The sequence below is a fragment of the Mycobacterium sp. NBC_00419 genome (assembly GCF_036023875.1).
Classification (GTDB): domain Bacteria; phylum Actinomycetota; class Actinomycetes; order Mycobacteriales; family Mycobacteriaceae; genus Mycobacterium.
In genome coordinates this window covers 4,229,207-4,344,121 of record NZ_CP107931.1, presented here as the reverse complement: position 1 = coordinate 4,344,121, position 114,915 = coordinate 4,229,207, and the positions used below count along the sequence as shown (strand labels likewise).

At 66.4% G+C, this 114,915-nt stretch carries 104 protein-coding genes, 1 tRNA gene, 1 other RNA gene and 2 pseudogenes (2 of these 108 only partly in view); 62 read left to right on the top strand and 46 right to left on the bottom strand.

The genetic code is table 11. The features are described from left to right. Both arsB and OG976_RS20750 read left to right on the top strand, forming a co-directional pair. Positions 1-287 (top strand): annotated as a pseudogene (arsB, locus tag OG976_RS20755) (ACR3 family arsenite efflux transporter) (its annotated part extends 766 nt beyond the left edge of the window); the annotation flags it as partial. A 178-nt stretch (positions 288-465) separates the two neighbouring features. Next, a complete protein-coding gene (locus OG976_RS20750) occupies positions 466-1,203 on the top strand; it encodes an MIP/aquaporin family protein (protein ID WP_328352935.1) in 738 nt (245 codons plus the stop codon). Positions 1,204-1,261: 58 nt separating this feature from the next. On the opposite strand, the gene OG976_RS20745 is transcribed toward OG976_RS20750, so the two are convergent. Then, positions 1,262-1,633: a hypothetical protein gene (locus tag OG976_RS20745; protein ID WP_328352934.1), complete on the bottom strand. Its 372-nt coding sequence runs from the start codon at positions 1,631-1,633 to the stop codon at positions 1,262-1,264. Positions 1,634-1,784: 151 nt separating this feature from the next. After that, positions 1,785-2,156, bottom strand: a transfer-messenger RNA (tmRNA) gene (ssrA, locus tag OG976_RS20740). 191 nt (positions 2,157-2,347) lie between these two features. Between ssrA and OG976_RS20735 the strand changes: the two genes are divergently transcribed. The 3 genes from OG976_RS20735 to OG976_RS20725 are packed head-to-tail and all read left to right on the top strand — an operon-like array spanning position 2,348 to position 5,222. Further along, on the top strand, positions 2,348-2,953 hold the full coding sequence (locus OG976_RS20735) for a TetR family transcriptional regulator (RefSeq protein WP_442930556.1): 606 nt from the start codon (positions 2,348-2,350) through the stop codon (positions 2,951-2,953). 8 nt (positions 2,954-2,961) lie between these two features. Further along, positions 2,962-4,044 carry a DUF1214 domain-containing protein gene (locus OG976_RS20730; protein WP_328352928.1) on the top strand — a complete coding sequence of 361 codons (1,083 nt, stop codon included), beginning with the start codon at positions 2,962-2,964 and terminating at the stop codon, positions 4,042-4,044. After that, positions 4,041-5,222, top strand: coding sequence for a sulfotransferase family protein (locus OG976_RS20725; RefSeq protein ID WP_328352925.1), 1,182 nt, complete (start codon positions 4,041-4,043; stop codon positions 5,220-5,222). Before OG976_RS20730 ends, OG976_RS20725 begins: the two co-directional genes overlap by 4 nt. Position 5,223: 1 nt before the next feature. On the opposite strand, the gene OG976_RS20720 is transcribed toward OG976_RS20725, so the two are convergent. From OG976_RS20720 to prfB, 7 genes are read right to left on the bottom strand one after another with little or no spacing between them, the layout of a single operon-like run. Then, positions 5,224-6,069, bottom strand: coding sequence for an EamA family transporter (locus tag OG976_RS20720; protein ID WP_442930555.1), 846 nt, complete (start codon positions 6,067-6,069; stop codon positions 5,224-5,226). Beyond that, positions 6,066-6,572: an SsrA-binding protein SmpB gene (smpB, locus tag OG976_RS20715; RefSeq protein ID WP_328352922.1), complete on the bottom strand. Its 507-nt coding sequence runs from the start codon at positions 6,570-6,572 to the stop codon at positions 6,066-6,068. The genes OG976_RS20720 and smpB overlap by 4 nt, the downstream gene beginning before the upstream one ends. 2 nt (positions 6,573-6,574) lie before the next feature. Continuing rightward, on the bottom strand, positions 6,575-7,471 hold the full coding sequence (gene ftsX / locus OG976_RS20710) for a permease-like cell division protein FtsX (RefSeq protein WP_328352919.1): 897 nt from the start codon (positions 7,469-7,471) through the stop codon (positions 6,575-6,577). Next, complete coding sequence (gene ftsE / locus OG976_RS20705; protein ID WP_328363835.1) at positions 7,472-8,161, bottom strand: cell division ATP-binding protein FtsE; 690 nt, start codon at positions 8,159-8,161, stop codon at positions 7,472-7,474. Between the two features lie 35 nt (positions 8,162-8,196). Beyond that, positions 8,197-8,697 (bottom strand): hypothetical protein, encoded by a 501-nt coding sequence (locus OG976_RS20700; RefSeq protein WP_328352916.1) that lies wholly within the window; start codon positions 8,695-8,697, stop codon positions 8,197-8,199. Beyond that, positions 8,694-9,665 carry a mechanosensitive ion channel family protein gene (locus tag OG976_RS20695; protein ID WP_328352913.1) on the bottom strand — a complete coding sequence of 324 codons (972 nt, stop codon included), beginning with the start codon at positions 9,663-9,665 and terminating at the stop codon, positions 8,694-8,696. Before OG976_RS20695 ends, OG976_RS20700 begins: the two co-directional genes overlap by 4 nt. Further along, entirely contained in the window at positions 9,658-10,770 is a 1,113-nt protein-coding gene (gene prfB / locus OG976_RS20690; protein ID WP_328352910.1) for a peptide chain release factor 2, read from the bottom strand. Before prfB ends, OG976_RS20695 begins: the two co-directional genes overlap by 8 nt. Positions 10,771-10,954: 184 nt before the next feature. Between prfB and OG976_RS20685 the strand changes: the two genes are divergently transcribed. Then, entirely contained in the window at positions 10,955-12,319 is a 1,365-nt protein-coding gene (locus OG976_RS20685; protein ID WP_328352908.1) for an FAD-dependent oxidoreductase, read from the top strand. Positions 12,320-12,326: 7 nt separating this feature from the next. Here OG976_RS20685 and OG976_RS20680 read toward each other — a convergent pair whose 3' ends face one another. Continuing rightward, positions 12,327-13,499, bottom strand: a complete 1,173-nt coding sequence (locus tag OG976_RS20680) for an MFS transporter (protein ID WP_328352906.1) — start codon at positions 13,497-13,499, stop codon at positions 12,327-12,329. A 127-nt stretch (positions 13,500-13,626) separates the two neighbouring features. Between OG976_RS20680 and OG976_RS20675 the strand changes: the two genes are divergently transcribed. Next, positions 13,627-14,169, top strand: a complete 543-nt coding sequence (locus tag OG976_RS20675) for a TetR/AcrR family transcriptional regulator (RefSeq protein ID WP_328352904.1) — start codon at positions 13,627-13,629, stop codon at positions 14,167-14,169. A gap of 9 nt (positions 14,170-14,178) precedes the next feature. On the opposite strand, the gene OG976_RS20670 is transcribed toward OG976_RS20675, so the two are convergent. After that, positions 14,179-14,586: a PPOX class F420-dependent oxidoreductase gene (locus tag OG976_RS20670; RefSeq protein ID WP_328352902.1), complete on the bottom strand. Its 408-nt coding sequence runs from the start codon at positions 14,584-14,586 to the stop codon at positions 14,179-14,181. A gap of 43 nt (positions 14,587-14,629) precedes the next feature. Beyond that, the gene (locus OG976_RS20665; RefSeq protein ID WP_328352899.1) at positions 14,630-14,986 is read right to left on the bottom strand and encodes a DUF3592 domain-containing protein; all 357 of its coding nucleotides are present in this window, start codon (positions 14,984-14,986) and stop codon (positions 14,630-14,632) included. 24 nt (positions 14,987-15,010) lie between these two features. On the opposite strand from OG976_RS20665, the gene hisN reads away from it, so the two are divergent. The 3 genes from hisN (at position 15,011) to OG976_RS20650 (ending at position 18,525) form a co-directional block, all read left to right on the top strand. Continuing rightward, positions 15,011-15,805: a histidinol-phosphatase gene (gene hisN, locus OG976_RS20660; RefSeq protein ID WP_328352896.1), complete on the top strand. Its 795-nt coding sequence runs from the start codon at positions 15,011-15,013 to the stop codon at positions 15,803-15,805. Positions 15,806-15,897: 92 nt separating this feature from the next. After that, positions 15,898-17,280, top strand: a complete 1,383-nt coding sequence (locus OG976_RS20655) for an acyl-CoA dehydrogenase family protein (protein ID WP_328352894.1) — start codon at positions 15,898-15,900, stop codon at positions 17,278-17,280. A 30-nt stretch (positions 17,281-17,310) separates the two neighbouring features. Continuing rightward, positions 17,311-18,525 carry an acyl-CoA dehydrogenase family protein gene (locus OG976_RS20650; protein WP_328352892.1) on the top strand — a complete coding sequence of 405 codons (1,215 nt, stop codon included), beginning with the start codon at positions 17,311-17,313 and terminating at the stop codon, positions 18,523-18,525. Here OG976_RS20650 and OG976_RS20645 read toward each other — a convergent pair whose 3' ends face one another. Then, complete coding sequence (locus tag OG976_RS20645) at positions 18,526-19,380, bottom strand: oxidoreductase (protein WP_328352890.1); 855 nt, start codon at positions 19,378-19,380, stop codon at positions 18,526-18,528. It abuts the gene before it with no gap. A 218-nt stretch (positions 19,381-19,598) separates the two neighbouring features. Here OG976_RS20645 and OG976_RS20640 point away from each other — a divergent pair, with 218 nt between their 5' ends. After that, entirely contained in the window at positions 19,599-19,931 is a 333-nt protein-coding gene (locus tag OG976_RS20640; protein ID WP_328352889.1) for a MarR family winged helix-turn-helix transcriptional regulator, read from the top strand. Here OG976_RS20640 and OG976_RS20635 read toward each other — a convergent pair. Together OG976_RS20635 and OG976_RS20630 are read right to left on the bottom strand one after the other, a co-directional pair. Continuing rightward, complete coding sequence (locus OG976_RS20635) at positions 19,928-22,216, bottom strand: molybdopterin-dependent oxidoreductase (protein ID WP_328352887.1); 2,289 nt, start codon at positions 22,214-22,216, stop codon at positions 19,928-19,930. The genes OG976_RS20640 and OG976_RS20635 overlap by 4 nt on opposite strands. 99 nt (positions 22,217-22,315) lie before the next feature. After that, entirely contained in the window at positions 22,316-23,299 is a 984-nt protein-coding gene (locus tag OG976_RS20630; RefSeq protein ID WP_328352884.1) for an esterase family protein, read from the bottom strand. A 192-nt stretch (positions 23,300-23,491) separates the two neighbouring features. On the opposite strand from OG976_RS20630, the gene OG976_RS20625 reads away from it, so the two are divergent. The 26 genes from OG976_RS20625 (at position 23,492) to OG976_RS20500 (ending at position 48,661) form a co-directional block, all read left to right on the top strand. Further along, on the top strand, positions 23,492-24,595 hold the full coding sequence (locus tag OG976_RS20625; protein ID WP_328352881.1) for a homogentisate 1,2-dioxygenase: 1,104 nt from the start codon (positions 23,492-23,494) through the stop codon (positions 24,593-24,595). Between the two features lies 1 nt (position 24,596). Then, complete coding sequence (locus OG976_RS20620; RefSeq protein WP_328352878.1) at positions 24,597-25,790, top strand: alpha/beta hydrolase family protein; 1,194 nt, start codon at positions 24,597-24,599, stop codon at positions 25,788-25,790. Beyond that, positions 25,791-27,032 (top strand): CaiB/BaiF CoA transferase family protein, encoded by a 1,242-nt coding sequence (locus OG976_RS20615; protein ID WP_328352875.1) that lies wholly within the window; start codon positions 25,791-25,793, stop codon positions 27,030-27,032. It abuts the gene before it with no gap. Continuing rightward, the gene (locus OG976_RS20610) at positions 27,029-27,934 is read left to right on the top strand and encodes a hydroxymethylglutaryl-CoA lyase (protein WP_328352872.1); all 906 of its coding nucleotides are present in this window, start codon (positions 27,029-27,031) and stop codon (positions 27,932-27,934) included. Before OG976_RS20615 ends, OG976_RS20610 begins: the two co-directional genes overlap by 4 nt. 2 nt (positions 27,935-27,936) lie before the next feature. After that, entirely contained in the window at positions 27,937-28,563 is a 627-nt protein-coding gene (locus tag OG976_RS20605; protein ID WP_328352869.1) for a TetR/AcrR family transcriptional regulator, read from the top strand. A gap of 15 nt (positions 28,564-28,578) precedes the next feature. After that, positions 28,579-29,823, top strand: coding sequence for an acyl-CoA dehydrogenase family protein (locus OG976_RS20600; protein ID WP_328352866.1), 1,245 nt, complete (start codon positions 28,579-28,581; stop codon positions 29,821-29,823). A 1-nt stretch (position 29,824) separates the two neighbouring features. Further along, a complete protein-coding gene (locus OG976_RS20595; protein ID WP_328352864.1) occupies positions 29,825-30,796 on the top strand; it encodes a phosphotransferase family protein in 972 nt (323 codons plus the stop codon). Then, on the top strand, positions 30,793-31,146 hold the full coding sequence (locus tag OG976_RS20590) for a DUF6285 domain-containing protein (RefSeq protein ID WP_328352862.1): 354 nt from the start codon (positions 30,793-30,795) through the stop codon (positions 31,144-31,146). The genes OG976_RS20595 and OG976_RS20590 overlap by 4 nt, the downstream gene beginning before the upstream one ends. Further along, positions 31,143-31,529, top strand: a complete 387-nt coding sequence (locus tag OG976_RS20585) for a nuclear transport factor 2 family protein (protein WP_328352860.1) — start codon at positions 31,143-31,145, stop codon at positions 31,527-31,529. Before OG976_RS20590 ends, OG976_RS20585 begins: the two co-directional genes overlap by 4 nt. 16 nt (positions 31,530-31,545) lie before the next feature. Beyond that, positions 31,546-32,073, top strand: a complete 528-nt coding sequence (locus tag OG976_RS20580; protein ID WP_328352858.1) for a YceI family protein — start codon at positions 31,546-31,548, stop codon at positions 32,071-32,073. A gap of 41 nt (positions 32,074-32,114) precedes the next feature. Then, on the top strand, positions 32,115-32,519 hold the full coding sequence (locus OG976_RS20575) for an Rv3143 family two-component system response regulator (protein ID WP_328352856.1): 405 nt from the start codon (positions 32,115-32,117) through the stop codon (positions 32,517-32,519). Positions 32,520-32,681: 162 nt separating this feature from the next. Then, complete coding sequence (locus OG976_RS20570) at positions 32,682-33,041, top strand: NADH-quinone oxidoreductase subunit A (RefSeq protein WP_328352854.1); 360 nt, start codon at positions 32,682-32,684, stop codon at positions 33,039-33,041. After that, positions 33,032-33,586, top strand: a complete 555-nt coding sequence (locus OG976_RS20565; protein ID WP_328352853.1) for a NuoB/complex I 20 kDa subunit family protein — start codon at positions 33,032-33,034, stop codon at positions 33,584-33,586. Before OG976_RS20570 ends, OG976_RS20565 begins: the two co-directional genes overlap by 10 nt. Next, a complete protein-coding gene (locus tag OG976_RS20560; RefSeq protein ID WP_328352852.1) occupies positions 33,583-34,254 on the top strand; it encodes an NADH-quinone oxidoreductase subunit C in 672 nt (223 codons plus the stop codon). The genes OG976_RS20565 and OG976_RS20560 overlap by 4 nt, the downstream gene beginning before the upstream one ends. Then, positions 34,254-35,564, top strand: coding sequence for an NADH dehydrogenase (quinone) subunit D (nuoD, locus tag OG976_RS20555; protein WP_328352851.1), 1,311 nt, complete (start codon positions 34,254-34,256; stop codon positions 35,562-35,564). Before OG976_RS20560 ends, nuoD begins: the two co-directional genes overlap by 1 nt. 36 nt (positions 35,565-35,600) lie before the next feature. Further along, entirely contained in the window at positions 35,601-36,311 is a 711-nt protein-coding gene (gene nuoE, locus OG976_RS20550) for an NADH-quinone oxidoreductase subunit NuoE (RefSeq protein ID WP_328352849.1), read from the top strand. Continuing rightward, positions 36,308-37,621: an NADH-quinone oxidoreductase subunit NuoF gene (gene nuoF, locus OG976_RS20545; RefSeq protein WP_328352847.1), complete on the top strand. Its 1,314-nt coding sequence runs from the start codon at positions 36,308-36,310 to the stop codon at positions 37,619-37,621. The genes nuoE and nuoF overlap by 4 nt, the downstream gene beginning before the upstream one ends. After that, entirely contained in the window at positions 37,618-40,002 is a 2,385-nt protein-coding gene (locus OG976_RS20540) for an NADH-quinone oxidoreductase subunit G (protein WP_328352845.1), read from the top strand. Before nuoF ends, OG976_RS20540 begins: the two co-directional genes overlap by 4 nt. An 11-nt stretch (positions 40,003-40,013) precedes the next feature. Continuing rightward, positions 40,014-41,240, top strand: coding sequence for an NADH-quinone oxidoreductase subunit NuoH (gene nuoH / locus OG976_RS20535; RefSeq protein ID WP_442930554.1), 1,227 nt, complete (start codon positions 40,014-40,016; stop codon positions 41,238-41,240). Next, positions 41,233-41,799, top strand: coding sequence for an NADH-quinone oxidoreductase subunit NuoI (nuoI, locus tag OG976_RS20530; RefSeq protein ID WP_442930365.1), 567 nt, complete (start codon positions 41,233-41,235; stop codon positions 41,797-41,799). Before nuoH ends, nuoI begins: the two co-directional genes overlap by 8 nt. Further along, a complete protein-coding gene (locus tag OG976_RS20525) occupies positions 41,796-42,554 on the top strand; it encodes an NADH-quinone oxidoreductase subunit J (protein WP_328352841.1) in 759 nt (252 codons plus the stop codon). Before nuoI ends, OG976_RS20525 begins: the two co-directional genes overlap by 4 nt. Further along, positions 42,551-42,850, top strand: a complete 300-nt coding sequence (nuoK, locus tag OG976_RS20520) for an NADH-quinone oxidoreductase subunit NuoK (RefSeq protein ID WP_167104890.1) — start codon at positions 42,551-42,553, stop codon at positions 42,848-42,850. Before OG976_RS20525 ends, nuoK begins: the two co-directional genes overlap by 4 nt. A gap of 1 nt (position 42,851) precedes the next feature. Then, entirely contained in the window at positions 42,852-44,735 is a 1,884-nt protein-coding gene (gene nuoL / locus OG976_RS20515; protein ID WP_328352833.1) for an NADH-quinone oxidoreductase subunit L, read from the top strand. 4 nt (positions 44,736-44,739) lie between these two features. Continuing rightward, positions 44,740-46,335 (top strand): NADH-quinone oxidoreductase subunit M, encoded by a 1,596-nt coding sequence (locus OG976_RS20510; RefSeq protein WP_328352831.1) that lies wholly within the window; start codon positions 44,740-44,742, stop codon positions 46,333-46,335. Continuing rightward, complete coding sequence (nuoN, locus tag OG976_RS20505) at positions 46,332-47,897, top strand: NADH-quinone oxidoreductase subunit NuoN (protein ID WP_328352829.1); 1,566 nt, start codon at positions 46,332-46,334, stop codon at positions 47,895-47,897. Before OG976_RS20510 ends, nuoN begins: the two co-directional genes overlap by 4 nt. Further along, positions 47,897-48,661 (top strand): enoyl-CoA hydratase, encoded by a 765-nt coding sequence (locus OG976_RS20500; RefSeq protein ID WP_328352827.1) that lies wholly within the window; start codon positions 47,897-47,899, stop codon positions 48,659-48,661. The genes nuoN and OG976_RS20500 overlap by 1 nt, the downstream gene beginning before the upstream one ends. A gap of 20 nt (positions 48,662-48,681) precedes the next feature. On the opposite strand, the gene OG976_RS20495 is transcribed toward OG976_RS20500, so the two are convergent. Genes OG976_RS20495 through OG976_RS20485 form a run of 3 tightly spaced genes read right to left on the bottom strand, consistent with a single transcriptional unit; the run spans position 48,682 to position 50,607 of the window. Then, positions 48,682-49,569: an SDR family NAD(P)-dependent oxidoreductase gene (locus tag OG976_RS20495; RefSeq protein WP_328352825.1), complete on the bottom strand. Its 888-nt coding sequence runs from the start codon at positions 49,567-49,569 to the stop codon at positions 48,682-48,684. Between the two features lie 16 nt (positions 49,570-49,585). Next, positions 49,586-50,188, bottom strand: a complete 603-nt coding sequence (locus tag OG976_RS20490; protein WP_328352823.1) for a TetR/AcrR family transcriptional regulator — start codon at positions 50,186-50,188, stop codon at positions 49,586-49,588. Positions 50,189-50,229: 41 nt separating this feature from the next. Beyond that, a complete protein-coding gene (locus tag OG976_RS20485; protein ID WP_328352821.1) occupies positions 50,230-50,607 on the bottom strand; it encodes a DoxX family protein in 378 nt (125 codons plus the stop codon). An 81-nt stretch (positions 50,608-50,688) separates the two neighbouring features. On the opposite strand from OG976_RS20485, the gene OG976_RS20480 reads away from it, so the two are divergent. The 5 genes from OG976_RS20480 (at position 50,689) to OG976_RS20460 (ending at position 56,064) form a co-directional block, all read left to right on the top strand. Next, the gene (locus OG976_RS20480; RefSeq protein WP_328352819.1) at positions 50,689-51,213 is read left to right on the top strand and encodes a MarR family winged helix-turn-helix transcriptional regulator; all 525 of its coding nucleotides are present in this window, start codon (positions 50,689-50,691) and stop codon (positions 51,211-51,213) included. An 89-nt stretch (positions 51,214-51,302) separates the two neighbouring features. Beyond that, positions 51,303-52,442 carry a phosphotransferase family protein gene (locus tag OG976_RS20475; RefSeq protein ID WP_328352817.1) on the top strand — a complete coding sequence of 380 codons (1,140 nt, stop codon included), beginning with the start codon at positions 51,303-51,305 and terminating at the stop codon, positions 52,440-52,442. Positions 52,443-52,444: 2 nt separating this feature from the next. Next, a complete protein-coding gene (locus tag OG976_RS20470) occupies positions 52,445-53,557 on the top strand; it encodes a hypothetical protein (RefSeq protein WP_328352815.1) in 1,113 nt (370 codons plus the stop codon). A 95-nt stretch (positions 53,558-53,652) separates the two neighbouring features. Continuing rightward, the gene (locus OG976_RS20465; protein WP_328352813.1) at positions 53,653-54,624 is read left to right on the top strand and encodes a TIGR03617 family F420-dependent LLM class oxidoreductase; all 972 of its coding nucleotides are present in this window, start codon (positions 53,653-53,655) and stop codon (positions 54,622-54,624) included. 93 nt (positions 54,625-54,717) lie between these two features. Further along, a complete protein-coding gene (locus OG976_RS20460; RefSeq protein ID WP_328352810.1) occupies positions 54,718-56,064 on the top strand; it encodes a flavin monoamine oxidase family protein in 1,347 nt (448 codons plus the stop codon). Here OG976_RS20460 and OG976_RS20455 read toward each other — a convergent pair. Continuing rightward, a complete protein-coding gene (locus OG976_RS20455; RefSeq protein WP_328352808.1) occupies positions 56,054-56,998 on the bottom strand; it encodes an alpha/beta fold hydrolase in 945 nt (314 codons plus the stop codon). The two genes, OG976_RS20460 and OG976_RS20455, sit on opposite strands and share 11 nt — an antisense overlap. A 125-nt stretch (positions 56,999-57,123) precedes the next feature. Between OG976_RS20455 and bluB the strand changes: the two genes are divergently transcribed. After that, a complete protein-coding gene (bluB, locus tag OG976_RS20450) occupies positions 57,124-57,768 on the top strand; it encodes a 5,6-dimethylbenzimidazole synthase (protein WP_328352806.1) in 645 nt (214 codons plus the stop codon). A 5-nt stretch (positions 57,769-57,773) separates the two neighbouring features. Here the strand turns inward: bluB and OG976_RS20445 are convergent, their stop codons facing one another. From OG976_RS20445 to OG976_RS20435, 3 genes are all read right to left on the bottom strand, one after another. Further along, complete coding sequence (locus tag OG976_RS20445; protein ID WP_328352803.1) at positions 57,774-58,844, bottom strand: 2Fe-2S iron-sulfur cluster binding domain-containing protein; 1,071 nt, start codon at positions 58,842-58,844, stop codon at positions 57,774-57,776. Then, positions 58,844-60,526, bottom strand: a complete 1,683-nt coding sequence (gene hcp / locus OG976_RS20440) for a hydroxylamine reductase (protein WP_328352800.1) — start codon at positions 60,524-60,526, stop codon at positions 58,844-58,846. The genes OG976_RS20445 and hcp overlap by 1 nt, the downstream gene beginning before the upstream one ends. A gap of 94 nt (positions 60,527-60,620) precedes the next feature. Continuing rightward, positions 60,621-61,313: a Crp/Fnr family transcriptional regulator gene (locus tag OG976_RS20435; protein ID WP_328352797.1), complete on the bottom strand. Its 693-nt coding sequence runs from the start codon at positions 61,311-61,313 to the stop codon at positions 60,621-60,623. Between the two features lie 70 nt (positions 61,314-61,383). Here OG976_RS20435 and OG976_RS20430 point away from each other — a divergent pair, with 70 nt between their 5' ends. The 3 genes from OG976_RS20430 (at position 61,384) to OG976_RS20420 (ending at position 66,564) form a co-directional block, all read left to right on the top strand. After that, positions 61,384-63,924, top strand: a complete 2,541-nt coding sequence (locus OG976_RS20430; RefSeq protein WP_328352794.1) for a DEAD/DEAH box helicase — start codon at positions 61,384-61,386, stop codon at positions 63,922-63,924. 37 nt (positions 63,925-63,961) lie between these two features. After that, positions 63,962-65,608: a peptide chain release factor 3 gene (locus OG976_RS20425; RefSeq protein WP_328352791.1), complete on the top strand. Its 1,647-nt coding sequence runs from the start codon at positions 63,962-63,964 to the stop codon at positions 65,606-65,608. Positions 65,609-65,760: 152 nt separating this feature from the next. Further along, a complete protein-coding gene (locus OG976_RS20420) occupies positions 65,761-66,564 on the top strand; it encodes a transglutaminase-like domain-containing protein (RefSeq protein WP_328363832.1) in 804 nt (267 codons plus the stop codon). On the opposite strand, the gene OG976_RS20415 is transcribed toward OG976_RS20420, so the two are convergent. Then, positions 66,557-67,798, bottom strand: coding sequence for a PucR family transcriptional regulator (locus tag OG976_RS20415; RefSeq protein WP_328352788.1), 1,242 nt, complete (start codon positions 67,796-67,798; stop codon positions 66,557-66,559). The two genes, OG976_RS20420 and OG976_RS20415, sit on opposite strands and share 8 nt — an antisense overlap. 86 nt (positions 67,799-67,884) lie before the next feature. Here OG976_RS20415 and OG976_RS20410 point away from each other — a divergent pair, with 86 nt between their 5' ends. Together OG976_RS20410 and OG976_RS20405 are read left to right on the top strand one after the other, a co-directional pair. Next, positions 67,885-68,982, top strand: coding sequence for a ferredoxin reductase (locus OG976_RS20410; RefSeq protein WP_328352786.1), 1,098 nt, complete (start codon positions 67,885-67,887; stop codon positions 68,980-68,982). 11 nt (positions 68,983-68,993) lie between these two features. Beyond that, on the top strand, positions 68,994-70,124 hold the full coding sequence (locus OG976_RS20405; RefSeq protein WP_328352783.1) for a fatty acid desaturase family protein: 1,131 nt from the start codon (positions 68,994-68,996) through the stop codon (positions 70,122-70,124). A gap of 3 nt (positions 70,125-70,127) precedes the next feature. Here OG976_RS20405 and cax read toward each other — a convergent pair whose 3' ends face one another. Together cax and OG976_RS20395 are read right to left on the bottom strand one after the other, a co-directional pair. Further along, positions 70,128-71,252, bottom strand: coding sequence for a calcium/proton exchanger (gene cax / locus OG976_RS20400; RefSeq protein ID WP_328352780.1), 1,125 nt, complete (start codon positions 71,250-71,252; stop codon positions 70,128-70,130). 127 nt (positions 71,253-71,379) lie between these two features. Then, entirely contained in the window at positions 71,380-71,727 is a 348-nt protein-coding gene (locus OG976_RS20395) for a hypothetical protein (RefSeq protein WP_328352777.1), read from the bottom strand. Positions 71,728-71,865: 138 nt separating this feature from the next. Here OG976_RS20395 and OG976_RS20390 point away from each other — a divergent pair, with 138 nt between their 5' ends. Next, positions 71,866-72,969, top strand: coding sequence for a transporter substrate-binding domain-containing protein (locus tag OG976_RS20390; RefSeq protein WP_328352774.1), 1,104 nt, complete (start codon positions 71,866-71,868; stop codon positions 72,967-72,969). Here the strand turns inward: OG976_RS20390 and OG976_RS20385 are convergent. Next, positions 72,966-73,814, bottom strand: coding sequence for a nitroreductase (locus tag OG976_RS20385; RefSeq protein ID WP_328352771.1), 849 nt, complete (start codon positions 73,812-73,814; stop codon positions 72,966-72,968). The genes OG976_RS20390 and OG976_RS20385 overlap by 4 nt on opposite strands. A 170-nt stretch (positions 73,815-73,984) precedes the next feature. Here OG976_RS20385 and OG976_RS20380 point away from each other — a divergent pair, with 170 nt between their 5' ends. Next, positions 73,985-75,193 (top strand): pyridoxal phosphate-dependent aminotransferase, encoded by a 1,209-nt coding sequence (locus OG976_RS20380; protein WP_328352768.1) that lies wholly within the window; start codon positions 73,985-73,987, stop codon positions 75,191-75,193. Here OG976_RS20380 and OG976_RS20375 read toward each other — a convergent pair. From OG976_RS20375 to OG976_RS20340, 8 genes are read right to left on the bottom strand one after another with little or no spacing between them, the layout of a single operon-like run. Then, positions 75,187-76,494, bottom strand: a complete 1,308-nt coding sequence (locus OG976_RS20375) for a cytochrome P450 (RefSeq protein WP_328352765.1) — start codon at positions 76,492-76,494, stop codon at positions 75,187-75,189. The genes OG976_RS20380 and OG976_RS20375 overlap by 7 nt on opposite strands. 10 nt (positions 76,495-76,504) lie before the next feature. Next, complete coding sequence (locus OG976_RS20370) at positions 76,505-77,605, bottom strand: methyltransferase (protein WP_328352762.1); 1,101 nt, start codon at positions 77,603-77,605, stop codon at positions 76,505-76,507. After that, complete coding sequence (locus OG976_RS20365; protein ID WP_442930553.1) at positions 77,598-79,820, bottom strand: MMPL family transporter; 2,223 nt, start codon at positions 79,818-79,820, stop codon at positions 77,598-77,600. The genes OG976_RS20370 and OG976_RS20365 overlap by 8 nt, the downstream gene beginning before the upstream one ends. Next, positions 79,814-81,451, bottom strand: coding sequence for an AMP-binding protein (locus tag OG976_RS20360; protein WP_328352760.1), 1,638 nt, complete (start codon positions 81,449-81,451; stop codon positions 79,814-79,816). Before OG976_RS20360 ends, OG976_RS20365 begins: the two co-directional genes overlap by 7 nt. Next, positions 81,448-81,714, bottom strand: coding sequence for an acyl carrier protein (locus tag OG976_RS20355; protein ID WP_328352758.1), 267 nt, complete (start codon positions 81,712-81,714; stop codon positions 81,448-81,450). The genes OG976_RS20360 and OG976_RS20355 overlap by 4 nt, the downstream gene beginning before the upstream one ends. Beyond that, positions 81,711-82,733 carry a 3-oxoacyl-ACP synthase III family protein gene (locus OG976_RS20350; protein WP_328352756.1) on the bottom strand — a complete coding sequence of 341 codons (1,023 nt, stop codon included), beginning with the start codon at positions 82,731-82,733 and terminating at the stop codon, positions 81,711-81,713. The genes OG976_RS20355 and OG976_RS20350 overlap by 4 nt, the downstream gene beginning before the upstream one ends. Continuing rightward, positions 82,730-83,380, bottom strand: coding sequence for an SRPBCC family protein (locus OG976_RS20345; protein ID WP_328352754.1), 651 nt, complete (start codon positions 83,378-83,380; stop codon positions 82,730-82,732). The genes OG976_RS20350 and OG976_RS20345 overlap by 4 nt, the downstream gene beginning before the upstream one ends. Further along, positions 83,377-85,047, bottom strand: coding sequence for a thiamine pyrophosphate-binding protein (locus OG976_RS20340; protein ID WP_328352751.1), 1,671 nt, complete (start codon positions 85,045-85,047; stop codon positions 83,377-83,379). The genes OG976_RS20345 and OG976_RS20340 overlap by 4 nt, the downstream gene beginning before the upstream one ends. A gap of 840 nt (positions 85,048-85,887) precedes the next feature. Here OG976_RS20340 and OG976_RS20335 point away from each other — a divergent pair. Together OG976_RS20335 and eutC are read left to right on the top strand one after the other, a co-directional pair. Further along, positions 85,888-87,288: an ethanolamine ammonia-lyase subunit EutB gene (locus OG976_RS20335; RefSeq protein ID WP_328352748.1), complete on the top strand. Its 1,401-nt coding sequence runs from the start codon at positions 85,888-85,890 to the stop codon at positions 87,286-87,288. Next, positions 87,285-88,058: an ethanolamine ammonia-lyase subunit EutC gene (eutC, locus tag OG976_RS20330; RefSeq protein ID WP_328352746.1), complete on the top strand. Its 774-nt coding sequence runs from the start codon at positions 87,285-87,287 to the stop codon at positions 88,056-88,058. The genes OG976_RS20335 and eutC overlap by 4 nt, the downstream gene beginning before the upstream one ends. 3 nt (positions 88,059-88,061) lie before the next feature. Here the strand turns inward: eutC and OG976_RS20325 are convergent, their stop codons facing one another. The 3 genes from OG976_RS20325 to OG976_RS20315 all read right to left on the bottom strand — a co-directional run bounded on the left by OG976_RS20325 (position 88,062) and on the right by OG976_RS20315 (position 90,775). After that, complete coding sequence (locus tag OG976_RS20325; RefSeq protein WP_328352744.1) at positions 88,062-88,532, bottom strand: LppA family lipoprotein; 471 nt, start codon at positions 88,530-88,532, stop codon at positions 88,062-88,064. 98 nt (positions 88,533-88,630) lie between these two features. Beyond that, complete coding sequence (locus tag OG976_RS20320; RefSeq protein WP_328352741.1) at positions 88,631-90,439, bottom strand: alpha/beta hydrolase; 1,809 nt, start codon at positions 90,437-90,439, stop codon at positions 88,631-88,633. 6 nt (positions 90,440-90,445) lie between these two features. Further along, on the bottom strand, positions 90,446-90,775 hold the full coding sequence (locus OG976_RS20315) for a WXG100 family type VII secretion target (protein WP_328352738.1): 330 nt from the start codon (positions 90,773-90,775) through the stop codon (positions 90,446-90,448). A gap of 311 nt (positions 90,776-91,086) precedes the next feature. On the opposite strand from OG976_RS20315, the gene OG976_RS20310 reads away from it, so the two are divergent. Further along, positions 91,087-91,494, top strand: a complete 408-nt coding sequence (locus tag OG976_RS20310) for a hypothetical protein (RefSeq protein ID WP_328352735.1) — start codon at positions 91,087-91,089, stop codon at positions 91,492-91,494. Positions 91,495-91,614: 120 nt separating this feature from the next. Here the strand turns inward: OG976_RS20310 and OG976_RS20305 are convergent, their stop codons facing one another. Both OG976_RS20305 and OG976_RS20300 read right to left on the bottom strand, forming a co-directional pair. After that, positions 91,615-92,328, bottom strand: a complete 714-nt coding sequence (locus tag OG976_RS20305) for a hypothetical protein (RefSeq protein ID WP_328352733.1) — start codon at positions 92,326-92,328, stop codon at positions 91,615-91,617. A 1,326-nt stretch (positions 92,329-93,654) separates the two neighbouring features. Then, complete coding sequence (locus OG976_RS20300; RefSeq protein ID WP_328352730.1) at positions 93,655-94,455, bottom strand: hypothetical protein; 801 nt, start codon at positions 94,453-94,455, stop codon at positions 93,655-93,657. Between the two features lie 79 nt (positions 94,456-94,534). On the opposite strand from OG976_RS20300, the gene OG976_RS20295 reads away from it, so the two are divergent. Next, positions 94,535-94,750: a type II toxin-antitoxin system HicA family toxin gene (locus tag OG976_RS20295; RefSeq protein WP_328352727.1), complete on the top strand. Its 216-nt coding sequence runs from the start codon at positions 94,535-94,537 to the stop codon at positions 94,748-94,750. After that, positions 94,747-96,321, top strand: a complete 1,575-nt coding sequence (locus OG976_RS20290; RefSeq protein ID WP_328352724.1) for a hypothetical protein — start codon at positions 94,747-94,749, stop codon at positions 96,319-96,321. The genes OG976_RS20295 and OG976_RS20290 overlap by 4 nt, the downstream gene beginning before the upstream one ends. Before the next feature lie 277 nt (positions 96,322-96,598). On the opposite strand, the gene OG976_RS20285 is transcribed toward OG976_RS20290, so the two are convergent. The 3 genes from OG976_RS20285 to OG976_RS20275 all read right to left on the bottom strand — a co-directional run bounded on the left by OG976_RS20285 (position 96,599) and on the right by OG976_RS20275 (position 102,594). Further along, positions 96,599-99,379 carry a hypothetical protein gene (locus tag OG976_RS20285; protein ID WP_328352721.1) on the bottom strand — a complete coding sequence of 927 codons (2,781 nt, stop codon included), beginning with the start codon at positions 99,377-99,379 and terminating at the stop codon, positions 96,599-96,601. A 153-nt stretch (positions 99,380-99,532) separates the two neighbouring features. Then, entirely contained in the window at positions 99,533-100,546 is a 1,014-nt protein-coding gene (locus OG976_RS20280) for a hypothetical protein (protein WP_328352718.1), read from the bottom strand. Between the two features lie 83 nt (positions 100,547-100,629). Next, positions 100,630-102,594 (bottom strand): hypothetical protein, encoded by a 1,965-nt coding sequence (locus tag OG976_RS20275; RefSeq protein ID WP_328352715.1) that lies wholly within the window; start codon positions 102,592-102,594, stop codon positions 100,630-100,632. Between the two features lie 377 nt (positions 102,595-102,971). Between OG976_RS20275 and OG976_RS20270 the strand changes: the two genes are divergently transcribed. Further along, positions 102,972-105,080, top strand: a complete 2,109-nt coding sequence (locus tag OG976_RS20270) for a hypothetical protein (protein WP_328352712.1) — start codon at positions 102,972-102,974, stop codon at positions 105,078-105,080. Positions 105,081-105,607: 527 nt separating this feature from the next. Here the strand turns inward: OG976_RS20270 and mobF are convergent. Further along, positions 105,608-108,390: pseudogene (mobF, locus tag OG976_RS20265) on the bottom strand (MobF family relaxase). 901 nt (positions 108,391-109,291) lie between these two features. On the opposite strand from mobF, the gene OG976_RS20255 reads away from it, so the two are divergent. From OG976_RS20255 to OG976_RS20235, 5 genes are all read left to right on the top strand, one after another. Further along, positions 109,292-109,471, top strand: coding sequence for a helix-turn-helix domain-containing protein (locus OG976_RS20255; RefSeq protein ID WP_244275375.1), 180 nt, complete (start codon positions 109,292-109,294; stop codon positions 109,469-109,471). Further along, positions 109,471-110,829, top strand: coding sequence for a tyrosine-type recombinase/integrase (locus OG976_RS20250; RefSeq protein WP_328352705.1), 1,359 nt, complete (start codon positions 109,471-109,473; stop codon positions 110,827-110,829). Before OG976_RS20255 ends, OG976_RS20250 begins: the two co-directional genes overlap by 1 nt. An 83-nt stretch (positions 110,830-110,912) precedes the next feature. Further along, the gene (locus OG976_RS20245) at positions 110,913-111,194 is read left to right on the top strand and encodes a type II toxin-antitoxin system RelE/ParE family toxin (protein ID WP_236147731.1); all 282 of its coding nucleotides are present in this window, start codon (positions 110,913-110,915) and stop codon (positions 111,192-111,194) included. After that, positions 111,194-111,523 carry a helix-turn-helix domain-containing protein gene (locus tag OG976_RS20240; RefSeq protein WP_328352699.1) on the top strand — a complete coding sequence of 110 codons (330 nt, stop codon included), beginning with the start codon at positions 111,194-111,196 and terminating at the stop codon, positions 111,521-111,523. The genes OG976_RS20245 and OG976_RS20240 overlap by 1 nt, the downstream gene beginning before the upstream one ends. A 121-nt stretch (positions 111,524-111,644) precedes the next feature. Continuing rightward, complete coding sequence (locus OG976_RS20235; RefSeq protein WP_328352696.1) at positions 111,645-112,322, top strand: hypothetical protein; 678 nt, start codon at positions 111,645-111,647, stop codon at positions 112,320-112,322. A 228-nt stretch (positions 112,323-112,550) separates the two neighbouring features. Here OG976_RS20235 and OG976_RS20230 read toward each other — a convergent pair. After that, positions 112,551-112,627: transfer RNA gene (locus OG976_RS20230), tRNA-Met, on the bottom strand. A gap of 163 nt (positions 112,628-112,790) precedes the next feature. Between OG976_RS20230 and OG976_RS20225 the strand changes: the two genes are divergently transcribed. Then, positions 112,791-113,390 (top strand): hypothetical protein, encoded by a 600-nt coding sequence (locus OG976_RS20225; protein ID WP_328352693.1) that lies wholly within the window; start codon positions 112,791-112,793, stop codon positions 113,388-113,390. Here the strand turns inward: OG976_RS20225 and OG976_RS20220 are convergent. Together OG976_RS20220 and OG976_RS20215 are read right to left on the bottom strand one after the other, a co-directional pair. Further along, a complete protein-coding gene (locus OG976_RS20220) occupies positions 113,387-114,298 on the bottom strand; it encodes a ribonuclease Z (protein WP_328352690.1) in 912 nt (303 codons plus the stop codon). The two genes, OG976_RS20225 and OG976_RS20220, sit on opposite strands and share 4 nt — an antisense overlap. A 6-nt stretch (positions 114,299-114,304) precedes the next feature. Then, positions 114,305-114,915, bottom strand: partial view of a UPF0182 family protein gene (locus tag OG976_RS20215; RefSeq protein ID WP_328352687.1) — the end only. 2,398 nt of this gene lie beyond the right edge of the window; only the last 611 of its 3,009 coding nucleotides appear in the window; its start codon lies off the right edge, out of view; its stop codon occupies positions 114,305-114,307.

The following is a 114,915-nucleotide window of genomic DNA, read 5'->3' as shown; positions in this document are numbered from 1 at the left end:
AGATCACCTCCCGGCCACTGGACGTGGTGCGCATCGCGCTGCCCCTGCTGGCCTACTTCGCGATCATGTGGACCGGCGGCTATCTGGTCGGCGCCGCATTGAAGCTGGGCTACCCGCGCACGACGACTCTGGCATTCACCTCCGCGGGCAACAACTTCGAACTCGCCATCGCCGTGGCCATCGCGACCTTCGGCGCGACCTCCGGCCAAGCGCTGGCCGGAGTCGTGGGCCCGCTGATCGAGGTACCCGTCCTCGTCGGCCTCGTCTACGTCTCTCTGGCCCTGCGGCGGCACTTCCCCACGACAGGGAACGCCAGGCCGTTTACCTAAAGTTTGCTTGTCCCTTGATTCGATGATCGTCAATATAGACGGATGTCGAATCTAGCCGCCCCCGGTAGTTGCGAGGCTTGCGCGTGAGGCCTCGGAGGGCATCGCCTGAGCCAGGCACCCCGAATGGGAGCCGCTGATGCACACCGCCCCTCTGACCCGGCGGGCTCTGGCGGAGTTCGTTGGCAGCGGGTTACTGGTCACCGTCGTGGTGGGATCGGGCATCGCGGCCGCCCAGTTGTCGCCACATGACGTCGGGCTTCAGTTGCTGGAGAACTCGATGGCGACAGTCTTCGGCCTGGCGGTGTTGATCCTGCTGTTCGGCCCGGTGTCCGGCGCCCACTTCAACCCCGTCGTCACCGCATCCGACTGGCTGCTCGGGCGACGCGCAGGCACCGGCATCCACGGCAGGGACGCTATCGCCTACGCCGTGGCTCAGACCGCCGGCGCCATCACCGGCTCGTGGCTGGCGAACCTGATGTTCGACCGACGGGTCTTCGAGATCGCCACCAAGGACCGCATCACCACCGGACACCTTGTCGGTGAAGTGGTCGCCACCGCGGGTCTGATCGCACTGATCTTCGCGCTGGCCCGCACCGGGCGCGCAGCACTGTCGGCCGCAGCTGTCGGGGCCTACATCGGCGCCGCGTATTGGTTCACCAGCTCCACCTCGTTCGCGAACCCCGCGGTGACGATCGGCAGGATGTTCTCGGACACCTTCGCCGGCATCGCGCCAAGTTCAGCACCCGGATTCATCGCTGCTCAAATCGTCGGCGCCCTAGTCGGTTTGGCGCTCATCAGCACCCTCTTCCCCGATATCGCCGCCGACGCCGACGACGTTGTCGTCCCTCACGAGGACCTCAGCGACACCGCTTGAGCACAGTCATGGCGCACACCCCCGAGGTGTTGTGCCCGCGCCCATCACGTCGACTGGACTACGACTGGCGCAGGCTGGGCCGGTAGGCGGCGACCTCGGCCTCAGCGGCGAGCAGCGCGCTCAGCTCGCCTTCCTGCTGTGCAACGAAAACACCGACGACCTGTCGGCACAATTCCGGCACGCTCACCCCGCGCGCATCGGCGATGCGCTTGAGCCCAACCACCGTTGTCGTGGTGACATGAAATTGCACAGCGAACTGACCACAGGAACCATCCTCGGGCGGCAACCCCGGCCCCAAGATGACGGGATCGTCGATGGCGAACTCGCCAGCCTCGACATCCCGGCTCGTCCGAGCGACCTCGTTACGACCTAGCGGGCTGTCGGTGCAGCTATCCGGCTCCTGCCACTCGTCGTCGTTGAGGTAACCCATTTCGCCAACGCTAGACCCCGCAGAGGTCTGATCGCTTGCCTGGGACCAGCATTGTTCGGGTCCCGTAGCCCCCGGCCGCGCCCGTGCACCGGGTTCGCAAGAGTGTTGAGAAACAAAACAGGCCAGGCCTTTCGGCCTGGCCTGTTCTCGTGGGTGGAGCTGCCGGGAATTGAACCCGGGTCCTACGGCATTCCCTCAAGACTTCTCCGTGCGCAGTTCGCTATGTCTCTACTTGGATCTCCTGCTCACGCGAACAAGTCAGGATGACGATCCCAGTCGCTGTTTGATGTCCCGCTGAGTCCCGCGACCGGACTCATCGGTTTGTCCCTCTAGCTGATGCCAGGATCCGGGCCGAGGGCGCTCCCGGTCTGACAGACACGCAGTCGCTACTTAGGCAGCGAGGGCGTAGTCGCGCTGATTGGAATCGGCGCTTAATTGGTTGCAACGACGCTTACGGTGGTCATTTGCCTGCACCGGCACGCTTCCCTTGATTCGATGCGCGAAGTCGAAACCCTTCAGCCCCTCGCACCCCGGCCGAGGTTCGACCGGATTTCCAATGGTACGCGGTCTACAACCGCGTCCGAAAGCACATTAATCCCGGGCACCGACAGCACCGGTGCCGAGATCGACGCAATGGCGGGCTCTTCCTGGGACTTCTGCGCCCGTGTGTGCGTTTGGGCGAAAAGACGGGTACGAAAGTGAGACTTTGTCTACATTGACCTCGTGGCTGGCAGCGTGCGTGTCCGGAAGGGTCAGCGGACCAGGGAACGCATCGCCGGCGCCGCCGCACGGCTGGTCATGGACGACGGCCTGGCGGCGGCCACCGCCGACCGCATCGCCGCCGAAGCCGACGTCGCCAGGGCCACCTTCTTCCGGTACTTCGAATCCAAGGAGTACGCGGTCGCCGAAGGCTTCACCGCGATGTGGATCTCCGCGATCACCGACGCGCTGCGCCGGCAGGCCCCGCAACTTTCCGCGATCGATGCCCTCACCGCGGCATTCTGCGAACTCGGCGACGGATTCGAGGCGATCTCGGACACGATCGCCGACATCGAGCGCCAGACCCGTGACTCGCTGAGCCTGCGCGCCTGGACCCTGCTGTCCTACCTGAGCTTCGAGAACGCGATCGCCGAGACCATCGCCCCGCGCCTGCCCGACCTGACCGTCGACGATCCGCGGCCGCGCCTCATCGGCGCCCTGACGATGGCCGCCGTCCGGATCTCCCTCGACGACTGGCTGCGCGACGGCGGCTCGCTGTCCGAACGAATCTCCCGCGCGGTCGCCTCGATGGCGCCGTGCTCGATCACCGACCAGAAATGAGGCAGCCGATGAGTGGCGAGAAGTCACTGGAGGCGTGGGGTTTCGTCCGCAAGGTCCTGGCCGACACGACCGAGATGATCACCCAGGATGCCCGCGACGAACGCGAACTCCTCGAGGGGCTGCGGGTGCTCAACCGGGTGACGGCACTGTGCACGGAACTGTCCGTCGACACCGATCCGGATCATCCGCACTTCGTGCAGATGTGCACGTCCTCACGCTTCGTCGGCGGCCCGAACCCGCACGGCTCCTATCCCCTGGCGATGATCAGCGGCGACCGTGCCTACCGGCTCACCGGCACCCGCGGCACGTCGACCTACCTCGGTCTGCAGGTGCTCGCCGGCACCGGGCTGAACCCGCGGCGGATGAGCAACTACCTGTCGGATCGCGACCTCGTGCTCGACGACGACGGCCGATTCGACATCGTCTTCGCCGCGGCCAAGCCCACCGACACCGACCTCGACGGCGCCCAGTTCGTCCAGATTCCCGAGGACGCCACCTCGATCGTCGTCCGCGACTACGTCTCCGATCCGCAGACCGAAGTCCCTGTAGAGCTTCATATTTCGCGTCTCGGCGACCAGGAACCATCGGCGCCGGTGACCGATGAGCAACTGGCCGAGCAGCTGACCGCCCTGGGCTGGACGATCGTGAAGCTGACGACACTGCATCGCACCGTGCGTCCGGATCTGCTGGACAACCCGAACACGTTGATCACCTCGGAGGCCGGCGCCCTCGGCGGGGAGAACACCACACCGGACAACCTCTACATGCTCGGCCTGTTCGACCTCGAGGCGCATCAGAGCCTTCACCTGGAATTCCGGCCGCCCGAAACCCGCTACTGGTCGATCACTTTGGAGAACATCTGGCATGAATGCCTCGAGCCCCTGGTGCGCCAGAGTTCGGTGACCAACGCGGGCGTCGAGCCCGGCGCGGACGGCGCGATCCGGATCAACATCGGCGCCGAGGACAGCGGCGAGGGCTACTGGCTGGACACCGGTGGACGGCGACGAGGGTTCATCACCCTGCGCTGGCTGGACAACCCGACAGCACCCGAGGTCTCAGTTCGTCTTGTGGACAAGGAGGTTCAGCGATGACCAGTGCGATCGCCGCGCGCCTGGACGCCGACAAGCTGATCGAGCAGGCATGTGAGCTCGCCGGCAGTGACGACTTCGGTGACAACGACGGCTGGCGCGACAACCTCGACCGCCTGCTCGACGCATTCATCGACGCCGACGACCTCTCGCCCATCGGCGTCGAGATCGCGGCAGCGGATGTCATTGTGCCGCTGCGTAACCGGTTGCAGATCACCGCCTGGCGCAGCGAGCACCCGGAGATCGCGCAGGAGAAGATCGAACGCCCGATCATCATCTTGGGCCAGCCCCGCACCGGCACCACGATTCTCTATGACCTGCTGACCCAGGATCCCGACCTTCGCGCCCCCCTGACCTGGGAGGTCGACCAGCCCTTCCCGGTGCCGCAGCCGCAGACCTACGAGACCGATCCGCGGATCGCCCAAACCGAAGCGGCGCTCGAGATGAGTGAGCAGCTGAACCCGGGGTTCATGAAGTTCCATCCGATGAGCGCGCGCGGCGGTCAGGAATGCGTGCGGATCACCATGGGCACCTTCTGCAGCATGACCTACAGCACCCAGTACTTGCTGCCCAACTACCAGCGCTGGCTAATGCATGAGGCCGACCACGCCGCGGCCTACCGATATCACCGGAAGTTCCTGCAGCACTTGCAGTCCGGCGTGCCGGGCCAGTGGCTACTGAAAAGCCCGGCGCATCTGTGGAACCTGGACACGGTGCTCGCCGAATACCCTGACGCGATCCTGGTGCAGACCCACCGCGATCCGCTGGTGGTCATCTCCTCGATCAGCGCGCTGATGGCGTATCTGCAGAAGCTGGTCAGCGACAAGTCGTCGGTGCAGCGGGTGGCCGGGCAGTGCGCCGAGGAGAACATCCTGGGACTCGAGCGCATGATGGGCTGGGTGGACGAGGGATTGCCGGGAGCCGACCGGATCATCCATGTGCGCTTCGCTGACTTCATGGCTGACCCATTCGCCACCATCGGTGCGGTCTACGACCGCATCGGCCGCGATCTCACACCCCAGGCCGAACAGCGCATGCGCGAACACCTTTCGGCCAACCCCGGCGACGGCGGCGGTAATCGCTACACCTGGGCCGACACCGGCCTGGACGCCGACGAGCTCCGCGAACGCTTCCGCGCCTACCAGGAGCGCTTCGACGTCCCCAGTGAGACGCTGCGTTGAATCAGTGCACCGAGATCATCGCCACCGCCGCCAACGCGAGCACCATGCCCGCAACCTGCCAGCGGGTGACCCGCTCACGCAGGACCACAATGGCCAGCAGCACAGTGGCGGCCGGGTACAGCGCCATCAGCACACCCGCCAGTGAGAGCATCGAGGCCTGCAGCGCCAGCAGCATCGCCACGTTGGAGACGGCGTCTAGTACCGCGGCGGCCAGCGCCAGCCGCATCGCAACACCCTGCGGCGCACGGAAGTTACCGGTGAACGCGGCGACGGTCAGCACGATCGCCGTCGCCGAGATTCGCGCGAAGAACAGTGGCCACATCTTGGCGTCCACCGGCGCCTGGTGAATCAGCACGAAGTTGAGCCCGAAGGCCAGACCCGAGCCGATCGTCAGCCACGCAACGGTTTTGGTGAACCGGTGCAGGCTCACATCCCCGTCGGTGGCCTCCCGGCTGACCAGCACCACGGCGATTAGCGCCAGTACGGTACCCACACCGGCGATCACCCCAGGCCGCTCCCCCAGCGCCAGGCCGACACCTACCGGCACCCCCGCCACGAGCACCGCGGTCAGTGGTGACACCACCGAGATCGGGCCTGAGCCCAGCGCGGCGTAGAACCACCACACTCCGAACGCCTGGCTCACGCCGCACAGCAGCCCCCACACGACCGCCGGGGTGGAGATGGTGCCGCCCACCACGACTGCCAGCACGCCGAGCATGACCATCGCGACCGGATACGAGATCAGCACCACCCGCAGCGCGGCGACGCGCCGCGAGGCGATACCGCCGACGAAGTCGCTGACGCCGTACCCGATCGCCGCGGCCAACGCCAGCAGGACGCCGATCAGGACATGCCCTTGGCGCGCCTGCCGAGCTCGCGTACCACCTCACGCTCGGCGTCGCGGCGGGCCAGGTCCTGTCGTTTGTCGTGAGCTTGTTTACCTCTGGCCAGTGCAAGTTCGACCTTGACCCGGCCCTCGCTGAAGTACAGCGACAACGGCACCAGGGTGAGGTTGCCGTCGCGAATCTTGCCGACCAGGTTGTCGATCTGGCTCCGGTGCAACAGCAGCTTGCGGTTGCGCCGCGGTGCGTGGTTGGTCCAGCTGCCGTGGTGATATTCCGGGATGTGCAGGTTGCGCAGCCAGATCTCACCGTCGTCGACGGTGGCGAACGCGTCGGCCAACGACGCCTGCCCGTCGCGCAGGCTTTTGACCTCGGTGCCCTGCAGAACCACACCGGCCTCGTAGGTGTCGAGGATCGAATAGTTGTGCCGCGCCTTGCGGTTGGTGGCGACGATCTTCTTGCCGCCCCTGACGTCACCTGCCTTGTTGGCCGGCGTCTTCTTCGACACAGCTACCTCCGCACGTAGAGGCGCAAGGTGACGTACGCAGTGACTCCGGACATGGCGACACCCAGGAACACCAGCCACGGCGTCACGAAATAGAGGATGTCGGCGTAGTTGACCTTGGCGATGAGATTGGCTCGATAGAACTGGTCGAGCGCCCTCTCCAGGAACATCGCACGCACCACGATCAGCCCGACGATCGCGAAGAACACCCCGATCAGCGCCGCCAGCACCGCCTCGAGAAGGAACGGCAGCTGGGTGTACCAGCGGGTCGCGCCGACCATTCGCATGATGCCGATCTCGGTGCGTCTGGTGTAGGCCGCGACTTGAACCATGTTGGCGATCAACAGAATCGCACCGATGGCCTGCACCACGGCGACCGCGAAGGCGACGTTGGACAACCCGTCGAGCACAGCGAACAGCCGGTCGATCAGTTCCTTCTGGTTGAGCACGTTGAGGACACCGGGCTGGCCCTGCATCGCCGCGTCGAAACCCTTGTGCTGCTCGGGGTTGTCGAGCTTGACGATGAACGACGCCGGGAAGGCATCCTTGCTCGCGAGGTCCTTGAACTGGGGGTTCTTGGCGATCGCGTCGTCATACGCTTCGGTCTGGTTGAGGAAGCGCACCGACTTGACGTCGTCGAGGCCCTCGATCTTGGTGCGCAGCGCCTTGCACACGTCGCCGTCGCACGTCGGGTCGTTGGCCGAGATGTCGTTGGTCAGGAAGACCTGGCTCTCGACGCGGTCGAGGTAGATGTGCCGGGACTGGTCGGCCAGCCGCAGCACCAGCAGACCACCGCCGAAGAGCCCGAGCGAGATCGCCGTCGTCACGATCATCGCCACGGTCATCGTGACGTTGCGGCGAAGTCCGGTGAAGACCTCGTTGACCAGGAAGCCGAAGCGCACTTAACGATCCATTCCGTAGACGCCACGCTGCTCGTCGCGCACAAGCCTGCCAAGGGACAGCTCGACCACGCGCTGGCGCATGGAGTCGACGATGTGGTGGTCGTGGGTGGCCATCAGCACCGTGGTGCCCGTCCGGTTGATCCGTTCGAGCAGGTCCATGATGTCCTTGCTGGTGTCGGGGTCGAGGTTTCCGGTGGGCTCGTCGGCCAGCAGCACCAGCGGGCGGTTGACGAACGCCCGCGCGATCGCGACGCGCTGCTGCTCACCGCCGGACAGTTCGCCGGGCAACCGGTTGGCCTTGCCGGACAGCCCGACCATCTCCAGGACCTCGGGTACCACCCGGTTGATGGTGTCGGGCTTCTTGCCGATCACCTCGAGGGCGAACGCGACGTTCTCGAAGACGCTCTTCTGCTGTAGCAGCCGGAAGTCCTGGAACACGCAGCCGATCACCTGGCGCAGTTTGGGGATGTGGCGACCCGACAGCTTGTTGACGTGGAACTTCGATACCTGGAGCTCACCGGAGGTCGGGGTCTCTTCGGCCAGCAACAGTCGCATGAACGTCGACTTGCCCGAACCCGACGGGCCGATGAGGAAGACGAACTCACCCTTGTCGATCTTGACGCTGACATTGTCGAGGGCTGGGCGGGCCGACGACTTGTACTGCTTGCTGACATGGTCAAGGGTGATCATCACGGCACGCCAGTGTAGCTGTCTGGTCTCGCGGGTTACTGCGTCGGCGCGGCAGGCGTCGACATCGGACCCTGGCCCGGCACGGCTGACGGGGTGGGCGTCGGGCTGGGCGCACCGGGCAGAGGCGGCACTCCGGGCGGTGCCGGGGTGGTCGTCGTCGGCGATGTCGGTGAGGTCGGCGACGTCGGTGACGTGGGCGAGGTCGGCGATGTCTCGCCCGGCGAGGTGGACTCGGTAGGCGAGGTCGGTGAGGTCGTCGGCGTCTCGCTGGTCGTCGTGGTGGTCGTCGGTGTCTGGGTGCGCCGCTGGACGTCGGTGCGCGGTACCCAGGTGTAGGACGGGTCCGGGACGAAGCCGGGCGGCACCACCTGGGTGGCCGGATCAGGCGCAGGCGGCGGGGGTTCGTAGTTCTGGTAGATCCAGAACAGGGCGACGAAGGCGACAATCAAAGCCGCTGTCGACGTGCGGATCCGACCGCCCGGCAGGTAGTTGGGCCAGCCGCGGTCGTCGCGCTTCCACTTCCGGAGCGACGTCACTGTCGCTGTCCTTCCTGGTTACGAACCGCGGCCGCTTCCTCGGTGGTTCCCGACGCGGTGATACCGCCCAAGGTCGGTGCCTTCTCCGTCGGCGAGGTGATGCCTGCCTTGCTCAGTGCGGCGATCACCATCACACGTAGACGGCGGCCGACATCGAATTGCTTCCCGGGCAACGTGCGAGCCACGATGCGCAGGTTGACCGTGTCGACCTCGATGCTCTCCACACCCATCAATGCCGGTTCGTCGAGCAGCAACTTGCGTAGATCCTCGTCGAGCATGGCGTCACTGCAGACCTTGTGCAGCAGGTCGTTGACTCGGTTGAGGTCGGCCGACGTCGGCACCGGTACATCGACGACCGCACGCGCCCAGTCCTTGGACAGGTTCAGCGACCTGACGATGTTGCCGTTCGGAACCGTATACATCTCGCCCTCGACGGTTCTGAGCTTGGTCACCCGCAGGGTGACCTCCTCGACGGTGCCGAGTGAATCTGCGGGCGCGCCGACCATGCTCAGCTGGACGAGGTCCCCGAAGCCGTATTGACGTTCGGTGATGATGAAGAACCCGGCGAGCATGTCCTTGACGAGGTTCTGGGCACCGAAGCCCAACGCGGCGCCCAGGACTGCCGCTGGCGCTGCCAGCGAACTGACCGGGATCGACAGGACATCACCGATTTCGACGACGACCATGACGAATACCAGGGCGATGGACACCCAGGAGACCACGGAAGCCACCGCTTGCTGGTGTTTGGCGCTCTCGGTACGCACCAGCTGATCGGTCTGTTGGTATCGGGCGTCGATGCGCCGGGTGATTCGGCGAGCCAGCCAGGTGATGAAGCGGGCCGCCAAGAGCGCCCCGATGACCAACAACGCAATCCGCACGCCGCGGGTGACGATCCACACGCCGTACTCGCCGTGCCAGAAATCGCTCCAGCGCTGCCCGAAGCCTGCGGCCAGATAGTTGCTAATCATCTTTTCGGTTACGCCACCTGATTCCCGCTTCCAGGAATCCGTCGATGTCCCCATCCAGTACCGCCGTAGGACTGCCGACCTCGTATTCGGTGCGCAGATCCTTGACCATTTGGTAGGGGTGCAGAACGTAGGAGCGCATCTGGTTTCCCCAGGAGCTGCCGCCCTCGCCTTTCAGCGCGTCCATCTCGGCGCGCTCTTCCTGCCGCTTGCGTTCCAGCAGTTTGGCCTGCAGCACCCGCATCGCCGAAACCTTGTTCTGCAACTGCGATTTCTCGTTCTGGCAGGTCACCACGATACCGGTGGGGATGTGGGTGAGTCGAACCGCCGAGTCGGTGGTGTTCACCGACTGCCCGCCCGGCCCGCTGGAGCGGTATACGTCGACCCGCAGATCCGTCTCGGGGATCTCGATGTGGTCGGTGGTCTCCACCACGGGCAGCACCTCGACTTCGGCGAACGAGGTCTGGCGGCGGTTCTGGTTGTCGAACGGGCTGATGCGCACCAGCCGGTGGGTGCCCTGCTCGACCGAGAGCGTGCCGTAGGCGTAGGGCGCGTGGACGGCGAAGGTCGCGCTCTTGATGCCCGCCTCTTCGGCGTAGGAGGTGTCGAACACCTCCACGGGGTACTTGTGCTGCTCGGCCCAGCGGATGTACATCCGCATCAGCATCTCGGCCCAGTCGGCGGCGTCGACGCCACCCGCGCCGGAACGGATGTTGACCAGGGCCTCGCGCTCGTCGTACTCGCCGGCCAGCAGGGTCCGGACCTCGAGTACCTCAATGTCGGCCTGCAGTGACTTCAGTTCGGCGTCGGCTTCGGCCAGGGCATCGGCAGCGCCCGCGCCCTCTTCCTCGGCAGCCATCTCGTAGAGCACCGGCAGGTCCGCCAGGCGGCTGCGTAAGTCCTCTACGCGGCGCAGCTCAGACTGGGCGTGCGACAGCTCGCTGGTGACCTTCTGGGCGTGGCTCTGGTCGTTCCACAGGTTGGGGTCGGCGGCCTCGTGTTCGAGCTTGTCGATCTTGGCGCGCAGCCCGTCCACGTCGAGCACCCGCTCCACCGTGGTCAGGGTGGAATCAAGGGCGGCGATGTCAGACTGTCGGTCGAGGTCCACGGCTCCTCAGGTTACCGGCGTCACGGCGCGTTGTGATCCACGGCGGTGTTCCCGGCAGTCTCGGGGCCGACGCGTTTAACATCACTGCTGTAACCAGGATGTGCGCCGCGCGTTTACGCGACGCTTCCCGACTGCGACGCGCCAGCCCACTCGCGAGCAGTTCGGACCGGACAGGAGTTCGAAGATGCGTCCTTACTACGTCGCGATCGTCGGCGCAGGCCCCTCGGGATACTTCGCTGCGGCGTCGCTGCTGCGGTTCGCCGACGGCTCCGTCGCCGGCGGCGGACCCGACGTGCGCGTGGACATGCTCGAGATGTTGCCGACGCCGTGGGGGCTGGTCCGCTCCGGAGTGGCACCGGACCATCCGAAGATCAAGTCAATCAGCAAGACCTTCGAGAAGACGTCGAGCGATCCCCGGTTCCGCTTCTTCGGCAACCTCAATGTGGGTCAGGACGTGACCGCCGAGGAACTCACCGAACGCTACGACGCGGTGGTCTACGCCGTAGGCGCGCAGTCCGACCGGGCACTGCACATCCCCGGTGAGGAGCTGGCCGGAAGCGTGGCGGCCGTCGACTTCGTCGGTTGGTACAACGCGCACCCACACTTCGAGGAGATGGCACCGGACATCTCCAGCGGCCGCGCCGTCGTCGTCGGGGTCGGCAACGTCGCACTCGACGTCGCCCGGATTCTGGTGAGCGACCCCGAAGCACTCGCCAATACCGACATCGCCGATCACGCGCTGCAGTCACTGCATGACCGCGGGGTCGAGGAGGTGGTGATCCTGGGTCGCCGCGGGCCGCTGCAGTCGACGTTCACCACGCTGGAGTTGCGTGAGCTCGGCGAACTCAATGGCGTCGACGTGGTGGTCGACCCTGCGGATCTGGCCGACATCACCGACGAGGACGCCGAGGCGGCAGGCAAGCTGGCGCGGGCCAACATCAAGGTGTTGCGCGACTACGCCGCCGCCGAGCAGCACGCGGGCCACCGCCGCATCGTGTTCCGGTTTCGCACCTCACCGATCGAGATCCTCGGTGCCGAGCGGGTGGAATCTATTGTGCTGGGCCGCAACGAGTTGCTCGCCGAGGACGGCAGGGTGGTGGCCAAGGACACCGGCGAGCGGGAGACGCTGCCGGCGCAGCTGGTGGTCCGGGCCGTCGGCTACCGCGGCGTCCCGGTGCCGGGCCTGCCGTTCGACGACGGCGCGGGCACCATTCCCCACCAGGAGGGCCGGATCGCCGGGCGCGCCCACGAGTACGTCGTCGGCTGGATCAAGCGCGGCCCCTCGGGCGTGATCGGATCCAACAAGAAGGACTCCGCGGACACCGTCGAGACGCTGCTTGCCGGGCTGGCCGGTGTCACCCTGCGGGAGGTCGGGCCCGACCACGGCGACGAGCTGGTTGAGTGGCTGGCCCAACGGCAGCCGCACCTGGTGACCGACGACCACTGGCGGGCCATCGACGAGCACGAGCGGTCCGCGGGCGAACCGCACGGCCGGCCGCGGGTGAAGATCGCCAACGTCGCCGAGATGTTGCGCGTCGGACGCCGCTGAGGCCCGGCTACGCCGAGGGGCTGGTACGGCACAGGCGGTCGTCGTCCTCGACGACCCCCGGTCCGACTGACAGCCCGCTGACCGGTCCGGCGCTGCGGGCCACCAGCGGGGTGCACGCGGCCAGCACGGCCAGCGCCGCCGACGCCATGAAGACGCCGAACGGGCCGGATGAATCGGCGATCACGCCGCCCAGGGCCGTACCCATGGCGCCACCCACGAGCGCACCGCTGTTGAGCCATCCGAACGCCTCTGCCGCGGACTGCTCGTCGGTCTCGTGCGAGACCATGACGTAGAGCGCGGCCAGCGCCGGCGCGAAGCCCAGCCCCGAGGCGAACAGCGCGGCAAGCTGCAGCACGTAGCTGTCGGCCAGCCCGAACATCACGGTGCCCAGGGCCACTGCCAACAACGACAGCGTCAGCCCGCGCACACCGAGGCGACGGTGGCCCAGGACGATTCCGCCGACCAGAGAACCCACGCTGGCTGCGGCCAGTGCCACGCCGGCTGAGATCTTGTCCTCGCCGAACAGCGCCAGAACACCGACCTCCAGGGCCATGAACGACGCCACCAGCGCCAGGCTGGCGACCATCGCCAGGATCACCGACGGCTGCCGGAGGACCTTGCCGAAGGCTGCGCTGCTGCGGGTGATCCGCGGCCGGAATCGCCGGGCACTGAGCAGGAACCAGCAGGTTCCCACCACGGTGACGACGCCGGAGAACAGCAGCGGAAGTGACGTCGACACCGCCGACGCCAGGAAGGTGGCGGCCACCGGGCCGATCACCCAGATGAGCTCCTGGGCGGTGGTATCGAGGGCGAACAGCGCCCGCAGTCCCTCACCGGGAACCATCTGCGGATATAGCGCCCGCACGGCGGGCAGCAGCGGCGGCACCGACGCGCCGACCAGGAATCCCAGCACCATGAGCACGCTCGAGGAGGCATGGGAGAAGGCCAGCACTGCCATCGAGATTCCGTTGACCAAAGCTGCCGACAGCAGGGTGATCGTCATGCCGATCCGGCCGAGCAGACGCGCGGTCATGGGCATCGCAATCGCCTCGCCGATGCTGGCGGCGGCGACAACCGCGCCACCGATCGCATAGGACCCGGTCCGCTCCTGGACGTGCAGCAGGATGGCCAGCGACAACAGACCGAGAGGCAGCCGCGCGAACAGCTGCGACGCGGTCACGCCCACCACACCTGGCACTCGGATGAGCTCCATGTAGGCCCGCACTTGTATCACTCCTAGATCGTTTGGATGCCCTCAACTGTACCGTCCGGACGGTACAGTCCGAAAACGAATTAAACTCAGCGCGATGACGACCTCGCGCGAACGCATTCTCGACGCGTACGCCGACGTGCTCGCCATCGACGGAGAACGGCACGCCACGCTGGAGGCGGTAGCCGCCAAAGCCGGGGTGTCCAAGGGCGGGCTTCTCTACCACTTCCCCAGCAAGGACCAACTCGCCGAAGCACTGTGCGACCGGCTGGTCGCGCTGGCGGCCGACGACGTCGACGAGATGCGCAATTCCGCCGACGGACCGGCCCGGCACTACATCCGCACGTCGCACTACGCCGATACCCAGCTGGACCGCACCCTGGTCGCCGTCGCGCGGCTTCAGCAGGCCGGTGACCCGCGGGCGCGGGCCGCGATCGAGTCGATCTCCGATCAGTGGCTCAACGCACTCGACGAGGCCCTCGGCGACCGTGACCTCGCCCGCGCGATCAAATTGATCGGCGACGGCCTCTACTACAACGCGATGTCGAGCGCACTGGGCGGCCAGCGCACCCGAACCGAGGTCGACGAGGGACTGCTGGCCGTGATCGACCGCCTCATCGACCAGGCGCCGCATGCCTAGATGTGACTCTCAGTCGCGAGCCGGCGGGGTGATCGAATCGGCAGCGATGGTGACGATGACGCGCGTCTCGTCGGGGTTGCCGCTGAAGTTCGGGTACGGGATCCCCAGGTATTTGTGCGAGATCTCGTCGATGCTCTGCCGGCCGCCCTCGGTCGTCGTCGACACCACGCGACCGCGTATCGCGTAGTACCGGTAGACGTTGTCCGGATCGACGACGTTGACGGCGACGCGCGGGTCGAGGGCCAGGTTGCGCGCCTTCTGCATGCCCTCAACGATGTTGACGACGATGTGAACGCCGTCGGTGGTGACCCACGTCTCGGTCAGCTGCGGCGATCCGTCGGGCATCAGAGTGGCCAGAAAGCACGGGCTAGGCCGGCGCAGCAGGTCGAGCAGTCCCTCGGGAAGGGGTTGGGACATCGAATTCCTGTCGTTGGCGCCAGCTGCGGAGGCTTACAGCGGCCTAACTGTACGGCTGCGCAGGTGGCGGGGTCAGCGGGTCGGGGCGCGTGCCGAATACCCAGTTGTCCGGGTTCTTCGGCGAGTAGACCACCGGGATCAGCTGGCCCATGCTCGGCCAGCTGCCGACGTCAACGGCCATCCGCTGGTAGACGACATGCTCGTTGACCGTCGGACCGTTGATCACGCCGCTGATCGTGACGAACTGCTCACCCTCGACATCAGGGCGCGGGCTGACCCCGGTCACCAGCAGCGTGCCCTGCACCATTTCGCCGCGCGGACCGCGGTTGCGCATCAAGCGTGGCCCGAGGACGAGGACCAGCGCCCCAATGATCAGCAGCAGCACCGCGAATTCCCACATGCAAGCCATGGTAGGACTGCAGCTATGAGCGGCGGCGGCGTACGTGATGACCTGGCGGTGGCACTGGCTCTTGCGGACCGGGCCGACGTGATCACGCTGGACCGGTTCGGCGCACTGGATCTGCGCATCGACACCAAACCCGACCTGACCCCGGTGACCGACGCCGACCAGGCCGTCGAGGCCGACGTACGTGGGGTGCTGGCCGATCAGCGGCCCGACGACGCCGTGCTCGGTGAGGAGTACGGCGGGACGGCCGTATTCAGTGGCAGGCAGTGGGTGATCGACCCGATCGACGGCACCAAGAACTTCGTACGCGGCGTGCCGATCTGGGCCAGCCTGATCGCCCTGCTCGACGACGGCGTGCCAATCGTCGGCGTGGTGAGCGCACCGGCGTTGGGACGGCGGTGGTGGGCCGGATCCGGACTCGGCGCCTACACCGCCGCCGGCGGGGCCGAGCCGAGGCGACTGACCGTGTCCGGTGTCGCCGATCTGGCGTCGGCCAGCCTGTCGTTCTCCAGCCTGTCCGGGTGGGCGGAGCGTGGCCTGCGCGAGAACTTCATCGGATTGACCGACGCGGTGTGGCGGGTGCGCGGCTACGGCGACTTCTTCTCGTATTGCCTGGTGGCCGAGGGTGCGGTCGACGTCGCTGCCGAACCCGAGGTCAAGCTCTGGGACCTGGCTGCCCTCGACATCCTGGTGCGCGAGGCCGGCGGCCGATTTACCAGCCTGGCCGGGGCCGACGGCCCGCACGGTGGGGACGCGGTGGCCAGCAACGGCCTCCTTCACGACGCGGTGCTCGCAAGCCTGTCCGGCGTGTGAAATAGCTAACAGGATCTTCGTACCTTACTCCAGAGTAAGATACGGTTGCGTCACCTTGATCAGCACCGCCCACCACCTATGAGGCTGCCGATATGACCAACACCCTTCCCTCCACGTCGAAAAGCGCGCGGGCCCGCGACAGTGCGGTCGGCGCCTACAAGCACAAGCGCTCCGCCACCGACATCGGCCTGGCGCTCATCACTCCCCTGCTGGGTCAGGAATTCCTGGACCGCTACAACCTGCGCGATCCCCTCAACCGGGGCATCAAGTACGGCGTCAAGCAGGCCTTCTCCACCGCCGGCGCCACCACCCGCCAGTTCAAGAAGATCCAGGGAATCGGCAAGGAGCCGACTCGCCTGCGCCCCAGTGGCGCCGACTACTTCGACCTCACCCCCGACGACGACCAGAAGATGATCCTGGAGACGGTGCGGGAATTCGCCGAAGAGATCCTGCGGCCGGCCGCCCACGACGCTGACGAGGCGGCCGCCTATCCCGCCGATCTGATCGCCAAGGCCGCCGAACTCGGTATCACCGCGATCAACGTGCCCGAGGACTTCGACGGAATCGCCGAGCATCGCACGACGATCACCAATGCACTGGTTGCCGAGGCCTTGTCCTACGGCGACATGGGATTGGCCCTGCCGATCCTGGCGCCCGGCGGCGTCGCCTCGGCTCTCACCCACTGGGGCAGCGCCGACCAGCAGGCCACCTACCTTGCCGAGTTCGCCGGTGAGCGCGTGCCGCAGGCCTGTGTGGCGATCGCCGAACCGCACGCCCTGTTCGACCCCACCGCACTGAAGACCACCGCGGTGCGCACCCCGAGCGGCTACCGTCTCGACGGCGTCAAGTCGCTGGTACCTGCCGCTGCCGAAGCCGAATTGTTCATCGTGGCAGCACAACTCAACGGTAAGCCTGCGCTGTTCATCGTCGAGGCGTCGACCGAGGGCGTATCGGTGAAGGCCGACCGCAGCATGGGGATCCGCGCCGCCGCGCTGGGCCAGGTGGAACTGGACAAGGTGACCGTCCCGCTCTCGGCTCGCCTCGGCGAGGACGGTGCCACCGACAGCGACTACTCCGAAGCCATCGCGCTGGCCCGCCTGGGCTGGGCCGCGCTGGCGGTCGGCACGTCGCACGCGGTGCTCGACTACGTCATCCCCTACGTCAAGGAACGGGAAGCGTTCGGCGAGCCGATCGCCCGCCGCCAGGCGGTGGCGTTCATGTGCGCCAACATCGCCATCGAACTCGACGGCTTGCGGCTGATCACCTGGCGCGGGGCATCCCGGGCCGAGCAGGGCCTGCCGTTCGCGCGCGAGGCCGCACTGGCCAAGAAGCTCGGAACGGACAAGGCCATGCAGATCGGGCTGGACGGCGTCCAGCTGCTCGGCGGCCACGGATTCACCAAGGAACACCCGGTCGAACGCTGGTACCGCGATCTGCGGGCCATCGGCGTCGCCGAGGGTGTCGTGGTCCTCTAGATCCTCTCCTGACGAACGGAAAAGACTGTCATGGCAATCAATCTGGAAATGCCGCGCAAGCTGGAAGCCGTCATCGAGAAGGCACACCAGGCCGCCGCGGAGATGCTTCGCCCGATCTCGCGCAAGTACGACCTCAGTGAGCACGCCTACCCCGTCGAGCTCGATACCCTGGCCACGCTGTTCGAGGGCCTCTCGGAGGCCAACACGATCTCGTTCGCGGGCACCGACGCGTTCCGCGACAGCGAGGACGGCCCCAAGGGAAACGTCAACGGCGGCAACATGTCCGCGCTGCTCAATTCGCTCGAGATCTCCTGGGGTGACATCGCATTGCTGTTGTCGGTGCCCCGGCAGGGACTCGGCAACGCGGCGATCGCGGGAGTGGCCACCGACGAGCAGCTCGCGCGGCTCGGCAAGAATGTCTGGGCGGCGATGGCCATCACCGAGCCGTCGTTCGGCTCGGACTCCGCGGCGGTGACGACCACGGCCGTGCTCGACGGTGACGAGTACGTCATCAACGGCGAAAAGATCTACGTCACAGCAGGTTCGCGCGCCAGCCACATCGTGGTGTGGGCGACACTCGACAAGTCCAAGGGCCGCGCGGCGATCAAGTCGTTCATCGTGCCGAGGGAGTACCCCGGCGTCACCGTTGAGCGCCTCGAGCACAAGCTGGGCATCAAGGCTTCCGACACCGCCGCGATCCGCTTCGAGAATGTCCGCATTCCCAAGGACAACCTGCTCGGCAGCCCGGAGATCGAAGTCGAAAAGGGCTTCGCCGGGGTGATGGAGACCTTCGACAACACCCGCCCGATCGTGGCGGCGATGGCTGTCGGTGTGGCGCGCGCCGCGCTGGAGGAACTGCGCACGCTGCTGACCGAGGCGGGTGTGGAGATCTCCTACGACAAGCCCGCGCACGCCCAGAGTGCACCGGCAGCGGAGTTCCTGCGGATGGAGGCCGACTGGGAAGCCGGCTACCTGCTGACCGTGCGATCGGCATGGCAGGCCGACAACTCGATCCCGAACTCCAAAGAGGCCTCGATGGGCAAGGCCAAGGCCGCCAGGGTCGCCAGCGACATCACTCTCAAAGCAGTCGAATTGGCTGGCACCGCAGGCTATTCCGAGCAGACGCTGCTGGAGAAGTGGGCGCGCGACTCGAAGATCCTGGACATCTTCGAGGGCACCCAGCAGATCCAGCAGCTAGTGGTGGCCCGCCGGCTGCTCGGGATGTCGTCCACCGAGCTGAAGTAGTCAGGCGACGGCGTTCAGCTCGTGCCGGGTCTGGTCGTCGATCTCGATGTCGGCGACGGCGAGGTTCTCCTCGAGGTGGCTCAGTGACGACGTGCCCGGGATCAGCAGCACGTTGTCGGCAACGCCGAGCGTCCAAGCCAGCGCGATCTGGGCCGGGGTGTATCCCAAACGGTCCGCGGCCTGCTCGATCAGGTGGTGCGACAGCACGGGATTGACGTCGTGGAACGCCGAGCCGAGCGGGAAGAACGGCACGAACGCGATATCGCGGGCGATGCACTCGTCGAGCACGGACTGCGACGACCGGTCGACCAGGTTGAACGGGTTTTGCACACAGGCGATTTCGGTGATGTCCAGTGCGTGTAACAACTGTTCGTAGCTGACGTTGCTCAGCCCGATTCCGCCGATCAGCCCGTCGTCGCGGGCCTGCACCATGGCGCCGATCTGGTCGGTGAACAGCTGGCTGGGTTCGTCCTCACCGAGTACCCGCAGGTTGACCGCGGCAAGGTGGTCGACGCCTAGGCTGCGCAGGTTGTCCTCGATCCCGGCGCGTAGCCGGTCCGGTTCGGCGTCGGGCAGCCAGTCACCGGCTTCGTCGCGGCGTGCCCCCACCTTGCTAACCAAGGCCAGGTTGTCCGGGTACGGGTGTAGCGCTTCGCGGATCAGTTCGTTGGCGACGTCCGGTCCGTAGAACTGCGCGGTGTCGATGTGGTCGACGCCGGAGTCGACCGCGCGGCGCAGCACCGCCAAAGCCTGGTCGCGGTCTTTGGGCGGGCCGAAGACTCCGGGCCCTGGCAGCTGCATGGCGCCGAACCCGATGCGATGGACGTTGAATCCGGCGAGTGGGAAGTGTGGCATGGACCATTCCGTTCTCGTTGATATCCATTGATGTCGAATGATTTGATCTCAAACTATATTGCGAGGGCGGTACGCTCCTTGTCAACCCCAGGAGGTGAGGTCAGATTCCGCAATCAGCACCCGGAGCCGACTCCCGGGCCGCCCAACTCGCCGATGCATTCGGGCGCGCGGGCAAGACCCTGGTACGCGCGCTCGACGAGCGGCTCGGCGATCACGGAGTGTCTACCCCGCGATCGAAGCTCCTATTCGAGGTGAACCGGTGCGGTCCGGTGCGGCTCACCGATCTGGCCCGCGCGGTCGGCGTCACCCAGGGCACCGCATCCACCCTGACCGATGCACTGGTCCGTGAGGGGCTGGTCGAACGGTGCGCCGACGACTCCGACCGGCGCGTGACGCTTCTGCAGACCACCGCGGCCGGCCGCCGTCAGGCCGACGCCTGGGCGGTGGCCTACACCGCGGCGGCGGACGAACTGTTGGGCGTCCTGTCGACAAAGGAGCAGGTGCTGCTCACCGAACTCCTGAATCGCCTGGCCGATTCAGTCAGCGACTAGCCACTCGCACAAGGGCGCACCCGGCAGGGCACGCCGTTGACGACCTGCGTGTTACTGGGGACGTCGATCAGGTCCGGCGGGTTGAGCAGGTTCGAGTTCACCCCGGGGTGAGCATTGGCCACACCCAGGCGGGTGCCCGGCTGGCCGTGACCCCACCCGTGCGGCAGCGACACCACCCCGGGCATCATGTCGTCGCTGACCTCGATGGGTACCGAGACCTTGCCCTCCGAGGTGCTGACTTCGGCAACATCACCGTCGCTGAGACCGATTCCGCTCGCGTCGTCGGGATGGATCAGCAGCGTGCACCGATCGCGCCCACGCATCAGCGACGGCACGTTGTGCAGCCACGAGTTGTTGGACCGCAGATGCCGCCTGCTGGTCAGCACCAGGGTGTCGTCAGCCCGGTCGAGCCGGGCACGCAGCCTGGGCACGTCATCGACGAAGATGTCATGCACCAGTTCGACGGCGCCCGAGGGGGTGCTCACCGCGGCGTCCAGGCGGCCGCCCTCGAGCTCAGCGAGGCGCAGGCCATCGGGGTGGGCGCGCAGCGAGTCCAGGGTGAGACCGCCCGGCCTGGTCCCCAGGCCGTCACCCCACGGGCCGCTCCGCACGTAGAGGTCGTAGATCCGTTCCGGGCCTTGCCCTTTCAGTACTTCCATCACCTCGTTGGGGTCATGCCCACTCAGCGGTGTTCCGGGCTGCATGCACATGGTGGCCACCAGTCCCCCGGTGTACAGGTCATCCATCGCCGCCACGTCGACCTCGGGCACCGGTGTCCCCAGCAGCGCGCCGGCCAGCCGCAGCAACACCTCCCACTCCGCCGGCCGTGCGGTGTCGGTCGCGAACACCGGTTCGGACCATTTCAGACACGACGACAGGGCGTACATCCAGTACAGGTCGTCAGCATGCGGGCGTTCCAGCGGGGAGAGTCCCGGAAAGATGACGTGCGCGTGCCGGGTGGTCTCGTTGAGCCAATTGTCCACGCAGATAAGCGCATCCAGTGACGCCAGCGCTTCGCCGACGCGCCCGGCAGCCGGGGCCGAAACGGCCGGGTTGCCGGCAACCGTGATCAGTCCGCGGATGCGGCCGTCGCCCGGCGTCGTGATCTCCTCGGCCAGACAGCTCACCGGGTACTGGCCCAGCACCTCACCGACTCCGCGCACCCGCGAGGCGAACCTGCCGAACTCCCAACGGGGTCCGGTCTGGTCGGGCGGCTTCATGAACATCGGCGAGTACACCGCGGGGGCCGGGAAGACCGCTCCCCCGAGCCGGTCGACGGCTCCCAATGCCGCATTGAGGACGAACACCAGCCAGGTGGCCAGGGTGCCGAACTCCTGGGTACACGCCCCGATCCGGCTGTACAGCACAGGATTCGACGCCGCGGCCAGATCGTGGGCGAGCCTGCGGATGACCGGTGCCGGTATGCCGCTGGGCCCGGCGACCGCTTCCGGGGAGAACGGCTCGGCGAGGGCAATCACCTCGTCGAGACCCTGCACCTTGCCATGCAGATGCGGGTGGTCGCGCAGCAGTCCGTCCGCGGCCAGGGTGCGCAGGATCGCGAACAACACCAGCGCGTCGGTACCCGGACGGATCGGCACCCATTCGGATGCGCGTTGGGCGGTCTCGGTGCGCCGGGGGTCGAGCACGATCACCGAACCACCGCGGCGACGGATCGCCGCGAGATGGCCCACGACATCGGGTGCTGAGAGCATCGACCCTTGGGAGGCAGCCGGATTGGCGCCGATCACGACGAGGTGATCGGTGCGTTCTAGGTCCGGGATCGGCGCGTTCCACATGCCCCCGAACAGCAGTGTGCCGACCACATTCAGCGGCCATTGGTCGACGGTGCCCGGCGAGTAGTACGCGCCCATGCCCGCTGCGGCGCCCATCCCGACCACTGCACCGATGTAGGTGGCCAGCGAGAGGTTGTGGGCCACCGGGTTGCCGACGTAGACCGACACGGCCCGGGCGCCGTCGGTGTCGAGGATCGGCCGAAGGACGCGCTCCGCCTCGGCGAACGCCTCGTCCCATGAGACGGCGACATGGGTTCCATTGGGCTGCTTGACCATCGGAGTGCGCAGCCGGTCGGGATCGGTGTGCAGGTGACCCAGCGCCGTGCCCTTCGGACAGATGTGGCCGGCCGAGAAGACGTCGTCGGGATTGCCGCGGATGTCGGTCACCTGGCCGTTGCTGACGCTGACGCGAAGGCCGCACATAGCCTCGCACAGCGGGCAGGTCACCCGGTGGACGGTGTGCGCACCCTCATCCGACAGTTGTCTGGACACCTGTCCATGTTAGGGGTGCACCCTCCCCCGCACAACGGTGCCCGACATACGAAAGCGGGCCGCCGGCTATTGCCGACGGCCCGCTTTCGACTAGTTGTCTCAGGCTGCGCCGAGAACGCGCTGCAGATCCGGCTTCATGGCCTGCAGTTCACGGCCCCAGTACGCCCAGTTGTGCGTGCCGTTGTCCGGGAAGTTGAACACACCGTTGGTGCCACCGGCCGCGAGGTAATTGTCGCGGAAGGTGATGTTGGTGCGGATGGTCAGGCTCTCGAGGAACGTGGCCGGCACGTCGCCGCCACCGAGCTCGTTGGGCTTGCCGTTGCCGCAGTAGATCCAGATGCGGGTGCCGTTGGCGACGATCTTGGGGATCTGCACCATCGGGTCGTTGCGCTGCCAGCCGCTGTTCGGATCCTGAGTGGGTCCCCACATGTCGTTGGCCTTGAAGCCACCGGCGTCACCCATCGAGATGTTGATCAGGAACGGCCACGAACCCTCGGACGGGTTCAGGAAGCCCGACAGCGACGCTGCGTAGACGAACTGCTCGGGGTGGTAGACCGACAGGATCAGCGATGCTGAGCCGGCCATCGACAGACCGACGGCTGCGCTGCCGGTGGGCTTCACCTGACGGTTGGCCGACAGCCACTGGGGCAGCTCCTGGGTCAGGAAGGTCTCCCACTTGTAGGTCTGGCAACCGGTCTTGCTGCAGGCCGGCGAATACCAGTCGGCGTAGAAGCTGGACTGCCCACCGACCGGCATGACGACCGACAGGCCCGACTGGTAGTACCACTCGAACGCCGGGGTGTTGATGTCCCAGCCGTTGTAGTCGTCCTGGGCGCGAAGGCCGTCCAGAAGGTAGAGAGCAGGAGAGTTCGGGCCACCACTCTGGAACTGAATGCGGATGTTGTGGCCCATACCGGCCGACGGCACATCCAGGTACTCCACCGGTAGGCCGGGGCGCGAGAACGCTCCTGCCGTTGCCGAACCGCCCACCAGGCCGATCAGGCCCGGCAGAGCCGCCACCACAACGGCGACGATTGCGAATCGACGCGGCAAACCGCGCACCTTGTCGAACAGGGATTTCACCAATCCACCCCAGCTTTCTATGACCCCGCTTGTTGGGACTGCAGAGACGAGTAAAACACGTTGTCACGAGGGTGTGAAAGTCCACGGCGTGGCGCATTCGCGTTTCGACCCTTGTCAGCGCCTCAAACGAAAACTAATGTCACTTTTAGTTTTCTGGACGCTCACACCCCCTCGCCCACCTCGGGAGATTCCATGGAATCGTTCACTCACCTGCGCAAAGGCAAGACTCCTCGGCGAGTTCACGCCGACCTGGACGGCCTCAAGGACGACGAATTAGGCCGGGGTGGGTTCACCGGACGGACGGCCAACATCTACCGGCGTAACGATCCCACGGAATTTCGCGCCACCGGCCCGTTGCGACCTGTGGATGTCCTGGCAAGTGAGCTCAAACCGAGTGACGCCACGGACGCGGCCGGGGCCCCGCTGCTGCTGTTCTCCAACTCCGACTGCCGCATTTCGCTGAGCCGGCGCAGCCAGGAGATGCCCTTCTATGTCCGCTACATCGACGGTGACCTGTTGTGCTTCGTCCACCAGGGCTCCGGTCGCCTGGAGACCGAGTTCGGGCCACTGAGCTACCGCACCGGTGACTGGATATACCTGCCCAAGGCGTGCACGTGGCGGCAGCTGCCAACTACCGATAGCACCTGGCTGATCATCGAGGCCACCGACGAGTTCCGGGTGCCCCCGGCAGGCCCGCTGGGCAGGCATTGGCCCTTCGACCCGTCGCAGGCCGTGATTCCCGAACCGGAAGCTATCGAGGACGACGGCCGCGACGAATACGAGGTGCGGCTCTACCACCGCCCGATCGACGGCGTGCAGACGACGACACTCAGCTATCCGCACAACCCGATCGACGTCGAGGGTTGGCGCGGGGACAACTACGCGTTCACCTTCAATATCGCCGACTACAACGTCATCACCTCGGACAGCGTGCACCTGCCGCCGATGGTCCATCTCTTCATGGAGGCGACCGGCGTCTACGTCTGCAACTTCCTGCCCAAGCCGGCCGAGACCGTCCCCGGCACTGAACGCACGCCCTGGTATCACCGCAACGTCGACTTCGACGAGATCGCGTTCTTCCACGGCGGCTCCCTGTACGGCATCCCGATGCCGCCGGGACTGATCAGCCACGCGCCCCAGGGCGTTCATCACGGCGCGCCGGAGAAGGCCCGGGAACGTGCCCGGCGCAAGTTCGACGACTACACCAGCGTGGACTGGCAGGTCATCGCCATCGACACCCGGCAGCGACTCGTTCCGTCGGCCGAGGTGTTGGCCAATGATCTCGGGCAGCACTGAGATGGCGACTCCGGCGAAGCGGGCCTACGAGCGGATCCCGTATCTCATTGCCTACCAGAATGATTCGGGTGTTCGTGACGTCTACGGCGGCGTCGCCGAGCTGGTGGTCCTGGAAAGCTATCTGCTGAAGCCAACCGAGCCGTCCGACACCGTGCTGGTGTTCATGCACCCGATCGGCGGCGGCGCCTACCTGCCGATGATCAACGCACTGGCCCGTGCCGGCCACCACGTCATCTACTGCAACAGCCGATTCCGCGGCACCGACTCCGCATTGCTGATGGAGAAGGTGGTCCAGGATCTCGGTGAGGCGATCAAGGACGCCAAGAACCGGCTCGGCTACTCGAAGGTGGTGCTGGCCGGCTGGAGTGGCGGCGGCTCGCTGTCGATGTTCTACCAGCAGCAGGCGCAGAAGCCGACCGTCACCGCCAGCCCGTCCGGCGACGGCCCCGACCTGACCACGCTGGGCCTGATCCCGGCCGACGGCATCATGCTGCTGGCCGCGCACATCAGCCGCCACGGCACGCTGACCGAGTGGCTGGACGCCTCGATCCTCGACGAGTCCGACCCCACCAAGCGCGATCCCGAACTCGACCTTTACAACCCGGACAACCCCAACCAGCCGCCGTACACCGCCGAGTTCCTGGCCCGCTACCGCCGGGCGCAGATCGAGCGCAACCGCCGGATCACGGCGTGGGTCAAGGCGAAACTGGCCGAGCTGAAGGGCAGCGGTGCCCCCGGCGCGGACGTAGCCGAGTACGCGTTCGTGGTGCACGGCACCATGGCCGACCCGCGCTGGCTCGACCCCGCCGTCGATCCCAACGATCGCACCCCCGGCACCTGCTATCTGGGCGATCCTGCGGTGGTGAACATGAGTCCGATCGGCCTGGCCCGGTTCTGCTCACTGCGCAGCTGGCTGTCGCAATGGAGCTACGACGATGCCAACGGCGACGGCGTGCAGTGCGGCGCGGACATCACGGTGCCTTCGCTGGTGATCGGAAACCTCGCCGACGACGCATGCACGCCCAGCCACACCCGGCGGCTGTTCGAGGCGATCGGCCATCCGGACAAGGAGATGCACGAGATCGACGGTGCCAACCACTACTACTCCGGTCCCGACCAGCGTGAGACGCTGGCCAGGGCGGTCGGCGTGGTGACCGACTGGTTGGTGCGACACGATTTCGCGAAGGCGGACTAGATGGAACCCGAGCGCAGGAGCAAGAGCCGAAACACCGCGCCACCCACCGGCGCACTCGACGGTATCCGGGTCATCGAAGTCGGCACGCTGATCTCCGGACCGTTCGCCGGCCGGCTGCTCGGCGACATGGGCGCCGAGGTCGTCAAGATCGAACCGCCCGGCTCCCCCGACCCGATCCGCACCTGGGGGCAAGCCGAGATCGACGGGCACCACTTCTTTTGGACCGTGCACGCGCGCAACAAGAAGTGCATCACCCTGAACCTGCGCGAGCCCCGCGGCCGTGAGCTGTTCCTCAAGCTCGTCGAACGTTCCGACATCATCGTCGAGAACTTCCGCCCCGGCACCCTGGAGAAGTGGGGGCTGGGCTATGACGTTCTGCGCCAACACAACAAGGGCATCATCCTGGTCCGGATCTCCGGCTACGGTCAGACCGGACCGGACGCCAACAAGGCCGGCTACGCGTCGGTGGCCGAGGCCGCCAGCGGCCTGCGCCATATGAACGGCTTCCCCGGCGGTCCCCCGCCGCGGCTGGCCCTGTCGCTGGGCGACAGCCTGGCCGGAATGTTCGCCACACAGGGCGCGCTGGCTGCGCTCTACCGGCGCACCGTCACCGGCGAGGGGCAGGTCGTCGACGCCGCCCTGACCGAAGCGTGCCTGGCCATCCAGGAATCCACCATCCCGGACTACGACGTCGGCGGCATCGTGCGCGGACCGTCGGGCACCCGGCTGGAAGGCATTGCGCCGTCGAACATCTACCGCACCGCCGACGGCAGCTGGGTGGTGATCGCCGCCAATCAGGACACCGTGTTCCGCCGGCTGTGCGCAGCGATGGGCCAACCCGAACTGGCCACCGACGACCGGTTCGTCGACCACGTGGCACGCGGCCGCAACCAGGACGAGCTGGACAAGATCATCGGCGACTGGGCCGCCCAGCGTCAGCCCGATGACGTCATCGACACCCTCAGTGCCGCCGGTGTCATCAGCGGGCCGATCAACACCGTCGCCGAGGTGGTGCGCGATCCGCAGCTGCAGGCCCGCGGCATGCTGGTCGAACACTACGACGAAGGCATCGGCCGAAACGTGCTGGGACCCGGCGTCATTCCGGTGCTGTCGGAGAGCCCGGGTAGTGTCCGCAATGCCGGCCCCGCGCGGCCCGGCCAACACAACAGCGAGGTGTACGGCGACCTGCTGGGGCTCAAGGCCAACGAGATCGCCGACCTGGAATTCCAGGGGGTGCTGTGACCACGCTGCCCTCGCACGTCACGATCCGCGAAGTCGCGCTGCGCGACGGTCTGCAGATCGAGGCGCCGATTCCGTTGAGCGCCAAGCTCGAACTGTTGGCCGCGATCGCGGCAACCGGCGTCCGCGAGGTCGAGGCCACCGCGTTCGTCTCGCCGTCGAAGGTGCCGGCACTGGCCGACGCACCCGAGCTGGCGGCCCACCTGGGCGACTATCCCGACATCGAATTCTCGGCGTTGGTGGCCAGCGCCAACGGCGCCAAGCGGGCGATCGCGGCGGGACTGCGGTCGGTGGAATACGTGGTATCGGCGGCCGACGGTCACAGCCGGGCCAACGTGGGGCGCAGCAGCGCGGAGGCCACCGCGCAGATCGCCGACATCGTGGCGATCGCCCACGATTCCGGCGTCAGTGTCGAGGTGATCATCGCAACCGCGTGGGATTGCCCCTTCGACGGGCCGACGCCGACCCAGCGGGTGCTCGACATCGTCGACGCCGCTTGCGATTCCGGTGCCGACCGGTTGGCGATCGCGGACACCATCGGTACCGCCACGCCCGGGCGGGTGACCGTCCTGGTGAACCAGGTGCTGCCGCGCATCGGCGAGCTGCCGTTGGGCGCCCATTTCCACAACACCCGGGGGGCCGGCCTGGCCAGCGCCTACGCCGCGGTCGCCGCCGGGGTCAGGCGGCTGGACTCCTCGGTCGGCGGCCTGGGCGGCTGCCCGTTCGCCCCCGGCGCCAGCGGCAACATCGCCACCGAAGACCTGGCCTACCTGCTCCGTGACAGCGGGATCGACACCGGTGTCGACCTGCCGTCCGCCATCGACGCCGCCCGCGTCGCGCAATCCGTCGTCGGACACGAGTTGCCCAGCGCACTGCTGCGCGCCGGTGACCGGATCCTGAACTGACCGTGCCCGCCGACGCCCCGCGCACGCTGAGCAGTAAGGGTCGTCAGACCCAGCAGGCGATCGAGCATGCGGCGCGGAAGTTGTTCGCCGAGAGGGGCTTCCACGGCACCACCCTGTCCGACATCACGTCGGCGGCCGGTAAGTCGCCGGCGGTGTTCTATCGGTACTTCGGCGACAAAGAGGACCTGCTGGCCGCCCTTGCCGAGGAGTTCCTGCGTGACGTGGTCCTCCCGTCCGGGCTACGGGTGCACCTGCCCGAGTCACCCCACGACGACGGCTTCTTCCACACGGTGGTGCACGCGTATTGGGAGATGTTCAAGCAGAACATCGGCATCATGGTGGCCGTCGACCAGCTCGCCGCGACCCAACCCCGGTTCGCGGCACTGCAGAACCAGTTCCGCCAGTTCGGCATCGACATCGTCGCCGCCTCGGTGCGCCGCGCACAGGAGCAGGGTCACGCCGGTACCCTCAACGCCGAGCACACCGCGCTGGCGATCGCACTTCTCTTCGAGCAGTTCACCACGGTGTGCCTGCGCCCCGACACGGCGGGCCTTGGGGTCCGGCTCTCCGATGCCGAAGCCATCGCCACCCTGTCCACCATTTGGAAGAAAACCCTGTACGGCTTCTAGAGCAAGGAGATCACCGTGGATTTCACGCTGCCCGAACACCTTCCACCACTTCTGGCCGAGATGGACGCCTTCATCGAGGCCGAGATCAAACCGCTCGAGCGTGAGCACATGCAGTACTTCGACCGGCGCCGCGAGTTCGCCAGGACCGACGTCGACAACGGCGGCATCCCGCGTCGGGAATGGGAAGACCTGCTCGACGAGATGCGCCGTCGCGCCGACAAGGCCGGCTGGCTGCGCTACGGACTGCCCTCGAAGTTCGGCGGCCGCGACGGCACCAACCTCGACATGGCCGTCATCCGGGAACACCTGGCCCACAAGGGTCTCGGGCTGCACAACGACCTCCAGGACGAATCGTCCATCGTCGGCAACTTCCCCCAGGTCATCATGATGGACAGGTTCGGCACCGACGATCAGAAGAAGGACTGGATCGAAGCCATGCTGACCGGCACGCGGTCGATGGCGTTCGGGCTGACAGAACCCGACCACGGTTCCGACGCCACCTGGCTGGAGACCCGGGCCGAACGCGACGGCCAAGACTGGGTGATCAACGGCACCAAGCGCTGGAACACCGGTGTGCACCGCGCCACCCACGATCTGGTGTTCGCCCGGACCTCCGGCGAGGCGGGCCAGGCCCGCGGCATCACCGCGTTCCTCGTCCCGTGCGACGCCAAGGGATTCGAGGTGCCCTACTACTGGTGGACCTTCAACATGCCCAGCGACCACGCCGAGGTGGAACTGCGCGATGTGCGGGTACCCGCCGACGCGGTGCTCGGCCAGCTCGACCACGGGCTGGAGGTGGCCCAGACCTTCCTGCACGAGAACAGAATTCGTCAGGCCGCCAGCAGCCTGGGCGCCGCCCAGTACTGCATCGACCGCGCAGTCGAGTATGCCGGGCAGCGGGTCACCTTCGGCAAGCCGCTGTCGGTAAACCAGGCCATCCAGTGGCCGCTGGTAGAACTGCAGACCGAGGCGCAGATGGTGCGCCTGCTGGTCTACTACGCCGCGTGGGAGCTCGACCGCAATCACCACCTCGAGGTCTCCGACAAGGTGTCGATGGCCAACTACCGGGCCAACCGGCTGGTGTGCGAGGCCGCCGACCGGGCCATGCAGGTGCACGGCGGAATCGGCTACAGCCGCCACGAACCGTTCGAGCACATCTACCGTCATCACCGCCGCTACCGGATCACCGAAGGCGCCGAGGAGATTCAGATGCGCCGGGTGGCCCAGCGGATGTTCAAGTTCGGAAAGCCGGCCCGCTGAGGTGGCAGCCGAACAACTCTCCGCCGACCTCACCGCGGTACTGCGCCCACTGCTGGGCGCGACGACCGAGGTGGTGAACTTGCGGGCGCTGACCGGCGGGGCCAGCCGCACCACATGGGCATTCGAGGCGCTGACCGGATCGGCGCGCCGCGCTCTGATCCTGCGCACCGGACCACCCGACGACGTCCACGCCGGTATGGAGCTCGAGGCAGCAGTGCAGGCCGCGGCAGCCGAGGCGGGAGCACCGGTTCCCACCATCCTCGCCGCATCCAATTCCCCAGCGGCCCTGGGCAATCCGTTTCTGATCTGCGACGAGATCGCCGGCGAGACGATTGTCCGGCGCATCCAGCGCACCCTCGACGAGGACGGCCGGGCCGGTTTGTTGCGTCAATGCGCGGCAGCGCTGGCCGCCATTCACCGGGCCCGCACCGATGCGCCGGATCTCGCCGAACAGGAGCAGCTCGGCGAGTGGCATCAGCGCCTTGACGAAATGGGCGACACCACAGCCACATTCGAGTGGGCGTTCCGCTGGCTGGCCGCCAACCGGCCACCGCGCTCTGCTGCGGTCCTGGTACACGGCGACTTCCGTATGGGCAACCTCATCGTGGACGGCTCGAATCTGGCCGCGGTGCTGGACTGGGAACTGGTGCACATCGGCGAGATCTACGAGGACCTGGCCTGGTTCTGCATCCGCGCATGGCGTTTCGGTGCGCCGGCCAGCCGCGCGGCAGGCGGTCTGGGCAGCATCGACGAGTTCGTCGGCGCCTATGAGCAGGCCGGCGGCGCGCCCGTCGACCGGGAGGCCCTGCGCTGGTGGCTGGTGCTGGCGACGCTGCGCTGGGGGGTGATCTGCCGATTCCAGGCCGAACGTCACCTGTCGGGCCAGAGCCGCTCGGTGGAACTGGCCGCGATCGGTAGGCGCGTCTGCGAAACCGAGTGGGACGTCCTCGACCTGCTGGAGGGGGTGGCATGAGCGGGCTCAACGGGCGGCCCACCGCGGCCGAACTCGTCGCGGCGGTGGCCGAGTTCCTCGAAGGCGACGTTCGCGCAAACACCAGCGGGTCAGTCAATTTCCATGCGCTGGTGGCCGTCAATGTGCTGCGCACGGTCGAACGCGAGTTGCTCGACCGCAGCGCCACCGAACCGTTGGCGGCCCTGTCCGGGCTCGGCTACTCCGACGAGGACGCACTGGCCGCCGCGATCCGCGCCGGCGATCTCGACGAGCGCGCCGCGGACGTCGTGCCATGCCTTCGGGCCCTGGTGCGGCATCGGCTGGCCATCGCCCACCCCGGCTACGACCGGCCCGACACAGGAGCGCCATGAGCCCGACCCGAACCGAGATCCTCGACGTCGCCGACCGGTTGTTCGCCGCCATCGAGACCGGTGACATCCCGACCCTGACCGCCCTGTGGTCCGACGACGTCGTCGTGTGGCGCCAAGGCGGTGGACGCGAACGCGACAAGCCACGCGCCCTGGGCGTCATCGAGTGGTTCGTCGGCGCCACCACCGCACGCCGCTACGAGGTACTGGACCGCGAAGCCTTCGACAACGGCTTCGTCCAACAGCACATCCTGCACGCCACCACCCGCGGAGGTGAAAGTGTGGCGCTGCGGGTGTGTCTAGTGGTGAAGTTGAACGAGCACGGCTTGATCCGGCGTATCGACGAATACCTCGATCCCGCAGACCTGAACCCGCTGCTGCAATGAGCTGCAAGGAGGCCACATGACGGTGCTGCAAGGGCTGATCGAGAGCCCCGGGACGTGGACGGTGGCGCCAGCGCGCTCCACGGTGCGGTTCACCAACAAAACCCTGTGGGGCCTGGTGCCGGTCAACGGCGAATTCACCGATGTGAGCGGACACGGTGAGATCGCCGCGAACGGCGCCGTGTCCGGCCGGATCGATATCCGGGTGGCGTCGCTGAAAACGGGGATCGGCAAACGGGACGAGCATCTGCGCGCGGACGACTTTTTCGCTGCCGGTGCGCATCCGGAGATCACCGTCGTCGTCACCGCGGTCGAACCCACCGGTGAGCGCACCGCCGACCTGCGCGCCGACCTCACGGTGCGGGGCACCACCGAAACACTGACGCTGCCTGCCACGCTCGAGCGACTCGGCGACGACGCGGTGCGGGTGTCGACGAAGACCGCCCTGGACCGGACCAGGTTCGGTGTCGGCGGCAACCCGCTGGGCATGCTGCCGACCACCACCACGCTGTCAGCCGATCTCGTCTTCACCAAAGCTGACCGCTAATCCGCAGACCGGGCAGGGATTTTCGCAGTAGCATCGGCGGCGTGTCTGGCTCCGGCGCGCAGCCCATCCACGTCCTGGTGTACAGCAGCAATGCCCGCACCCGGGAGCAGGTTCGGCTGGCGCTGGGCAAGCGGGTGCATCCCGAACTGCCGGAGCTGACCTACACCGACGTCGCCACCGGACCGATGGTGATCCAGCTGATGGACGGCGGCGGGTTCGACTTGGTGATCCTCGACGGCGAGGCCGCTCCGGTCGGTGGCCTGGGCATCGCCAAGCAGCTCAAGGATGAGCTGGACCACTGCCCGCCGGTGCTGGTGCTGACCGGCCGGCCCGACGATGCCTGGCTGGCCAACTGGTCGCGGGCCGAGGCGGCGGTACCGCACCCGATCGACCCGATCAGGCTGGGCGAGGCCGTGGTGGAGCTGTTGCGCGCTCCAGTCCGGTAGCCAAACGCCAATTAGACTGTCGCTCTTGCCCTCTCAATTGGAGGGGGGCGGCGACCAGTTCTTGAAGCGACTCTAACGAAAACGCGTCGGCCCACGTCACAAGATCGCTAGGCTGTGTCATAGCTCACATCACAAGCCCAAGTGAGGGAGTGGCACAGCGGTATGAGTCTCTACACACCCATCTTGGTGCTGGGAGCCATTGCGGCGGGTTTTGCGGTGGTGTCGGTGGTCATCGCCCTGGTGATCGGCCCCCGGCGGTACAACCGAGCCAAGCTTGAGGCCTATGAGTGCGGGATCGAGCCGGTCGCCGGCGGGGCGATCGGCCAGCGGTTCCCCATCAAGTACTACCTGACCGCGATGTTGTTCATCGTCTTCGACATCGAGATCGTCTTCCTCTACCCGTGGGCGGTCGCGTTCGACCAACTCGGGACTTTCGCGCTGGTGGAGATGCTGATCTTCATGGCCACGGTGTTCGTGGCCTACGGGTACGTGTGGCGGCGAGGCGGCCTGGAATGGGATTAGAGGAACAGCTGCCGGGCGGCATTCTGCTGTCCACGGTGGAGAAGGTCGCCGGGTACGTCCGTAAAGGGTCGCTGTGGCCGGCGACGTTCGGGCTGGCGTGCTGCGCCATCGAGATGATGGCGACGGCGGGGCCGCGGTTCGACATCGCCCGGTTCGGGATGGAACGCTTCTCGGCCACCCCGCGCCAAGCCGACCTGATGATCGTCGCGGGACGGGTGAGCCAGAAGATGGGCCCGGTCCTGCGGCAGGTCTACGACCAGATGGCCGAGCCCAAATGGGTCCTGGCGATGGGCGTATGCGCCTCCAGTGGCGGGATGTTCAACAACTACGCGGTGGTGCAGGGCGTCGACCACATCGTCCCGGTCGACATCTATCTGCCCGGCTGCCCGCCGCGGCCCGAGATGCTGCTGCACGCGATCCTCACGCTGCACGCCAAGATCGCCGAGATGCCGCTGGGCGTGCACCGCGACGAGGTGGTGGCGGCCGCCGAGCAGGCCGCCCTGTCGGCGAAGCCCACGATCGAACTGAAGGGGCTGCTGCGGTGAATGAAGACAGCAGCGGTGAGGTCATCGGCGTGCGCCGGGGCATGTTCGGCATCAACGGCAGCGGCGACACCTCCGGTTACGGCCGGCTGGTGCGCGAGGTCGCCCTGCCGGGCAGCACACCGCGGCCCTACGGCGGCTACTTCGACGAGATCGTCGACCGGCTTGCCGAGGTCCTGGGAGCCGACGTGTTCGGCGCCGCCGTCGAACGGGTGGTGGTGTTCGGCGACCAGCTGACCCTCGACATCGCCCGCGCACACCTGCCCGCGGTGGCCTCCGCGCTGCGCGATGACGAGGCGCTGCGGTTCGAATTGTGTTGCGGGGTCTCGGGAGTGCACTACCCGGACGACGCGGCCCGGGAACTGCGCGCCTTCTACCCGCTGTTGTCGATCACCCACAACCGGCGGGTTCAGCTGGAGGTGGCCTGCCCGGACGCCGATCCCCATATCCCCTCGCTGTTTTCGGTGTATCCGACCTGTGACTGGCACGAGCGGGAGACCTACGACTTCTTCGGCATCATCTTCGACGGTCATCCCGGGCTGACCCGGATCGAGATGCCCGACGACTGGGTGGGGCATCCGCAACGCAAGGACTACCCGCTGGGCGGAATACCGGTGGAGTTTCAGGGCGCCCAGATTCCCCCGCCGGACGAACGCAGGTCGTATCACTGATGAGTACGCACATCGACGATGAGGACGGCGTGGTCGTCCTGGGCGGTCAGGACTGGGACGAGTTGGTGGCCGCCGCACGCCAGGGCGAGGTCGGCGAACGGATCGTGGTCAACATGGGTCCCCAGCACCCCTCCACCCACGGGGTGTTGCGGTTGATCCTGGAGATCGAGGGCGAGACGGTGACCGAAGCCCGGTGCGGCATCGGCTATCTGCACACCGGAATCGAGAAGAACCTCGAGTACCGCAACTGGACGCAGGGTGTGACGTTCGTGACGCGGATGGACTACCTGTCGCCGTTCTTCAATGAGACCGCGTATTGCCTTGGCGTGGAACGGCTTTTGGGCATCACCGATGACATCCCCGAACGGGCCTCGGTGATCCGGGTGATGCTGATGGAGCTGAACCGGATCTCCTCGCACCTGGTGGCACTGGCCACCGGCGGCATGGAACTGGGTGCGATGTCACCGATGTTCTTCGGTTTCCGGGACCGCGACCTGATCCTGTCGTTCTTCGAGGCCGTCACCGGGCTGCGGATGAACAACGCCTACATCCGGCCCGGCGGGGTGGCCGCCGATCTGCCCGAGGACGGCCCGGCGCGGCTCGAAGAACTGCTGGGGGTGCTGCCAGGTCACCTCGACGAGCTCGGCAACCTGTTGACCGAGAGCTACATCTGGAAGGGCCGCACCCAGGGCATCGGCTACTTGGATCTGACCGGCTGCATGGCCCTGGGTATCACCGGGCCGGTGCTGCGCTCCACCGGCCTGCCGCACGATCTGCGCAAGAGCCAACCGTATTGCGGTTACGAGACTTACGACTTCGACGTCATCACCGACACCGGTGCCGATTGCTATGGGCGATACCTGATCCGGGTCAAGGAGATGTACGAGTCGGTGAAGATCGTGCGCCAGTGTCTGGACCGGCTCGAGCCGGGGCCGGTGATGATCTCCGACAAGAAGCTGGCGTGGCCTGCCGATCTGAAACTCGGTCCGGACGGGCTGGGGAACTCCCCGGCGCACATCGCCAAGATCATGGGCACCTCGATGGAGGGGCTGATCCACCACTTCAAGCTCGTCACGGAGGGCTTCCGGGTGCCGGCGGGCCAGGTCTACATCGCGGTCGAGTCGCCCCGTGGCGAACTCGGCGTGCACATGGTGTCCGACGGCGGCACGCGCCCCTACCGGGTGCACTACCGGGACCCGTCGTTCACGAATCTGCAAGCGGTCGCGGCGATGTGCGAGGGCGGCATGGTTGCCGACGTGATCGCGTCGGTGGCATCGATCGATCCGGTGATGGGTGGCGTGGATAGGTGAGAGCCCGATGAGCGTCGACCGTGGATGGAGTGACAGGTGAGCGTCGATCTGGTGTTGGGCCCGCGCCCCGACGAACCGGGGCCGCCGATCGGTGGGCAGGACGTCTATCCGGCCGACGTGGTGGAGCGACTGGCCGCCGACGCGGCAACCATCGTCGGGCGCTACCCGCAGCCGCGCTCGGCGCTGCTGCCGCTGCTGCATCTGGTGCAGTCCGAGGACGGCTACCTGACGAAGGCTGGAATCGCGTTCTGCGCCAATCAGTTAGGACTCACCGATGCCGAGGTGACGGCGGTGGCGACGTTCTATTCGATGTATCGGCGCACGGCGACCGGCGAGTATCTGGTCGGGGTCTGCACCAATACGCTGTGCGCGATCATGGGTGGGGACGCCATCCTCGAGGCTCTCGAAACCGAACTGGCAGTTCACCCGGGCCAGACCACCGCCGATGGGCGGATCACCCTCGAACACATCGAGTGCAACGCCGCCTGCGACTACGCCCCGGTGGTGATGGTCAACTGGGAGTTCTTCGACAACCAGACCCCTTCGAGCGCACGCGAACTCGTCGCGGCCCTGCGCGAGGGCGAGGCCGTCACACCCACCCGCGGTGCCGCGCTGTGCACGTTCCGCGAGACCGCCCGCACGCTCGCCGGCGTCGGCCCCGACGTCGTCGACACCAGCCTGCCGGGTGACGCCACTCTGGCCGGCCTGCGGGTGGCCCGGTCGTTGGGTGAGGACGGAGCGCAATGAAGCTGACGCCGGTGCTGAGCCGGTTCTGGGACGAACCCGAACCGTGGACTCTGGCCACCTATCTGCGCCATGACGGCTACCGGGGGCTGCGCACCGCGCTGGGCATGAAGCCCGACGACGTCATCACGACGGTCAAGGAATCCGGGCTGCGCGGGCGCGGCGGTGCGGGATTTCCTACCGGCACCAAGTGGTCGTTCATCCCGCAGGAGGCCACCGGCGCGGGGGCCAAGCCGAAGTATCTGGTGATCAACGCCGACGAGTCGGAGCCCGGCACCTGCAAGGACATTCCGCTGCTGTTCACTACCCCGCACTTCCTGGTGGAAGGGGCGATCATCGCGGCGTACGCGATTCGGGCCCGGCACGCGTTCATCTATGTGCGCGGTGAGGTGGTGCCGGTGCTGCGCCGGTTGCAGAACGCGGTGGCCGAGGCCTACGCGGCGGGCTACCTCGGCACCGACATCCTGGGCTCGGGATTCGATCTCGACCTGATCGTGCACGCCGGTGCGGGCGCCTACATCTGTGGTGAGGAGACCGCACTGCTGGACTCGCTGGAGGGCCGTCGCGGCCAGCCCCGGCTGCGTCCGCCGTTCCCGGCGGTCGCCGGCCTGTACGCCTGCCCCACCGTCGTCAACAATGTCGAGTCGATCGCCAGCGTCCCGCCGATCCTGCAGCGCGGGGTGGACTGGTTCAAGTCGATGGGGACGGAGAAGTCCCCCGGCTTCACGCTGTACTCGCTGTCCGGGCATGTGACGCGGCCCGGTCAGTACGAGGCGCCGCTGGGCATCACGCTGCGCGAACTGCTCGACTATGCGGGCGGTATCCGCGCCGGGCACGAGTTGAAGTTCTGGACACCGGGCGGGTCGTCGACTCCGCTGCTGACCCCCGAACACCTCGACGTGCCACTGGATTACGAGGGTATGGCCTCGGTGGGGTCGATGCTGGGCACCAAGGCTCTTCAGATCTTCGACGAGACCACCTGTGTGGTCCGCGCGGTGCGCCGGTGGACCCAGTTCTACGCCCACGAGTCGTGCGGCAAGTGCACACCGTGCCGGGAGGGCACCTACTGGCTGGCCCAGATCTACGAGCGGCTCGAGACGGGCCGCGGGACCGCCGAGGACATCGACAAGCTGCTCGACATCTCCGACACCATCTTCGGAAAGTCGTTCTGCGCGTTGGGCGACGGTGCGGCCTCGCCGATCATCTCCTCGATCAAGTACTTCCGCGAGGAGTACGAGGCGCACCTGGATGGCACCTGCCCCATCGATCCGTATGCCTCGATGCTGGCCGCACCGGAAGGAGTGGGAGCGTGACACAGGCCAAAGATGCAGGTGCGCCACCGGTTGCGTCAGTCGAGATGGTCAACCTCGTGATCGACGATGTCGAGTTGGCGGTTCCCAAGGGCACGTTGGTGATTCGCGCCGCCGAGTTGATGGGCGTGCAGATCCCCCGGTTCTGCGACCACCCGCTGCTCGACCCGGTGGGCGCCTGCCGGCAGTGCCTGGTCGAGGTCGAAGGCCAACGCAAGCCGATGGCCTCGTGCACGATCACCGTCACCGAGGGCATGGTGGTGCGCACCCAGTACACCTCCGAGTCCGCCGACAAGGCCCAGCACGGCGTGATGGAGCTGCTGCTGATCAACCACCCGCTGGACTGCCCGGTGTGCGACAAGGGTGGGGAATGCCCGCTGCAGAACCAGGCGATGTCCAACGGGCGGGTGGAGACCCGGTTCACCGACATCAAACGCACCTTCCCCAAGCCGATCAACCTGTCCAGGCAGGTCTTGCTCGACCGTGAGCGGTGTGTGCTGTGTGCGCGGTGCACCCGGTTCTCCACCCAGATCGCCGGGGACCCGTTCATTGAATTGCTCGAACGCGGTGCACTGCAGCAGGTCGGGATCGCCACCGGTGAGCCGTTCGACTCGTACTTCAGTGGCAACACCGTCCAGATCTGCCCGGTGGGCGCGCTGACCGGAACCGCCTACCGCTTCCGTGCCCGCCCGTTCGACCTCGTCTCCAGTCCCAGTGCGTGCGAACACTGCGCATCGGGTTGCGCCCAGCGCACCGATCATCGCCGCGGTGTCGTGCTGCGTCGGCTGGCCGGCGACGACCCCGAGGTCAACGAGGAGTGGAACTGCGACAAGGGCCGCTGGGCATTCACCTACCCGACCCTGGGCGACCGGATCACCACTCCCCTGGTTCGCGACGACGACGGCGGGCTCCGCCATGCCTCGTGGTCGGAGGCCATCGCGACCGCCGTCGCCGGGCTGACGGCAGGGCGCACCGGTGTCCTGGTCGGTGGCAGGGTGACCACCGAGGACGCCTACGCCTACTCCAAGTTCGCCCGAATGGTGCTGCGCACCAACGACATCGACATGCGCAGCCGCCCCCATTCGGTGGAGGAGGCGCAGTTCCTGGCCGCGCACGTTGCCGGGCGAAGGCCCGTCAGCTACGCCGATCTGGAAACTGCGCCGGTGGTCGTGCTGGCCGGATTCGAGCCGGAGGAAGAATCGCCGATCGTGTTCCTGCGGTTGCGCAAGGCGGTCCGCAAACGAGGGCTCAAGGTAGTGGCGGTGGCGCCGCTGGCCTCGCGCGGGTCGGTGAAGCTGGCCGCGCACGTCCTGACGACCGCACCCGGTGGAGAGGCCGCGGCGCTGGACAGCCTCGACGAGGCGCTGTTGTCCGAACCCGGTGCGGTCATCCTCGTCGGTGAGCGGCTGGCCACCAGCCCGGGGGCGTTGTCGGCCGCCTGCCGGTTGGCACAGCGGACCGGCGCGCGGCTGGCCTGGATTCCGCGCCGCGCCGGGGAACGCGGCGCTCTGGACGCCGGATGCCTGCCCAACCTGCTGCCCGGCGGCCGGCCGGTGACCGACGCGGCGGCCCGCGAACAGCTCAGAGCCGCTTGGCATGTCGACGAGCTCGTTGCCGAGGAGGGCCGCGACACCAGCGGCATCCTTGCCGCCGCCGCCGACGGTGAGCTCGACGCGCTACTGGTCGGCGGCGTGGATCCCGCCGACCTGCCCGACCCGCACACCACGCTTGCGGCCATCGAAGCCGCGGGGTTCGTGGTGAGCCTGGAGCTGCGCGAGTCGGCGGTGACCGCGCTCGCCGACGTCGTGTTCCCGGTGGCGCCGGTCGCCGAGAAGGCGGGTTCGTTCACCAACTGGGAGGGCCGCAACCGGCCGTTCGAACCGGCGCTGCCGTCCAACGCGTTCGCCGATCTGCGGGTGTTGCAGACGATGGCCGACGAACTCGGCGCCGACCTCGGGTTCCGTACCGCCGAGCAGGCCCGCACCGAGCTGGCCGCACTGGGCGGCTGGGACGGGGCCCGGGCAGCGGCACCCGAGGTGCCGCCAGGACGGGCGCCGTCGCTCGACAGTGGCGAGGCGGTGCTGGCCGGCTGGCGGATGTTGTTGGACGACGCCCGCTTACAGGATGGTGAGCCGTATCTGGCGGGAACCGCGCGGCCCGCGGTGGTGCGGTTGTCGCCGGCGACCGCGGCGGGAATCGGCGCCGCCGAAGGGGATGTGGTCAGCGTGTCCAGCGGGCGCGGTGCGGTCACCCTGCCGCTGGTGATCACCGAGATGCCCGACGGCGTCGTGTGGTTGCCGCTGAAATCACCCGGCAGCGCGGTCCACGACGAGCTCGCCGTCACCACCGGCACCGTGGTCCAGATCGAGCGGGAGGCGCCGTGAGTTATCCGGACATGACGGTGTTCGGCCACGACCCGTGGTGGCTGATCCTGATCAAGGCGCTGGCGATCTTCGTGTTCCTGCTGCTGACCGTGCTGGTCGCGATCCTCGCCGAACGCAAGATCCTGGGCCGCATGCAGATGCGCTACGGCCCGAACCGGGTGGGACCGTTCGGTCTGCTGCAGTCCCTGGCCGACGGCATCAAACTCGCACTGAAGGAAGGGCTGACACCCACCGGGGTAGACAAGCCCATTTACCTTCTGGCACCGATCATTTCGGTGATTCCGGCGATCACGGCCTTTTCCGTCATCCCGTTGGGTCCGGTGGTGTCGGTGTTCGGCCACCAGACTCCCCTGCAGTTGACCGACCTGCCGGTGGCAGTCCTGTTCATCCTGGCCGTCACCTCGATCGGCGTGTACGGGATCGTCCTGGCCGGGTGGGCCTCAGGATCGACCTACCCGCTGCTGGGCGGTCTGCGTTCCAGCGCCCAGGTGGTCTCCTACGAGATCGCGATGGCGCTGTCGTTCGCAGCGGTGTTCGTCTACTCCGGAACCATGTCGACATCGGGAATCGTTGCCGCCCAGGAGAAGACGTGGTACGTCTTCCTGCTGCTGCCGTCGTTCGCGGTGTACGTCACGGCGATGGTCGGCGAGACCAACCGCGCCCCCTTCGACCTGCCGGAGGCCGAGGGCGAACTGGTGGGCGGCTTCCATACCGAGTACAGCTCGTTGAAGTTCGCGATGTTCATGCTGGCCGAGTACGTCAACATGACCACCGTCTCGGCCCTGGCGACCACGCTGTTCCTCGGCGGCTGGCACGCACCGTGGCCGCTGAGCCTGATTCCCGGGGCCAACACCGGCTGGTTGCCGCTGATCTGGTTCGTGGCCAAGGTGTGGACGTTCCTGTTCGTGTTCATGTGGCTGCGGGCCACGCTGCCCCGCATGCGCTACGACCAGTTCATGGCCCTGGGCTGGAAGCTACTGATCCCGGTGTCGCTGGTGTGGATCATGATCGTCGCGGTTCTGCACGCCAGCGGGGTCACCGGTGTGATCCCGGGCCTGCTCGCCGCCGCTGCACTGCTGCTGGTCCTGCTGGCGGTCAAGGCGTTGCGCCGCAGGCGGGCTGACCGTCACCCGGAGGCGCCGGCACCGCCCGCCGATGCCGGCGCGTTCCCGATACCTCCAATGCCCGGCCTGCCGGCGCTCGGCCCGATAACAGCCAAGGAGAAAGCCGATGCCTAAGTTCCTCGACGCCGTCAAGGGTTTCGGTGTCACCTTCGGTGCGATGTTCAAGCGCCCGATCACCGAGGGGTATCCCGAGACGCCGGGCCCGGTGGCGCCGCGCTACCACGGCCGCCACCAACTCAACCGCTACCCCGACGGCCTGGAGAAGTGCATCGGCTGTGAGCTGTGCGCATGGGCCTGCCCCGCCGACGCGATCTATGTGGAAGGCGCCGACAACACCGAGGCCGAACGCTTCTCCCCCGGCGAGCGCTACGGCCGGGTGTATCAGATCAACTATCTGCGCTGCATCGGCTGCGGACTGTGCATCGAGGCCTGCCCCACCCGTGCGCTGACGATGACCAACATCTACGAGATGGCCGACGACAACCGCGGTGACCTGATCTACGGCAAGGACAAGCTGCTGGCGCCGCTGCAGCCGGGCATGCAACCGCCGCCACACCCGATGGCGCCGGGCACCACCGACGACGACTACTACCTGGGCAGGGTCGGCGGGCAGGAGCGAAGCGACCCGGGGATCAGGCCCGGCATCCCCGGCTCCGAGGAGGTGACCCGGTGATCACGCTGCTGGCAGCCGAAACACTGACCCATACCTCGACATCCGAGGCGGTGGCGTTCTGGATCCTGGGCGCGATCGCCGTCGCCGGGGCCATCGGTGTGGTCGCCGCACCCAAAGCCGTCTACGCCGCCATCTTCCTGGCCTCGACCATGATCGCGCTGGCGATGATCTACGTGGCGCAGGAGGCACTGTTCCTCGGCGTGGTCCAGGTGGTGGTCTACACCGGCGCGGTGATGATGCTGTTCCTGTTCGTGTTGATGCTCATCGGTGTCGACTCCTCGGAGTCCCTGGTGGAAACCATTCGGGGGCAACGTGTCGCGGCCATCGTGGCCGGCCTCGGCTTCGGGATCCTGCTGATCGCCGGTATCGGCTCGGTGGCGACGACGGGCTTCACCGGCTTGGCGCAGGCCAACCAGGGCGGCAACGTCGAAGGCCTGGCGACCCTGATCTTCACCCGCGATCTGTGGGCCTTCGAACTCACCAGCGCGCTGCTGATCACTGCGGCGCTGGGTGCGATGGTGCTGGCTCACCGGGAACGCTTCGAGCGGCGAAAGTCGCAGCGCGAGATGGTCGTCGAACGCTTCCGCACCGGCCAGCGGGCCACCCCGCTACCGGCGCCCGGCGTCTTCGCCCGGCACAATGCCGTCGACACCTTCGCCTGGCTGCCCGACGGCTCCGACGAGGACTCCTCGGTGTCGATGATCACCCAGCGCCAATCGGTGTCGGTACCCGAGGGCAGGGACGGCGAGCAGTGAACCCGGCCAACTACCTCTACCTGTCGGTGCTGCTGTTCACCATTGGCGCATCCGGGGTGTTGTTGCGGCGCAACGCCATCATCATGTTCATGTGCGTGGAGTTGATGCTCAATGCCTGCAATCTGGCATTCGTCACGTTCTCCCGCATGCACGGCCATCTCGACGGCCAGGTGGTCGCGTTCTTCACCATGGTGGTGGCGGCCTGCGAGGTGGTGGTCGGCCTGGCCATCATCATGACCATCTTCCGGACCCGACGAAGCGCCAACGTCGACGACGCCCACCTGCTGCGGCATTGATATGACGACGCTGCTCTGGTTGACCATTGCGCTGCCCCTGGCCGGGGCAGTCGTGCTGCTGCTGGGCGGAAAAGCCACCGACGCGTGGGGCCATCTGCTGGGCTGCGCGACGGTGATCGGCGCTTTCGCCTGTGGCGCAGTGCTGTTCACCCACCTTCTCGGCCTGCCCGCCGAGGAGCGCAGCGTGCATGAGGTGTTGTTCTCCTGGGTGCCGGTCGGGGTGCTGAAGGTGGACTTCGGCCTGCAACTCGACGCGCTGTCGGTCTGCTTCGTGCTGCTGATCACCGGGGTGGGTGCGTTGATCCACATCTACTCCGTCGGCTACATGGCGCATGATCCCGCCCGCCGCCGGTTTTTTGCCTACCTCAACCTGTTCGTCGCCGCGATGCTGCTGCTGGTGCTCGCCGACAACTACCTCGGCCTCTACATGGGCTGGGAGGGCGTGGGTTTGGCGTCCTACCTGCTGATCGGTTTCTGGTCGCACAAGCCCAGTGCCGCCGCCGCAGCCAAGAAGGCCTTCGTGGTCAACCGCGTGGGCGACATGGGGCTGGCGATCGCGCTGATGGTGTTGTTCGCCTCAGTCGGGTCGGTCACCTTCAGCACAGTGTTCGCCGCGGTGCCGGGCATGACGAACGGCGCACTGACCGCCGTCGGCCTGCTGTTGCTACTCGGCGCCTGCGGCAAGAGCGCCCAGGTGCCGCTGCAGTCCTGGCTGGGTGACGCCATGGAGGGCCCCACCCCGGTCTCGGCCCTGATCCACGCCGCGACGATGGTGACCGCCGGGGTGTACCTGATCGTGCGTTCGGGCCCGGTCTTCAACGCCGCACCGGCCGCCCAGACCGCGGTCGTCATCGTCGGCGCGGTGACGCTGCTGTTCGGCGCGATCATCGGCTGCGCCAAGGACGACATCAAGAAGGCGCTGGCCGCCTCCACGATGTCCCAGATCGGCTACATGGTGCTCGCCGCGGGCCTGGGGCCGGCGGGCTACGCGGTGGCCATCATGCATCTGATCACTCACGGCTTCTTCAAGGCCGGTCTGTTCCTCGGCGCCGGGTCGGTGATGCACGCGATGGACGACGAGACCGACATGCGCCGCTACGGTGGCCTGCGTTCGCTGCTGCCGATCACCTTCGTGACGTTCGGCCTGGGCTACTTGGCCATCATCGGGGTGCCGCCCTTCGCCGGGTTCTTCTCCAAGGACGCCATCATCGAAACCGCTTTCAATTCAGGCGGCCTCAGGGGGTGGCTGCTCGGCGGTGCTGCCCTGCTCGGTGCCGGCATCACCGCCTTCTACATGACCCGCGTGATGCTGCTGACGTTCTTCGGGCAGAAGCGGTGGAAGCCCAATAGCCATCCGCACGAATCCCCGCACGTGATGACCTGGCCGATGATCGTGCTGGCCGTTGGTTCGGTCGGGGCGGGCGCGGTACTGGCAATCGGGCACACCCTGCAGAACTGGCTGGAGCCGGTGGTCGGCAGCCACGAGGCCGAACACACCATCCCGGCCTGGGTCATGACCACGACCGTGCTGGGTGTCGTGGCCATCGGTGTCGCCGTCGCCTACCGGCAGTACGCCATGCACAACGTTGCGCAGACGGCGCCGCAGGACGTGTCGGCGCTGACCGTCGCCGCGCGGCGCGACCTCTACGGCGACGCCCTCAACGAAGCGACGTTCATGCGCGGCGGCCAGGAACTGACCAAGGCGCTGGTGGTGTTCGACGACAAGGGCGTCGACGGCGCCGCCAACGGGCTGGCGACTCTGGTGGGCCGGGTGTCAGACCGCCTGGGGCAGATGCAGACCGGCTTCGCCCGCTCCTACGCGCTGTCGATGCTGGCCGGTGCCGCACTGGTGATCGCCGCCGTGCTGATCAGGACATGGGGGTGAGCTGATGACGACCATCCCGTGGCTGACCCTGCTGTGGGCCATCCCCGTCGTCGGCGCGGCGGTGATCATTGTGCTACCCGCCTCGCTGCGCCAATTCGCCAAGTACGCGGGTCTTTTCGTCGCGCTGGCGGTACTCGTGCTGTCGCTGGTGCTGGCCGCGCGGTTCCAGCCCGGCGGTGAACAGTTCCAGTTCGTCGAAGACCATCCGTGGATCCCGTCGTTCGGCACCGGCTACATCCTCGGGTTGGATGGCATCGCCCTGGTTCTGGTGGTCCTGACAGCGGTACTGGTACCGCTTCTGATGATCGCCGGATGGAACGACGCCGACGACCGGCCGGGACTGTCGGGACGCGGGACGCACAGCTACATCGCCCTGACGCTCGCGGTCGAGGGCATGGTCCTGATGTCGCTGGCCGCCCTCGACATCCTGCTGTTCTACGTGTTCTTCGAGGCGATGCTCATCCCGATGTACTTCCTCATCGGTGGCTTCGGGGGAGGAAACAGGACTGAATCCGATGTCGCCGCCTCCGCGGCTCCGAAGGCCGCGGTGAAGTTCCTGCTGTACAACCTGTTCGGCGGCCTGGTCATGCTGGCCGCCGTCATCGGGTTGTACGTGGTCACCGCCACCAGCAAGGCCTTCGACGCCGGCACCTTCGACTTCCGGGCGATCGCCGACGCCGTGTCCACCGGGCATTTCGCCCTGCAACCCGGTGTGGCCAACGCGCTGTTCCTCGGCTTCATGTTCGCCTTCGCGGTCAAGGCCCCACTGTGGCCGTTTCACCGGTGGCTGCCTGATGCGGCCGTGCAGGCCACGCCTGCCTCGGCGGTGTTGATGATGGCGGTGATGGACAAGGTCGGCACCTTCGGCATGCTCCGGTATTGCCTGCCGCTGTTCCCCGATTCGGCGGTGTACTTCCGGCCCGTCATCGTCGCCCTGGCCGTGATCGGGATCGTCTACGGCGCGATCCTGGCGATCGGCCAGACCGATGTCATGCGGCTGATCGCCTACACCTCGATCAGTCACTTCGGCTTCATCATCCTGGGCATTTTCGTGATGACCAGCCAGGGCCAGGCCGGCTCCACGCTGTACATGGTCAACCACGGCATCTCGACCGCCGCACTGTTCCTGATCGCCGGGTTCCTGGTGAGCCGGCGCGGTACGCGCGTCATCGCCGCCTACGGCGGGGTGCAGAAGGTGGCGCCGGTGCTGGCCGGCACGTTCCTGATCTCGGGTCTGGCGACGTTGTCGCTGCCCGGTCTGGCACCGTTCATCAGTGAATTCCTGGTTCTCATCGGCACATTCACCCGGTATCCGGTGTTCGCGGTCTGTGCGACGATCGCGCTGGTGCTCTCGGCGCTCTACATCCTGTGGATGTATCAGCGGATGATGACGGGCCCGGTCACCGAGGGCAACGAGACCGTGCGCGATCTGGGCCGCCGTGAGCTTGTGGTGGTGGCCCCGTTGATCGCCCTGCTGATCGCGCTCGGGGTGTACCCGAAGATCGCACTGGACGTGATCAATCCGGCCGTCACGGCGACCCTGACGTCCATCCACCAGCCCGACCCGGCTCCCACCGTCGCGGAAGGAGCGCGGCCATGACGCCGCCCAGCATCGAATACAGCCAGCTGGCACCGATGTTGATCGTCTTCGGTGCGGCGGTGGCAGGCGTGCTCGTCGAAGCGTTCCTGCCGCGAAAGCCCCGCTATCTCACGCAGGTCGCATTGAGCCTTGCCGCTCTGGTGGCCGCACTGCTCGCAGTCGCCAGGCTGGCCCGCGACCTCGGCGACGGGCTCGGGCAGTCGGTGATCGTCGGTGCCGTCGACATCGACCGACCCGCCCTGTTCCTGCAGGGCACCATTCTGCTCATCGGGATACTCAGTGTGCTGCTGATCGCTGAACGGCGCACCCCGGCGGAATCACCTGACGGTGCAGTGGCTTTGGATGCGTTCACCGCGGATGCCTCGACCGTGCCGGGCAGCGTGGCCGAGAAGGTGGCCACCAAGGCGGGTCTGATCCAGACCGAGGTCTTTCCGCTGACGATGTTCGCCATCGGCGGGATGATGCTGTTCCCCGCGGCCGGTGACTTCCTGACGATGTTCATCGCACTGGAGGTCTTCTCGCTCCCGCTGTACCTGATGTGCGGGCTGGCCCGCCGCCGTCGACTCCTGTCCCAGGAAGCGGCACTGAAATACTTTCTGCTCGGGGCATTCTCGTCGGCGTTCTTCCTCTTCGGCATCGCCATGCTGTACGGGTACGCCGGCACGATGAGCCTGACCGGCATCCAGCAGGCCATCGCCACCACACCCGGCGACACCACGCTGGCCCTCGTCGGTACCGGCCTGGTCACCGTCGGCCTGCTGTTCAAAGTCGGTGCAGTGCCGTTCCATTCGTGGGTGCCCGACGTCTACCAGGGCGCCCCCACCCCGATCACCGGATTCATGGCCGCGGCCACCAAGGTCGCCGCGTTCGGCGCGATGCTGCGGGTGTTCTACGTCGCGCTGCCCGCGCTGCACCACGGCTGGCGCCCGGTGTTGTGGGTGGTGGCCATCCTGACGATGGTCGTCGGCACCGTCACCGCGGTGACGCAGACCGACGTCAAGCGGATGCTGGCCTACTCGGCGGTGGCGCACGCTGGTTTCATCCTGACCGGTGTGATCGCCGGGAATCGGCCCGGACTGTCGGCCACGCTGTTCTACCTGTTCGCCTACGCGTTCTCCACGCTGGGCGCCTTCGCAGTGGTCAGCGTGGTGCGCGACGCCAACGGGGCCGAGGAAACCTCGATGGCCCGCTGGGCCGGCCTGGGTCGCCGCTATCCGCTTGTCGGCGCGGTGTTTTCACTGTTCCTGCTTGCGTTCGCCGGAATCCCGCTCACCAGCGGATTCGTCAGCAAGTTCGCGGTGTTCAAGGCGGCCGGTCAGGGCGGAGCCATCCCACTGGTGGTGGTCGGCGTGCTCGCCTCGGCGATCGCCGCCTACTTCTACGTCCGGGTCATCGTGCTGATGTTCTTCACCGACCCGCCCGAGGACGCCCCCGAGGTCATCACCCCGAGCTCGCTGAGTGTCGCGACCATCACCCTGACGGCCGCGATCACCTTCGCGCTCGGGGCGTTGCCGCAGCCGCTGCTGGACCTGGCGAACAATGCGGCTAGATTCTTGACCTGATGATCCTTCTGAGCGAGGACCGCGGCGCCGTCCGGGTCCTGACGATGAACCGTCCCGAGGTGCGCAACGCGCTGAGCACCGAGCTGTTCGAAACCCTGTATGCCGCGCTCGACGAGGCCGACGCCGACGACGCGGTTCGCGCGGTGGTACTCACTGGCACCGACCCGGCGTTCTGCGCGGGCGTGGACCTCAAGCAGGCTCAGCACCTCGGGATGGACTACTTCTCCCGCTTCGACAAGATGAACTGCATGAACCGTCTAGTGGCACTGGGCAAGCCGGTGATCGGGGCGATCAACGGTGCGACGTTCACCGGCGGCCTCGAGATCGCGCTGGCGTGCGACTTCCTGATCGCGTCGGAGCGCGCGGTGTTCGCCGACACCCACGCCCGGGTCGGCATCCTGCCCGGCGGTGGGATGACCGCGCGGCTGCCGCGGCTGGTCGGCTCCGGGATGGCCCGGCGGCTGTCGATGACCGGTGAGGTGGTCGACGCGGCGCGCGCCGAGAAGATCGGTCTGGTCACCGAAGTCGTTGCCCACGAACAGCTTCTGGGACGTGCACTGGAGTTGGCTGCCCAGATTTCCGAGGTTCCCGGGCCGGTGATGTCGGGCCTGAAGGAGATCTACCGCAGCGGTACGGCCGCCATCACCGACCCGGCGCTGAAGGCCGAACGTGTGGTGTCGGCCAACTCCCACGTCGACACCGCGGAGCTTGCCGCCCGCCAGCGCGAGGTGACCGACCGCAACAAGCGCCAGATCAAGGGCTAGTACCGAACGCGACGCGCGACCTAGCCGATGGCGCTGCGGATGTTGGTGAACGGGCTGAAGCTGCCGTCGAGGACCTCGAAGTGCCCGATGGTCCGGCCCGTCACCACATTGGGGTCGACCAGCGCCAGTTCAACTGCGGCGCGGGCGAACTCGCCGTCAGGTGACACGCTGTCGAATTCGCTGCGGTAGTAGGACAGCCCAGGGGTAGGGATCGGCCGCGACGGCGCCAGCGCGTTGACGGCGATGTTGTGCCGTTGCAGATCGAATGCGGCACACCAGGTCAGGTGTTCCACCGCCGCCTTGGAACCGCCGTATCCCGGCAGGACGCCGCCGGCGAAGTCGTGGTAGGGCCCGTCGCCCGGCACCCTGGAGGCCACCGAGGTGACGTTGATGATGGAGCCGAACCCGGCGTCCAACATGTCCGGGCAGACCAGCTGCATCAGCTCATAGGACGCGAACGCCCCGATCTCGAAATGCCGCCGGTAGGCGCCGAGCGGGATCGACAGGAATCCGGGCCAGTCCGCGTTGCCGGTTCTGGCGGCACCGGCGGGCTTGGCCTGCTTCGGGGCCGCGCCAGCCTTCGGGGGCCGGCCGGGAGCGGTGAAGGCGGCATTGTTGACCAGGACGGTGATCGGGCCCAGCGCGGCCCGCGCCTCGTCGACGAGACGCGGAATATCCTCGCGCTCAAGCAGATCCGCCTGGATGGCCACCGCGGTGCCGCCGGCGGCCTCGATGGCGGCGACCGTCTCCCCGATGGTGCCGGGAAGTCGTTCGTCCCACTGCTGCTGGGTGCGTGCGACCACCGCCACCGCGGCACCCTCGGCTGCCAGGGCCAGCGCCGTCGCCCTGCCAAGGCCGCGGCTGGCTCCGGTGACAATCGCAGTACGTCCCGCCAAGCGTCCGGTCACGACACGGTCCTTTCACTCACAGCGCCACACCATGCACCAGTATCGCCGTCGTCTGGTCCACCCAGTCCTCATCGAGGTCACCTTCGGGCACCAGCAGCATCCGCAGCATCGTCGCCCCACCGATGAGTTCGATCAGCCGGTCGGGCTCGACATCGGGGTGCACCTCCCGGCAGTGCACCGCTTCGACCAGCCGATCGCGCACCAGCGCGAAGAGTCCGGTGAAACGGGCCATCACCCGCGCATTGAGGCGGGGATCGGCACCCATGTCGGCGATCAGGCCGGGTAGCGCGGCGCGTACCACCGGGCTGGTGAACACGTCGCGGGTTGATGCGAGCATGGCCCGCACATCGCCGGCGATATCTCCTGCCGGGGTCGCCAGCGCGGTCGGCGCGGTCGGGAACGCGGCTTCGTGAATCAACTCCGCCTTGCTCGACCACCGCCGGTAGAGTGCGGTTTTGGTGGTGCCTGCCCGTTCGGCGACCGCGGCCAGAGTGAGATTGGCGTAACCGATTTCGACCAGCAGCTCAGCTGCGGCGCGCAGGATGGCGGCGTCGATGCGAGGATCGCGGGGACGGCCCGCGACCCCGGCCTTGTCTACCGACGACGGATCAGCGCTCATAACGCTACTGAGCGTATCGTAATCACCTTCGGTTACGGCCCTCAGGCGAACGCGTAGGTGCCGAACCGCCCCCACGCGACGAACAGGGCCAGCGCCAGCAGCACCACGTTGACCGCGATCATCGGCGTCTCCTTGCGCCTCGCGTGCACCACCGCCGCGCCGATCATGGTGACCGCCAGGCCAAGTGCCGCCAGCGGGACGAGCACGGGCGCGACGTGCACCAGGGCAGGCACGACCAGGCCGATCGCGCCGAGCAGTTCCAGCGCACCGATCAACTTCACGGTGGGGGCGCTGAAGTCGGCAGCCCACCCCATCCCGGACTCAACGAGCTTCTCCGGGGTTGAGACGAGCTTGAACACGCCCGCTCCGGCGAACATCACCGCCAGTACGCCCGCGACGATCCACAGTGCAAGATCCATGATTGCCTCCGGTTGACTTCAATAGTGAAGTGAACGATAGGGCGGATGACTTCAATGTTCAAGTCAAGCTAGGCTGAGGCCATGGCGCCCCGCGACGAGCCGAGGTGGCTCGACGACACCGAACAACAGGCCTGGCTCACGTTCGCCAACGTCGTCATGCGGTTGCCCTCGGTGCTCGACGGGCAACTGCAGCGCGACGCCGGCATCAGCCACTTCGAGTTCGTGATCATGGCGCGACTGTCGGAGACGCCGGGCCGGCAACTACGGATGAGCGCGATCGCGCTGTCGGTGAAGGCCTCGCTGTCACGGTTGTCGCAGGCCGTCGCCAGGCTGGAGAAGCGCGGTTGGGTTCGCCGCGGCCCCGATCCGGAGGACGGTCGCTACACCATCGCCACCCTGACCGACGAGGGCATGGCCAAGGTGGTGGACACAGCACCCGGACACGTCGCGGCAGTGCGCGAGTACGTGATCGACCAGTTGACGGCAAGCCAGGTCGGCCAGCTCGCAGCCATCTCCCAACGCATCATCGACACGTTGCCGCCCGACGCCACCTGGCCGTCGCAAGAGTGCGGGACCCGGCGCCAGCACGGCGATTCCGCCCACTGAGACCACGCCGCCCCCGGCCCTTGTCATCCGTCAGAACGTCTGCTTATATAACGCTACTTACCGTATCGAAATAGGGTCGAAGGACGACGATGACCAACAACCCGAACGTCGAAACCGACGTCGACCATCTGCAGCGTTCCGGGCGCGACGTGACCACGGTGCCCGCCCTGATCTCACAATGGCTGTCCACCGTCCTGCCGGGCGGCGTGACACCGGAGGTGACGGTCGAGAGCGGCATCGACTCCAACGGCATGTCCTCGGAGACGATCATCCTGACCGGCCGCTGGGAAGAGGGCGGCAAGAAGGTCGAGCAGAAGTGGGTCGCCCGGGTGGCGCCCACCGAAGAGGACGTACCGGTGTTCATCACCTACCGGATGGACCATCAGTTCGACGTCATCCGTCTGGTCGAAGAGCTGACCGACGTCCCGGTGCCGAAGGTGCGCTGGATCGACACCAAGGGCGAGGTCCTCGGCGCCCCGTTCTTCCTGATGGACCACGTCTCCGGCATCGTCCCGCCCGACGTCATGCCCTACACCTTCGGCGACAACTGGTTTTCCGACGCCGCCCCCGAACAACAGCGCGCCCTGCAGGATGCCACCATCGAGGTGCTGGCCAAGCTGCACTCGATTCCCAACGCGGACAAGACCTTCGGTTTCCTCTCCGAGGCCGTTCCGGCCGGCGACACACCACTGCGCCGTCAGCTCAACTGGCTCAAGGAATGGTACGAGTTCGCGGTGCCCGACATCGGCCGCTCACCGCTGGTGGAGAAGAGCCTGAAATGGCTCGAAGAGAACTTCCCCGCTGACGTCGCCGCAACAGAGCCCGTGCTGGCGTGGGGCGACTCCCGAATCGGCAACGTCCTCTACGAGGACTTCCGCCCGGTGGCGGTGCTGGACTGGGAGATGGCGACACTGGGCCCGCGCGAACTGGACGTGGCCTGGATCATTTTTGCGCACAACGTCTTCCAGGAATTGTCCGGCCTCGCGGGCATGCCCGGCCTGCCGGAGGTGATGCGCGAAGAGGATGTTCGCGCCACCTACGAGAAGCTCACCGGGGTGACACTCGGCGACCTGAAGTGGTTCTACGTCTATTCCGGAGTGATCTGGTGCTGCGTTTTCATGCGCACCGGCGCGCGTCGCGTGCACTTCGGCGAGATCGAGAAGCCCGAGGACGTCGAGTCGATGTTCTACCACGCAAGCCTGCTGCGCCGTCTCATCGAGGAGAACTGACCATGCTCGGACCTATGGACGAATTCCCGGTTCACCAAGTCCCCCAGCCGATTGCGTGGCCGGGCTCCTCGGACCGCAACTTCTACGACCGCTCCTACTTCAACGCCCACGACCGCTCCGGGGACATCTTCCTGATCACCGGTCTCGGCTACTACCCCAACCTCGGGGTCAAGGACGCCTTCTTCTTAGTACGCCGCGGCGACACCCAGACCGCGGTGCACCTGTCCGACTCGATCGACCAGGACCGGCTCAACCAGCACGTGCTGGGCTACCGGGTCGAGGTGCACAAGCCGCTGGAGAAGCTGCGGATCGTGCTCGACGAGACCGAAGGCATCGCGGCCGACCTCACCTGGGAGGGCCTCTACCCGGTCGTGCAGGAGCAGCCGCACATCATGCGCCAGGGAAACCGGGTGACGCTGGATGCGCAGCGGTTCGCCCAAGTGGGTTCCTGGGCAGGACATCTGGTGATCGACGGCGAAGAGATCACCGTCGACCCGTCGGTCTGGATCGGCAGCCGCGACCGCTCCTGGGGTATCCGCCCCATCGGTGAGGCAGAGCCCGCCGGCCGGCCGGCCGACCCGCCGTTCGAAGGCATGTGGTGGCTGTACGTGCCGATGGCGTTCGAGGACTTCGGGATCGTGGTGATCATCCAGGAGGCCCCCGACGGCTTCCGCTCGCTCAACGACTGCACGCGGATCTGGCGCGACGGCCGGGTGGAGCAGCTGGGCTGGCCGCGGGTGAAGATCCACTACCGCTCCGGCACCCGAATCCCCACCGGCGCCACCATCGAGGCCACCGACGCCAAGGGTGCCCCGTTGCGTTTCGACGTCGAGTCCAAGCTGCCCGTGCCGATCCACGTCGGTGGCGGCTACGGCGGCGACTCGGACTGGATCCACGGTGTGTGGAAGGGCGAGAAGTTCACCGAGCGCCTCACCTATGACATGAACGACCCGGCGGTCGTCGGCCGCGCCGCCTTCGGCGTCATCGATCACGTCGGGCGCGCGGTGTGCCACGACGGCGGTAAGGCCTCGGAGGGCTGGGGCCTGTTCGAGCACGGCGCGCTGGGCCGCCACGATCCGTCGGGCTTCGCCGACTGGCTCACCGTCGCGCCGTAATACCCTGCGCCGAAACCAACACACGGGCGCGAATGTGCGAGTAAAGCCCGCCAGAACGTCGACCTCGATCGCTAGGTGAGTACACCGTGAAAGTCATGACCGCCCTGTTCGGGCTCACCGATGCGGCCGATCGTGCGCGGGAACTGCGTGATGCCGGCGCCAGCGGCGTCTTCACGTTCGAAGGACCCCACGACGTGTTCGCGCCGCTGACGCTGGCTGCCGGGGTTGGCGGGCTGGATCTGATGACGAACGTGGCAATCGCCTTCCCGCGCAACCCGATCCAGTTGGCCCACCAGGCCTACGATCACCAGCTGCTCGCACAAGGCCGGTTCACCCTGGGACTGGGCACCCAGGTGCGGGCTCAGATCGAGAAGCACTACGGCGTGGCGTTCGACAAGCCGGTCGCGCGGATGAGCGAGCTCGTCCGCGCGTTGCGGGCGATCTTCGCGACCTGGGAGACCGGCGAGCGCCTGGACTTCCGCGGCGAGTACTACCGGCACACCCTGATGACGCCGATGTTCAACCCCGGACCGAATCCTTTTGGGCCGCCGCCGATTTACGTCGGCGCGCTGGGCCCGCGGTTGACCCGCGCCACCGCAGAGGTGGCCGACGGGCTGCTGGTGATGCCGTTCGGTTCGGCGAAGTTCCTGCGCGAGTCGACGATGCCGGCGGTACGTGACGGATTGGCGGCCGCCGGCCGCGCGGAGTCGTCGTTCGCGGTGGTGCCCGAGATCATCCTGTCAGCCGGCGAGGATCACGACGCCACACGGCGTCTGCTGGCGTTCTACGGCTCGACCCCGGCCTACCGCCCGGTGCTGGACATCCACGGCTGGGGCGATCTTCAGCCCGAGCTGAATGCGATGTCCAAACAGGGCAAGTGGCAGGAGATGGCGGGACTCATCAGTGACGAGATCCTGCACACCATCGCCGCCTGCGGCACGCCCAAGCAGATCGCCGCGCACATCCGAGACCGCGTCGACGGCGTCGGCGACACCGTCTGCCTCTACCAGCCGGGCCCCATCGCCATCGAGACGCTCGCCGAGATCGTCGACGAACTGGCGCGCTGACGGTCCCGTCGAGATCGACGTTTTGCACGACGCCACTCGTGATTTCCCGCCCAAACGTCGGTTTGGGCGAGAGGGAGCGGCGAGACTGGAGCCATGGGCTACGACGTAGTGGTGATCGGGGCGGGGTTCGCGGGCCTCACGGCAGCGCGTGAACTGACGCGCACCGGGTTGGATGTGGTGGTGCTCGAGGGCCGCGACCGGGTAGGCGGACGCTCCAGCACGACCACACTGGCCGGCGTCCCCGTCGACCTCGGCGGCACGTTCGTCGGCCCCACCCAGGATGCCGTGCTGGCGCTGGCCGCCGAACTGGGCTGCCCGACAACGCCGACCTACAACACCGGAACCAACGTGATCCGCTGGCGCGGCCGGGTGCGCTCCTACCGGGGCACCATTCCGCGGCTGTCGCTGGTGAGCCTGCTCGACATCGCCCGCATCCAGTGGCAGGTCGATCGGCTGGCCCGTGGCATCGACATCGCCACGCCGTGGACGGCGCGCAAGGCCAAGGAGCTGGACAGCACGTCGCTGGGCGGCTGGCTGCGCAAGGTCGGCGCGGCCCGCTCCTCGCACGACCTGATGGCCATCATGGCGCGCGTGACCTGGGGTGCCGAACCCGACGACGTGTCGATGCTGCACGCGGTGCGCTACATCAAGGCCGCGGGCGGCATCGACCGGATGCTCGACGTCGTCGGCGGCGCCCAGCAGGACCACTTTCCCGGCGGCACCCAGCAGATCGCGTCCAAGATGGCCGCCGAACTCGGCGACCGCGTGCACCTGGAGGCCGTGGTGTCGCGGATCGAGTGGTCCGAGGACGCCGTCGCCGTCACCTCCAGCGCCGGGGTCGTCGAGGCGCGCCGTGCCATCGTGGCCATCCCACCGGCGCACCGGCTGGACATCGACATCGCCCCGGCACCGCCGATCGACTACCAGCTGATGGCGCAGCGCTGGCCCCAGGGCGCGCTGAGCAAGGCCTACGCCGTCTACCCGCGCCCGTTCTGGCGCACCGCCGGGCACTCGGGTCAGGCGCTGTCCGACGAGGGCCCGGTGTTCATCACCTTCGACGTCAGCCCGGGCGACGACGGCCCGGGCGTCCTGCTGGGTTTCGTCGACTCACGCGGCTTCGACGCCTTGGCACCCGAGCAGCGCCGCGACAAGGCCGTCAAGGGCTTCGCCGGGCTGTTCGGGGTGGAGGCCGAGAACCCGATCGACTATCTCGATCACTGTTGGGGCGCAGAGACTTTCGCACCCGGCGGCCCGACCGCCGCGGTGCCCCCGGGCTCGTGGACCCAGTTCGGTCCGCTGCTGCGCACACCGGTCGGACCGCTGCACTGGGCGGGCACCGAGACCGCCGACGAATGGACCGGCTTCCTCGACGGCGCGGTGCGCTCGGGTCAGCGCGCCGCCGCGGAGGTCACCGCAGCACTGGAGACACTCAGGAACTGATACGCCGCTCGGCCACCACGGACTGCACCAACGAGCGCAGATGGCCGTTGACCGTCTCGGGGTGTTCGAGGATCGCGCAGTGGCCGCCGGGCACCTCGACGAGTTCGACCAGATTCGGCGCGGCCTTGGCGATCTTGCGGGCCTGACACATCGGCAGCAGCCGGTCGTTGGTGGAGCCGATCACCAGGGTCGGCACCGTCAGACCGGACAGATCGATGTGGCGGGGCCCCATCTCGTCGACCAGGACCCGCGCCCACGCTCCGCGGCCCCCCGGCGGGGTGGTCGCGAACAGATCATGGATGAACTCGGCGATCGACGGGTCGGCCTCGGCGCCGACGGCCATCAACGTGACGAACCAGCGGCTGCCGGGCTGAGCCCCGCGCAGCAGCGGCGCACCACCGAAGGTCTGGATCATCCGTCGGGCCGCCACCGACCGGCCCCCAGCCAGCAGAGCGGGCACCCGCAGCAGGTTGATCTCCTCGAGCAGATCACCGGTGGTGGTGTTGATCAGCGCGACGGCATCGGCACGCTCGACGACGCTCTCGCGGTGGCGATCGGACCAGGAACTGATGGCGATACCGCCCATCGAGTGCCCGGCAATGACGGCGCGCTCCCCCGGCCGCAGCGTGGCGGCCAGGACGGCGTCCAGGTCACCGGCGAGGTGGCCGAGGCTGTACGCCGACCGGTGCGGCAGACCGCTGCGGCCATGCCCGCGGTGGTCGTAGGCGATGACGCGGTAGTCGCGGGAGAGGTCGTTGATCTGCTCATGCCAGACCCGCAGAGCGCAGGTGATGCCGTGGGCCAGGACGATCGGGTAGCCGTCCTCCGGGCCGAAGACCTCGGTATGCAGGCGGGTCCCGTCGGCGGCACGGACCTTGACGATCCGGCTCGGCGGCAGCTGCGGGCCGCGGACGGCCACTGGTGACGCGGACATGGTGACTCCTCGGTGGTGCGGCGACACTGCCACACCGGACGATCAGAATAACCGCTGGAAGACCGGGAGATCCCTAGGTTCGGCCGCGTCGTTATCGCACCGTGCCCTGTCCCTAGGATGGCCAGGTGACCGACCACGCATTCGCCCCTGAGCAGCGACGCGCGGTTTATCGGGTGATCGCCGAGCGCCGCGACATGCGGCGTTTCGTTCCCGGGTCGACGGTCGACGACGAGGTGCTGGCCCGGCTGCTGGCCGCCGCGCACGCCGCCCCCAGCGTGGGCCTGATGCAGCCGTGGCGGTTCATCCGGGTCACCGACGACGCGGTGCGCCGCAGCATCCACGCCCTGGTCGACTCCGAACGCCGGCTGACGGCGACCGCGCTGGGCGAGCGGTCCGATGAGTTTCTGGCGCTGAAGGTCGAGGGCATCCTCGACTGCGCCGAACTGTTGGTCGTCGCACTCGGCGAGGGCCGCGACGCGCACGTCTTCGGGCGGCGCACCATGCCGCACATGGACCTGGCCTCGGTGTCGTGCGCCATCCAGAATCTGTGGCTGGCGGCGCGCGCCGAAGGGCTCGGCATGGGCTGGGTGTCGCTGTTCGACCCGCGCCGCCTGGCGCAGCTGCTGGGCATGCCGGATGACGCCGAACCGGTGGCGATCCTGTGCCTGGGACCGGTGCCGGATTTCCCGGACCGGCCCGCGCTAGAACTCGACCAGTGGGCGTTCGGGCGGCCCCTGGCCGAGTTCGTCAGCGAAAACGGTTGGGACTGAGGCGCTTACTGCACCGCCGAGAATCGCTCGGCGTGGATCTGGTCGCGCGGAATGCCGACAGCGGTCAACTCGGCGTATGCGGCGTCGACCATCGGGGGCGGCCCGCACACGTAAACATCGGGCCACTCGTCGAGCAGGCCGGCTTCGGCGGCGGCGAGTTCCACGGGATTGCCGGTGGCCCCGGACCATTGGGGGTCGGGTCGCCACACCACGGTGTCGAACCGGAACTCCGGGAGCGCTGCAGCGAGCCCCACCAGCTCGTCCTGGGCGAACACCTCGGCGGGCCTGGTGAGCCCGAAGAACAGCCGGGCCGGCTGGGGATCACCCCACTCGGCCATCCGGCGCAGCATCGACAGCAGCGGTGACAGACCGGTGCCGCCGGCGATGAACCACCGAGGCCGAAGCCCGTTCTCGGCCAACGTGAAATCGCCGTCGGCGGCGGTAACCGTCAACTCGTCACCAACCCGGGCCGTACCCGTCAGATACTCCGACATCACCCCGCCCGGTAGCAGCCGAATGAAGAACTCCAGTTCGCCGTCCCAATTCGCGACGTTGGCCGGTGAATAGGCCCGTCGGGCTTCACTACCGGGAACGCTGATCCGGACGAACTGGCCGGATTCGAAGTCCGCAGAACAGGATCCGTCCGCTTCGGGAACCAGAGTCAGGCGCAGCCGCATCACCGCGTCGGCGACCCGGTCGAGTCCCCGAATCCGGGCGCGGTGCCTTCTCGGCGGTGCGGTGACCACCTGGCTGCGGCCATATGGCAGGTCGATACGGCAATCGGTGCGCGGGAAGCTGCGGCACAGCAGGATCCCACCATCGGATTCGGGGGTTTCGATGACGTCGGGATCGTGATCGGACATCTCGACCCGCCCGTCGGACAACACCGCCGAGCAGGCCCCGCAGCCACCGGCCTGGCATGCCGATTTGAGCACCAGGCCGGACGCCTCGGCAGCTGCGAGAACCGTTGTCCGCGAATCACATGAGACCGCGGACTGCTCGCCTTCGCTGGTCACCAGGACAACCTCGTAGCACTCCAGTTCGGTATCCACAGGATTCTCGGCGATCTCGGTCATCAGTTACCCGCCATGGCATCGGCAAGATCCTGGGCGGGATCGCCGATCGGCTTGAGCGCGAACTTCTCAACGAGGATGTCCACGATCGCCGGGGTCAGGAACGCGGGCAACGTCGGGCCGAGCCGGATGTTGCGGATACCCAACGACAGCAGGGTCAGCAGCACCGCGGCGGCTTTCTGTTCGAACCACGACACGAACAGGCTCAACGGCAGGTCGTTGACACCGCAGTCGAAGGCGTCGGCCAATGCCAGCGCGATCTGCACCGCGGAGTAGCTGTCATTGCACTGCCCGATGTCGAGCAGTCTGGGGATACCGCCGATCTCACCGAATTCGTGGGTGTTGAAGCGGTACTTGTTGCAGCCGAGCGTCATCAGCACGGTGTCGGCCGGCGCGTGGTCAGCGACGTCGGCGTAGTAGTTGCGCCCCGGTGCGGCGCCGTCGCAACCGCCGATGAGCAGGAACCGTTTGATCGCACCGTCTTTGACGGCCTGGATCACGGTGTCGGCCACCGACAGCACCGCGTCGCGGCCGAATCCCGTGGTGACGGTTTCGGCGGGAACCTCGGTGGTGAATCCCGGCAGCGACAGGGCGGCCTTGACCACCAGCGACAGGTCGGCGGTGTCGACATGGCGCACACCGGGCCACCCCACCGGTCCGATCGTGAAGATGCGGTTTCGGTAGGCGGGCTGAGGCTCGATCAGGCAGTTGGACGTCATCACGATCGGTCCGGGGAACGCGGTGAAGTCGCGCTGCTGGTCCTGCCAGGCTCCACCGTAGTTGCCCACCAGATGGCCGAACTTGTGCAGCTCGGGGTAGCCGTGGGCGGGCAGCATCTCACCGTGGGTGTAGACGTTGATGCCGCTTCCCTCGGTCGCCTCGAGGATGCGGGCCAGGTCGTGCAGATCGTGGCCCGACACCAGGATGGCCTTGCCGACCACCGGCGTCACCCGCACCGGGGTGGGCACCGGGCTGCCGAAGCTGCCGGTGTTGGCCGCATCCAGCATCGCCATCACCGCGAAGTTGAGCGACCCGAGTTCCAGGGCGTGCGCCAGCAGCGCGTCGGCGTCGGATGGGTCGTTGGCCAGGAAGGCCAGGGCGGATTCGATGCCGGCATCGGTGTCGTCGGTGCGATAGCCCAGTGCGTGCGCGTGGTGGGCGTAGGCGCACACCCCTTTGAGCCCGTACAGGTTCAGGTTGCGCAAGCCGAGGACATCGGGGCCCAGGGTTGCCAGATCGGCGTCGACACCGACCTCCGCGGCCTGCGCGACCACGCCGGAAATCGTTTCAGCAGGCTCGAATTGGACCGCTCCGGACAGGATCTCCGGCTCGACACCGGCGGCTCGCGCCGCGGCCTCATAGGCCTTCTTAGCTGCGTCGCGCACACCGACCGCCTCGGCGATCAGGGCCATGAACCGGGTGGCGTTGAAGTTGACGTTGGTCAGCGTGGTGAACAGGTCGAAACTGGCCCGCGCAGCGAAGGCCGGGTCGGGCGCGCCGAGTTCGCGCGCCTTCTGCGCATACTGGCCGACGCCGAGATTGACGTAGACCAGCACATCCTGCAGGGCGGCCGTGGTGGCGTCCTTCCCGCAGTTTCCCTTCGTCGCCGAACACCCGAAGGTCAGCAGGTTGGGGCGGTCGGGGGATTCGGTGCGGTCGGTCTGTTCGCACTGGTAACAAAACATCGGGGCTCCTCGCATCGGCGGCTGAGGAGATTCACGCTAGGAACGGCGCGGGCGACCCGCCTTGACCTAGATCAAGGGAAGCATGTGCGCCCGGTCACAGCACCGACTGACTGCGGGCGTAGCCGTCCAGGGCACCGACATCGGGAATCTGGACCGTCGATCCGTCGACCTGGATCAGGCCTTCGGACGACAGCGTGCGCATCGCCCTGGAGAAGGTCTCCGGTGTCATCCCCAACCGCGAGGCCAGCACTTGCTTGAGTGCGGGTAACTCCACACTGCTCGCCCTGCCGCCGGGACCGGCAACCGCGCCGAGTATGTAGGCGATGATCCGCTGGGTGGCCGACTGCAACGACAACATGGCGATGTCCTGCACCTTGGACTGCAGCCGCTTGGCCATCGAGGCGAGCATGATCCGTGCCATCGCCGGGTCGCCGCCGAGGAGCCGGTCGACCGCCTCGACAGGCACGAAGATCAGCGTGGTGTCGGCCAGTGCGGTGGCATCCACCGGGTACGGCTCACGCAGAAACATAACTGCGTGGCCGAAAGCACTTCCCGGAGAGAGGATCTCCACAACCTTCACGACACCCTCGGAGTTCGATACCGAGAGTTGCATCCGGCCGTCGCGCACCAGGTAGAACCCAGTCGAGGGGGTGCCCCGACGGAACAACACCTGTCCCGATGGCAGGTGGATCGACCGGCTCTGCCCCGCCAGGAAGTCCACGTGCGCCTCGTCGAGGCCGCCGAACATCGGCGCCGACGCGATCGCCTCGTGCAGGTCCTCAACCATCGGGGGCGAGGCTACCGGTTTCCGCACCCGCTTGGGTGAATGACGGGGATCAGGCACGCTGGTGCTCACAATGACCGCTCCCCTGCTCGACGACCCGAGCGACCTGTCCGCCCTGCGTGCGATGGGCGCCGACCCCGACGAGCTGTTCGAGTCCTTCTCTACCTGGGCCCAGGCCGGCGGCATCACCCTGTATCCGGCCCAGGAAGAAGCACTGATCGAGCTGATCAGCGGCGCCAACGTGGTACTGGCCACGCCGACCGGCTCGGGAAAGTCGCTGGTGGCCACCGGAGCGCTGTACTCGGCGCTGGCCGCGGGACGCCGCAGCTACTACACGGCACCGATCAAGGCGTTGGTCAGTGAGAAGTTCTTCGCACTGTGCGCCATCTTCGGGGCCGCCAATGTCGGCATGCTCACCGGCGACGCCGCGGTCAACGCGGGCGCGCCCATCATCACGTGCACCGCCGAAGTGCTGGCCAACATCGCACTGCGCGAAGGCGCGGACGCCGATATCGGCGTGGTGATCATGGACGAGTTCCATTTCTACGGTGACCCGGACCGCGGGTGGGCCTGGCAGGTGCCGCTGCTGGAACTGCCGAAGGCGCAGTTCCTGCTGATGTCGGCCACCCTGGGCGACGTCACATTCCTGCGCAACGATCTGACCCGTCGCACCGGCCGGGCCACGGCGCTGGTCGCCGACGCCGAGCGCCCGGTCCCGCTGTTCTTCTCCTACGCCACCACGCCGATGCACGAGACCATCGGCGAGCTGCTCGACACCAAGCAGGCGCCCATCTATGTCGTCCACTTCACCCAGGCCTCCGCGCTGGAGCGGGCACAAGCCCTGATGAGCGTGAATGTGAGCAGCAAGGACGACAAGGCCGCGATCGCCGATCTGATTGGCGCCTTTCGCTTTTCGTCGGCCTTCGGGACCACCTTGTCGCGACTGGTGCGCCACGGGATCGGGGTGCACCACGCCGGGATGCTGCCCAAGTACCGGCGCCTGGTCGAACAGCTCGCCCAGGCCGGCCTGCTCAAGGTCATCTGCGGCACCGACACGCTCGGCGTCGGGATCAACGTGCCGATCCGCACGGTGGTGTTCTCAGCACTGTCGAAGTACGACGGCATCCGAAGCCGGCTGCTCAACGCGCGCGAGTTCCACCAGATCGCCGGGCGGGCCGGACGCGCCGGGTACGACACCGCCGGCACCGTCGTCGTCCAGGCACCCGACCACGAGGTGGAGAACCTCAAGCAGTTCGCCAAGGTTGCCGACGACCCCAAGAAGCGCCGGAAACTAGTGCGCCGCAAAGTACCTGAGGGCATGGTGCCGTGGAGCGAGTCCACCATGACGCGGCTCATCGAAGCCGTCCCCGAGCCGCTGACCTCCAACATGAAGGTGTCGACGGCGATGATCCTCGACGTCGTCGACCGGCCCGGCGACCCGTTCGTCGCGATGCGCCGACTGCTCACCGACAACCACGAACCACGCAAGCGCCAGCTCACCCACATCCGGGAGGCGGTCGGCATCGCCCGCTCGCTGCTGCAGGCCGGGATCCTCGAACGCCTCGCCGAGCCCGAACCCGACGGGCGCCGCTACCGGCTCACCGTGGACCTGCCACCCGACTTCGCCCTCAACCAGCCACTGTCGACGTTCGCACTCGCGGCGATCGAGGTGCTCGACCCGGCATCGGAAAGCTATGCGCTCGATGTTGTTTCGGTGATCGAGGCGACGCTGGAGGACCCGCGTCAGATCCTGGCGGCCCAGCTGAACAAGGCCAGGGGCGAGGCCGTCGCCGAGATGAAGGCCGAGGGCATCGAGTACGACGAGCGCATCGAGCTTCTCGACGACGTCACCTACCCCAAGCCGCTCGACGAACTGCTGCGGCACACCTTCGAGGTCTACCTGCACAGCAACCCGTGGGCCGCCGACGGTCGGCTGTCGCCGAAGGCGGTGGTGCGTGAAATGTGGGAGCGGGCATTTACGTTTCGTGAGTTCGTCAGTGTCTACGGGCTGACCCGCTCCGAGGGCGCGGTGCTGCGCTACCTCTCCGACGCGTTCAAGGCGCTGCGATCGGGTGTGCCCGCCGCCGCGCGCACCGAGGAACTCACCGACATCGTGGAATGGCTCGGCGAGCTGGTGCGCCAGGTCGATTCGAGTCTGCTCGACGAATGGGAACAGCTCACAGACCCGCAGCAGTCGCCGGACGCCCCGGTGGCGGTGCCGGCCCGCCCGCGCCCGCTGACCGGAAACGAGCGGGCGTTCACCGCGATGGTGCGCAATGCGCTGTTCCGGCGGGTGGAGCTCTTCGCCCGCCGCCGCGACCACGACCTCGGCGAGCTGGATTCCGGATCAGGGTGGACAGCCCCGCGGTGGCGTGACGTGATCGACGACTACTTCGACGAGCACGACGACCTGGGGACCGGTGCGGACGCCCGGGGGCCCGCGATGCTGATCTTCGACCGCAGGCCAGGGGTGTGGCGGGTGCGCCAGATCCTCGACGACCCGGCCGGCGACCACGACTGGGGCTTCGAGGTCGAGGTGGACCTGGAGGCCTCCGACGAGGCGGGCGCCGCGGTGATCGCCGTGGTCGACGCCGGCCGCCTCGGGCCGGATTAGCGGATTCCCGTCGCCGCCAAATACCATCGGGGGCGTAATGAGTGATCACGACCTTGATGTACGGACGTCCCCCAAGGGGACGGCAGCGGCGAACCGGCTGTCAGCCGAAGCCGGCCGGCGTAGAACCTTCGCGGTGATCAGCCACCCGGACGCCGGCAAGTCGACCCTGACCGAGGCCCTGGTCCTGCACGCCAAGGTGATCACCGAGGCGGGCGCGATTCACGGCAAGGCGGGGCGGCGCTCGACGGTGTCGGACTGGATGGAGATGGAGAAGGCCAGAGGCATCTCCATCACCTCGACGGCACTGCAGTTCCCCTATACCTCCCCCGACGGGCAGGACTGCGTGATCAACCTGCTCGACACCCCGGGTCACGCCGACTTCTCCGAAGACACCTACCGGGTGCTGTCCGCCGTCGACTGCGCGGTGATGCTGATCGACGCGGCCAAGGGCCTGGAACCGCAGACGCTCAAGCTGTTTCAGGTCTGCCGTCATCGCGGGATCCCCATCCTGACCGTGATCAACAAGTGGGACCGCCCGGGCCGGTACGCCCTGGATCTTCTCGACGAGATCTCCGAACGCATCGGGCTCAAGCCGATGCCGCTGACGTGGCCGGTCGGGATCGCCGGGGACTTCAAAGGGGTCCTGGATCGCCGCACCGGCAATTTCATCCGGTTCACCCGCACCGCAGGCGGTGCCACCGCCGCACCCGAGGAACACATCACCCCTGATCGTGCCCACGACGCCGCGGGCGAAGACTGGGACAACGCGGTCGAGGAATGCGAGCTGCTCAGCGCCGACGGCGGTGACTACGACCGGGAGGCCTTCCTCGACGGCAAGGGCACGCCGGTGCTGTTCACCTCGGCGGCGCTGAACTTCGGGGTCAACCAGCTGCTGGACACCCTCGTGCGGCTGGCTCCCCCGCCCAGCGGGCAGCGCGACGTCGACGGCAACCTGCGCACCGTGGACTCACCGTTCAGCGCCTTCGTCTTCAAGGTGCAGGCCGGGATGGACTCGGCGCATCGCGACCGGATCGCCTACGCGCGGGTCTGCTCGGGCACCTTCGAACGCGGCGACGTGCTGACCCATGCCGCGTCCGGCAAGCCGTTCGTCACCAAGTACGCCCAGTCGGTGTTCGGGCAGCAGCGCTCGACGCTGGACAGCGCCTGGCCCGGCGATGTGATCGGCCTGGCCAACGCCGCCTCACTGCGCCCCGGTGACACCCTCTTTCGCGATGTCCCCGTTCACTTTCCGCCGATCCCGAGCTTCTCCCCCGAGCACTTCGCTGTCGCCCGCGGCACCGACCCCAGCAAGCACAAGCAGTTCCGCAAGGGCATCGAGCAACTCGACCAAGAGGGCGTCGTGCAGGTTCTGCGGTCCGACCGGCGCGGCGATCAGGCCCCCGTCCTGGCCGCCGTCGGCCCCATGCAGTTCGAAGTCGCCAGCCACCGGATGGCCACCGAGTTCAACGCGCCGATATCGCTGGAGTCGCTGCCCTACACGGTGGCCCGCGCCATCGACCCCGACGACGCCGAGTTCGCCCAGAAGCAGGTGTCGATGGAAGTGCTCACCCGCACCGACGGCGTCATGCTGGCGCTGTTCACCACGAAGTGGCGGATGCAGGGCTTCTGTGAGGACAACCCGGGTGTGAAGCTGCGCTCGCTGGTGGCCGCGGGCGACAACTGACGCCGATGTGACGGCGGTCTCCACCGGCGCCTCAGGGGCTTGCGTGTGCAAGAAAACGGGTACCCGGCGAGTCACCCCCGAAGGAGTCTCCCGTGCCCACACCCAATGCGGTCCTCGCACCTGGCGCTACCCGCCCCACCGCTGATACCGCGATGCGCCGCCATGTCAGCGCCGAACTCGACATCGACATCACCGCACCCACCACCCTGGTGTTTCAGATCGCCGTCGCCCCGCACCCGGGCGCCGACGTCGACGAGTCGCTGTCCTTCGTTCTGGACGGCACCCCGATCACCGCATCGGAGATCAGCGGCGAGCACGGCAACCGCATCCACAAGTTCGACGCCCCGGTCGGCCACCTACGGGTCGACTACTCCGCGACCGTCGTCGGCCAGACCGATCCTGCGCCCGTCACCGAATACGACCTGACGAAGTACCTGCGGCCCAGTCGCTACGCCGAAGCCGACAAGTTCTACGGTTTTGCGGCCACAGAATTCGGCGCGTTCGCCGACTCGACGACCCTGTTGGAGAAGGTGTCGTCGTGGGTCGGCACCCGGCTGAACTATGTGCCCGGCTCAAGCGACCCGATCGACGGAGCCGCCGACACCCTGTTGGCGGGTAACGGGGTGTGTCGCGACTACGCCCACCTGGTGGTCGCACTGCTGCGCGCGGTCAACGTGCCGGCCCGGCTGGTGTCGGTCTACGCACCCGGGCTGTCCCCGATGGACTTCCACGCCGTCGCGGAGGCGTTCGTCGACGGTCAGTGGCGGGTCGTCGATGCGACCTGCCTGGCACCGCGGCAGACGTTGGTGCGGATCGCCACCGGACGGGACGCCGCCGACACCGCCTTCCTCGACAACCACAAAGGTGCGATCAACCTGGCCGACATGACGATCACCGCGACCTCGGACGGCGATCTACCGAAGGATTCCATCGAGGAACTGGTCTCGATCAGGTAGGCGCTACGGTCGGCTCGGCAACACTCGGGATCGACAGTGCCACAATCAGTTCCAAGACTGACCTCGGGTCATTGAGGCGATCGCCGAAGAGTTCGCGGAGCTGAGTCATGCGGTAGCGCACGGTTTGGGCGTGCACGAAGAGTTCGGCCGCGACGGCATCGCGCTGACCCTGGTGCAGCAGCCACGACCGCAACGTCTCGGCCAGGCGCTCGGCGGAGCCCGGACGCAAGTGCGCCAACGGGGCCAGCACGGTGCGCCGCAAGTCCGCGGCTGCTTCGCGGTCGGCGCCCAGCACCAACTCCACGAGGTGCGCCTCGGTGTCGACGACGTCGTCGTCATCGGGGGTCGCCAAGACGTCGCGGGCGTGCAGAACTCGTCGATACGAGTCGTGCACGCGCGTCCAGGGCCGGGCCGGGCCGACCACCGCCCGTCGCCCCCGCAATTCCCTCAACAACCGGGGCCGGCCACTGCCGTGCACATCCGGAACCATCAGCAGCACAACGGATTCGGCGGCGTCGATGCCCGGAAGATCTTCACCGAGGCCCAGGGTGGACTGCCCGAAACGGGAGACGATGCCCCGCATCTGAGCCGCCGGCACCAGCACGGCAGTCAGGGTCTCCGGCGGGACCCACCCGACCAGGTCCGCGCTCGCCAGCAGAGTCTCGGTCGGCGCTTCCGCCAGCAACTGCTGGGCGAGGCGGTCGAGGCCACGCCGTCGCTCACGATCCGAGGACGCCAGTTCGTCGGCGTGCCCGGAAACGCTTGCGGCCGAGAGTTCGTCGATATAGGCGAACACCAACTCCGCGAACCGTGCGATCGTCTGCGGGGGCTGTCCGCCCTCGACGGCGGTGCGGGAGAACTCACGCCACGCGACGCGAGCCCCGACCCGGTAGGCCGCCAGCAGGGCGTCCATCGATCGTCCCTGCCGCGCTTCGCCGCGACCGAGTTCGTACGCGCCCTCTAATGCGGGAGTCAGTGGCGGCCCGGGATCAGCGTCGGGTGAACGGGTGGCCAATTGCAGGAAGGCGCCCAGTGCCAATTGCACAGCGCTCTCGATGCGTTGGCCCATCCGGCCGCTGAAGGCGTCCGCATAGCTCGGCACCTCGACGGTGACGGCGGCCACAGTGCGCTCGGCGACCTCGGGCAGCCCCGCCCGTAAAGCAGCCACAACCTGGTCGTTCAGCGCCAATCCGCCGACCTGACGATCGTCACCGCCCAGCTGCGGATCAGTCATGAACTGTTCTTCACGAACAATCTATTCATCGTTCTTCACCCTTCCAGGTCAAGACTTTATACCCAAGGGAGCGGGATAGTCGTTGTATGACAACCACAGCACCCACCCCGCTGGGCACGCTGCGCGACCGATTCCTCCGGCTCGCCGAACGCGTCACCACCCCACTGGTGCCCGGCGACTATCTCGACGTCATCGATCCGCTGCGCTCCGGGATCGGCCTGCGCGGCCGGATCGTGGCGATCCATCCCGAAACCCGCGATGCGGCGACCCTGGTGATCAAGCCCGGTCGCGGCTGGCGCGCGCATACGCCGGGCCAATACATCCGCGTCGGTGTCGACGTCGACGGCGTCCGCCAATGGCGCGCCTACTCACTGACCTCGCAAGCCGGCCGACCGGACGGCTGTATCGCCATCACCGTCAAGGCGATCCCCGACGGCAAGGTCTCCAATCATCTGGTTCGGCGCGCCACGGTCGGCACCATCGTTCAACTCGACCACGCCGCCGGAGAATTCACCTTGCCCGCCGCAGCGTCCGCCTCGACGCCTGCCAAGATCTTGTTCCTCACCGCGGGCAGCGGCATCACCCCGGTGATGGGCATGCTGCGCAACATGCCGGCCGACGCCACGGACATCGTCGTGGTGCACAGTGCACCCACACCCGACGACGTGATCTTCGCCGACGAACTGCGCGCGCTGGCGCGTCGGGGCCGAATCCGCCTGATCGAGAAGCACACCGACACCGACGGCATGCTCGGCACCGACGAACTGGCCACTCTCGTCGGCGATCTCGCGGAGCGCGAGACCTGGGCCTGCGGACCCACGGGCATGCTCGACGCACTCGAAGCGCACTGGAACGACAGCGGTCTGGCCGAGCGGCTGCACACCGAACGGTTCCGTCCCACCGTCATCAGCGCCGGCGACGGCGGCACCGTCACCTTCACCAAGTCCGGCACCGTCCTGGACGCCGCGGGTGATCAGACACTTCTCGACGCCGGCGAAGCCGCCGGTGTCCTCATGCCGTCGGGATGCCGGATGGGCATCTGCTTCGGCTGCGTGGCACCGCTTCGACAAGGAGCCGTCCGCGACCTGCGCAACGGCGACATCACGACCGCCGCCCCCGGCGACGGCGTACTCATTCAAACCTGCGTGTCCGCGGCAGCGGGCACCTGCGACATCGATCTGTAAAGGACTCCGACATGACGACAATCCAACGCCAACAAGACAATCCGATCGCTCACCTGACCGACGAGGACATCGCCGCGCTCGGCCGCGACCTCGACGCCATCCGCCAGCAGGTGATCGACAGCCGCGGTGAGCAGGATGCGGAGTACATCCGCAACGTTATCGACTTCCAGCGCAAGCTCGAGCTCGGCAGCCGCGCGGTGCTCCTGTTCTCCCTGTTCCCGCCGGCCTGGCTGGCCGGCACCGTCGGCCTCTCGGTCTCGAAGATCATCGAGAACATGGAGATCGGCCACAACGTGATGCACGGCCAGTGGGACTGGATGCGCGACTCCACGATCCACTCCACCACCTGGGAATGGGACAACGCCGCCACCTCAGAGCTGTGGAAGCACTCCCACAACGAACTGCACCACACCTACACCAACGTGCTGGGCAAGGACAACGACCTCGGCTACGGCATCATGCGCGTCGACGAGGGCCAGCGCTGGACACCCTTTCACCTGGGTCAGCCGCTGTGGAACTTCATCAACGCGTGCGCATTCCAATACGGCATCGCCGCCTACGACCTCGAGATCGGCAAGTTCCTCAAAGGCCGGTCGGACAAGGCCGAGTTCGTCCGCCAGGGCAAGAGCGTGTTGCGCAAGATCCGCCGGCACATGACCCGCGACTACGTCCTGCACCCGTTGCTGTCGGGGCCCTCCGCGCTGACGACCCTGACGGCGAACCTCACCGCCAACGTCGCCCGCAATCTATGGACGCACTCGGTCATCATGTGCGGACACTTCCCCGAAGGCGTGCAGACCTACGAGAAGACCTCGATCGACGGCGAGACCCGCGGCGAGTGGTACCTGCGCCAGATGCTGGGCTCGGCCAATATCGACGGAAGTCCGTTGCTGCACTTCATGACCGGCAATCTGTCCTTCCAGATCGAGCACCACCTGTTTCCCGATCTGCCGAGCAACCGCTACCAGGAGATCGCTCCGCAGGTCCAGGAGTTGTTCGAGCGCTACGGCCTGACCTACGTCAGCGGCCCGATGGTCAAGCAGGTCGGCTCGGCGTGGAAGAAGGTGTTCCGGCTCTCGCTGCCGAACGACTTCGCCGGGATATCCCGAACCGCCCGACCCGAAGCCGCCCGCGCTGCCTAGCCGCTAACCCCACCAGAACGACGTCGCGATCGCGATGTAGAGCGCGATCAACGCCGCGCCTTCGAACCAGTTGGATTCGCCGTCGAAGGTCACCAGCACCGCCACCAGAGCGGCCATCACCATCGAGGCCAGCAGCAGCGGGGAGAGCACCAGATTGAACTCCGGCTGCCCGAGCAGACCTGCGGCCAGCACGACGATCGGGGCGATGGTGAGCGCGATCTGGACCGGCGACTGCAGGATCACCTGGACCGCGTAGTCCATCTGGTTCTTGGCCGCCAACTGGATGCCGACGACATTCTCGACGGCATTGCCCGCGATGGCCACGATCACCAGGCCGGCGAACACCTCATTGACGCCCGCCGCGTCCATCGCCGGTTGCAGGGCCGCGACGAACCACTCCGAGACGAACGCGGCCCCGATACCGGTGGCGGCGAGCATCCCGATCGCCATCGCCAGCGGCCACTCACCGTGTTGGGCCACCTTGCTGGCGGCGGCCGCCGAGTCCGGGTTGGCCGCGATCGGCGATCCGTGGCTCTTGTTGGCCGAGCGGGACAGCGCGGCCGGCAGCGAGAGCGCGAACAGCGCCAGCATGATCACCGACACCACCACCGACACCATGCGTTCGTGGGTGGCAGCCGGGGTATGTATAGCCGCGGTCAGCGAGGGCACCGCCAGGATGAACACCGCAAGGGTGAACATCAGCCCCAGGGTGCGCGAGTCGTCGGCGGCGAACCGCTGACTGCCGTGCTTGAGCCCGCCGACAACGAAGGCCGCCCCCAGTACCAGCAGGACGTTGGCCAGGATCGACCCGACCAGGGTGGCCTTCACGACGTCGAACAGCCCGGCTTTCAACGCGAACAGGATGACGAACAGCTCGGGCAGGTTGCCCAGCGACGTTTGCAGAAGGCCGGTGGCCTTGGGGCCGAGCCGGTCTCCCAGCGCCTCCACCGAACGGCCGACCAGCGATGCCAGCGCCGCCAGTGCCACCGCGGCGGCGATGAAGGTGACGACGGCGTTGCCGTGGGCGAAGTGCAGCGCCCCGGCGGCACCGGCCGCGACGGCGGTCACCGCGAGCATGATGCGGTCGCGCCGGGACAACAACGGCACTGCTTGGATGTCGCTGGTCATCACGGCGCCTCCCTCATGGTCGCGCCGAGTGTGCCAGAACCGCGACGGCCAGCGTCGAGAAAACGCCGTGCGTCGATCTAGCGATCAGTCACGTTCACCGACCGCAGGGGTCCGACGTCAGCCGGCGTTACCCGACCGACGCGCAGCCGACGTACGGAATGCAACCGCTCGCGCCACCGGGACCGGCCTCACCGGCAGGTCCACCGGGAATCGAGCCGCTGGCCCCACCCGGACCGGCTGCGCCGCCGGGACCACCCGGGATCACTCCGGAGGCACCGCCGGGACCGGCCTCACCGGCGGGTCCGCCCGGGATCACACCCGACGCACCGCCGGGACCGGCCGTGGCGGTCGGGCACGCGGTGCCGTCGGGGTTGACGCAGGCGGGGTCGGCTGCGGCCAAGGGTGCCGCTGCGATCGCCGCGGCGGCAGCGCCGGCGAGGAAAACGGACGTCCACGACATCTTCTTGATAGCCATGCAGTGCACGTACCCCGATCGCCATCGGTTTCAACCATCCAATTGACGCGCCCTGAGCAGAAATTGACACCCGCGTCTATTGTGATCGCTGTTCATCAGCAGCCGGCAGTGAGGACGGGCCAGACAGTGGGTTCACGAATGCGTGCGATAGCCGGCGTCATCGTTATGGTGGCCGCCATCGCGGGCCTCCCCGCACTGGCCGCTCCGGCCGGCGCCGAGCCGCGCACCGTCACCGTCGCCACCCATGATCTGGCCCCGTTCGTCACCACCCACGACGGGGTGAAGAGCGGCTTCACCATCGAGTTGTGGGAGGAGATCGCCAAGCGGCAGGGCTGGAGCACCAACTTCCTCACCGTCAACGGCGTGACCGAGCAACTCGACGCCGTCAGGACCGGCGCCGCCGACGCCGCCGCCAGCGCCATCTCGATCACCGCCGACCGGGTGCAGACTTTCGACTTCTCCCAACCCACGCTCAATGCCGGATTGCAGATCCTCACCCACAGCGGCGCGTCACAGAAGTCCACACCCGGGCTGATGGACTTCCTCAAGCTGCTGTTCTCCTGGTCGATGCTGGTCTGGCTGGGTGCGGCATTCGTCATCACGGTGATTCCCGCCCACATCACCTGGCTGGTGGAACGCCGCCACGAAGAGTCGATGGTGTCGAAGTCCTACTTCCCCGGGGTGCTGCAGGCCTTCGGCTGGGGGCTGGGAACCCTTGCGGCACAACCCGATGACGCACCGCGGCACTGGCTGTCGCGGGCGATGGGCGTGCTGTGGGCCTTCGTCAGCATCATCTTCGTCGCCTACTACACCGCGACCCTGACCGCCAACCTGACCGTCGAGCGCTTCGACGCCCAAATCAAATCTCCCTCAGACCTTTTCGGCAAGAAGGTGTGCACCGTCGCCAACACCACGTCGGCGAATTTCCTGCGCGACCTCGCGGTGAGCGCCACCGGCGCCACGGCAATCGAGGACTGCTATACCGGTCTGAGGAAGGGCGACTTCGACGCGGTGGTGTTCGACGCGCCGGTGCTGCAGTACTACGTGCAGCACGGCGGTGCGGGCACGGCCGAGATGGCCGGGCCGGTCTTCAAGAACGAGGACTACGGCATCGTCTTCCGCCCCGGCAGCGAGCTGCGTAAGCAGGTCGACGAGGCGCTGCTGTCGATGCGCGAGGACGGCACCTACGACATGATCAAGACGAAGTGGTTCGGTAGCGACGAGGCGAATGCCGGCGGCTAGGACTGCTTCGTCGAACTGCCCGTCCACGTGGTGATCTCGTTCACCGGCCTGCGCTCGGTCACCGAGGGCGGATCGGCCTCGGACGTCGCGATCCCCACCCGGATCAGGGCCTGCGGATGCGACGCCCCGTCGAACACCTCGCACGCCAGGGCCAAGCAGTTTCTGACGTCGTTGAGCGGCTCGGTGAGCGGGCAGGTTGCCAGGCCCGCCGCGGTGGCCGTCAGCATCAGGTGGCTGAGCGCTTCGCCTGCGCGCAGCCGCATGTCATCGTCGTCCTCGCGGGTGCCGACGACGAGCAACGCCGCACCGTCGGCGGGTTCGTCCCCGGCGGCTTGGGGGTATCGCAGGGCGACGGCGCCGTCGTCGGCCCGAGTCCAGCGCGATCGCGGAACCACACCCAACTCGATCCCGAGTCGCGCGGCGCGGATATAGAGCAACTCCAACGTCGCGGCCGGGAGATGCTGCGCACCGTAGGGCCGGCGGTCGGCGTGGCGCCTCGTGATCGCGGCAGCCAATTCCAGGTGCCCATCGCTCGGCGGCTGCTCGACGACGTCCAGTATCGCCAGGTGGCTGTCGTCACCGCGGTCCGGCAACCGGTGTACGCGGGGGTGCCAGCCGGCCGCGGCCAGTGCCACCACGCAGTGGTCGAGCACGGCGCCGCAGCCCAGCAGAACGTCGCGTCGATCGACGGAGGAGTCACCGGCCCGGCGACTCCAGTCGGCGAACAGGTGCACCTCCGGACCGTCGACCTCCCAGCGCCAGGGCTGCAGGTTGCGCAACGACGGGGCGCGGGCTGCGACGTCGAGGGCGGTTTCCAGCGTGGCGCGGTCCGGAAAGGCGCTCATCCGTCGTCTCACCTCCCGTCGCGATCACTGGCGCGGTCATCTTCGCACCCCGAGCGGGCGGCTAACAGCCCGATGGACCAGCGCACGCCTGTGAACCGGCTACCGAGACGGTCATACGCGCCATCGCCAGCGGGGCTTTCTGCCACACTTTTGCGGGCGAGAGGATCCGGATGAAGTTCGCACAGGCGAGCAGGTTGTCGAACCTGTCTTACGACATGGCGGGGCCGATCGCTGAGCACGCGGCGCGGCTGGAAGCGGCGGGCCACTCCGTCATGCGACTCGATACCGGCGACCCGCATCCGTTCGGGTTCGACCCGCCTGCCGAACTCGTCCGCGTGATTGCCGACAATCTGGCCGCATCAGCGGGCTATGTCGCACCCAAGGGGTTGCCGGCCGCCCGGTCAGCCGTGGCCGAGTACTACCGGGAGCGCGACGTCCTGGTCGACGCCGACAACGTGTATGTGGGCAACGGCGCCTCCGAGCTGATCGTCATGGCGATGACCGCGCTGCTGGAGTACCGCGACGAGGTCCTCGTCCCGGCGCCGGACTTCCCGGTGTGGACGGCGGCGGTGCGCCTCAACGGCGGGCTCGCTGTGCACTACCGCTGCGACGAGTCGTCGGACTGGTATCCCGACATCGCCGACATCGCGGCGAAGGTCACCTCCCGAACCCGGGCGATCGTGCTCATCAATCCCAACAACCCCACCGGCGCGGTGTACCCGCCGGAGGTGCTGACCGGCATTCTCGACATCGCTCGCGAGCACAATCTGGTCGTGTACTCCGACGAGATGTACGACCGCATCCTCTATGACGGAGCCACCCATACCGCGACGGCCTCGCTGGCACCGGACCTGCTGTGCCTGACATTCAACGGTCTGTCAAAGTCCTACCGCTGCGCCGGGTTTCGCGCGGGCTGGCTGGCGGTCTCCGGGCCGACCGACCACGCCGCGAGCTATCTGGAGGGTCTGACCGTGCTGGCCGGACTGCGCCGGTGCGCGAACGTTCCGGCCCAGCATGCGATCCGGCTGGCGCTGGAAAGCGAGCAGCCGGTCGGCGATCTCACCCTGCCCGGCGGCAGACTGCGCGAGCAGCGTGATCGGGCGTGGACGGCACTCAACGCGATTCCGGGTGTCTCGTGTGTGAAGCCCCGCGGCGCGCTGTATGCGTTCCCGAAGATCGACCTCGCCAGGTATCCGATTCGCGACGACGAACAGTTCGTCCTGGACTTGTTGCTGCAGGAGAAGATTCACCTCGTCCCCGGCACGGGGCTGAACTGGCCTGAGCCCGACCACGTGCGGATCGCGATGTTGCCGCACGCCGACGAACTGGAAGACGCGATCGAACGGTTCGGTCGTTTCCTGGCCACCTACCGTCACTGACGGCGACCCGTCACCTCCAGCACGATCTCGCGACTGGGCCTGGTGGCGATGCCGCGCGGCACCGCGCGCGGCGGTGTGCGATTGCGCTCCCGGGCCGGTTGGCGCAACTCGAGGGTCTGCAGCACCGTGCCGATCGCCACGGCCAACTCGGTCTGGGCGAATGCGGCGCCGATGCAGCGGCGAAAGCCGCCGCCGAAGGGCGCGTACTGAAACGGCGACGGCTTGCCGTCCAGGAACCGGGTGGGATCGAACTCATCCGGCCTGTCCCACAGCGTCGGATTGAAATGCAATGCGGGAAGCGCGATTCCGACGATATCGCCGGGTGAGCAGGCAACGCCGGCGACGGTGAGCGCCCCGGTGAGCCGGCGCAGGACGATCGGCACGGCCGGATGCATGCGCAGGGTTTCCTGGATCACCGCACCCAGGTACGGCAGCGCGGCGATCTGTCCCGGTGTGGCCGCCGCGGTCAGTTCCTCGAGGACGCGGGAGCGCACCCGTTCGTCGCGGTGGATGTGATACAGCGCCCACGCCAGCGACGTCGACGTCGTCTCATGCCCGGCGGCGAGCATCGTGCGCAACTGGTCGTGCAACGCGGTGTCCCGCAAGACCTGGCCGTTGTCGTCGGTGGCGTGCAGGATCAGGTCCATCACGTCGCCGCGGTGTTCGCCGCTGCGGTGGCGTTCACTGATCTCCTCGCCCAGCAGCCGGTCGAGTCGCCGGCGCGCGCCGACGAGCCGTGCCCATGGCCCGCGCCCGGCGATCTCGCGGCGCAGCCAGGGCACCAGCATCAGCGGTGCACTGCCCGACTGCAGAAGCTCGCTCGTCACGTCTGCGTACTCGGCGGCCCGGGCCGGGTCGGTCACACCGAACACCACCCGGATCACGACGTCGAGGGTGATGGCTTGCGCCACATGGCCAACCAGCATCTCGTTGCCGGGGTGCAGATCGGCGATCGCATGACCGGTGGCCTCGGCGATCAGGTCGGCGTACCCGCGCATGACCTCGCCGCGAAACGGCGGCGCCAGCACGCTGCGGGCCTGCCGGTGGGCTTCACCGGAGAGCAGAATCAGGGAGTTCTCGCCGACGACGGGTTCGATCGGGTTGGGCAGCGGCGCCCGGCACACTGCCGACGGCGCGGTGAGAATGTCGCGGGCGGCGTCCTCGGTCACGAAGAACAGCACCGTGCCCAGGCCGGGAAAGCGCACCACGAACGGCCCGGTGTCACCGGCGTGGCGCCGGAACATCCCGTCCGGGTCGACTCCGGCCCAGATCGCACGCCCGATCGCCGAGGCGATACCCATCAGATGCCCATCAGTGCAGCGCCACCTCGTCGACGACGGCCTCGACCACACGCAGCGGTGAGGCGGTCGGAACCACCCTGGTCATCCGGAACCCGGCCTGCCGCAGCAGTTCCCGATACTCCCCCTCGGTGCGCTCGCGGGAGCCGAGGTTGATCAGCATCTCCAGATCCACCCAGTTCTGCGGACCGTCGCGGCCGTCGTCGCTGACCACCATCTCGACCAGCAGCACCCTGGCAGCCGGGCCGGCCGCCACGCGGACGTTACGCAGGATCGCCAGCGCCTTGTCGTCGGGCCAGTCGTGAATGATGTTCTTGAGCAGGTAGGCATCGCCGCCGGCGGGAACGCTGTCGAAGAACGAGCCGGCCACGATCTGCACGCGCTGCGCAATACCGCTGTCGCGCAGGATCTTCGGCGCATCGGCCACCACCGAGGGCAGATCGTAGAGAATGCCTTGTGACCCGGGTGCGGTGGCCAGCGCGGCGGCCAGCAGCGCACCCTGGCCGCCGCCGACGTCGACGATGGTGCGGTAGGCGCTGAAGTCATAGCTGCCCACCACGACCGCATGCGTCATCTGGGCCAGCGCGGTCATCGTCTTGTTGAACAGCTCGGCGTGCTCGGGGATGTCGTCGAGGTAGTCGAAGCCGTCCTTGCCGCGCAGCGCCGGCACGATCGACTCGCCGGTGCGCACCGAATCGGCCAGCAGTGTCCAGCGTTCCCGCTGCTCCTGCGAACCCTGGAAGAGCGCAGCACCCTTCAGCGAGATCGGTGCATCCGAACACAACGTGGCGGCAAGCGCATTCAGCGCGTAGCGGCCGTCGCGGCGGCGACGGAAGATACCTCTGCCGATCAGCGCCCGCAGCAGCCGGCCCAACGCGTCGGCGTCCACACCGACCCGCGCGGCCAGTTCGTCAAGCGGCAGCGGCCCGTCGTGCAGTGCGTCAGCGATCCCGAGTTCGGCGGCGGCGGTGATCGCCTGGGCCGGCCACCCGGAGACGATGAGTTCCATCATCGACATCGGCGCCGGGACCAGCCGTTGATGCACACGCAGGAGGTGATGGCGGGTCCACTCGATCGCCCGGGCCAACCCCGCGGGCGGGACGGGCTTACGCATCAGCGACCCCGTTCGATCCAGTCGGCACCGTCTCGCGGATGCCGATGCGTTGATGAAGGCGGACAAGGGGTTTCGGCGCCCACCAGTTCGACCGGCCCATCAGATGCATGAACGCCGGAACCAGCAGCGTACGCACCAGCGTGGCATCGGCGAGGATCGCGAGGGTCAGGCCGACACCGAGCATCCGCAGGAACGACACCTGGGCACCGGAGAGCGCCGCGAAGGTGATCGCCATGATCAGCGCCGCAGCCGTGATCACCCGCGCGGTGCGGGCCAGGCCCATCGCCACGCTCGTGTCGTTGTCGGCCGGTGTCTGCGCGCTGGCCAACCAGTACTCCCGGATGCGCGAGACCAGGAACACCTCGTAGTCCATCGACAGGCCGAAGGCGATGCAGAACAACAGCACCGGGATGCTGATGGCCAACGTTCCGGTGGCCGTAGTGCCCAGCGCACCGAGGTTGCCGTCCTGGAAGATCCACACCAGCGCCCCGAACGCGGCCGTCAGCGATAGGACGTTGAGTAGCAACGCTTTCAGCGGCACCACGACGCTGCCGGTCATCAGGAACAGCAGCACGAAGGTGATGCCGGCGATGATGGCCAGCACCAGTCCCAGCCGGGATGCGATGGCCGCGGCGGTGTCCCGATTGACCTGTGCGGTGCCGCCGAACAACACCGCCCGCCCGTCCGGGCCGGGCACCGCCTGCAGCCGGTCGAGTTGAGTGTCCGAGGCGTGGGAGTACAGCGGGGTGGCGCTGGTGACGGTGAGGAACGCCTCGCTCCCTGCGGCCGCGGTCGGTGTCGACGGTGGCCCCGACGGCGCCCCGGCCACGAAGGTTCCGCCGGGGGCGGACACCGAGGTGACCTCCTGCACCTGCGACAGCTGTGCGGCGTAGCGGTCCAGCGCGGCCGGGGTGACACCGTCGGCGTCGGGGATCACCACTGTCAGGTTGGTGGCGAGGTCGGCCCCGAACCGGGTCCGCAACTGATCGCCCACCACGTGTGCCGAACTCGTGGTGGGCAGCACCCGGTCGTCGGGAACTCCCCATTTGACGGCGGTGAACGGAGCGCCGAGCGCGACCAGCAGTGCGACCACCGCCAGCCCCACCGGCACCGCTGCGCGCATCGCGAACATCGCCACTCGATACCAGCGGCCCTCCTGCACCGCAGGCGCTTGCCGAACCCGGCGCCGCAGCGACAACGCATCGAGGCGGTCGCCGAGCAACACGATCGCGGCCGGGGTCACGACCACCGCGGCGATCGAGGCGAACGCCACCACGGCGACACCGGCGTAGGCGAAGGACTTCAGCGCGTAGATCGGGAACAACACCATCGCCGCCATCGACAGGGCGACCGTCAACGCCGAGAACAACACGGTGCGGCCCGCCGCGGCCATCGTGCGCTGCAGGGCGGTGTCACGGTCGGTGCCGGCGGCACGTTCGTCGCGATAGCGGCTCAGCAGCAGCAGCGTGTAGTCGATGGCCAGCGCCAGCCCCATCGCCACCGCCAGATTCAGCGAGAAGATCGAGACGTCGGTGGCGAGGCTGATCAGCCGCAGCACGGCCATCGCCCCGAGGATCGCGATGCCGCCGACCACAACCGGCAGTGCGGCGGCCACCAGACCGCCGAAGACCCACACCAGAACCAGGAAGCTCAGCGGAATCGCAATGCCCTCCATGATTTTCAGGTCTCGTTCGCTCTGCTGGGTGATCTGCAGTTTCAGCACCGCCTCACCGCCGGCGTGTACCGTCACCCCGTCGCGGTCGTGGACGACCTCGTTCATCAGGGCGTCGGCGTTCTTCGGCGCACCGTTGTCACCGCCGGTGATGCCGGCGACGATCACCCCGATGGTGCCGTCCTTGCTGATCAACGGTGCCGCCGCCGGGGGCGGCGCGGTCCACGGTGAGGTCACCGTCGCCACGACAGGTGAGCGGGACAGCGCCTGCACGATCTCGGTGCCCACGGCTCGGGCTGCGCCACCGGTGACGCCGTCGGGGGAACTGACCGTGATCAGCAGCGGCATGTCACCCTGGCCGAAGGTGTCGGCGAGGACTCTGGTCGCCTGGGAGGACTGGGCGCCGGGGTCGGTGAGCCCGCCCGCGGAAAGCCTTCCGGCAACGGGGATGCCGAACACAGCGGTGCCGACCATGACGAGGATCGCCACCACGATCATGCGCCGCGGGGCGTCGATGGCCAGCCGGGTGATCGCCGCTAACAGAGCGTCCCCCCGGATACCGATGCCTGCGGGAGCGTGCCTGCCAACCACTGCGCGCGGGCATCCAGCCTGCGCAGCTTTCCGCTGGAGGTCCTGGGCAGCGACCCCGGCTCGACCAGTGCGACATGGCTGACGGCGATACCGGTGCGCTGCAACACCCGTGCCTCGATGTCACGGGCGAGGTCGGGCGGGGCGCCGGGAGTGGTTTCGACGAGCAGCGCCAGGGCTTCCTCCCCGGAGTCGTCGGGCAGGTAGCCCACGGCGACCGCGCATCCGGTACGCACCCCGACCAGTCCGTCGAGTGCGGCCTCGAAGTCCTGGGGCGCGTGGTTGGCGCCGCGGATCACGATGGTGTCCTTGCTGCGCCCGGTGACGAAAAGCTCACCGTCGTGGACGAATCCGAGGTCACCGCAGTCCAGCCAGCCGTCGTGCAGCGTCGCGTCGGTGAGGTCGGGGCGCCCGAAGTAGCCCGCCATCACGCTGGGTGCGCGCACCAGGATCCGTCCGGTGTGGTCGGCTGGTAGCGCCTGTGACTCGTCGTCACGGATCTCGATCTCGACACCGGCCAGCGGGCGGCCGACGCTGACCCTGCCGTCGAGCGTTCGCAGCGGGGTGCCGGCCGGTTTGAAGGTGACGGCCAGCGAGGCTTCGGCCAGCCCGTAGACCGGAGTCATCGCCGACGCCTGGAATCCCCACTGCCCGAACCGTTCAGCGAAGCGGGAGGCGAGTTCGGCGCTGACCATCTCCGCACCGTTGAGGCACAGCGTCCAGGAGCTCAGGTCGACGCCGTCGAGCTCGTCGTCGCGAATGCGTTTCAGGCACAGACCGAAGGCGAAGTTCGGTGCGGCGGTGACGGTTCCGCGGTGTCGCGAGATGGCGCGCAGCCATGCCGAGGGCACCGCGAGGAACAATTCGGGGGCAAGCAGCACCAGGGTGCACGGTAGATAGAACGCTGACAACAGGTTTCCGATCAACCCCATGTCGTGGTAGAGCGGCAGCCATGTCACCCCGACGACGTCGGTCATCCCGGCGTGGGTGAAGTAGTCGCCGATGGCGGCCAGGTTGGAGAGCAGGTTCGCGTGGGTCAGGGCAACCGGTTTCGGATCGTGCGTTGTACCCGAGGAGAATTGGATCACCGCGATGTCGTCGGGACGCGCGGTGAACTGAGGCGCGTCGCGCCCGTCGAGCTCCCCGGCGGTGACGCACCCGAGTCGGGGTGCGGCCTCGGCGACCGGTGCCTGCAGCGCCGGGCTGATGCGGTCGTCGGTGACCACCAGGGCGGCCTGCACGGCCTGCAGCATCGCGGCGGTGCGGTGGTGGTATTCGGCGAGCTTGCCCAGCCGCACCGGCGGGTACAGCGGCACCGGAATGGCACCGGCCAACAGCACACCGAAGAAGCACGTCACGAAATCGGGACTCGTCGGCAGCACCAGGGCGACCCGGTCACCCTGTGCCACACCATGATTGTGCAGGCCGGCGGCGACAGCTCGGGCGCGCCGCCGGATCTCGTCCATCGCCACGGGCTGGTCGGTCTCGTCGCGGCCGACGAAGATCAGCGACCGGCCACTGTGGGCGGCGGCGTCGAGCATCGCATCGAGGGTGGCGAACTTCGGCTCGACGGCGGCGCCGTTCATGAGCGCTCCTGGATGCGGCGCAGCACCAAGGCGGCCAGGTCGCCGATGGTGCCCAGATCGTCGCCGTCCTGCGCGTCGAGGTCGATGTCGTAGCGGGCTTCGATCCGGAACACCAGGGACAGCAGGTGCGCCGAATCCAGACCGGCGTCCTGCAGCGCGGACTCCGCCGAGAGGTCCACCGCGCCGATCTCGGCGTGGACCAGGTCGATGATGTCCTGGGTGACGGCGGCCAGGGTCGCCGGCTGCCCGCTGGGCAACGTCACGTCGGCCGTCCGCCCCACCGCACCGCCGCTGCCGCCGCGAAGTCCCCGGCATGGGCGAAGCCGGCCATCATCACGATGTCCCCGGGCTTGACCTGCCCGTCGCGGATCGCCGCATCGAAGTTCACCGGGATACCGACGGCGAACAGGTTGCCGCACTCGTGGAACGTGTCGCGGTGGTGCTCGGGGTCGATGCCGAGCGCCTCATTCCAGTTACGCAGCAGCAGCCGGTTGGGCTGGTTGGTGACGAGCATGTCCAGGTCGCCGGATTTCACCCCGATGCGCTCGCACACCGCGCGCACCACCGCGGGCACCTGCCGGTTGCCGCGGCCGAGCACCTTGATGATCTTGCCCTCGTTGAATCCGACGTAGCCCTCCCCCGTGCCGGCCTGCCACCACTGCCGCGGCGGGTCGGTGGCCAGCGTCATGTCGGTGGCGTTCTCGCCGAAGTAGCGGCATTCGATGTCGAGCACCGGCGAGGTGTCCGCACACGTGACCAGACCGACCGCGGCCCCGTCGCCGGGTACGGACGCCTGCGCCTTCACGCGCACCTGTTCCTGCTCGAAGATCGTGCCGCCGGCGTTCTGGGCCACCGCGATCAGCGCGGTACGCCCGCCGCCGCCAGTGAGCAGTTGGCGGGCGAGCTTGAGCATCAACACAAATGCCGCGCAGCCGCCGTTGTGGACGTCGACGATCAGGTCCGGGCTGATGCCCAGCCGGTGCGCGAGCTCGCCGCCGGCGCCCAGGATCGGCAGGTCCGGCAGCTGGGAATGGGTGAGCAGCACGTCGACGTCGTCGAGGACGTGGGGTCCGTGGCGCTCGACGAGGGTCTTGACCGCCTGCTCGATCATGTCGACGTTGGATTCGCCCTCGGCGGCGTGGTGGCGGAAGTCGGGCGGGCGGAACATCGGGTTGTCGCGCAGGTCGTCGTCGCCGCTGAATTGGGTGTACCACGCTGCGGGAAGCCGCTTTTCGGGCAGATAGGTGGCGATGTCGACGAGGCTGACGGTGGGTTCGGTCATCCGCGCATCCAATCGGGAGTGACGGGCAGCCCGTGGTGGTGCCGGTATTCGGCGATGGCCTTGAGGTTCTTGAGTTCCAGCAGATGACCGGGGCCGAACATCTCCCAGAAGTCACCGACCCACACCGGCCGCTGCGGTGGCGCGGTGTCGGGGTAGGGGTTCTTGTCGTAGAACGGGTGGTGGCAGTTGGTCCACAGCACCACCGAGCCGGGCTTGTCGAATACCAACTGCGCGTCGACAACTCGCATCAGGTAGATCATCCACAGGTGCTTGCCCTGATCCCAGGCGCAGTGGTAGTCGACGGTGCGGGCGTCGCGGTTGGCCACGGTGCGGGTGTAGATCTCGGTCTCGTTGCCGAGCCGGTCGTAGGCCAGCCACAGGCCGGGTTCACCGGTTTGAGTGAACCCGCGCAGGCTGTAGGTCCACTCCTCCAGGGACCGAGTGTCGGACAGGTAGTCGAACAGTTCGTCGGGCGGGCAGTCGACGTAGTCGCTGACGGTGCAGTACTCACCGAACACCTCGTCGTGGGGGTAGACCGCGTGGATCATCTCCATGAGCACCGGGGTGGCCTTCTCCCGCGGCGAGGTCTCGATCCGCATCAGGCCGGGCAGCGGGTCGGTGATGTCTTCGAGTGCGGGCAATGTCATTGGCTTTCCTTCGCGGTCGAGGCCAAAAAGGCTGTGAAGGGCGGTATTTCATCGGCGGAGCATTCGACGGCGACCACCGACGGTCCGTCGGCGCCCAGCGCGGCGTCGAGGGCCGCCACGAACCCGGCACGGTCGCAGACGTCGGTGGACGGCAGGCCCGGGAACATCGCGGCCAGCCCGGCGCCCAGGCGGCTGGGGCCGAACCGGTTGTAGCTGTAGCCCCCGCCGTAGAACACCTGCTCGCGGGTGACGCACATCGCGTGCGCCTGGTTGTCGAACAGGACGAACGTCACGGGAAGCTGATGCTGGATCGCGGTGTGAATCTCCATGCCGTGCATGTAGAACGATCCGTCACCGGCGATCACGACCACCCGGCCGGGCTTGCCTGCCCTGGCGAATGCCATGCCGACGCCGGCGCCGAAGCTGTAGCCCATGCCGCCCATGCCCAGGGCCACCAGGAAGCGGCCGTCGCGGCGGGCCGGGAGCCAGTGGATGGCGGCGGCACCGATATTGCCTGCGTCGACGGCGATGTCGGTGCCGTCGGGCAGGACGGCGTCGAGGTCGGCCATGGCGTCGCGGTACCGCACGCCGGGGCCGGTGTGCTCGGGCGGGGCGAGTTCGGTGGGTGCGGTGTGGTGTGGCGTGCGCGGTCTGGTGGTGAGCGCGTGGGCCAGGGCGGCCAGGGCGGACTTGAGGTCGTCGGTGTGGACGTGGGTGGCGGGGAGGTACGGCGGGGCCGAGCCGAGGGAGGCGACGGGGATGGCGGCGAGGGTGGCGTCCAGGCCGCGGCGTGCCATCAGCGGCATGCGGCTGCCGACCAGCAGGCATGCGGCGCTGCTCGCGATCGCCGCGCTGACGGCGGGATGGCCCATCACGCCGGCCACCCCGAGCGCCGCGGGGGCGGCGTCCTTGGCGTCGGGCTCGGTGACGATGGCGGCGTCGAGGGTGGCTTGTAGGTGATGCAGTTCGGCGCGGGCGTCGTCGCGGGCCACCTGGTCACCGGCGACGATCGTGACCGGGCCTGTGGTGGTGGCCAGCAGGTCGATGATCGGGCCGAGGTCAACGGGAAGCTGCGGGTGAGCGGGGATGTCGTCGTCGGCCGGTGCGTCGATGAGGGCTTGCTGAATATCTTTGGGCAACAACAGGACCGCGGGGCCCCGCAGGCTCGTCACGGCGGCGAGCGCCTCCGGCAGGGCGGTGAGGATGTCGCGCGGGGTGGTGATCCGCTGGCAGAACACGGACACCGCGGAGAACAGGGCCGCGGCGTCGAGGGTGCCGTTGGCGCCGCTGGTGTCCTGGAACGGGCCGAGCCCGTCGTCGGCTGCGAAAGCCTGGCCGATGAGCGCGAGCACCGGGACCCGGCTGGCCAGGGACTCACCCAGGCCCGGGACAGTGTTCAGGGCACCGCCGCCGGAGGTGGCGACGACGACGCCGAGGGTGGGCGCGGTGCGACTGTAGGCATCGGCCATAGCCGCGGCAGAGAACTCGTGCTTGGCGACGATGGCGGTGACCTGCGGGTGGGCGTGGGCGGCGTCGTAGAGGTCCTCGATGTTGGCGCCGTCGACGCCGAAAAGGTGGTGGATACCGCGTCGGGCGAGGTGGTGGACGATGTAGTCGACGACCCGCAGGCGTCCGGTCCCCGCGCCGGGGTCAGCGCTGACCGGCATGATGCTCGAGCGCAGACGCCCCCGATACATACCTACAACCAACGCCTGCCATGCCCCGCCTGACTACTCCACTGGACTCCGACGAAGGCTAGTTCAGGGTGCTTAGTTTGCGGGGGGCTTTGGGGATCTCACAGGACACTGGGTTCCCGAGTGGATGGTCCGCGCTGCTCGACCCGGGATCCACACGTCAGTCCGACCGCCACTGGCTGTCGGACTCCACTGCTAACTTCAGGACCATGCGCAACGGACATCACGCGCCGCGGGACTCGGTGGAGACACCGCAGCCCCTGCTTGTCCTCATCCGGGGGTAACAGGCAGGGGCTCTTGTCCCCGGAGGCCTCGCCTTGTCCCGAACCGATGCCCATGCCCCACTCTGGGTCCGCCTCTCACGGCACGAACTCGCAGTCGAGCCGAACCATGCTCACCGGCAGGAGGCCTGCGACCTCCCGCAGACTCCGCCCGCACGTCGGCAATCAGAGTGCCCGAATACGACCTGCTGCTGGACGTTCCGCTACACCGGCGTCGCTGTCTGCTCATGCTGGATGTGTCACGCCGGACCCCAACACCGGCAAGACAACCGCAACCAGCGACAGTCGGACCGGCGGGTATTGGCAGCTGCGCTCAAGCTCTGGCGCCACGGCGACACGTCGGCATTCGACGACCTCGCTATCCCCGGCCGCAGGCACTTCTGGTAACCCGCAGTCCCCAGGCGCCTCCGGCGAAGATCACGCCGCTTCAGGTGGACAACTGCCGGGATATCGGCGACACTTTAAAGGTTGGCTTACCGACCTTTAAAGAGACCCATGGTGGCTCTCTCCCCCGCCGGATGAGGAGTCCGCCATGTACCGCCAGCAGCTGTCCGGCGTCACGTACGCGTTCGACGGTCTCGTCGATGTCATGGCCAAGGCAACACCGCTGCGCTCGGGTGATGAGTTGGCCGGGTGCGCCGCCGAGTCCGACGCCGAGCGGGCTGCCGCCGCCTGGGTGCTCGCCGATCTCCCATTGGATGTCTTCCTCAACGAGGCCGTGGTGCCCTATGAGACCGACGAGGTCACCCGGCTGATCATCGACACCCACGACCGGCAGGCCTTCTCGGCCATCTCACACCTGACCGTCGGCGGTTTCCGGGACTGGCTGCTGGACAACGCCTCTCACGCAGGTGGCGCATCCCGCATCACGGCCGCCAGTGGCGGCATCACACCGGAGATGGCGGCAGCGGTCAGCAAGATCATGCGCAACCAGGACCTGATCGCGGTCGCCGCCGCGATGGAGGTCACCGCCGCGTTCCGCACGACCGTCGGCGGTCGGGGCACGCTGGCCACCCGGCTGCAACCCAATCACCCGACCGACGACCCCCGGGGGGTGGCCGCCGCCGTGCTCGATGGGTTGCTGCTGGGATGCGGCGATGCCGTCATCGGGATCAACCCGGCGACGGACTCGCCGCACGCCACCTCTGACCTGCTGTATCTGCTCGATTCGATCCGCGACCGGTTCGCCATCCCCACCCAGTCGTGCGTGCTGTCGCACATCACCACGACCATCGGGCTGATCGAGGAAGGCGCTCCCGTCGACCTGGTCTTTCAGTCCATCGCGGGCACGCAAGGGGCGAACTCGGCGTTCGGGGTGACCATCGACCTATTGCGCGAGGGCAACGCGGCCGCACGCTCGCTGAATCGCGGCACCGTCGGCGACAACGTGATGTATCTGGAGACCGGGCAGGGCTCCGCGCTGAGTTCGGGTGCCCATCTGGGCACCGGCGGCAAACCGGTCGACCAGCAGACCTTGGAGGTGCGCGCGTATGCGGTCGCCCGCGATCTGCAGCCGCTGCTGGTGAACACGGTCGTCGGCTTCATCGGCCCGGAGTACCTCTACGACGGGCGGCAGATCATCCGGGCCGGCCTCGAGGACCACTTCTGCGGCAAGCTGCTGGGACTGCCGATGGGCGTCGACGTCTGCTACACCAATCACGCCGAAGCCGACCAGAACGACATGGACAACCTGCTGACGTTGTTGGCGGCTGCCGGGGTCGCCTTCGTCATCACGGTTCCCGGTGCCGACGACGTCATGCTCGGCTACCAGAGTCTGTCCTTCCACGACGTTCTGCTGACCCGCCAGACCATGGGGCTGCGGCCCGCTCCCGAGTTCGAGACGTGGCTGCGCAGCATCGGGATGATCGACGACGGCGGCAGGCTCACCCCGTTCGACGTGACGAACTCGCCACTGCGGGAGTTGACCGCATGAGCACCGACGACGTCGCACGCCAGCAATTCTGGGACACCTTGCGCCAAAGCACGCAGGCGCGAATTGGGTTGGGACGGGCCGGGAATGCCCTGCCGACGCGCAATGTGCTGGAGCTGTCCGCCGCCCACGCGGCCGCACGCGACGCGGTGCACATCCCGCTGGACACCGAACGGCTGGCCGCCGCGATCGCTGAGATCGGCATCGGGCAACCGGCGATTGTCACCAGCCAGGCCTCGTCACGCGGCGAATACCTGCGCCGCCCCGACCTCGGCCGGCTGCCCGCCGATCTGTCGTCGGTTCCTGATGCGCCGGCCGATATCGGTTTTGTGCTCGCCGACGGGCTGTCACCGACCGCGTTGATGCATCACGCGGCCGCGCTGTTGGACGCTTTGGTGACCGAATTGGGTGATCGGTACACCCTTGCTGCGCCGGTGATCGCGACCCAGGCGCGGGTCGCGCTCGGTGACCACATTGCCGCCCGCGGGCAGTACACGACCCTGTTGGTGATCATCGGTGAGCGTCCCGGCCTCAGTGTCGCCGACAGTCTGGGCATCTACCTCACCCACCGGCCGAAGCCGGGATGCAGTGACGCCGAACGCAATTGCATCTCGAACATCCACCCGCCCGACGGTCTGGGGTATCGAGACGCCGCCCGCATTGCAGCCGGCCTGGTCGCCGGAGCTCGTCAGCTCGGCCAGTCCGGTGTCGCGCTCAAGGACACGTCCCGGGGCATCGGCATTGACGCCGGAGCGCAGCCGCTGAACCAGTAGGCGCTAGTGCTTGTTTGCGGGTAGCCGGCATCCCGTACTGCCGGTCAACAGCGCCGCCTTCTGCGATGCCACCCGCAGCACAGTGCCTGTCTCGCTGGAGAACTGCGCGTCATGGTCATCGGGCGCGCTCTTGAACACCGTCACGTTCCCGGCACCCAACGTCCGTGCGGCTTCGGCAACAATGTCATACACCCGATTCCAGTCCTGTTCGGGGACAGGAACATCGGACACGTACTTTGCGAGCAGTATTTCCTGGCCTTCGGACTGTTCGTAGGGTGGGTTGCACCCGACTCGGCCTTCGTCGAGGCGCCACTCGAACCTCATCGCCGGCGCAACGGCGGCAATCTGTTGTCCGACATGCTCAATGGCCGCGATCATCTGGGCTCGGGCGTCTTCCAGCGTTGGCAACGAGGTCAGCGACGCCGCTGCCTGGCTGGCCTGGGTGGGATCGGTCGGCTTGTAGGGATTGCTCACGTGACATCCTGTTGTTCCTAGGGCGATGGCCATCGCACATGCGAGTGCGGCGATTCGGCGTGGTCGGCGAGACGGTCGCGGTGTCATAGATGGTCTGCCTACCTTTGGGGAATTGGGGTTGTGCCGGCGATGACCGCGGCGATGTTGTAGCCGGTCGTGTAGAGCTGATTGTGAGTGGAGTCCCAGCGCGGGTAGTCGCTGTGACCACTGGCAGCTGCCAGTGCTCGCCCGTCCGGCACGGTCACGGCGCCGGTTTCCAGATGGGTGAAGTTCGGGTTGGTGGCCGGGTTGGGTCCGAAGTCACCCGCGCCGCTCAGATCGGCTGCAGCGAGGCCGGATTGGGCAAGCTGATTGAACGGCGGTGGCAGCAGCGGTGCTGCGGCATGGGCGATCGGCGGGCCGTCATAGACCATCTGGATGGGGTCATTGGGGGTCTCCATGGTGAAGACGTGGCCGGGCGACAGGCCCAGCTGTTGAGGTGTGGTCGCTTCAATTCCCGGTGAGCCGTAGAACAGCGCCTTGTCCACGCCGTGATCGCCCGGTTCCTGGAGGGCCAAGCCGGTGGTGAGCGAGCCGTAGGAATGGCCGATGGCGGTGAGGTCGAGTGGGCCGTGATGGGCGGCGTTGATGCCGTCGTAGAACCGGGATAGATCCACCGCACCCGCCTCGGCGACCGCGTCGTGACTGACCTCCCAGCCGCCCTGCAGTGAGGCACCCAGATTGTCGGTGCCGGGAATCTGTGGGGGGTCATAGCCGATCCAGGCGATCGCGGCCACTCCCTCGTTGCCGCGACCCGTCGCCACGAGCTGGCTGAGCGCTTCGCTGCGGACACGTTCGGCTTCATCCGCCATCCCGCCGATGGCGTCGTGGACGGTGGTATTGAGTCCGGGAGCCGTTACCGACACGTGTGCCGCGCTATCGGGGTCACCGACCGCAATAGCGGCTCTGGCCTGGCGACCGCTGTCGGTATCGAGCAGCATCAGCTTGCGTTCGGGGTGCCCGGAGACCGCGTTGTCGACGTGTTGCAGGTCGGGCAGGTACCTGGCGTTGCCCAGCGCCTCGTCGTACTTGGCCTTCCAGGCTTGGTACTGCTCGCGGTCGCGGGCGTAGTTTCCCGCCCCGCGTGGGTTGGGCAGATTCTGTCCGCCGGCCCAGTCCGGGTGCTGAGCCCTGAGCGTATCGGCTTGTGCCTGAGCGGCTTTCGCGCTGGCAAGTTGGTCGGCCAGGTTCAGCCGATTGTAGTGATCGCCACCCGGATACACGTCATCACCGGCCGGCATGCCCGGGTGGTTGCCGATGTTGTGGTCGCGGCTGTAGAGGTAATCCTTCTGTTGCGTGGACAGGCTTTGCCAATAGTCGGCGAACTGCTTGGGGTCATCCGGCGGCGGGCGGTCCGGCTGTGGACTGGACGTCGGGATCGGCGTCGCACCGGCGGCCAAGTTGATCGCGTTGGCCAGTGCGATGTCGACCAGGTTGGCTTCGGCCACGATCGTTTCCAGGCGCGGCTGGAGTTGGGCTTGCTTGAGTTCGGCTTCCATCGGGTTGCGCACCTTGGGTCCCGGAAGGACTGTGCCCGCTATCGGATCGATCTCCATACCAAGGGATTCCGCGTCGGACTTGAGGGTGGCGAGTTCGGATTTGATGCGCTCGATGTTGTCGGCGGCGCTACGAGCGGCGTTGGCGACGGCCAGCGCCTCCTGACCGTGGGCATCGAGATCCTTGCGGGTCTGGCCGATGGCGTCCCTGGCCGCCTCGGCCGCTTCCCCGCCCCAGGTTTCGAAGGCCGGCAGCGTCGCCAGACCGTCGGCGGCATCCTGAGCGGCTTGGGCACGGCTGGTGGCGGCGTGGAACACCTCGCGCACGTCACCGGAGTTCCAGCGCTCGATGTCTTGGACGGTCAGGGTCACACCGGCTCACATGGCGGTCTGGTTCGCGATGGCATTCGCTGTTCGAGCCGGCTCCTGCAGGGCCTGGCTGTTGCGCTGTTCCATCTCGGCGAACCCCTGGGCACTGGTGTGCAATCCCTGCGCGTGGTCGCTCAATCTGGTGACCAGCGCGCTGGTTGTGCCGACCCATTGCGCCGCCAGGAGTTCCATCGCGGCGGCCGAGGCGCCCTGCCAGCCCGCCTGTGCGGCGTCGATGCGGCTGGCCGCGGCCGCATGCTTGGTGGCCACGTCTTCGCCGTGGCCGGTGACGGCGGTTCCTGATGCGGCCAGCTGCTCGATGTTGACCCGAAGCGACATGTCATCTCCCTCCAGACCTGCTGGATTATGGATACCAGCAAAGGGCGGACGGGCGCCAGTTAGGTCGGATGGGTATCGGGGTCACGGGAGCAATGTGTTCGAGAATCTCATTGGGTGAGTTGGCTCGGCCTGGTTGGTTTGGTAGCCCTGGAACGGTGCAGTCCGACACAATGTCGACCGGAGTCCAACATGATGCTCCTGAGGCTGATCTAGTTCTGTCGTTCATGTTTCCCCGGGCGAGGCAGCGCACCACGGAGCGATTATGAACCGAGAGGTGCGATACAAACTAGCCAGCCGAGCCAAGGAGAACTGTGAGCGTCATCCGTGTCAACTTCCTACCGGAGTTCCACTTCGGCGGCGACGCGGTGATGTTGACCGTGGACGGCGACGGGCTCGACACGTTCAAGACGGCCGTAGAGCACGCAAGAGCCGACCGGTCATCGCACCTCCTACACGATGGCGCCGAGCAGGAGTTCCACATTGAGCCCGGTGCGGCAAGTATCGAGCTCAGTCCTGGGCGCGTGGTGTGGCGGCTCGACGATGCCAAAGCCGCGGAAATCGCCGACGACCTGGCTGCGCTGAGCAGAGTGCGCGACGACGGGAAGACGGCCGGTCACTTGTATGTGGATATGGCGACTCCGGCCGACACGCTCGTCATATCCCGGGACGAATACACCGACATCATTTATCCATGGGTGTCGCCGAAGCAGGCGCATTGACTGACGTGCCGCCCGACGTGAACCGCCAGCTGACCACGTAGACGCTCACCTGCTATCCGCAACATCTCGGGAAGATCATCTCGTCGCCGAATTCGATAACGAGACGGCCGAATTGACTGCTTAAACGGCGAGCTCGATGACTTCGCCTCGGATCGCCCACCGAGGACCGATGGGGTCTGCCGCAAGCAATTCGCCCGCAACACATCGATGGTCCGCAGGGTCCCACTTAACGCCCTCGCGATAGGGCGATGCGAGGCGAGGCGAGACTCCGAGAACAGCACGGTGTTGATCGAGCAAGTGGTTCTCGATCTCGGCGGGCTCTGCCGGGATCACTGTGGCGATTCGTGCTGCCGCGTCAGGCAGGACCGTCGTGTCGGTGTGGGCCTGGAAGGCACTAATCACGCCGTCGAAGACACCCTTCACCAGGTTGCCCAACACCGGCTGGCGGCCGAGGGGTGGTCTGATCTGAATTCTGACGGCGAACGGCGCCTCCGGCGGACATGCCCGGTCGGCCACCTCGACCTGCCCACGCGATAGGGCCAGCCAGACCTGTGGCAGCTTCTTTTCGCCCGCGAACTCGCCGAGATCAATCCAGTCGAACGACGCGAGCGTTCGGCTCGGCTGCCAGTGATCGAAGGTGCCCGAGCACTGTGCAAGCGCGTACCGGTAGCAGAACGGGTAGTCGCCACCAGACCGAGCCGGTGGCACCCCGTGGCCGTATTCGAAGCGGATGCCGTTGCGCCCGGCGCTCTTAAACGAGTCGATGTTGTAGAGCATGAGGTTCTCGACGTCGGCTTTGAGAGGCTTGACTCCGAAGAACGTGGCGTGCAGCACCTGTCCAGATGACGGGATGAGCTGACCGCATCGGCTCCTGATCTCGTTCCGGAGGTCCTCTTGCGAATCCGACCGACATTCGAAACGGATGTAGTCATCCGCCCACGCCTCAACCACAGAACTGTCCCCGGCAGGTCCGTGAATCTCGTAGCGTCCCTCCATGATCTAGGCCTCGACCGCCTGCTCGGCGAGCCTGGTTGCGGCGGGCCGGGCGGCAACGTCACTGGGGCAGCAAGTACCGCACGGGTCGATCGACTGTCCCACCGTCTCGGCCGCCCACTGCTCGATGTCGGCTCGATGCTCTGAGCACACCTTCACGTATGGTCCGGTCCAACTGCTTCCCATGGGAGTTCCATTACCGATAGTCCGGCAGCTGGCCAGGTGCAAGCGCGCTTGGCTCGTGTTATGGCTTCGCGCGATGTTGATTACGTAGCCCTCTTGATGTGCAGCGAGCCAAGCGAGGAAACCGGTGTCGTCGTCCCGGAACTCAATGCACCGTGTCATGGCTCACTATTTTGCATGCGGCGACCGACAGCAGATCGCTCTCGTCAAGGAGTGATCGCAAACTCGGATGGCGCGAAGTGCCGGGTGGCAAGGCGAAATAGTCTGTGTTGACCACTCTTGGGGCCGCTCCAGCTCGATAGTCGGACCGCCTCATGTGCCCACCGCCCACGAAAACAGCCCCCGGAGAATCTCCGAGGGCCGTTTCGATTAGTAGCGGGGACAGGATTCGAACCTGCGACCTCTGGGTTATGAGCTGTCGTCTCAATAGTTTGCTAGGTCCGTTAAGTCTCGTTTATGCAGGTAAATAGCTATTGACATTTCGGGGTGTTTCAGGGCGACTCATCGATTTCGACCCGTTTCGGAGGGTTTTGTTCCCAAATCCGTTCCCAAATCCGAAGTCTTTGCGTTTGCGCGTTAGCTGGAGAGAGGGCCCTGCGGCGGCGCGGCGCCGGCAAACACAGCCGAATCTTTGCTACCAGATTGCACCGCTCAAGCAAGTGCTCCCCCACTGTGCTCAACCATGAGGGAAGACGGTCTTCCGGCATCGCTCAGGGCTGCTATCAGTCGATCGTTCCCGGACATGCGCCACGGAGCCGAACCTAACCGGGCGAATGAGACATCTGCAGATGCCGGGCGCCCATGCGCGGCTGCGCCAACGCCAGGTTAAGCGTCGACTGTTCTCGGTACAGCCTCGATGCGTCCGGCATGAGGATGAGTTTCATGCGCCGGTTCTGTCTCTTGCGCCGTCGCGCCCTCACACCCGCCGCGACTGCCGCCGGATGATCTCGGTGGCACCGGTTCTGCAAGAGGCCTCACGTGTGGTCAAACTTCTTCGTACGGGTATAGATTCCGCCAGCCCGCATCGCGGGTCCACAACAGCACGCGTCGAGAAAACTGGGGGGCGAGCCACAGTGCGTCGATGTACTCGGGCACAGGAGGCGGGTCTGACGGCAGGGCATCGCTGTGGAACATAAGACCGAGGGACACGCTGGCGTTTACACCGGTGTGGTGAACAGGGACGAACAGGTGGCGCTCATCCGCGTCTGCTCGATGCAGCTTCTCGAAGTGCGGAACAATGTGCGATTGCTGCGCAAATGACTCGGCGAGCGCCTCGATTAAGCCAGTTAACTTGGTGTCGACCGCGCCGCCATGAGCTTTCGGCACCACCATCACGTACGGGGCGTCCGCTTCTGGATGCCCTGTCATCGAGCACGACGACTCCTCCACGAGCCAACGCACATCTTTGTCAGCATTTGGGCCCCAAGCGATTTGGGTCGGATGGTGAACGCCGGCGGACTCACAGGCGAGAATGATTTGCTCGTACACCCTGCTCAATCGAGGGACGTCCTGAGGTGAGCCCACATTGATGGTCCACCACCATTTTCCAGGTGTCGACCAAGTATGGCCATCGCGGGCCAGCAGAGCCTCGGTGTGTTTCGCTGGCTGATGCACGAGTTCGGTTACCTCGAACGCAGCGGTCCGGCCGTCTGCAAAGTGCAGCCGAGCGTCGGGGACGCCCTGAAGTCCGTCCTTGTCCCACGGTTCGGCGACGACACCGAGGCTGCGTTCGGCGATGACGCAGGCGGCCCGTTCTTGCTCCTTCAGCTCCGCTAAATGATGCACGCGGACCAGTATGCGCGTTTGCGGCCATGATTGTCTAGTCCACTTTACTTAAATCCATCTAGTTGACTAGACTACAATTATGGTCAAGGAAGAGCCCACCCGGGAAGCGGTCAAACGCCTCCGCAAGGCGGGCTTCAGCCGTACTGAGGCAGAAGGCAGCCACGCCAAGTGGAATCACCCGTCGGGGCCGTGGGTGACTCTTCCTGATGGCCATCGCACGATCTCGCCTGGCGTTGTCCGGAAGGTCAACCAGGCGATAGCCGATGCGCGGCGAGCCGTAGAGGAAGAAAAATGAAGCGCGAATACAAAATCAAGATCGAACGCGACGGCCGCTGGTGGATGGTGCACATCCCCGAATTCGACGGTCTCACCCAAGCGCGCCGCTTGTCCGAAGCCGAGTTGATGGGCCGCGAATGGATTGCGGTAACTACCGGTACGCCCCTCGAGGACGTTTCGGTGGATGTAGTTAGCGTTAGCGTGCCCGGGTTGGGCGACGTGCAAGAAGCTGCACAGGAACTCATCGACATGCGTACGGCCGCCGCCAGTTTGACTAAGAAAGCGCAAGATCGAACTGAAGCGTTGGTCAACGAATTGAGCGATGCTGGGGTTCCCGTGCGGGACGCTGGCGATCTACTCCACGTCTCACCACAGCGAATCAGCCAACTATCCGACACCGTAGACAGCGCGCAAACTAGCCTCAAGCTCTTCGACAATTCGACTCGCTCCGACGACAGTCCCGGGCGCCATCTTGAGTCGTCATTTGCCTTCCTGGATCGACGCGCGGGCGCGACCTGGGATCGGGTGCGAGATGAACTTGAAAACTGGTACTCGGCTTTTCCTTCAGAGCACAAGACCGCACTGGTCGGCCGCCTCAGAAAGACTGACGAGCATCAGCATCTTCCCGCATGGTGGGAGCTGTACGTATTCACTCTCTTTGATCGCCTGGGATACGACATCGAAGTTGAACCCAAACTGCCCAGCAGCCGTAGTAGCACTAGACCAGATTTCCTTGTTCGCAAAGGCTCGTTGAGCATGTATGTCGAAGCGGCCGTGGTGTTCAACGGCGATATCGATACAGACGCCTGGAGCTGGGTATGCGATCGCGTCAACGATGCCAAAAACCCAGACTTCATGATCGACCTCGAGATACCAAGCCAGGGCCAGCACCGACCTGCGGCGCGGAAGATCATCGGTCCACTAGAGAAATGGCTCGCGAGTCTCGACGCTGACCGCGTCATTGCCGAACACGGTGCCGGGCACCCGTTGCCCCACACTCGATTAGAAGCGGACGACTGGATCCTCGACTACACCGCTGTGCCTGTGCGGCCTGACCGCCGCGGTATCCCTCGGCGGTTGATCGCGATCTACCCAACAAAACCAGCTCAATTCAGCAGAGACATTGAGCAACTACAGAAGACTCTGAACAAGAAGGGCGGAAAATACAACACTCTCGATAAACCACTCGTCGTGGCGATCACAACCTGGAACCAATTTGACGAATACGAACTGAGACAAGCGCTTTTCGGATCAATTGAACTCTCGATCCCTCGGGATGAGAACCGCTTGGACGCTACACACTTCGTAAACGGGACGGACGGATATTGGCGCTCAGAGACAGACCCGCGAGGCAGCCGCATATCAGCTGTACTGTTCGGTGACGCGATGCGGGCATGGCGGATTACGTCGAAGCTTCCCGAACTATGGATCAACCCCTGGGCACTAAACCCATTGCCGCCCGTGCCGCCATTCGCCACAGTAGCTATTGGCAGCCGCGGCAGCATCGCGCGCACCGACGCATCGACGACGGCGGCCGAAGTTTTCGACCTCAAACCCGACTGGCCGTCACCGCTAAATGAACAAAGCTGATATGCCCAGCTGTCGTCTATCCAGCCGCTTGACCACATCCTGCACCTGGCGCGCCCCAATTGAAGAAAGCCATCCGGTCGGTTGGTTGAGTCCGTGTAGTTCGACCCCGGCATAGGGTGACGCGTGAAGTGTGTTCCCGCGGTGAACGGTTAACGCTGCCTCCTCATCACGCCGTGCTCCACTAGCCGCCACTGCGCGTGGACCTGGCTTGCCGAGTGCTGGACCAGGCCTAAACGACGTCGATACCCGGCTGATCAATGATCAGATGTTCTGGCATCTATTCACGAACTTCGATCTCATTCTCGGCGAACCCAAGGAGGTAAGCAAGGACCGCAGAAAGCCTGCCTGCGTACAGATCAGTCGCATCCGCATCGGTTCCAAATGCGCGGGCATATAACGCTTCTGCCGTTTGAGCTGGTTCGCCCGAAATGAATTCGATTTGGACGTCTTCCGGATCACCGATCGGCCAGGCACAAACCGCACCGCGCTGTTCGAGTCGATGGGTCGGTCCGCGACCGTAGATCGCGAGGCGAAGCGCACGCTGAGGACGTGGCCCGCGTCGCCCACCGATGGTGATGTTCTCAGCCATTTGCCGGGCTAGTTGCTGATCGCGGATATGCGCCGCTTTTAGTTCGGCGCGCAGTCGATGCCTTTGCAGATGCACTTGTGTCCGCGGTTGACGGGTGTTGAACCTCTCAGCGTGTATACGCAGACCGCTAAGCGCTTCTATCACCGGATCGTGCGTGCGGTCCCCCTGCCACCTTTGGGTGGTGAAGAACCTCGTCGTACATTCCGGCGAAAGATCTAACGCAAGTTCAACTTGAGCTGAAATCAACGAACCGCTGGCCAGAATATGCTCGATCTGATCGAAGACCATTGGATAGACGTGTGCTGCCCCAAAGACTTCTATTTTGTGTTCTGTTTGGTCCCCCCGCGCGATAGCTATACCTCGCGGCCGAGTCAGACCATACACACCGCGTTCCAGTTCGTTGGTATGGACCTGAAGTAGCCCAAGCAAATCGACCTGCCGCTGAGCGAACTCTGCCATCGTCAGCGGGGCCGAGTTGCGCAGCGAGTAGCGCTGACCGTCAGTACCTACCTGTAATCCCGTGGCAAATTCTGCAGCACGCAGGAATCTCAACGAGGCGATGGTATGAGTCGGATCGTGAAAGAGACCCTGCACCAACAATTTTCTACCGAATGAAGAGCCTTTCAGATTGGCGATCTCCTGCTCGGCCCTCATTCGGTCACCGGCGTTGTTGAAGACTGCAACAACGGTGACAGGCTGCTGTCCGTACCGCAGCCAAACTCCCAACAGCGGATCACCAACTCGCATTAAGGCTGCCGGGGCGCGGAATAGGTTTGCCTTCGCGATGATATCCAAGACGTCGGCCTGGCCCGCCTGGCTAACGACCATGTAGGACTCCAGCCGGACAGACTCCATATGCGTCCTGACCACATGATTAACCAGATTCGGCACCGCCGGCTGAGCCAAGACAGATTGGATCTGGCCGAGTGCCACAACTCGGGCCTCATCATCGAGACAAAGTTCAACAGTCGATTCTGAACGGTCGATGTCTGCACGCGGCACCTCGTCGAGTTCGACGAAACCAAGGCCGACGAGTGCGGGCAGCGCTTTCAGCGCCCGGTGGCGATCAGCACCAAACGCGCTGTGGGCGTGGATCACCACTTGATCCGCTGGCGTGGGCGAGCCTAATCCGACATTTTCCAGTTCGATCACGGCAGCCAGAACCGCTAACTGGTCGGTGTCCATAGCGATGATCGAGGCGAGTGCCGGATTGGCGGCCTGGCTGTCGACGGCGTAAGCGGCCAGAAAGGCGATCTGGCGGTACATTCCGAAGAGGCCTACCTCCTGCTGGCGGCGATGTTCGGCCACCAGTTTGGTGTAGGCAGCTTGGCCAATTGCATTGCGCTCGGCAGTGGTAAGTACGTTGTCCCACAAGTACTTGCGTCGCGCCTCGTGAAACCAAGTGCCATCTGTCGACTCCACGGAGAAAACTCGTTCACGTTCAAGGGCTTCGCGGATGACGCCCCAGCCGGTGACATCGACGTCGAGATAGGCAGGGATGTCATAGTCGGGTAGCGGTGCGGGGAATGCACAAAGCTTGCGTGCCGCATGGTGTGCATCCTGAGGTAGACGGGAGAGCGCGTCGCTGAGCACCTCGTTGAATAACGTGGGCGCGGAATAGCGATCTATGCGACCACCGCTGCGTAGGTGCGTGATCAGGCCCTCGACAAGAAGCGGAAAGCCCGCGGTCAATGCGTAGACTTCGTCTGATTGATCAGCGTGGCCCTCGGTCGCCAGCCACCTCCGGATGTCGCCTCGGCTCAGACCGCTCACTTCCACTTCGGCGACCCCAAGCCTGCGGAGCCTCGTCAAGCCCGCAATGGACTCGGCTTCTGCCGTGGACCACGCGACCACAATGCGGGCCCTCTTGGCAGGGTTTGCCGCCACCGACGCCAAGATCCGTTGATCGTCGTCAGCTAACCGGTTCCCTTCGTCGAGGGTTATAACGATGTCGCGACCGATCGAGGTAGCAACTTCGTCAGCAATTTTGACCAGCATCCGCACGATGTTTGCATCTGAATGAGCGCGAAGCGTCCGCCGGAGTTCTCCGGATTTGTCTTTCTTGAGGGACTTGATGAACTTCGCCAAGCCCTTGCCGACATTTTCGCCCAGCTTGGCCTTCGCTAGTTCAAACACCTCGCTGACGAGGGCCTCGGCGAGGCCCTTCCCGATTTCGACGGCGGCCTCGCTTGTGGCGTAGCGAAGCTGCTTCGCGAGAGCGCCCCATTTCGATTGCCCTGGTTGAGCAATCGCGATCGCGTCCGCAAGAACGTCCATGATGGCCGATTGCAGTGCTCCGCTATCGAAAAGGCAGACGGCAACGGGTGGAGCCACGACGGCGTCCGAATACTCCGCGATAGTGGAGCGAAGCACCGAAGACTTTCCCGTTCCGCTATCACCAGTGACCAGAACGACGGGGCTCGTTCGATTAATCACCTGCCACGCTTCAGCACGCATGGCGTGCATCATCCCAGCAGCGTGCGACAAAACCAGCAAGTTTCTAGGCAATTTCGAACAGCCGTGTGCCGGAAATCTTCGGTGTCGACTCTTGAATGCCATACCTCATCGTGACGTTGTTCAGAAGCTTGCCAGCCAAATGCTCCTGCCTCAGAACCAAAGGATTTAGCCGGGAACAGGTACGGCCTGGGCCACGATCTCGGCGGCTACTGCGATTGCGTCGCGGACGTCGTCCGGAGGCGGCGCGTAGCCAGTGTGCGTGGCGGCGTTGCGGCGAGCAAGGAGCCGACGGTCATAGTTACCTGGCAGCGTTCCTCCACAGTCGCGGATCCAGTAGTCGCACCGGCGCCCCAGCATGCGATGCTTACGCAGGACGCCCTCGATACCTTCACCGGTCTGACCGTTCGCGCGCAGATGAGCCGAGATCAGCTGCGTAACTGCCAACTCGGCAGCCAAACCAGCATCGAGCACCGCCCGACGAAAGTCCTGTCCTGCGTACAACGAACGCGCGTCGCGGATTATTAGCCACTCGGTGGGCGGTGGCCCGTGTTGATCGGCCAAGGCGATGCACTGCTGCAACTGTGCGGAATCGATCGGGGCATAGTTTGGCCATACGAGTCCGATGGCGCTCGAGCCCACCGGTAGCACGTGGCCTTCACGGATTGGGTGGCCGTGCAGATTGTAGAGCCGTGTCCACAGTGTGGTGTTGTTGAACCGTAGGCCAGGTTCCACCGGGCCCAGGCGCGAGAGATCCTGGCCGTACAGGATTTCGATCCAAGCACTGACGGCCGACCACCAGGCAGGTGCCGCTTCGGCGAGTTGGCGGCCGACCTCCCGGACCGCATTGTCGTCTCCGGTCGCGTCGGTGGCGATCTTAAATCGACTGATGCTTAACGCTTTTGGAGTTGTGTGGTTGTCGGCCCAGACCACGACGCGCCCCCAAAAGGGGGCCAATTCAGGCAGGCGACTCAGCGAACCGTCCCGGCCCGGATAATGCCATGAGGGCTCCGCCAGGTCGCTGTGATGCATCGTGGCGTCGTTCGCCGTAGGCAGCGTGACTGTGACGGGAAGCCCGCCCACACTAGCGAGATAAATTCCAGCTGTCGCAGATGCAGTGACCACGAACGGAACCGGGCATTCGAAATAACCCTCGATCACGCGGGTTCCGTCGTACGACACAAGACAATCGTAATTTTTGGCGGTTGAACTGCCCAAGCGTGACTTTCGATCATGCGCGGTCGGGGTTTCAGCTCCAGACCCGGCTAGGTAAGGGTGAACAGGTTCTTCAGATCGCCGCCGGAAACGAGGTTCTGACTGCGTTGGCGGTAGTCGTCCCGCTGGGCAGCGGCGTATGCGTCGACCGCCTGGCCGGCGACGATGGCCCGCACTGCGGTGTTCAGCGCCTTCCGCGCAATGACCGCAGCGAAGTCGGCGATGCTGTCGCACGCGGCGGCCGACAACGGGCCCCCGTGAATCGCTGCGTTACGGGAGCGGGTAAGCCGTGCCACCCGGCTTTCAAGGCGTTGCCGCTCAACAGCGAAAGCGGCGGCGAGTGTAATGCTCGAAGACAGGATGTCGTCGGTCTCGTTGAGCCGACGGACCAACCAGTGTCCCCGATAGATTCGTTTCAACGCAGCCACGTGATCCAACGCCTTCTGCCTGTCGAGGCGCAAGCCCCAGCCAGATTCGGTGACTTCGGCAATGATCGTCGCCAACTCCACCGGTAAGCGAGCGCCCGGCGAGCGATCGGGGACATGATGAACTACCGCGGCGAAGACGTCCTCAACTGCACGACGAGCGAATGCCGTAACGGTGTACTCGTCGAACAGGTAGTCAGCGGCGAACGCGTACCACTTGTGGCCCGCGAGGGGCGCCGCCCACCTGTTGCAGTGTTCGATGGCTCGAACTGCAGACATCACCGTGGCCTCAGGATCTGATCGCGGAGTGGAGGCAAGCGCCGCCTGGAGACGCAGGACGGGCTGCAACATCTCTACCGCCGATGCAGTGATCACGTCCCCCGCCGCAGTCATTTCGCGCAAGTACGAAGTGAAGTGATCATTCTCGTAGAAGACGGGCTCGGGGAGCGGTTCTTTTAGTCCCCAGCGGACGGCGGGGAAGTAGGACGGAGTCCCGTCAAAGAGCAGAGTTCCCCCCAACACCTTCCACATATCGTCGTGGACACCGACAATGGCCAAGACCGCATCGAGGTAACTCCGGGCTGCGTTCACAGCGTGGTGACGCTGAACGCCACGAACCACGACGCGCGCGTAGACCAGCTGCGGCTCGTATTCGAAGCCACTTTGGTCGGTGACCTGGCCGGACAGCTGGAGCTCTCGGATCTCGTTAGTCAGCAGTTCCTCCGGGACAACGTCGAATAGCTCGCGAACACGCTGGGAGTCTGCGGCCAGCGCACTGGCGAGGGTCGGCGCGTCATAAAACGTCACGTCGCCATGACTGACGCAAGATGCACTGCGGACGAAGGCGGGAGCGAGCCGGAACCAGACCACGTAATCCCCGGTGGGTGGCGGCACGACGACGCAGCGCTCAGCCAGGTCTGCTAGCTCGTCCTCTGCCAGAGCCGACCGCGCATGCACGTCGTAGGGCTCGGTCGCTCCCCGCGGATCACCGACCATCCTTTGTGCCAGCTGCACGCTGCCCTGATACCCCACCAGGACATTCGCAGCCGCGGAGATGGGATCCCAAGGGCCGCGGTCCTGTTTGCGGTGTGCGCTGAGCCCCACGAGCGTGTCGCGCAGGAAGGCCACCCTCTCGTGCGGGTAGTGGGTGTGATCGACATCCCGGCACGCAGAAACTAGGTCGCGCCAGGCCGCGACCAACACGTCGTCGCCGCCGACGGTCGCGATGAGGGCTGCATTGGCGGCGTCAACTACAGGGCGCTTGCTGTCGTCGAGGCGTGCGCCTCCGTTTGGCCCAGAGGCCAACAAATCGTTGGTGATGGCCAGAAGGACTGCCTGTCCCGGTACAGCGACGAGCGTCTTCAGCTCGGGTCCGATCCAATCGAGCGTGTCGGCGAGGTCCGAGGCCCTCGATCGCCAGTCATATATCTGCATGTGGTCGTGGGGCTGCGGATCGGCGCACGCGTCGGCGATCTCTTGGAGGATCGCGGTCAACGGCATGTGGCCCGAGGTGCAAGTGATCGCTTCCTTGCGGTGGGTGTACTCAAGTAGCTCTTCCAGCCATCGATCGTGCTGTTCGAACAGGCTCACACCAGCCGGACCTGTGTGGGGTTCTTGCTCATGCCAGTGACTGTAAGCTGCAACGCGCGCTCCGCAGCGGGCGGTCATTAGGCGCCGCCGCCACCGCTTAAGTAGGGATCTCACCCTCTGCCACACCTTCCGATTCTCTAGCCCCGAGAATCGGCTGAGGCATGCGACCCGCCGCCAGCGACATTCAGATTCTTCTTCTCCGCGGCGTTGCCCGTGCGACGCTTGCACCCGTGGCCCATCCCGCTGCCCAGCTGCGAAATCTTGCCTCCATCTGGGAGAACATCCGACGGGCCAAGGCACTGCGATGGCCTCGCCCTCGACGTGGTCGACTCCGTACCGGTGGTGCTGTTGCCCTTATGGCTGGGAGGACATAGCCGATGGCGAGAATTCGGAACGAGCGCTTGTTAGTCGATGAGCTCAACATGCAGCTTCAGTACGAGAATCTGATCAGTAGCACTGGCGCCGCGATGACGCTGCCGGCCGCTGCTGAGGACCTCACCGGTTGGATAACCGATCAACGGAACTTCATATCGAAGCAATATGACGACTGGCAGCAGGTGATGGAGGATTTTAACGCCAGCACCAAGGCGACGGGGCCGAAATTGACGAGACTCGTGGAACCGATCACGGACCAAATCGAGTCATTGCTTTCACGCATGATAACGCCTACTTCCCCCACGGTGATGCCGTCACCGATCGCGCGGCTTATGCGAAAGTGGCTGCCGGGCAATATCTCTGATGGTATCGCAGGTTTCGTTGATCCATACCTGAGGAGACTGACTCCCGAACAAACACCAGCCAAGACAGAAAGCCACTACACCGTCGTTGCCGATGTGCGTGAAGCCGTCCGTCTGCTTCTTGAGCAACTAACAGTGCAACTGCGTTCTGATGCAGCGATTCTCAGCGCATGGCGTGACCTTTGGTCGTCAGCAGACAACATCAACTGTGCCGTCGACGTTGTGGCGTTCCGCCGCGACACCTTGCTGTCAATTGGACAACTGAGGAATCTTGACGTGTTGGGGCCGTTCGGCGTATTTAGAGATCTGCAAGCTCTGGTTGGCAACTCTGACAACGCAGTCCAAGAAGAGTTGTCCCGAGAAAGGGGTGTCGAACACCATCCAACCTATAGCGGTGCACAAAGCAACGAGCCCCTCTGGAGACGTTTAGAGCTTTGCGAAAATGCGCTTATCCGGCCACCGCAGAGTGGCGACTGCGTGGTCTGGCTGCGACTTGAACAAGCCAGCCTGCCGCAGATCGAGGTTGCACACGGCCGAGTAGCGTTCTACAACGCAGACTTTCTGACGTCCGCAATTGGGCGCGCCGACCTCGCCGACCGGTTCACTGTCCCACCAGTTGAACTACTGAATCTTCCTTCGGCCCAAGCGGAGTCAATGCGTCGAGGCGACGACGCATGGGGATCTAGCCAGCACATCACCTATGCGCGTGTGCATTTGCCCAGCATCGAGGTGCACGAAGCCGAGGCCACCGCTCGAGCCGTGATCGAAGCACTGAAGGCAGTTAACCCTCCCGAGAAAAACACCTGGCAGCTCTTGAACGGGGCGATCCTCTTCGTTGATGGATGTCTTCCCCCAATCCTGTCTTGGGAGCTGCTGGGTGACATCCCCGATATGTATTATCCGGACACCGATCATTTCGGTTACGACCTCGAACAGATGTCACCGAACGGTTGGATCATCGACGCTGAATCGCTCCACGATATTCAAGGCGTGATCGCGATGAGCACGACGCTGAGGTTGGCGGCCGACGAGAGCCCGCAGGCTGTCGTCATGGCATCAGTGCGCGTCATCGAACATATGAATACCTGGACGACCGGCGGCAAGCTGGACTGGGGCGAATTTGTGTCGCGCTACTTCAAGAAAGCCGAGAGCCGACGTCGCGTTGTCCATTTCATCAACCACTTCTCGCTGCTGGCCATCAAGTGGTGCGTGAACGAGTTGAACGTCGATGAGGCAACGAAGCGGAGGATCGCTCAAATTCGTTCGGAGATAGAGCATTTCACAGGTCCGCACACGGTCTATAACCGGGTCACTGCCGGCGGCCACGTAGCTGAGCTACACCGGATCTATTCCGACGCTGATCATCGACTCGCACGTGGGCTTGGCGAGTTAGAGCGGATTTTGTCGACCCCGCAGCAGATTTTCCAACACCTCGAGGCGCAAGGTAGGAACTTCGATCGCCAACTGGGGCGCTTAAGGCGATTGCGCAATGCAGCGATACATGGTGGTCCAATCTCAGACGCGGGATGCCTTTCGCTGTCGAATTTTGCCCAGTCGTTGGGCTACCGTTGTCTCCGCGAGGCCGTCAACGTTCGCCTCACTGGTCGCTCATTCGCAGAACACATGGAGATCTACCGCGAAGATCATCTCATTCGGTATGACCGCCTTCGGCGTATGGGCGACATCCGCGACCTCTTCCAGAGCCGCCAGACCAACACACCGCCCCCCACAACTAATCAGACCGTCTGAGCGAAGCGAATTCCGCAAGGTCGGCAACGGCAGCGGGGAGGGTCATTGCGGCCCCGCTCGCCGTGAGCGGCTCAGCAAGTTCGAGGTGCGCCGCAATTTCCACAACTCACTTCTCATGCCGGTCGAACATCGGAATCGCTCCAAATCATTAGCCCAAGTTTTCGCGCGGCGAGGGTAGCACCGGGCAGATACAACCGCCCGGAGATCGCCGTCTAGTCCGACGGGATTCCATCTCCAGGCCTTGAGTGCCGAGCAGCGATTTGCCAAGAGGCTTCCTAGGTGATGTCCGGCGGCGGTTCAAGGTACGGGAGGCCCGTAGCCGCCAGCTTCGTTTGCAAGTTGATATCGCGGGCGCCCACATACAGCGCTGAACCTGGCTGCTCGGATTGCAGCAGGAGGGTCGCGGCGACGAATCTGTCATCGGGAGGAGAGGTGTGGTCGCCAGATTTCAGAGCGGCGGACGGCGCCGCCCAGACGATCCGTTGCGCGGGCGCCCGAGAGCACGGTTACACCCGAAATTGCAGACTCTAGAGATCGATGTCGTGGCTGCGCTCGGAACGCCGGGGTTGACCCACGTCGCGTTCGCCTTGCGACGCAGTCCCTAGGCGGGCGTGTCGCCATTCCGAGTATGAAGCACGCCTTTCGGCGGTTTGCCGCTGCCGACGTCCTAGAAGTGTCGAAACACGTTCGGGGATCGTCGGATAGCTGCCTGCGTCGTGGGCGATGTTGTGAGCGGTGCGGGATCGATCCGTGTCGTTGGCGATGATCGAGCGGGCGAGTTCAGCGGCCTGTCGACTCGTGCGACCGGAATCACTATCGCCGGTCGCCAGGCCCTGGCCGCCGTGGTCGTCGTCCCCAAAATGCTGAGCGAGGTAGGCCGTGTTGGACTGGCGCCCACGACTCATCGCCACGTAGAACAATTCGCGGCTTGTGGTGTCGCGCAGCACGGCGTGGGTGGTATCGGCGGTGGCGCCTTGTGCGGAGTGGACGGTGATGGCGTAGCCGTGGGTGATGTGGTCGTCTAGGTATTCGCCGGTGAAGGCGGTGCGGGCGCCGTCGGTGAGGCGGCGGGCGGCGATGCGCTGTTTGTCGGGGTCGACGGCGTAAACGCGCCAACGGTTTCCGTTCCGCACCGGGTCCGCGTGTTCGGTCCTTTCTGTGGCGTAGACGCTGATGGTGGGGTCGTTGCGACGGCTGATGATGAGGTCGCCGACGGAGATATGACGTCCACGCGCAGTGGTCACCGTGGGCGCGTTCGGGTCGATGCTCTGCTTGTGGATGCGTAGGTTCAGGGCGTCGGCCATCTCTTTGGTGTCACACACGAGCAGGCTGTCTCTGCCGGCCTCGGTGTCACTTCGGTAAGCAGTCAAAGCTTCTGTAGCCATGGCGATCTCGTCGCCCGCATTAAGCCGGCCGTTCTTGCGATACCACTCAATCGCGCGCCGCACCGGGGCCGGTCCCCCATCGCGCAGCGCAAGGGATGCACTCCGTTCTTCCGGGTCGCGGATCCGCCACACTTCGGACAACTTCTGCGTCCACGGCAGGTCGGTGCAGAGCTGGGCGAACATGCCGCCGCGGGCCTTGACTGGAGCGAGCTGGTGCTGATCACCGACCAGGACGGTCTTCACTCCGGCGCCAGTAACTGCGGTGAGCAGACGGCGTAGGTCGTCGGTGCCGACCATGCCTGCCTCATCGACGATGACCAAGTCCCGCGGGTCCAAAGTCAGGCTGCCATTGCCGATGTCCTGCAGCGCTTTCGCGATCGTGTAGCCGGTGTCGCCGGCGCCTTCGCGGACCGCGACGTCGACCGCGTTGCCCGTCGGCGCCAACACGATGACCCGGCTATCACGGCGGCGACGAGCCATCGCCGCCAACGCGCGCATGGAGGTCGTCTTGCCCGCACCGGCAGGTGCGCTCAGCGGTTGCACCAACCACGGTGAGACAGCGATGTTTCCCACTGCGCGTTGTTGATCCTGCGACAAGCCGTCGATGTCACTAGGCAAGCCCCACAGGATTGACCGGGGATCTTGGGCATCGACGAGATCGAGCACGGCGGCTTCTTCAGCCAGGATCAGATCGAGGGTGAACCGCTCATGCCCCTCGCGCTGGTGAGCCTCGCGTGGGGCGGTCAGCCGCACCGCGATCTCGTCGACGGCTTCCTCGACCAGCTCGCGTGGCGAGCGGGCAGTGTCGACCGGCAACTGGGCACCGATGACCTCGACGAGGTCGGCACGCGTGAAGGCGGCCTTCTCGATCGTGGCGGCGGCGTCGGCGAGCCGGTGCCGATTAAACCGGGGGCCGCTCGCTCCGAGACGGTCGCGACGGGCCCGGCGATGCGCCGCGGAATCGATGCCCACGCCACGGTCGTCGGTGCGCCACCCGGCACGTAGTTCGGTCCAGCCGAGTTGTTCGGGCTTACTTGGTCGCGTGGCCTTTTGAGCCGCCGCGAGCTGCGACGCGGAGGGTGCTCCGCCGTCGGTCACGTCGAGATTTCCCGCGGCCCACTCGCGCAGTTGAGATGAGCGTTGCGACCACGCGGTGATGCTGTTCGGGTCGACGCCAGCGACTTCTGCCATGCCCGTTGAGGGATCGACAGGCAGCCATTCGTAACCCAACGACTGGTGCAGTTCCCGGCGCAGCGTCGCCTGATAGATGACTCCGGCGGCCTTGGCTTCGTGATACAGCGACGTGCCATCGATCGACACCAATCGACCGTCGCCGCGGGCTTGCCGGTTCGGCACGATGACGTGGGTATGCAGGTGCGGATCACCAGCCCGCGACGTCTCGTGCTGATAGGCAATCGCCACCAAACCGGGCAGCCGAACGAGGTCCTTCTCCCCGTCGCCGGGTTGTGCACGCGGGTGTATCCGGCATGGCTCGCAAGGTATTCCAACGCCTCAGAGATCGCGGTCGCGTGGGCGTCCGCGATCGCTTTATCTGCCACGTCATCGGCTCGGATTGCGCGGATCAACGACACCGACTTCGGCGCGCAGAACGTCAAATCAAAGCCATGCACACTTCCATTTCGGAACCCGCGACCCGTCGCGCCGTTGGGCGATTCACCACCGACCAACCACCGCTCCACGGTGTCGGTGTTGGCCTCTCCACCCGCTCGATCGAGGTCCGACAATCCGACCAGTTCGGCCGCGCGGCGGGCGTCACCGGCGCACAACCAAACGGGTGTGCGGGTGTCGTGTTCGGAGTAGTACTCCCCCAGCCCGCCGCCGGCCTTCTGAGCGTCTACCGCGGCGCAGGCGGTGTCGTTGTAGTAGTTGATCGACCAGGCCGACAGTTTGGCAATCGTCAGCATGTCGATCACCGCCTAGGCCCGAGATCGCCCGGCGCTCAAAGCCACCGGGTGGCGAACGCAACGTTCGCTACCGCCAATCTCGCACATCCTTGTGCAAATGTGCCATAGGAAAATCAGGTGAGTATCTACGAGTTGCTATGCCAGCCAATCAGTTTGGAGGCACGGCGGTAGCAGGCGGAATGTGATGAGATGGTTGAGACTACAGGGATGTAGTGAAAATGTGGGCGATGGCAGTCGCAGGGGTGCGGAGATGGTGCCGCGGCGCCGAACGTCATCGCGCCCGGATGCGCTGCTCGCGTCGAACTAAGCCATCCGCCGAGCGAGGGCCAAGGTGACGCGCGCGGCGCGCACGGCGCCGGAGGCGCCAACCGGCGAACGTGTCAGTGTGCGGCGCCAAGTACGCCGCACCCCCACGCGCACGGGGAACCGACGAGGGGCCAGACGGCGGTCGGCACATCGTCATCGTGACCGACAGGCCGGAACCGTCGCAGAAGGGCCGCTCGATCATCGTCCACGTCCGTCACAATTCGTGATCGAGCACATCCGCTATCGATTTCGCAGCGGGTTCCTTAATGCCGACCGAAAGGAACCGGCGCGGGTTGACCCGAGTCGATCGAGAACCTGTTGCATAGAGTTCCGTTGCGTCTCAGGCCAAATTGCACCAATTGATGAGCTACGAATCGATTTCATTTGACCGTCGCATAGCGGTGCTGAGCGCATTTAGCTGGCAGTTATGCCGGTGACTGCGAGGTCCACTTCACGCCACGGCACGTGGCGCTCCTCAACTCGGCAGGACCAGCCCCGCGACCGTCGACCGCGGACCGTCACCAACTCGCGCGCCATCCACAGTTGCCAGGGTTCTTGGTCAATCGATCGACACGGTGAGAGGTGGTGAATTACATTGGAAGATAACGTGTTCAGCGATCTTCCCCTGCTCCTCGCGGTACCGCACGCGGCGAAGCTTCTGGGAATCAGTCGTGCCGCGGCCTACCGGCTCGTCCACTCGGGCGAGCTGCCGGTCCGTCGGCTCGGCGGACGCATCTACGTGGTAACCGCAGGCCTGCGCGAGTTGGGAGCGTGATGAAGGGCTCGGTGTATCGGCGGGGCGCGAAGTGGTACTACAAGTTTCGGCTGCCGCAGCGAGATCCCTCGACCGGCCAGTTCCCGTGGGTGACGAAGGGTGGCCACGACACCGAGCGTGACGCGTGGGAGGCCTGCCGCGAGGCGATGCGCGATGCCGATCGCAACCGAATCGTGCGGCCGTCGCAGCAGACAGTCGGTGAGTTCGTCACCGACTGGCTGACGGCGGTGCAGCCGGCGCTTGACGCCTCCACGTGGCGCAGCTGGAGCGACTATGCCCGGTGGTACGTCATCCCTCACGTCGGCGGCGAGCGGCTGCAGGCGCTCAATGAGCCGGTACTGCTGCAGTTTTACGCGATGCTGCTGGCCAAGGGCAGGGTGAAACCGAACAACGATGCGGTGATGTACACCCATTGGGCGAAGCTGATCGCCAGCGGCAAGCGGCCACCGACACCTCGCGAGCTGTCCACGGCATGCGGCACCTCCATCCACGCCGCGCGGGACGCCGTCCGACGCTACAAGGCGGGCCTGACTCCCCGGACCCTGACGCAAGGCCTGGCCCCCAAGACCGTCCGCAACATTCATTCGTTCCTGCACCGGGCACTCGCCGATGCCGTCGCCTGGAAATACATCTCCGAGAACCCGGCGAGCAACGTCAAGCCGCCCCGCAACCCACGAACCCGCCGGCACGTGTGGAAACCTGAGGAGATCCGGACCTTCCTGGCCTCGGTGCGCGAGGACCGCTTCGCCGCACTGTTCCTCCTGGAGTTGACCACCGGGATCCGGCGAGGCCAGATCTGCGGACTCAAATGGTCGGCGGTCGATCTAGATGCCGGAAAGGTGACCGTGCACGACAATCGGGTGGTCGTCGGTGGCCAGGTCGTCGATAAGGCCGGGGGCAAGACCCGCAACGCCGACCAGACCATCTCCATCGACAAGACGACGGTGGGTGCCCTGCGGCAGTGGCGCGCCCAACAGGACACCGAGCGCGAGTTCTTCGGCGACGGCTACCACCCGGGTGACTTCGTGTTCACCTACCCCGACGGACGTCCTCCACACCCGGATTCGATCCGCCAGCGGTTCGAACGTCTGACGGCCAGGGCTGGGTTGTCCCGCATCACGTTTCACGATCTTCGCCATACCTATGCCACCGGGGCGCTGCGGGCCGGGGTGAGTCCGAAGATCGTCAGCGAGCGCATCGGCCACGCGAACATCGGCTTCTTCCTGGAGACCTACGCCCACGTGCTCGACAACGACGACAGCGAAGCGGCCGAGCAAGCCGCCGCGTTCCTGCTCGGCGACAGCTGGACCGGCAGCGACGATGCTCCGGCGAATCTGCCACCCCACGATATAACGTAGAGGTTATACTGGTGTCGAAGCGTTGGGACGTGATCCTGCTCGACGAAGTCGAACAGTGGTTCTTCTCGCTCGACAGGGACACGATGGCGGCGGTCACCGGCGCCATCGACCTGTTGGAGCTGGAGGGGCCGACACTGGGTCGGCCGATCGTCGACAAGGTGAACGGCTCGAAGTTTCACAGCATGAAGGAGCTGCGCCCGGCCGGGACTAGCATCCGCGTCCTGTTCATCTTCGACCCGGCCCGGCAGGCGATCCTGCTCTTGGGCGGCGATAAGGCAGGCGATTGGAAGCGCTGGTACGACAGGAACATTCCGATCGCGGACGCACGCTTCGAGAGCTGGCTGGCGACCGAGCACGGAGGGTGATGACCATGGCGCGCAACTGGCGAGACATTCGCGCGGATGCGATCGCTCGGGGTGCGCTGGATGCCGAGCGGGCCGGAGCTGCGCGCGAGGAGATGCGTGAGGCCGTCCAGGCGCACCGTCTGGCCGAGATCCGCAAAGCGCTGGGTCACTCCCGCCAGGCCGACGTCGCGGCCCTCATGGGGGTCTCTCAGGCCCGCGTTTCCAAGCTGGAAAGCGGCGACCTGTCGCACACCGAGCTGGGCACGCTTCAGGCGTACGTCGCCGCGCTGGGCGGGCAGCTGCGCATCGTCGCTGAGTTCGGTGATAACACTGTCGAATTGACCGCCTGACGAACCCGACCACCCAGGAGCTTGGTGAAGTTCGTGTCGACTCAGACAGACGGAACCAAAGCGCCGAATCCAAAGACCGGTTTCGCCTTCAGCGTGGGCGCATTGTGCGACGCTTGCGCCCATGTCTCACTCCGCCGAGCAACTGCAAGCGCTGGTCTCTGCTTGCGAGCAGTTCCGAGGCGCCAAGGCGCCGGACGGCTACCGCGACGGCTTGGCGCTGTGCGTAATCGATAGCGTGCAGTCCACCGGTGTCACGTATTCGAGCGTGGAGAGCGTGGTGGCCCGCTACCGAAGCTACCGTCGCGAACAGGGCGGTGAGCCGAACCTTGACGGCGTCCCGGAGCTGCTGGCCACCTTTAACGAGTTGGGCGGACCGGAGGGCTGGGCGAGGAAGGTCGGCAACCGCAACCGCACCTCCACTCGCGGTGGTGTGCTGAAGTCCGAGGCGATCCAGGATGCTGCCCGCGTGCTCGCGGCGGACGGTGTCGAGACCACCGGTGCACTGGTTGACGCCGCCACCGACGAGCTGCGGCTCGATCGTCTGCGTCGCGCATGGTGCGCGGTGACCGGTCAACGCAGCGGAATTACCTGGCACTACATGCAGATGCTCGCCGGCATCGAAGGCGTGAAGCCGGATCGGATGATCTGCCGGTTCGTGGCGGATGCACTCGGATTGCCACGGCGCGCGGTGACACCCGCGTTTGCGCTGGAGATCGTGACGATCGCTGCCAAGGAGATGGGTATGTCGCCAACGAATTTGGACCATGCCGTGTGGCAGTGGCAGCGCGGGCGTAAGTAGGTCTCACCCCGCTTAACGGCGGGAATGGCAACAGCAGTAGGCACGGCGTCCGCCAACACTCCCCACCCTAGCAAACATCCGACCCACAGCCCAAGACCGCTTATTCAACGCTCGTTGACCGCCCTTTGGGCTGCTCCGCACCCATGGTTAGACAGCCTTATGTTCCCAAATATGTTCCCAAATGGCATGAAAACGGCCCTCGGAGGGGTCTCCGAGGGCCGTTTTACCTGGTAGCGGGGACAGGATTCGAACCTGCGACCTCTGGGTTATGAGCCCAGCGAGCTACCGAGCTGCTCCACCCCGCGACGGGTAAACACAACGTTACCCAACGGCAGCCGATGCAACCAAATCGAGTGCTCAGAGGCTCCTGATCTGCACGGTTTGAAACCCGCCGCGATACCGGACAGTCTCGATACAGACATGACCAACATTTCAGCGCCCCGCACCTTAACCGCAGCATTGACCCTCGTGATGGCTCTGAGCGCGACCGCCTGCGACAGCCAGACCGGTGTTCCGGCCACCGCATCGAGCCCCTCCACCGCTTTCACGCCTGCGGCGCCCTCGACCACCACCAAGGCCACCAGCACGCCGACGACGGCCCGTGCGCAGCCTCAGGATTACTCGCGCCTGTTGCTCGAGGGCCGGGACATCTCCTCGGCCGAGGACACCTACACCGCCCAGCCGGCGGGCCCCAACCCGGACGCCAAGACTGGTGCCGAAGTGCTGCTCGTCAATCAGGACCAGACGAAGGCCGTCAACATCCTCATCGCGGAACTCCCCGATCCGGCGGCCGCCCCGTCCGCGCTCCAGGAAGCACAAACGAACCTGCCGAAAACGCTGACCGGCGGCCAGCCGCAACCCTTCCCGGTGGGCAGCGGGGGCACCATGGTGTCGGGCACCTCGCCCGACGGCACCAAGTCCGTCACCGTCCTGCTGTTCACCGAGGGCGCCGTACTGGCCCGCGTCGAATTCGACGGCGTGCCAGGCCAACCCGCCGCCAGCACCTTCGTCACCAACGTCGGCCAGAAGCAGGACATCGCGTTGCGCGTCGGCCAAACAGACCGCTAGCGCCGCTTGGGCACCGGCACACGCATGAGGTCCTCGGCCACCACGGTGTCCCCGGAGAACTCGCGCGCAGCCTCCTCGCGATACCGCTCGGCAGCGTCGGGATAGCGCTGCGAGAAGTGCGTCAACACCAGCCGGCGCACCCCGCACTCGCGAGCCACCCGAGCGGCCTGCCGGGCGGTCAGATGGCCGTATTCGCTTGCCAGGCGCTCATCTTCGTCGAGAAAGGTCGCTTCGATGACCAGCATGTCGACACCGTCGGCGAGCGCATACACGTTGTCGCACAGCCGGGTGTCCATCACGAACGCAAACCGCTGGCCCCGCCTGATCTGACTCACTTCGTCGGCTGAGACGATCCTCTCACCCACCCGGACCGACCCGGTCCGGTCCAGTTCCCCGACGGCAGGGCCGTCAATTCCGAAGGCGGCCAGGGATTCCGGCAGGAATCGTCGTCCGTCCGGCTCCACGAGACGGTAGCCGTACACCTCGATCGAATGGTCCAGCGGCATCGCTTCCAGAACCCCGAACGCACCAGACGCGACCGGCCCCGGCCCACTGACCGGCTCCTCGCGGACCTCGACGGCATCATGGAACGCCGAGGCGTGCCGAAGCCGCTCGAAGTACACCTGGCCCGAGTGTGGGTAGTGCGCGGTGACCGGACGGTCACTGCGATCCAGTGACAGGCGCTGTAGCACTCCCGGCACACCCAGACAGTGATCGCCGTGAAAGTGCGTGAGGCACAACCGCGTCACGCTGCTGGGCGCCACCCCGGCGAAGAGCATCTGCCGCTGGGTGCCCTCCCCCGGATCGAAGAGGAAGCCTTCGCCGTCCCACCTCAGCAGGTAGCCGTTGTGGTTGCGATACCGGGTCGGCACCTGACTGGCGGTACCCAGTACGACTAGTTCCCGCATCCGGGGCTACTTGGCAGAGTCGTACGCGTTCATCGCATCGTTGAGCCGCTGCAGCGCCGAGCCGTAGTCGGAGAAGTTGCCGCCCTGCTGGGCATCACGCACTGCCGTCAGCGCCGACTCGATGTCCTTGAGCGCAGCCGACTTCGCCGGCGAGAGTGCCGTCGGCGGCCCACCGGGCACCGCAGGCACCGCGGCGATCGGGCTGGGCACCTCGGGTGCCGCACCCGGCGGCGGTACGCCTGCGGGCGTATCAGCGGGCTTGGCGCCCGGCGCCGGGGCGCCCGGGCCAGTGGCCGGAGCCGGACCCGTGGCCGTGGCACCCGCACCGGCCCCGAAGATGCCGTCGAGCGCGGTACTGACCGTCGGGCCGTAACCGACCTTGTCGTTGTACATCATCGCCACCCGGATCAACCGTGGATACGACGACGCCGCGTCACTGGCACCCGGCGAGGCATACACCGGCGCCACATAGATCAGGCCGCCCTGCCCGACCGGCAACGTCAGCAGGTTGCCCCACCGGATCCGGTTCTGGTTGTCACGGCCGATCACACCGAGGTCCTGACTGACCGCGGTGTCGGTACTGATCGCGTTGAACGCCAGCTTCGGACCGTTGACCT

Excerpts from the sequence above, each read along its gene's own strand:
- OG976_RS20475 (WP_328352817.1), top strand. The coding sequence starts at position 51,303 with ATGACCAACAACCCGAACGTCGAAACCGACGTCGACCATCTGCAGCGT.
- hisN (WP_328352896.1), top strand. The coding sequence starts at position 15,011 with ATGAGCGGCGGCGGCGTACGTGATGACCTGGCGGTGGCACTGGCTCTT.
- OG976_RS20725 (WP_328352925.1), top strand. The coding sequence starts at position 4,041 with ATGACCAGTGCGATCGCCGCGCGCCTGGACGCCGACAAGCTGATCGAG.
- OG976_RS20410 (WP_328352786.1), top strand. The coding sequence starts at position 67,885 with ATGACAACCACAGCACCCACCCCGCTGGGCACGCTGCGCGACCGATTC.
- OG976_RS20340 (WP_328352751.1), bottom strand. The coding sequence starts at position 85,047 with ATGCCGGTCAGCGCTGACCCCGGCGCGGGGACCGGACGCCTGCGGGTC.
- OG976_RS20445 (WP_328352803.1), bottom strand. The coding sequence starts at position 58,844 with ATGACCGAGATCGCCGAGAATCCTGTGGATACCGAACTGGAGTGCTAC.
- nuoI (WP_442930365.1), top strand. The coding sequence starts at position 41,233 with ATGCCTAAGTTCCTCGACGCCGTCAAGGGTTTCGGTGTCACCTTCGGT.
- OG976_RS20375 (WP_328352765.1), bottom strand. The coding sequence starts at position 76,494 with ATGGGTATCGCCTCGGCGATCGGGCGTGCGATCTGGGCCGGAGTCGAC.
- OG976_RS20360 (WP_328352760.1), bottom strand. The coding sequence starts at position 81,451 with ATGAACGGCGCCGCCGTCGAGCCGAAGTTCGCCACCCTCGATGCGATG.
- OG976_RS20620 (WP_328352878.1), top strand. The coding sequence starts at position 24,597 with ATGGCGACTCCGGCGAAGCGGGCCTACGAGCGGATCCCGTATCTCATT.
- OG976_RS20615 (WP_328352875.1), top strand. The coding sequence starts at position 25,791 with ATGGAACCCGAGCGCAGGAGCAAGAGCCGAAACACCGCGCCACCCACC.
- OG976_RS20285 (WP_328352721.1), bottom strand. The coding sequence starts at position 99,379 with ATGATGCACGCCATGCGTGCTGAAGCGTGGCAGGTGATTAATCGAACG.
- OG976_RS20510 (WP_328352831.1), top strand. The coding sequence starts at position 44,740 with ATGACGACCATCCCGTGGCTGACCCTGCTGTGGGCCATCCCCGTCGTC.
- nuoH (WP_442930554.1), top strand. The coding sequence starts at position 40,014 with ATGACGGTGTTCGGCCACGACCCGTGGTGGCTGATCCTGATCAAGGCG.
- nuoL (WP_328352833.1), top strand. The coding sequence starts at position 42,852 with ATGACGACGCTGCTCTGGTTGACCATTGCGCTGCCCCTGGCCGGGGCA.
- OG976_RS20245 (WP_236147731.1), top strand. The coding sequence starts at position 110,913 with ATGGCGGCGGTCACCGGCGCCATCGACCTGTTGGAGCTGGAGGGGCCG.
- OG976_RS20670 (WP_328352902.1), bottom strand. The coding sequence starts at position 14,586 with ATGTCCCAACCCCTTCCCGAGGGACTGCTCGACCTGCTGCGCCGGCCT.
- OG976_RS20485 (WP_328352821.1), bottom strand. The coding sequence starts at position 50,607 with ATGGATCTTGCACTGTGGATCGTCGCGGGCGTACTGGCGGTGATGTTC.
- OG976_RS20420 (WP_328363832.1), top strand. The coding sequence starts at position 65,761 with ATGCGCCGCCATGTCAGCGCCGAACTCGACATCGACATCACCGCACCC.
- OG976_RS20500 (WP_328352827.1), top strand. The coding sequence starts at position 47,897 with ATGATCCTTCTGAGCGAGGACCGCGGCGCCGTCCGGGTCCTGACGATG.
- OG976_RS20695 (WP_328352913.1), bottom strand. The coding sequence starts at position 9,665 with ATGATTAGCAACTATCTGGCCGCAGGCTTCGGGCAGCGCTGGAGCGAT.
- OG976_RS20380 (WP_328352768.1), top strand. The coding sequence starts at position 73,985 with ATGAAGTTCGCACAGGCGAGCAGGTTGTCGAACCTGTCTTACGACATG.
- OG976_RS20750 (WP_328352935.1), top strand. The coding sequence starts at position 466 with ATGCACACCGCCCCTCTGACCCGGCGGGCTCTGGCGGAGTTCGTTGGC.
- OG976_RS20270 (WP_328352712.1), top strand. The coding sequence starts at position 102,972 with ATGGCGAGAATTCGGAACGAGCGCTTGTTAGTCGATGAGCTCAACATG.
- OG976_RS20295 (WP_328352727.1), top strand. The coding sequence starts at position 94,535 with ATGGTCAAGGAAGAGCCCACCCGGGAAGCGGTCAAACGCCTCCGCAAG.
- OG976_RS20390 (WP_328352774.1), top strand. The coding sequence starts at position 71,866 with ATGCGTGCGATAGCCGGCGTCATCGTTATGGTGGCCGCCATCGCGGGC.
- OG976_RS20480 (WP_328352819.1), top strand. The coding sequence starts at position 50,689 with ATGGCGCCCCGCGACGAGCCGAGGTGGCTCGACGACACCGAACAACAG.
- OG976_RS20570 (WP_328352854.1), top strand. The coding sequence starts at position 32,682 with ATGAGTCTCTACACACCCATCTTGGTGCTGGGAGCCATTGCGGCGGGT.
- OG976_RS20730 (WP_328352928.1), top strand. The coding sequence starts at position 2,962 with ATGAGTGGCGAGAAGTCACTGGAGGCGTGGGGTTTCGTCCGCAAGGTC.
- ftsE (WP_328363835.1), bottom strand. The coding sequence starts at position 8,161 with ATGATCACCCTTGACCATGTCAGCAAGCAGTACAAGTCGTCGGCCCGC.
- OG976_RS20370 (WP_328352762.1), bottom strand. The coding sequence starts at position 77,605 with ATGCGTAAGCCCGTCCCGCCCGCGGGGTTGGCCCGGGCGATCGAGTGG.
- OG976_RS20580 (WP_328352858.1), top strand. The coding sequence starts at position 31,546 with ATGACGGTGCTGCAAGGGCTGATCGAGAGCCCCGGGACGTGGACGGTG.
- OG976_RS20415 (WP_328352788.1), bottom strand. The coding sequence starts at position 67,798 with ATGACTGATCCGCAGCTGGGCGGTGACGATCGTCAGGTCGGCGGATTG.
- OG976_RS20395 (WP_328352777.1), bottom strand. The coding sequence starts at position 71,727 with ATGGCTATCAAGAAGATGTCGTGGACGTCCGTTTTCCTCGCCGGCGCT.
- OG976_RS20460 (WP_328352810.1), top strand. The coding sequence starts at position 54,718 with ATGGGCTACGACGTAGTGGTGATCGGGGCGGGGTTCGCGGGCCTCACG.
- OG976_RS20290 (WP_328352724.1), top strand. The coding sequence starts at position 94,747 with ATGAAGCGCGAATACAAAATCAAGATCGAACGCGACGGCCGCTGGTGG.
- nuoN (WP_328352829.1), top strand. The coding sequence starts at position 46,332 with ATGACGCCGCCCAGCATCGAATACAGCCAGCTGGCACCGATGTTGATC.
- OG976_RS20565 (WP_328352853.1), top strand. The coding sequence starts at position 33,032 with ATGGGATTAGAGGAACAGCTGCCGGGCGGCATTCTGCTGTCCACGGTG.
- OG976_RS20665 (WP_328352899.1), bottom strand. The coding sequence starts at position 14,986 with ATGTGGGAATTCGCGGTGCTGCTGCTGATCATTGGGGCGCTGGTCCTC.
- OG976_RS20240 (WP_328352699.1), top strand. The coding sequence starts at position 111,194 with ATGACCATGGCGCGCAACTGGCGAGACATTCGCGCGGATGCGATCGCT.
- OG976_RS20455 (WP_328352808.1), bottom strand. The coding sequence starts at position 56,998 with ATGTCCGCGTCACCAGTGGCCGTCCGCGGCCCGCAGCTGCCGCCGAGC.
- OG976_RS20745 (WP_328352934.1), bottom strand. The coding sequence starts at position 1,633 with ATGGGTTACCTCAACGACGACGAGTGGCAGGAGCCGGATAGCTGCACC.
- OG976_RS20435 (WP_328352797.1), bottom strand. The coding sequence starts at position 61,313 with ATGGTTGAGGACCTGCACGAGGCGATCGCGTCGGCGCCGATGTTCGGC.
- OG976_RS20675 (WP_328352904.1), top strand. The coding sequence starts at position 13,627 with ATGACGACCTCGCGCGAACGCATTCTCGACGCGTACGCCGACGTGCTC.
- OG976_RS20655 (WP_328352894.1), top strand. The coding sequence starts at position 15,898 with ATGACCAACACCCTTCCCTCCACGTCGAAAAGCGCGCGGGCCCGCGAC.
- OG976_RS20685 (WP_328352908.1), top strand. The coding sequence starts at position 10,955 with ATGCGTCCTTACTACGTCGCGATCGTCGGCGCAGGCCCCTCGGGATAC.
- OG976_RS20235 (WP_328352696.1), top strand. The coding sequence starts at position 111,645 with ATGTCTCACTCCGCCGAGCAACTGCAAGCGCTGGTCTCTGCTTGCGAG.
- cax (WP_328352780.1), bottom strand. The coding sequence starts at position 71,252 with ATGACCAGCGACATCCAAGCAGTGCCGTTGTTGTCCCGGCGCGACCGC.
- nuoD (WP_328352851.1), top strand. The coding sequence starts at position 34,254 with ATGAGTACGCACATCGACGATGAGGACGGCGTGGTCGTCCTGGGCGGT.
- eutC (WP_328352746.1), top strand. The coding sequence starts at position 87,285 with ATGAGCACCGACGACGTCGCACGCCAGCAATTCTGGGACACCTTGCGC.
- OG976_RS20585 (WP_328352860.1), top strand. The coding sequence starts at position 31,143 with ATGAGCCCGACCCGAACCGAGATCCTCGACGTCGCCGACCGGTTGTTC.
- OG976_RS20345 (WP_328352754.1), bottom strand. The coding sequence starts at position 83,380 with ATGACATTGCCCGCACTCGAAGACATCACCGACCCGCTGCCCGGCCTG.
- OG976_RS20385 (WP_328352771.1), bottom strand. The coding sequence starts at position 73,814 with ATGAGCGCCTTTCCGGACCGCGCCACGCTGGAAACCGCCCTCGACGTC.
- OG976_RS20470 (WP_328352815.1), top strand. The coding sequence starts at position 52,445 with ATGCTCGGACCTATGGACGAATTCCCGGTTCACCAAGTCCCCCAGCCG.
- OG976_RS20220 (WP_328352690.1), bottom strand. The coding sequence starts at position 114,298 with ATGCGGGAACTAGTCGTACTGGGTACCGCCAGTCAGGTGCCGACCCGG.
- OG976_RS20490 (WP_328352823.1), bottom strand. The coding sequence starts at position 50,188 with ATGAGCGCTGATCCGTCGTCGGTAGACAAGGCCGGGGTCGCGGGCCGT.
- OG976_RS20250 (WP_328352705.1), top strand. The coding sequence starts at position 109,471 with ATGAAGGGCTCGGTGTATCGGCGGGGCGCGAAGTGGTACTACAAGTTT.
- OG976_RS20350 (WP_328352756.1), bottom strand. The coding sequence starts at position 82,733 with ATGACCGAACCCACCGTCAGCCTCGTCGACATCGCCACCTATCTGCCC.
- OG976_RS20405 (WP_328352783.1), top strand. The coding sequence starts at position 68,994 with ATGACGACAATCCAACGCCAACAAGACAATCCGATCGCTCACCTGACC.
- OG976_RS20590 (WP_328352862.1), top strand. The coding sequence starts at position 30,793 with ATGAGCGGGCTCAACGGGCGGCCCACCGCGGCCGAACTCGTCGCGGCG.
- hcp (WP_328352800.1), bottom strand. The coding sequence starts at position 60,526 with ATGTTTTGTTACCAGTGCGAACAGACCGACCGCACCGAATCCCCCGAC.
- OG976_RS20465 (WP_328352813.1), top strand. The coding sequence starts at position 53,653 with ATGACCGCCCTGTTCGGGCTCACCGATGCGGCCGATCGTGCGCGGGAA.
- OG976_RS20625 (WP_328352881.1), top strand. The coding sequence starts at position 23,492 with ATGGAATCGTTCACTCACCTGCGCAAAGGCAAGACTCCTCGGCGAGTT.
- OG976_RS20315 (WP_328352738.1), bottom strand. The coding sequence starts at position 90,775 with ATGTCGCTTCGGGTCAACATCGAGCAGCTGGCCGCATCAGGAACCGCC.
- nuoF (WP_328352847.1), top strand. The coding sequence starts at position 36,308 with ATGAAGCTGACGCCGGTGCTGAGCCGGTTCTGGGACGAACCCGAACCG.
- OG976_RS20430 (WP_328352794.1), top strand. The coding sequence starts at position 61,384 with ATGACCGCTCCCCTGCTCGACGACCCGAGCGACCTGTCCGCCCTGCGT.
- OG976_RS20335 (WP_328352748.1), top strand. The coding sequence starts at position 85,888 with ATGTACCGCCAGCAGCTGTCCGGCGTCACGTACGCGTTCGACGGTCTC.
- OG976_RS20650 (WP_328352892.1), top strand. The coding sequence starts at position 17,311 with ATGGCAATCAATCTGGAAATGCCGCGCAAGCTGGAAGCCGTCATCGAG.
- OG976_RS20645 (WP_328352890.1), bottom strand. The coding sequence starts at position 19,380 with ATGCCACACTTCCCACTCGCCGGATTCAACGTCCATCGCATCGGGTTC.
- OG976_RS20425 (WP_328352791.1), top strand. The coding sequence starts at position 63,962 with ATGAGTGATCACGACCTTGATGTACGGACGTCCCCCAAGGGGACGGCA.